We start from the raw sequence: 115,343 nt of genomic DNA, 5'->3' as shown, positions 1-115,343 counted from the left end.
AAAACGTCGCCGTGCGTGCCGAAGGCTCCACGGTCTACCTTCCCGCCAGCCCTGACTACCGCCTCGACAAGCAGATCAAGAACGTCATCACCGTTATCGCAAAAACCACACACTACTGGCGCGATCACATTCCCGCCTCGCAGCAGTGGGCCATCGCCGATCTCTTCGCAGAAATTGAAATCGAGCTCCCACTTCTGCAACCGTCAAACGATGCTTCGCACGATCACTACCAGCGTGTCGCCAGTCTTATGCAGCGGAGCACGGATCTATTACCAATCGTTCCTCAATATCCCGGCTGGCTCGGCGTCACCTGTTCTAACCCTCAGGCAGCGATCGACGCTATGCAATATGCGGTCTCGCAAAACCTGTTGGCCCGACGCGAAGATACGACGCTGTTTCTACCGCTCAACCCGGCAAGCGACCCTGATGGCAGGAATCTTCTCCGTCGGATCTCGTCCCGCAAACTTCGGAACGCTCTGCCATGATCGGACAAGAGTGAACGAGTGCAAACGCCAATTTACTCTTGACGCGACATAGACGGTCACGATACCGTGATCGCACTATGGCCCCCACACAACGCTGGCTACCAAGAGCCTCCTTCCTTATGGCACTCGCCGCTATTGTGGGCTGCGCCTCTGGCGGTGCCACGTCCACGGGAGGTACACCCGTATCGACCGTCACCCCCACAGCGAAAGCCCAGTTCGCCTACGTCGGCGGCTTCAGTGGCGAAATCTACAGTTTCACGGTCTCTTCTGCCGGCGTCTGGACTCCCACCTCGCAGGTAGATGTCGTTACGGGAGACAACTTCGGGGCCATGGCCATGGACCCCCTCGGTAAATTCGTCTTCTATGCGGGTTTCCTGAACGGAGCAGTCAGCTCCTACAGCATCACCCCTGGCACCGGCACCCTCACTCTGGCCAGCACTGCCGCCGCGTCGAACGCCAACAACCGCCCGGAGAATATGACCATTGATCCAGCCGGGCGTTTCGTTTACGTGGCAAACACCGGCTTGAATACCGTGTCGGAGTATACGGTTAACCGCACAACAGGCGCACTCGCTCCCGCTATTGTCACTACACTGCCGAACGCTCCCGGTATCCTCGGCACCTTCACGAGCCCCGGCGGTATCGTCACAGACCCGACCGGGAACTACCTCTATGTCGGAGAGTATGGCTATGTCGTCTGCTACTCCATCGATCAGACGACCGGCGCTCTGACGCCACTACCTACGCCCACTGTTCCGGGGACCGACTATTTCACACTTCGCCTCGATCCCTCCGGTAAGTACATCTATGCGACTCAGGGTCGCAGCAACGCGGTGGATGTCTACTCGATCAGTGCTTCGAACGGAACTCTCACGTCGCTCGGCCCGATCCCCACCGGAAACGGCGCCACCGACATCGGCCTGACCATCGATGGGAGCCACGCCTACGTTATCGACCGCGACGACTCGACCATCTCTCTCTTTAGCACCACCGGGACACTCGGAGGTCTTGCTCCGCTAAGCCCGGCCACCATGTCGGAGTTTGGACAACCCTACATCATCCAGATGGACCCAGGCGGGCAGTTGGCCTATGTGGTTCGTGAGGCTGGCAGCGTCCAATCCTTCCAGATCAACGCGAACGGCACACTTACCTCGTATCAGAGCGCGACCATTGCCGATAGTCCCGTTGGCCTGGCTATCTATCCTACTCATCCCTGATTGAGGCGTAGAGCTCTGCGAATCCTTCGGCGCGCTGAGTTACAACTCGCTTCGTCGGCATAAGTTGCACTAAATTTCCGGCAACTCGCTAGACCTTTCCGTGTCTCTAACAACAAGAGCCAACAACGAGGCTCCCCTGTTGCAGGAAAGGATCAAACCATGATCACGAAACGCACCACCACTCGCACCGCCACCGCGCTTCTCTCCTTCGCCTTGCTCGCCGCCAGTGGAGTCGCTTCCGCTCAGTACTATCAGGGGCCTCCACCCCAAGGCCCCGGCTACGATCGTGGCGGCTGGGATGCACCGCCTCCTCAGTTTGCAGCAGCGCAGCAGCGCGGCTTCCATGACGGAGTCGAAGGGGCTCGCCGTGACTTCGACAACCACCGTCGCCCCGACGTCAACAATCGCGACGAGTATCGCAACCCGCACTTCATCGCGCCGCCCGATCGCCAGTCCTATCGCGAAGGCTTCCGCCAGGGCTACCGCGTCGCCGTCGAACATATCTATCGCGGTCGCTAGTCTTTCCGCCTAGACGTCCACAGACCCACCTCTTCGAAGGTGGGTCTGTTGTTTGCATCTGCCAAAAGTTAGAGCTAACGCCCGTTCACAGTCACCTTAACACCCAACGTCCTCGGCGGAAAACACGCCGCGTTATCGCAGGCCTGATACCGCAGCATGCCACTTAGCGTCGTCGCTCCCTTCGGAGCCACGACCCGCAGCATCACCCGAAACTCGCCCTGATACACATCGAGAATCGTCCCCTCACCGATCGGCAGCTTGAACTTCACCCCAGCCGGATACTCTTCACTGACGACCTTCACGCCCGCTCCATCCAGCGTCAGCTTGGTAGGAATCAGAAACTCGTCCATCGGTGTGTGCGAGTTGATATGAAACCCCGGGTCGACCCGAAAGCGCAGTTCGACATCCTGCGTCTTCCCCGCCGCCACATCCACCGCATCCGACAGCAGCTCCACATGATCGCGCCCCGCAGGCTTCTTCGCCCCCATATCGATCTGCTGCGCCTGAAGCGCCCCACACACCAACACCGCGGCAGCAAGCAGCCGCAACGATCTCCCTGTTCCCTGTTCCTTACTCCCTATTCCCTGCATCACAAAATCTTCTTCACGTTGGCTTCGATCTCATCCTTCGTCGGAGCTCCCGCCGAGGTAACAGCGATCATTCCCTTGCCATCGACATAGAACGTCTCCGGCAGATAATCGACGCCGCCATACAGCTTCGCAATGTTGTCATCCGGCTGCAGAATCTCGTACGTCACGCCGATCTTCTTCGCCGACTTCGCAATCTCCGCCACGTCCGTTCCCGTATCCTGCGAAAGCCCAAGGATCACCAGCCCCTTGTCCTTGTACTTCTGGTTCATCTCCTCGAACCACGGCATCTCCAGCTTGCACGGTCCGCACCACGTCGCCCAGAAGTTCACGACCACCGGATGTCCCTTGAACTGAGCCAGCGAGACCTTCTTGCCGTTCAGGTCGACCAGCGTAAACCCCGGGGCGACCTTCCCCTTCAAAGTATCGCCCATACCATCGGGAGCACCGCTGTTGGCTTCTTCCGGCGAGTTCTTCGTCAGTGTCGTGATCCTGTCCTGCACGCGCTGCATCGCCAGCTGACGCTGATGATGGTTGTACCAACCCGCCCAGAACAATCCGCCAATCACCACAAACACTGCCGCCAACACCGCTATCCGACGCACCACAGCCCAACCTCCCGCGCTCGATCCTCGCGCTCCTCTTAGTCTAACGCCACATGCTCTGCTAGCATCGCTGTTGTCCCGATGAACACCGTCGCCAACTCGCCAGCCGACCTCATCCGCATCGAAGCCGCTGCGCTCGAGCAGCTCGCCCTTCGCCTCGAAGGCCCGCAGCGCCGAGTGTTCGATGCCGTCGCCGTCGCAATAGTTACAGCCGCGCAGTCCGGGCATCGCACCGTCCTCACTGGCATCGGCAAATCCGGCCTCATCGCCCGCAAGATCGCCGCGACCCTGCTCTCCACCGGCACGCCCGCAGCCTTCCTCCATCCCACCGAAGCCCTGCACGGCGACCTCGGCCTGCTCGCCGCCGGAGACATCCTCATCGCCCTCAGCTACTCCGGTGAATCCGACGAGCTCCTCCGCCTCATCCCCGTCCTGCCGCGCCTCGGCATCACGCTCGTCAGCATCACCGGCTGCACCACCTCCTCGCTCGCAACCGCCAGCGCCCACACCCTCGATGTCTCGGTCGACCGCGAAGCCTGCGCGCATCAACTCGCGCCCACCGCCTCCACCACCGCCATGCTCGCCCTCGGCGATGCCCTCGCGATCGACGTCAGTCAACGCCTCGACTTTCAACCGCAAAACTTCGCCGAGCTCCACCCCGGCGGTCAGCTCGGTCGTCGCCTCACCGCCATCCGCGAGCTCATGCACACCGGCGACGCTCTGCCCTCCGTGCTGCCCACGGCCACGCTGCCCGAGATCATCCACGAGATCTCCGCCCGCCGCCTCGGCATCACCACGATCCAGCAGAACGGCACCCTCCTCGGCATCCTCTCCGACGGCGACCTCCGCCGCCTCTTCGAACGCGAAGGCCCCGCCGCCTTCCACCGCTCCGCCTCCGAGATCCTCCACGCCTCACCGCGCACCATCGCCCCCGATCTCTTCGCAGCCGACGCGCTGATCCTAATGGAGCTACACAAGATCACCGCCCTCATCGTCACCGCCGACGGCACCCCGACCACACCCGTCCTAGGCATCCTGCACCTGCACGACATCCTCAGCTAGGGTCCTTCACTCTTTGTCATTCCCGTAGGGAATCCGCTTCCATAGTTGCCCTTGCCCTTTTGCTTTGCCCTTCCGCATTTCGCTTTGTCATTCCCGCAGGGAATCTGCGTCTGTAGCTGCCGTTTTATTTGTCATTCCCGAAGGGAATCTGCTTCTCAGAACCACCTCTGAATTGTCATCTCGACCGAAGCATCGCAGCCCTACCGCGATGCGCAGTGGAGAGACCTGCATTTGCCCCGCCCACTCCTCCCTCCACCCCTCTCCGCTACAATCGAACAGATATGCAACGTTGGTCGAAGCTCTTCATCCCCACCCTCCGCGAAGCCCCCACAGACGCCGAAGTTGCCAGCCACAAGCTGCTTCTCCGCGCCGGTTACATTCGCCAGCTTGGCGCAGGCATCTACAGCTATCTGCCACTCGGCCAGCGCGCCATCAACAAGATCGTCGCCATCGTGCGCGAAGAGATGGACAAGATCGGCCAGGAGTTCCTGCTCCCTACGCTGAACCCGCGCGAGCTCTGGGAAGAGTCCGGTCGCTACGAGGTCATGGGCGACAACATGTTCAAGCTCAAGGACCGCAAAGGTGCTGAGCTCGTCCTCGCCATGACCCACGAAGAGGTCATGACCTCCATCGCGCGCAATGAGCTCCGCAGCTACAAGCAGCTGCCGCAGATCTGGTACCAGATCCAGACTAAGTTCCGCGACGAGCCGCGCCCCAAGTCCGGCCTGCTGCGCGTTCGCCAGTTTCTGATGAAGGATGCCTACTCCTTCGACATCGACACCGCCGGTCTTGACAAGAGCTACGACCTGCACGACGCCGCCTACCGCGCCATCTTCACCCGCTGTGGCCTCGAATTCGTCGCCGTCGAAGCCGACTCCGGTGCCATGGGCGGCTCCGGCTCGCAGGAGTTCATGGTCTACACCGAAGCCGGTGAAGACCTCATCGCCTCCTCCGTGTCGGGCTACGCAGCCAACCTTGAAAAAGCCACCTCGCAGCTCGCGCCCGTCGAAGACCTCGCCCCCACCGGCGACGGCACACCCGAGCTCATCCATACTCCCGGCAAGGGAGCCATCGCGGACATCTGCGAGTTCCTCAGCATCCTCCCCTCGCAGGACATCAAGTGCGTCGCCTTCATGGGCACCCGCTCCGCGCATCCCGCAGGCGAACCGCTGCGCCCCATCGTCGCCTTCCTGCGCGGCGATCACCAGGTCAACGAAACCAAGCTCAACGCCATCGCTGGCACCGCCGAGTTGCGCCCCATGCTGCCCGAAGAGCTCGCGCTCTACATCGGCGGCCCCGCTGGCTATCTCGGTCCAATCGGTATCGAGCAGGTCATGACCAACGGCTCGCTCAACGGTCTCAAGTCCGGCAAGCCGCTAGACAAGCTCAAGGGCGTCTCCCGCGAAAACGCAGGCGAAGGCCTCAAGACCATCGTCGTGCTCGACCCCGGTCTCGCTGGCCGCAAGAACCTCGTCGCCGGCGCTAACAAACTCGACCACCACTTCCGCAACGTCACGCCGGAACGCGACTTTTCTACCACCCTCACGGCCGACATCCGCAACGTCAACGAAGGTGAGCTCGACCCCATCGGAGGACAGCCCCTGCGTCTGGGCAAGGCTGTGGAGATCGGTCACATCTTCAAGCTCGGCACCAAGTACACCGAGAGCATGGGCGCACGCGTCCTCGATACCAACGGCAAGGAAGTCACGCCCATCATGGGCTGTTACGGCATCGGCATTGAGCGCATCCTTACCTCGGCCATCGAGTCATCCGCCGCGAAGTTCGCCGCCGCTGGCAACGCAGATCAGTACGCCCTGCCCGCCACCATCGCGCCCTATCAGGTCGTCGTCACGGTAACCAACATCAAGGAAGCGAATCTGCTTGTCGAAGGGGAGAAGATCGCTGCAAATCTCTCCGATGCGAGCATCGACGTCCTCCTTGACGACCGCGACGAGCGCGCAGGCGTCAAGTTCAAGGACGCGGAACTCATCGGCGTGCCCTACCGTATCAACATCGGTAAGAAGCTCGCCGAAGGCCAGGTCGAGATCGTCGACCGCCTCAGCGGCACCACAACGGACATCAGCCTCGACAACATCACTGCGCATCTCCAATCGCTGCTGACGACGTCCAACTAAATAACCCATACAGGGGATAGAGCCTCACTCTGTCCCCTGGGTTCTATCCCCTTGTCTCCTTGGCCCCTATGCCCGTAAAGCTCAAGCTCGCGAACACCTCGAACTCTCTCCTCATGAAGCTGGCGCGCTTCGCGATGATCGCCTGCCTCGCCTGCGTGGCACTCGGCGGCCTCGTCTTCGGCTACTTCTACATGAAGTACCGCGGTGAAGTCGAAAGACGTCTCGCGCAGGGGCCGCTCTTCGCCTCCGTCGCGCAGGTCTACGCAGCCCCGCAGGAAGTCCGTGTCGGCCAGCAGCTCTCGGCTATGTCCATCGCCACCTCGCTCCGCCGCGCTGGCTACAACAGCTCGCAGCAACTCGGCGACTACCAGCTGCAGGACGACTCCATCCTCATCAAGCCCGGCCCGCAGAGCTACCTCGCCATGGATGGCGCCACCATCACCACCGCCGTCGGCACCGACGGCAAGCCCGTCGTCAAATCCATCACCGCCGAAAACGGTGCCGCGCTCGCCGCCTACAAGCTCGAGCCGCAGCTCATCACCGCGATGAGCGAAGACAAGAACCGCACCAAGCGCCGCCTCGTAACCTACAACCAGATTCCCCCGCGTATGGTGCAGGCCGTCGTCGCCATCGAAGATCGCCGCTTCTTCGAGCATGGCGGCCTCAACTACGGTCGCACTATCAAGTGCGCCGTGCAGGACATCCTCGCCGGACACAAAAGCTGCGGCGGCTCCACCCTCACCCAGCAGCTCGCGCGCGGCTTCTTTCTCACACCTGAAAAAACCTACTCGCGCAAAATTGCCGAGATCATGATCACCTTCCAACTCGAGCATCGCTTCGACAAGCAGCAGATCTTCGAGATGTATGCCAACCAGATTCCCCTCGGCCAGCGTGGCAGCTTCGCTATCAACGGCTTCGGCGAAGCCGCCGAATCGTACTTCGGCAAAGATCTCCGCCAGCTCGATCTCGCCGAGTGCGCCATGCTCGCAGGCATCATTCAACGCCCCAGCTACTTCAACCCCTACAAGCACCCCGACCGCGTGCTCGAGCGCCGCAACATCGTCATCGACTCCATGGTCGAAACCGAAGCCATCTCCCAGGCTGACGCGGATAAGGCGAAGGCGGAACCTATTCGCCTCGCTCCGCCGAACATCGATGCCAGCGAAGCTCCCTACTTCGTCGATCTCGTCCACGACCAGATCGTGCAGCGCCTCGGCGACTCCAGCTCCTCGCGCGGTGCCCTCCGCATCTACACCTCGCTTGACCCCGAGCTCCAGCGCGCCGCCTCCGACGCAGTCGCCGAAGGCATGAAGCACGTCGACGAACTCGTTCGCCGCCGCTACGCCCGCGCTCACGGAAAGACCACCAAGGGCAAGCCCGGTGAAGCTGACCCGACTCCTACCGGCCCCATCACCTACCCGCAGGTCTCGCTCGTCGCTCTCAATCCGCACACCGGCCAGATCCTCGCTCTCGTCGGCGGTCGCAACTACGCTGTCTCGCAACTCAACCACGCCGTCGCCGAGCGACCCACCGGCTCCATCTTCAAGCCCTTCGTCTACGCCACGGCCTACAACACCTCGCTCAACGGCACCACCCTCGACGAGAGCGGCGTCTTCACCGCGCTCACCAAGCTCAACGACGACCCGCAGGACTTCGGCGGCGGCTACACCCCCGGCAACTTCGAGCACGGCGAATACCCCGGCATGGTCACCGCCATCACCGCCATCGAGCACTCGCTCAACATCGCCACCATTGCGCTCGCACAGAAGGTCGGCTTCACCAACGTCGCCTCCCTCGCTCGCTCCGCAGGCATCGTCAACGCCAAAGCCACCCCCTCGATGGCCATCGGCACCTACAGCGCCACGCCCATCGACATGGCCGGTGCTTACACCGTCTTCGCCAACAACGGCATCCATCTCAAACCCTGGGTGCTCTCCAGCGTCCGCAACCCGCAGGGAGACATCGTCGCCGACTTCACCCCCGAAGCCAAACAGGTCCTCGATCCCAAAGTCGCCTACCTCACGCAGTCGTTGATGGAAGCCGTGATGACGTATGGCACCGGCAGCGCCGCGCGCGCCCACGGCTTTTACGCTCCCGCCGCCGGAAAGACAGGCACCTCGCATGACGCCTGGTTCGCTGGCTACTCATCAAACCTGCTCTGCATCATCTGGGTCGGCAACGACGACTACACCGACGTCAAGCTGCAAGGCGCCGACGCCGCCGCTCCCATCTGGGCCGAGTTCATGAGCCGCGCCATCAAGCTCCCGCAGTACTCGGACATGAAGAGCTTCTCCGCCCCCTCTGGCGTCGAAGTCCTCCGCATCAACACCCCCACCGGCATGGCTGCCGACGACACCTGCCCCGACAACGACGTATCCATGGCCTTCCTCGTCGGCACCACCCCTCCCGGCACCTGCTCGCACATGGGCGAAACCTCACCGCAAAGCTTCGGCAGCAAGCTCTTCAACTTCTTCAAGGGCGGCTCCGACAATGAGCCCCAGCAACAACAGCCACCCCAGATACCCCAGGCCACCATCCAGAACCAGCAGCCCCCCCAGCAGCCAGCCGAAGAGCCAGCCAAGCACCGCAACATCTTCCAAAAGATGTTCGGCGCAGGCAAGCCCAAACCCTCCGACCCCAATCAACAGCCTCCGCAGTAAGCCGTAGGGACTCTGCACCAGTCTGCTTTGAAGCGCACGTTCTGCTTGCAGGGTACGCGTTGCTTTGAAGGGCACGTTCTGCTTTGAAGGGTACGGGCTTCAGCCCGTACAAAAAAGCTCAAAGAGATGAAAGGGCTTTAGCCCCGGAGGTCTGGCAAAGCGCCCCATCTTCGCGACGGCTTCATGGTCGCTAAGGTGGAATGACACTCCTCACTTCTCACTCCCCACTTCTCACTTCTCACTGCCTTTTCAACACCCAATCCTCTTCCGCCCCACCACCGTCGTATTCCCTACCGGAGCCGCCCCACTCTGCCCTTCCGCCGCCGCCCATGGCTGACACACCGGGCACCAATACGTCGGCCGCGCCGCCACTCCCTGCAGCCTCCGCATAATCGCCGTCCCGCACCGCCGACACTCCTGCCCTTGCCGCCCATACACCCACGTCCGATCGCTGCGGTCCATCGCCCGCGTCGTCCGCCGAGGCCCCGTATACGTCACAATCCCCTCGCCAGCCTCACCCCGCTGCCCATCGCCCACATTCGCCTTCATGTACTTCAGCGAGTGCTCCACCATCTTCTCTATCTCGCCCGCACTCAGCGTACTCATCGCTCGAAACGGATTCACCCCCGCCGCAAACGCGACCTCGCTCTTGTACACATTCCCCAACCCCGCCATCACCCGCTGATTCAGCAGCACCACCGCGACCTCGTCCGCAGGATGCGTCCGCATCCTCTCGCGCATCGCAGCCACGCCCTTCTCCAGCGTGAACCCCTCAGCCAGCACATCCGGCCCCAGCTTCGGCACCTGCGAGCTCCGCTCCAGCGACCGCGCCGTATGAAACTCCGCCACCTGCGCGTTGAACAGCACCGCTTGAAAGCTTTGGTCTCTATACCGGGAATCTGGGTGCCCCACGTCCGGATTCTCGGACGTGGGTTCGCAGGATGCCTGCCCACCCCCGTTTTGTTGGGGCGGGACTTCAGCCCCGCCGTCAGATACCCCTGAAGACGACAGTGGCTTCAGCCCCAGAGGTCCCACCTGCACCACCACCCGCATCGCCCGCCGCGGCATCTTCCACCGCTCCCCGGTGCGATAGATGTGCCACGACCCCGACATCAACATATGCGACAGCAGGATCAAATCCCCAGAGAAGTAGATCAAACACCACTTTCCCCGAGCCTCCACCCGCTCCACCACGCGCCCCACCAGCGGCGAGTCATCATTCGCACTCGCCAGCTTCGCAAACCCCGTCTCAAACCCAGTAACGACACGCCCACCCAACGCCTTCTCCAGCGCCCGCGCCGTTCGATAGATTGTGTCTCCCTCAGGCATGTAGGAACTCTCCTAATCTTAGGATGTTCTGGCCTTCTTGTTTGTCATTCCCGTAGGGAATCTGCTTTTGCATTGGCTGTTGCTTTTATTCTTTCTTCAACAAGTCGGGGCTGCTAGCCTGCTCCTCATGAAAGCCGATGACTACTGTTTCTGGGTTTACATTCTGGCCAGCCGATCCCGCTCGCTATACATCGGCATGACCAACAATCTGCGCAAGCGCCTAGCAACGCACCGATCAGGTGTACCGGGAAGTCACACTGCGAAATACAACATCCACCGCCTCGTCTACTTCGAGCAATTCCAATACGTCACAAACGCCATCGCCCGCGAAAAAGAGCTAAAGAAGTGGACACGCTCACAAAAGATAGCGCTCATCGAAAAGAAAAACCCTACGTGGGAAGACCTCGCGGAAGGTATACCTCTCGGCCCCGCCTACGAAAAGCAGATTCCCTGCGGGAATGACAACAAATAGAAACCAATACCTTCTCCTTTGTCATACCCTCTCCTTTGTCATTCCCGAGGGGAATCTGCTTTGTTCTTGCCTTTGCTTGTCATTCCCCAAGGGAATCTGCTTTTCAAACCCTCGCAATACCGCCCGTCGGCAGCCCCGGCAAACCCTTCCGCACATTGAACCCCATCGGCGCCGCGAAGAACCCAGCCTCCAGCAGATACTTCGCCAGCGGATGCTCCGCCACTGCCACCCCATTCACAGTCGTAATCAGCAGCCCCGCACGCGAGTTCGTCTCATCCTTCCGCACCATCGCCACTAAGAACTCCGCCAGTGCGCGCGACACCTGCGAGCACCCCGGCTCCTCCTCGGGAATCATCACCTGGATCGCCGGATTGCCTCTCCTCAAGTAAGCCGACAACGCCCCGTTCACCAGCACCACCCGGGCCCCCACACTCCGCGTCAGCGAACTCCCTTCCTCCGGCGCCGCAGGCCACCGCAGCAGCGCCCCATACGGATTCGCCGGGTCCGTCGCCGCCAGCATTACCACCTCAGCTTCATCCTCGCTCCCCGCCACGCGCAGGCTCCGCAGCAGGTCAACCGCCGCAGGCATCGCAAACTGCGTCGCACCTAAGTCCGCGGCAAAATACCCACGCCGCACCTTGCCACTCTCCTCGAGCGCCTTCATCACGTCATACACGGCCGAAAAACCTCCCGGCAGATTCTCCGCATGCGCCGTCTCGCGAAACACTACGCCATATCGCGTCAACAACTGCTGCGCAATCGCATGAGACCACTGCGTAGCGCGCGTCCCGTCGCGCCCATCATCGAACGCAATTGCATTCAAACTCCATCGCCCCTGCGCCGTCGGCGGCGTCGTTCTCCGGCTCCTGAAACCCGCCTGCTTGTTGATTTGGTTATGCACCCTTCGCGCTGGCTTCGATCTGCCCGTGCTCGCAGGCCGCTCGCAGTACGCCCGCAGCGACAGCAAGCCGTCGTTCATCAACATCCCGCGCCACACCAGCGACCACAGCGCCTCCAAAGTCTCTCCCGGATACCCGCCGCCCACGCCATCATGCAGGTCCTGGAAGAACGAAGCTCCACGCGCGCGCAGCCACTCCACGATCTGCGATTCCTTCTCACTCAACGCAGCGCCATCCCCCTTGGCATTGTCATCCTGAGCAGAGCGAATGACCTGCTTCTGCACCGGCACGACCCTCGTCGGAGCCCACAATCCAGAAAGCTTCTCCGCAAGATACAGCCCGATCCGCCCATCCCGCTCCCCCAGCGGATCAAGCCCCACCCACACCACCTCACCCGCCGCAATCAGCGTGTCCAGATCCGACGACCGATACCCACTAATCCGCGCCGGCAGAATCTCGCTCTCCAGCAGAGACGCAGGCAGCGGAGCGCCCTGCAGATTCTCAATCGTATCCAGCAACGCATCCAGCCCGCGCCGTGGCTGCACCACGCCCTGCCACCGCGTAAACAGCCGCGCCAGCGTGCGCTGCGCCACCGGCTCAACCTCCTTGCGCAGCTTCGCCAGGCTCTTTCTGCGAACCGCGCGCAACACCTCGGCGTCGATCCATTCGCGATTCAACCCGCCCGGTCGAAAGCCGCCCTCCACCACGCGTCCCAGCCCCACCAGCTTCTGCAGCGTCACCTCAATCGTCGCGTTCGAAAGCTGATACCGCGTCGCCACATCCGGCGTTGTAAACGGCCCATGCGTGCGCGCGTACCGCCGCACAATATCCAGCAGCGCATCCGGTACCGCCTCAAGAAACGCCGCAGGCAGACCCGGCGGCAGCGGCACACCCAGCGCATCCCGCACTCGAGCCACATCCTCCACCGCAATCACCCGCCGCTCGCCTGCAATCAACAGTTCCAGCGCGCGCCTCGCCTTGATCAGCCGGTCCACCGTCGCCGCTACCTCAGGCGTCTCACACCGCAGAGCAATCTCCGCCCGCGTCATATCGCCCAGCCGTAGCAGCAGATCGTGCAGGCCGTCCATGTTCCTGGCCTTGTAGCCTTCCACGACGCACTGCAGCTGCTCTTCCGTCTCCTCGATTGCCGCCGAGTCCAGCAACTCGCGCAGATCGGCATCGCCCAGCAACTCCCGCAGCTGGTCCTGATCGATCGCCAGCGCCTGCGCCCGTCGCTCTGCCAGCGGAGCATCGCCGTCATAGATGTAGTTCGCCACATAGCTGAACAGCAGCGCTCCCGCAAACGGCGAAGGCATGCGCGAATCCACCACATGCACCCGCGTCTGTCGCGTCTCGATCCCGCGCAGCACCTCCATCAGCGCCGGCATATCGAACACATCGCGCAGGCACTCGCGGTACGCCTCCAGCAGCATCGGAAACTCCGCATACCGGCTCGCCACACTCAGCAGGTCGTAGGCACGCTTTCTCTGCTGCCACAGCGGCGTCCGTCCCTCCGCCCTGCGCCTCGGCAGCAACAGCGCACGCGACGACGCCTCGCGAAACTTCGCCGCAAACAGCGCCGTCGAGCCAAGCTGCGCCATCACCAGCTCACTCGCCTCCAGCGGACTCATCATCAACACGTCAACATCGGGCGGCGCGTCGCTCTCCGGGAATCGCAGCACGAACCCGTCCTCGCTCCACATCGTCTCTACATCAAGCCCCGCGGCCTTCAGCTTCGCAGACACCGCCATCGCCCACGGCGTATGCACGCGGCTTCCCAGCGGTGTCAGCACGCACACCCGCCAGTCCCCCAGCTCATCGCGCACTCGCTCGATCACAATCGTCCGATCGTCCGGCACCTGCTCCGTTGCCAGCTCCTGATCGACCAGATACCGCAGCACATTTTCCGCCGCCTTCTCATCCAGATCGTGATCGCTCACCAGCTTCGTCATCGCCACGTTGCGAGGCATCGCTCGCAGCTCTCGCACTAGCGCTCCAATACGCCGCCCGAACTCGATCGGCCTTCCCGGCCTGTCGCCATGCCAGAACGGCATCTTTCCCGGCTCACCCGGAGCAGGGCTCACCAGCACGCGGTCCTGCGTAATCTCGTCGATCCGCCACGTCGAAGCCCCCAGCACAAACGTCTCGCCCGTCCGTGCCTCGAACACCATCTCCTCGTCCAGCTCGCCCACCCGCAGCGGCTTCGTAGCCCCGCTCAAAAACACCCCATACGTGCCGCGATCCGGAATCGTCCCGCCGTTCAAAATAGCTATCCGCTTCACACCTTGCCGCGGAGTGATCCAGTTCTTCTCGCGGTCCCACGTCACCCGCGGTCGCAGCTCCGCGAACTCGTCACTCGGATACCGCCCCGCCAGCATATCGAGCACGCCGTTGAACGTCGTCACGCTCATCCCCGCAAACGGCGCGGCGCTCCGCACAATCCCCAGCAGCGCCTCATAGCTGATCCCACCCTCGTCTTCCGCCGCGAGATTGTCATCCTGAGCGGAGGCCACAGCCCGCAGTCGAAGGACCTGCTTCTTGCTCGGAGCCACGACCACCCCCGGCGGTTGCGAAACCACAGCCACCATCTGCTGCGCCAGCACATCCAGCGGGTTCCTCAAAAACCGCGTCGACTCCACATGCCCCTCATGCATCGCCTGCGTCACCGCAGCACACGCAATCAGGTCCGCCCGATACTTCGGAAAGATGATACCCGTGCTCGGAGCCCCCACCTGGTGCCCCGCCCGCCCAATCCGCTGCATCCCGCTCGCCACACTCGGCGGAGCCTCGATCTGGATCACCAGATCCACCGCTCCCATATCGATGCCCAGCTCCAGCGACGACGTACACACCAGCGCCCGCAGCTTGCCCGCCTTCAGCAGCTCCTCAATCTCACTCCTCTGCGCCGCCGCCAGCGAGCCGTGATGCGCCCGCGCAATCGACTCCCCCGCCAGCTCATTGATCGCCCCTGCCAGCCTCTCCGCCACCCGCCGCGCGTTCACAAAGATCAGCGTCGACGTCCGCTCTCGAATAATCTCCAGCAGCCTCGGATGAATACTCTGCCAGATCGACGTCCGCTTCGGTCCTTGGCTTGCCGCCCCGCTCGGCAACTCCTCAATGTCGCCGAGCTTCGCCATGTCCTCCACCGGCACCTCGACCTTCAGCTCCAGCACCTTCCGTGCCCCGGCATTCACAATCGTCACGGGCCGAAACCGCACCCCCGCCGGCTCAGATTCATTCGTCTGTAGATTGTCATCCTGAGCGGAGCGAAGAACCTGCTTCTCAACCGTCGTGCCGCTACTTTCCGCTCCCCCCAGAAACCGCGCCACCTCCTCCAGCGGCCGCTGCGTCGCGCTCAGCCCGATCCGCTGAATCGGCCCACCCCCATTCGCCGCCACCAGCGCCTCCAGCCGCTCCAGGCTCAGCATCATATGTGCCCCGCGCTTGGTCGGCACCAGCGCGTGGATCTCATCGATAATCACAGTCTCCACCGACCGCAGCGCGTTCCCCGCATCGCTCGTCAGCAGCAGGTACAGCGACTCCGGCGTCGTAATCAGAATCTCCCCCGGATGCCGCTTGAACTGCGCGCGCTCCTTCGGACTCGTATCCCCCGTCCGCACCGAAATCGTGGGCACCTGCACCGCCACGCCCTCGCGCTCGGCCCTGTTCGCAATCCCCGCCAGCGGAGACCGCAAATTCCGCTCCACATCCACCGCCAGCGCCTTCAGCGGCGACAAATACAACACCCGCACCCCTTCAGCGGCTCCCTGCTCCCTATTCCCTACTCCCTGCCCTTGCAGCATCAGCCGATCCAGACACCACAGAAACGCCGTCAGCGTCTTGCCCGTCCCTGTCGGCGCCAGGATCAGCGTCGACTCACCCCGCGCAATCGCTGGCCAACCCTCCCGCTGCGGAGCCGTCACCCCCTCGAACACCGCGCGAAACCACTGCGCCGTCACTGGGTGAAACACCCCCAGCGCATCAATCTCCGCCACAGCCTCGGGCTTCGAACCCCTCACCCTGCCTGTCTTTTTCTGCCTGCTCGCATCCGACACATCAGCTTCCCTGGACATACGTTCCCATCCTACAGATGCCGTTTCTGTCACCATTCGCCGTACAAAACTCTCAAAGCATCCTTTTCACCGCCACCACACTGCCCCCTGACGCGATCACCCTACCCCTAAAGTGCCATATTGGGAACACAGCAAACCTCCCTATTTTCGTTGACTTAGGTCAAGTCGGTTGCTAACTTCTTCCTTATTCGGAGGTTCAAAAAAACAATGTTCTGTTGCTTCTTCTCTTTCTTCTCGTGCTTCTCCTGCTGCTGTAGCTCCTGCTGCGGTTCCTCGCACCACTCCGGCGGCGATTGCCATGGCGGCAGCGGCGGCGGTCAGTCGACCGGCACCGGTGGCAGCGCACAGGGCGGCAGCACCGAGTAGTTGCCTGCAGCCTTCTACGGGTGCAGCGAAAGCTTGATCTTCGAAGCAATCGCAGCACCCATGTGTAGCCCACCCATATCGGGTTGGCTTCGCCCAGGGAAAGACGCATGCATTCGCGCCTCCCGCACCCCTTATTGGCTTCTCTGACACCTACTCGATACCAAAACCTTCGTTCCATGTTGTGGCCCGGTTTTTGCCGGGCTTTTTCCTGCCCAAATTCTTACCTTGCAGATTTGCTCACTCTTACTAGCCACCCAAGTTCAGCAAAGCCCGGCTCTCGCCGGGCTTTTTCTTGTGCGCGCTCTTGAACTTTCCCAAAACATTACTTAAGTCCTACAGGACGACGTGTACGCGCAAACCACCGCTTTGGATTGCGAGAAATAACGGGAAAACATTGGTACTATGCGACCTCCCAATACCAAAGATGGTTACCAAAGATCTCATCTAGGCCTGGCCTAACTGGCTTTGATTCAGCTTTTATCTTCGTTCGGCATGACTAAATACACCTTTTATGGTTGACTTGGGTCACACCCGCGGCTAAGGTGACGATAGTAATTCCACCGGAGGTAATTATGTTCTGTTGCTTTTTTAGCCTGTTCAGCTGTTTCAGCTGCTGCTGCTCATCTCACTGCTGCCACCCCTCGTGCCCAAGCACGTCCACTGTGTCGAATCCTCAGTCCGCTGCCTAAGACTGCCCTTCTACCTGACACTGCCTTCAGCCTGAGTTAGAACAAAGAGACTCAAAAAGCAATTGTTCTTCTAAACACTCACCTTTGCTGAAAAGAATTGCAGCCGTCATTGCCTAAGGGCAAATCAGGTAGGAAACGACTTCAAGCCCGGCCGATTGCCGGGCTTACCTATTTAACTGCTGTCCTTCCTCTGCCGCCATCCTTGCATTCGGGCCCCGCCACATTCACCATCCGGCACGGTCTCACCTTGCGAACCTGTGCGGCTTGCCAGTCAACCGGCAAGCCGCTAGGCTAAACAATCCATGACCTCCTTCTCCGAACCCGGCGCCCTCTCTCTCTCCGACCGTCAAAAGCTCCTCAATCTGGCCGCCGAAGCCGCTGCCAACTCCTATTCCCCCTACAGCCACTTTCGCGTCGGCGCCGCCCTGCTCCTCACTGACGGCTCCATCGTCACCGGCTGCAACGTCGAAAACGCCTCCTACCGCCTCACTAGCTGCGCCGAACAGGCTGCCATCGCCCGCGCCGTCAGCCAGTTCGGCCCCGGCATCCGTCTTCGCGCCGTCGCCGTCGCCAACCTCAACCACGCCGCCTCCATGCCCTGTGGCGCCTGCCGCCAAACCCTCGCCGAGTTCGCCCCCGACAACGCCCTCATCCTCTACCCCGACGAATCCGGCCCCATAACCACCACACTCGGCGCCCTCATCCCCCACGCCTTCCGCGGCGAATTCATCACCCCCGCCTGACCATCGCCACGTTGTCAGTCATTCCCGAAGGAATCGGCTTCTGCTTTTGCCCTCTTGTTTGTCATTCTCCGCAGGGAATCCGCTTCTGCGCTTGCCGCTGCTTTTGCTTTTGCCGTTGCCTTTACTTCTCACTCCTCACTTCTCACTCCTCACTAGCTCTTCCCCCTATGCACCCAATCGACCTCATCCTCCGAAAACGCGACGGCCTCGAGCTCTCCACCGCCGACATCAACGCCTTCGTCCAAGCCGTCACCGCCCTGAGCCTTGATCCAAAGGCCGCCACCCTCACCGAAGCCCAGCTCGGCGCCTTCCTCATGGCCGTCTTCCAGCGCGGACTCTCCCTCCGCGAGACCGCCGACCTCACCACCGCCATGCGCTTCTCCGGCGAGGTCTTCGATACGAAGCCCCTCAACACCTTCTCCGTCGACAAACACTCCACCGGCGGCGTCGGCGACAAGACCTCGCTCCTCATCGCGCCCACTCTCGCCGCCGCGGGCCTCGAAAACACCCCCAGCATCTCCGTCCCAATGATCAGCGGGAGGAGCCTGGGACATACGGGTGGAACTTTAGACAAGCTCGAAACCATCCCCGGCTTCGACACCCAGCTCACCCTCCCGCAAATGATGGAGGTCCTGCGCGACTGTCACGCGGTGCTCGTAGGGCAGACACCGCGCCTCGTCCCCGCCGATCGCATCCTCTACGCCATGCGCGACCACACCGGCACCGTCGAATCACCCTTCCTTATCTGCGCCAGCATCATGAGCAAGAAGCTCGCCGAAGACCTTAACGGCCTCGTCCTAGACGTCAAAGTCGGCTCCGGCGCCTTCATGCCGACCTACGAAAAATCCAAGTTCCTCGCCGAACTCATGGTCGCCACCGGCGAGCGCAGCGGCACCCGCACGGCAGCTCTGCTCACGACTATGGATGAACCTCTCGGTCGCTTCTCGGGTAACTGGGTCGAGGTCTGGGAGTGCGTCGACATCCTCCAGAACAAGCCCATCTCCCCCGAACACCAGCGCATGTCCGCGGACCTAATCACCCTCTCCAACACCCTCAGCGGCTGGATGCTCTACCTCGCTGGCAAGTCCGCCACACCCGAGGCCGGTGCTCTGCTGGCCGCCGAACTCATCCGCTCCGGCGGTGCCTACAAGTCCTGGCTTCAGATCGTCGCAGCCCACCACGGCGATACCTCCGTCTTCGCCAATCCCGCCCTCTTCCATAAGCCAGCAGCCAAGCGCGTCCTCACCGCCTCCCGCAACGGCTATCTTTCCTCCATGGACTGCAAGGAAGTCGGCTGGGCCGTTCAGCGGCTCGGAGCCGGTCGAGCCGTTCCCGGCGGCCCGGTCAGCGCCCACGTCGGCATCGAATCCCACGCCAAACTAGGCGACCGCCTCACCGCAGGCCAGCCCATCTTCACCCTCTTCACCGAAGATCCCGCCCTCCTCGACGAACCCTACGCCATGCTCCAGGCCACAGTCACCCTAACCGACACCCCTCCCACCCCGCAGCTACTTATCCGCGAGATCGTCACCGCCGCCACCCTGCCCTAACAGAATCCGCAGGACTCCGGGTGCCCCATGTCCCGCCTTTGGGATATGGGTTTGCAGAATGCCCCCCAGAAATCACTGTCAACCCCTCACGACCCTCTCTTCCACTCAAACCTAACAAAACAAAACACCTTCACCCCCCAAAAACAATTGTATGTTCGCAGGTCCCACCCGCTACAATTAAATAAGAGGTTAGAAAAGTTTCCCTTCGTCTATTCACAAGCCTCAAGCGGGATTTGGACTCAGACACACAAAGTCCAGACCTAACCCATCTGATTTGAATACTTTGAGACCTAAGTACGGGGGGAGGGGGAGACCTCCAGACAAAGCAAAAGGGCGACTCCCGAAGGAATCGCCCTTTTGTCTTACTCGAAGATCGAGTTAGATAGCCTGAACGTTCTCAGCCTGCCAGCCCTTGGGTCCCTTGACCACGTTGAACTGAACGCGCTGACCCTCCTGGAGGGTGCGGAAGCCGTTCGCCTGGATCGCGCTGTGGTGAACGAAAACGTCATCTCCGCTCTCGCGGCTGACAAATCCGAAACCCTTAGCATCGTTAAACCATTTTACTGTTCCCTGTTCCATTGTATTCATGTTCCTTTAAGCAATGTACCGCTGAACGCGTTGTTGGTGTTTTGCGTGTATAGCAGTAATGCTGGAACAAGCAAGAAGACCAAAAGTATTCGACGACCAACGACAGTGTAACACTCCATGCCTACAACGCAAGCGGACCGGTCAGGAATCTTTGCGCGTTTCACCGTACGAACCGTTACACTCAGTTCCACATCATTCCCAGCGCATCGGAGATTCATTCTTTGGCACGATTCACCGGACTTCTCGGTCTTCTGACGTTTCTCGGCCTCGCCTACGCCTTCTCCACCAACCGGCGCGCCATCCGATGGAAGACCGTCGTTTGGGGTCTCGCGCTACAGGTCCTCTTCGCCTTCGCCGTGATCAAGTGGACCTACGGACAGACGATCCTGAAGCACACCTCTGACTTCATCACCGGTCTTCTCGGCCACGCAGCAGACGGTTCCGGCCTCGTCTTCGGCTACCTCGGCGTCCCGTCGAACCCGCTCTCGGTCTTCGCCTTCTCCGTTCTGCCAACCATCATCTTCGTCTCCGCCTTCTTCGCGATCCTGTATCACATCGGCCTCATGCAGCAGATCATCAAGGTCGTCGCCTGGATCATGCAGTGGACGATGGGAACCTCCGGTGCTGAATCGACCAACGTCGCGGCGAGCATCTTCATGGGCCAGACCGAAGCGCCGCTAACGATCCGTCCATTCCTCGCCGGAGCGACCCGCTCCGAGCTGATGACCATCATGACCTCCGGCATGGCGCACGTCTCCGGCGGCATCATGGCCGCTTACATCCTCTTCGGCATCAACGCCAAGGACCTGCTCTCCGCCGTCATCATGACCGCGCCAGGAACCATCCTCGTCGCCAAGATGCTCGTCCCTGAAACCGAGGTTCCCGCCACCGCAGGCACCGTCACGATGCCTCCGAGCGAGGAGCACGCGAACGAAAACTTCATCGGTGCCATCGCCCGCGGCACTATCGACGGCGGCCAACTCGCATTCAACGTCGCGATCATGCTGCTAGCCTTCGTCGCACTCGTCGGCTTGTTCAACGCCATCATGCTCGACATCTCGAACAAGCTGTGGATACACGGAATCCCGTTCCCGCACTCGCTCAACAACGTCCTCGGCGTCGTAGGAGCGCCCGTCGCGTGGCTCATCGGCATCCCTTGGCACGAGGCCCGAACCATCGGCAACCTGCTTGGAACCCGCACCATAATCAACGAGTTTCTCGCGTTCAAGGAACTCGGCAACATCAAGGCAACGCTCTCCCCGCGCAGCTTCTCCATCGCCACTTTTGCGCTCTGCGGCTTTGCCAACGTGGGTTCGATCGGTATGCAGATCGGCGGCATTGGAGCTCTCGTCCCCAACCGCCGCAATGATCTGGCGAATCTTGGCCTGCGAGCCATGCTCGCTGGAACAATGGCGAACCTGATGTCCGCAAGCATCGTCAGCATGTTGATCAAATAATCGAATAGTTAGAGGACGTGAGTCACTTTCCCGCCCGTTTACGCATATCCAGATAGAAGGACACGGACCGCCTCTCCCAGAGTCTTACGGTCTAGTCCTTCTTGAAAGGACCACCATGCGTTCCCTGCGACTCGCTGCCTTCCTTCTGACCTTCGCCGCGCTCACCGCCTCCTTCGCGCAGACTCCTCTGCGCAACATGCCCGGCCCGCAGGGAGGAACCATCGTCTACGGCACAGTCGACGGCGCGAACACGCCTCCCGCCGCGATGGGCGTCATCCTCAAAAGCCTGCACCAGAGGTACGGCGAGCGTCCGCAGGTCGGACGAGTCTTTCGGGTACGAGGCACCGATTCAGACGCCGTCTTCTTCACCCTCACCCCGCACAACCCGGGAATGGGTAAAGTCGCTGGCATGCTGCTGACTTCGAATGCGTCCGGCCATGTGGAGGCCGCGTTGCTCACCGACGAATCTGCGCGCTTCGGCAAATCGATCAATCCGATGCTGCAGTCGCTCTTCGCTGTCTGGAAGCCAGCAAGCAAGTCCTCGTCCGCAACAGGAGGCCACTCAGCCGAAGCTGCCTCCGGCCCGGTGGCCCAACTTCGCCCCTATCGCCTTCAGGACAACTCCGCTTCCATGATGCTGGCCGAAGGCTGGCGTGTCGCTCAAGGCAGCGGTGGAGGCACCATTCTGGCGCAGGGGCCGCACGGCGAAGTTGTCGCCCTGGGCTTCCCATACCTTGCGCACAACTCGAACGATCCGCGCACGGGGCAGGCGATGGCCTTTGGTCGCTCGGCGGCCGGTCGCAACACCATTTACGCAAAGAGCCTGGTCGCGCCCTATGGCGCCGATCTCGGGCGCACATTGGTCGAGCTCAACAATCAGGCCCTGCGCAATGGCAGTCCTGCGGTCACACCCCTCCAGATCGCGCAGCAGCAACCTGTTCGCTCGTCCGGCGCACGCTGCGCCATCCTCTCAGGCACAAGCTCCAGCAACGGCCAATCCCTGCAGTTCGAAGGCTCCTTCTGCCAGTCGCAAATGGATGGCAGTGGAAGCTTCATGAACCTTGCCAACCTCGCCTTCGCTCCACCCGAAGTAGCAAGCCGCGAACGCGCCACACTGCGAGCTATGCTTGGCAGCTTTCAGGTCAATCAGGCCGTTGTGAATGCTCAAGCAGGTGCACTGGCCGGCCCCGTCATCGAAGCAATCCACCAGATAGGCCGGGACGTAGACGCACGCATAGCCGCCACGCATCAGCAAGAGGACGAGCAGCGTGCTTCTTTCGAGCAACACAACGACGTGATGGACCGCCAGAGTCAGGCCTTCTCCAACTACATTCTCGACAAGTCTGTCCTGCTGGATACAGAAACAGGCGGGCATGTCACCGCCTGGAACACAACCGCCCAGACCATCGTCAACTCCAACCCGCAGCGCTATGAATACGTCGACACGCCCAACTACTGGAAAGGGATCGACTACTGACCGCGTAAGTCATGAGGCGATGCGCAAGGCGGTCTAGAATGAAAAGCTATGTCCGACCTCTACACTCGCGTTCTCGCCGCCGCCGACCACATTCGTTCTCTCCACGCCGTTGCTCCTACGCTTGGCATCATTCTTGGCTCAGGCCTCGGCAACTTCGCCACGCAGGTTGAGAATGCAACAGTGATCGACTATGCCTCGATTCCCGGCTGGCCGCTCTCTACCGTGGAAGGCCACAGCGGCAAACTCGTGCTGGGCACCATCGCTGGCGTTAGCGTCGCCGTAATGCAGGGACGCGTTCATGCCTACGAAGGTTATTCGATGGCCGAGGTCACGTTTCCCACGCGCGTGCTCGGCCTGCTTGGCTGCTCAAAACTGATCGTGACCAACGCGGCAGGCGGCATTAATACCAGCTATGGTGAAGGCACGCTGGTCGGCATCAGCGACCATATCAACCTCACCGGCATCAACGCGGCTGTCGGCCCGAACGAGCCTCGTTTCGGCACACAGCCTAACAGCGGCGCTCGTTTCTTCGACATGACCACGGCCTACTCGCCGCGCCTGCGCAAGCTCGCGCTACAGGAAGCTGCAGCGCTCCAGATTCCTCTACCCGAGGGCGTCTATCTCGCTGTACTGGGGCCCAGCTACGAAACACCTGCCGAGATTCGCGCCTTCCGCACGCTAGGCGCGGACCTTGTCGGCATGAGCACCGTGCACGAGGTCATCATCGCCCGCCACATGGGCATCGAGGTGCTCGGCATCTCCCTGGTCACAAACATGGCCGCCGGTGTGCTCGATCGCGTGATCCATCACGAAGAGGTGATGGAGATCGGCAAACGCGTGGAGGCGCAGTTCACGCAGCTATTGAAGGCTCTGATTCCGAAGGTCGCGAGCGCTTAGACACAGCACCGAAGGCTAGCGCATGGCCATCAACGCAGCCATCGTCTCAGCGCCGTCCCAGAGGTTCTGCAGTCGAAGATTTTCGTTCGCGGCATGTTGGTTGTCGTCGTGATTTGCGATGGGGACGGTAATCGTGTGCGTCTTCGCGGCTGCTTCCATCGCCTTCAGCGGAACAGTTCCTCCCATGGTTGGCAGCAGGACCACGCGGCCGCGTGCGCTCTTGACCGCAGCGATCACCTCGGTCGCGATAGGCAGGTCCATCGGCGTACGCACAGCCTCCTCCACCGGGTCGAGCTTGATCTGCGCCATCTTTGGATGAGCCAGCAACTCGTCACGAGTCGGCTGGGATTCGGTGATGAAGTATCCCTGCGAACGCACGTAATCGACGACGCGCTGCTGCTCGACCTTGCCTTCGGTGCCCACAACTAATCGGATGTCCAGGTTCACCGTCGCCGTCGAGGGGATCGAATTGGTCGAGTGAGCTCCCGTCTGCCCTGCCGCGATGCCGTTGATGTTCAGCGAAGGCTCGTTCAGCAACGCAAGCAGATGTCTGCCACCACCATCCACGTGTCCCAGGGCAAGCTCCTGGCGCAACATCTCGTCGTTCACCGGCGCATCCGCGAGTGCCTTGCGCTCAACCGGACCGAGCGGCGCAATGCCGTCATAAAAGTGCGGAATCAGCACATGCCCATCAGCATCCTTCATCCCTGCGAGAAGCTGCACCAGCATCATCGCCGGGTTCGGCGCCCAATTGCCGTAGTGGCCGCTGTGCAGAGGATGGTTCGGTCCGAACAGCGTGATCTGCACATGCGCGTCGCCGCGAGCGCCAAACGCCAGCGATTGCAGCCGCGTCTGGTCGACAGGTCCATCGCAGACCAGCCAGATATCGCCACCGATGCGTTCGCGGTTCGCCAACAGAATCTGCTCCAGATGCGCGGAACCGGCCTCCTCTTCGCCCTCCCAGACGAAGCGAAGATTGGCTGTCAGCTTCAGATGTGCTGCGGCAATAGCCTCTAAGGCGGTCATCTGCGCAAAAATAGCTGCCTTGTCGTCGCCTGCTCCGCGCGCATACACGCGCGGCTCACCGCCCACTGTCTTCAAATACGGAGTAAATGGCTTTCCCGTCTCCCATTCAGAGGGTGTCACCGGCTGACCATCGTAGTGCGCGTAGAACACGATGGTGCGCGTCGCTCCGGGCGTTCTCAGCTCGCCCCACACGACAGGCGGAGCCGACTCCAACCCAGGTGCAGACAGCAGCGCCGTCTCTGCGCCTAGCGCCTTCAGTTGCGCGCTGAGAAAGGCAGCATTCCAGCGAAGGCCTTCGGGATCAGCCGCCACGTTTGGCATCGCGAGAAACTCCTCAAACTGCTGCGTCAGCTCATCGTGTCGAGATGCGGTGTACGACTTAGCCGCTGCCGCAGCTTCGGAGGTCGTGGCTGCAGCCTGACCGCTCGCGACGCATCCAGACAAGGCTGGAAGTCCGAGCACAGCTACGCCAAGCAGAAATGCAAATCCATTGCGCATGAGTGTCATGCGAAAAAGCTACCATAGCAACCGTCTGCCGTAATCAAGTAGTCTCTTCCTGTGGCCTCCAACACCGACCCTTCGCGCCAGGCGCGCCCCATCCTACTCGGCATCGCCGGTTGTTCCGGCTCTGGCAAGACAACGCTTGCGCGCGAGCTTGCGAACCAGTTGAACGCGACGCTCTTTCCGCTCGATCTCTATTATCGGGATCTGTCGCACCTTTCTCCGGAAGAACGGCACCATCAAAACTTTGATTCTCCCGAATCTCTGGAAAGCGAGCTGTTCATCGCGCACATCCGAGCCCTCGCGGCGGGAGAGACGATTCAACGGCCCGTCTATGACTTCGCCGCGCACTCGCGAGTTGCCGGAGCCTTCGATGCGATTGCGCCCTCTAAGTTCGTCATCGTTGAAGGCATACTTGCGCTGCACTACGTCGAGCTGCCTCCGCTGTACGACTTCAGCATCTACGTCGATGCGCCCAACGAGGTCTGCCTCAATCGCCGCATCTATCGCGACATGCTCGAACGGGGCCGCACCGAGCAGTCGGTGCGAGAGCAGTTCGCCGCCACGGCCAAACCAATGGCCGACCTCTACGTGCTGCCTTCGCAGACTCGCGCCAGCGTGACGGTCTCAGGCACCGAGTCGCTCGATTGGTCCATAGAGCGCATCTTCGGCGCACTCCGTAAGAACGGTCTGCTATAGCAAGAGGCCCGGAATCATCCGGGCCTCTTCTCGTTCATAGTCGAAGATTGTTACTTGCTGAAGTCGACCGTCGGAGCTGTCGCATTCGCAGGGTTGCCCTTGAAGTACTCATTGCGGACATGGTATCCAGCAAACCCAGCCCATAGGCTGCCCGGGAACTGCTGCACAGCCACGTTGTAGGTCTTCAGCGTGCTGTTGTAGCGCTCGCGACCTACCGCAATGCGGTTTTCCGTGCCAGCCAGTTCGTCCTCAAGACGGTTGAACTGGTCGTTGCCCTTCAGGTCAGGGTAGGTTTCCTGCAGGCGGAGTAACGGGCTAATCGCCACGTCTAGCTTGCTGTTGGCGTCGATGCTGCTGGCGCGATCCGAGCCTGCAGCGATGACACCGGCGCGAGCATTCGCAATGTTGGTCAGCACCGTGGACTCTTCCTTCACGTAGCCCTTCACACTGGCCACCAAGTTCGGGATCAGGTCAAGACGACGCTGCTGCAGCACGTCTACCTGCGAATACGCGCTGTTGACATCCTCATTCAGCTGCACAAACTGGTTCTTCGAGGAGATATAACTCCCTGCGCCGAAGAGCAGCACCACCACAAAGATTCCTACTACGCCGAGCCCAATCCACAAACCCTTCATCGAGTTTCCCTTTCCTTCAATCGTCTGCATCGTTTGCCTCACTGCTGACTCGCCTATCGAAATCAGCTTACTTCAACTGCTTTACGGCTCAGCAAAGAACTTGTTACCAATCGCCACTGGCGCCGCCGCCACCGGAACCGCCACCGCCAAAGCCGCCAAACCCCCCACCGCCGTCTCCACCACCACCACCGCCGAAACCATCACCTCGACCGCGACCTCCGCCACCGCCGCTACCCAGCACATTGCCAAGCAGGAACCAGAGCCAGCCGCTGCCGCCGCCACGCCCCGAGAAGATGACGACCAGAACGATCAGGAAGAAAATGATGCGGATGATGGAGCCGATGTTCGACCCGCGTTTCTGTTCGCGGTGGTAGGTGTGCTGCGGTTGAGACTGTGTAAGCGTTACACCCGCGTCGGTGGCTATGACCCTCGAGATTTGTTGCAGTCCACCATAGATGGCAGGACCGTACTGCGCCTGCTCCAACTGCGGCACCATGCTGCGGCCGATATCGCCGACCTTGGCATCGTTCAGGATTCCTTCAAGACCGTAGCCGACTTCGATGCGGCGCTTGTGCTCTTTGATCGCGAAGACCATAAGCAGGCCGCGATCGGTCGACTTCGGGCCGACCTTCCACTTGTCTTCCAACGCAGTGGAAAACTCTTCGATGGATTGTCCTTCGAGGGAAGGAATGGTGACGACAGCAACCTGCGCGTGGGCCTGATGATCGAGCTCGGAACACAGCTCGTCGATCTGCTGCTTAGATCCCGGATCGATAACATTTGCGAAGTCGCTTACATAGTCGGTTGGCGCGGGCAGCTTGTCTACAACCTGTGCTCGGGCAAAGACCGAGCAGGCTGCCAACAAAACTCCCGCAATCGTTACGTGCAGTTTCATCACTGAACCATGGTACGCCGTTCTCTGTTAAGAAGTTCCGCGCCACTCAGTGACGCCTCCCACCCAATACAAACGTGAGAGGCATCTCGAACTGCCGACAAACCTTTACATCTTGGCAACCATGCTGTCGGCCATGTTTGTATGCGCGGCGACGACACTCTTGCCCTTCATCACAGCCGTCTTGAATTTCATGTCCGTGGTCGAATTGACCTCGTTCGTGAAGGCATCGAGTGCCTTGTGATGGTCCTTATCCATCGCCTGCATGTATTCCTTGTCAAAATCCATACCTGAAAGCCCGTTCAGCTTGTCGATCTCCGCCTGATGATCAGCATCCGGACCTGAGGGAGGGGTCAGCATCCAGGCTTGCGCAAATGGCTTCATCTTGGCCGAAAGCATCGTATGATCGGCGACCATCTTATGCGCGAACGCCTTGACGCTGGGGTTTGTGGCCTTGCTCTCGGCAAGCTTGCTGATGGCTATTTCGTTTACATCCGACTGCGCTGCCATCGAAAGGAAGCTCTTATCCGCGTCTGTGACCTCGGCGTGGGCGGGCAGAACTGCAAGCACACCGGCACAAGTCAGCGACAGCGTACAACAAAACTTGTTTATTCTCTTCATCGTCGTATCTCCTTCGGCAAAGCCGTGATCTCCAAACATCGTCCGAGCAGTGAGAGTGTCGACGATAAGGCGGCGTTGCACTGCGAGGAGATTTATTCTGGACATGGAGTATCCGATGAAAACGATGTTGCCCGCACCACCCTCCGCTGAAAAGTTACCTACCGCCACATTCCTGCATGGCACCGAGTTGCACGACGACTACGCCTGGATGCGCGAAAAAGGTACGGCGCGAGTGCTGGAGTACCTCGAGGCAGAGAACGCCTATACTGCTGCGTCGATGCAAGGCACCGAGGCCCTGCAGCAGAAGCTCTACGACGAGATTCTCTCGCACATCAAAGAGGACGACTCCTCTGTTCCTTATCGCGACGGAGCGTGGGAGTATTTTTCACGCACGGAAAAAGGTCTGCAGTATGCGCGCTACCTTCGTCGTGCGGCGGGAGTGGCCGATGCACCCGAAGAGACGATTCTCGACGTGAACAAGCTTGCTGAAGGGCAACCTTTCATGTCCGTTGGTGCACTGGGCTTGAGTCCCGATGGAAACTTGCTCGCGTATACAACAGACAATACGGGTTTCCGACAGTACACGCTGCACGTTCGCGATCTGACGACCGGCGAAGATCTGACGGAGACCGCTGAGCGCGTTGGCTCCATCGCCTGGGCGGCCGATTCGAGGACGCTGCTGTACTCGACCGAAGACGAACAGACGAAGCGCCAGGACCGAGTATTCCGGCTTAAGCTGGGTAACAATCCGATCCAGGTGTTTCATGAGCCGGACGAGCGATTTAACGTCGGCGTTGGTCGCACGCGCGATCGTAAGTACATACTGCTCGAAGCAGGTAGCCACACCACTAGCGAGACGTGGTTTCTGCCGGCTGACGCGCCGGACGCAACCTTCCGCCTAATCGCCGAAAGGGTCGACGACGAAGAGTACGACGTTGACCATCGCGCTGGTTATTTTTACATCCACACGAATTATCGGGCTGATCAGTTCAGGTTGGTGCGCACACCCGTCTCCTCCACAGCACGAGAGTCCTGGGTTGAACTTCTTGCAGAGAATCCTGAAGCTCCGCTTGAAGATGTCGACCTGTTTCAGAGTTTCCTCGTGGCTGGCTACCGCGAGCGCGGATTACCCGTGATGCGTGTTTACCCGCTCGACGCAGAGGGTGTTCCCACCTCGCCGCGCGAGATTGCTATGCCCGATCCAGCATATGAGGCTGGATCGGATGTGAACCGAGACTTTAATACAACCAGCTTTCGTTACAGCTATCAGTCGCTTGTAAGGCCAGGTTCGGTGTATCTCTACGACGTTGCAACGGGCGAGTCTGCGCTGCTCAAGCAGCAGGAGGTTCCGGGTGGCTTCAATGCTGCGAACTATGCCTCCGAGCGGCTATGGTTTGCCGCGAAGGATGGCACACAGGTTCCGGTATCACTGGTGTATCGCAAGGACAGGTTCCACAAGGATGGCACTTCGCCGTTGTATGTGTACGCCTACGGATCTTACGGCTATCCTTTGCCTCTTGGTTTCGGGGCCTCGCGCCTGGCGCTGCTCGATCGTGGCCTGGTGATGGCGTATGCCCACATCCGCGGCGGTGGCGAGCTGGGCGATCCCTGGCATGATGCAGGCAAGATGATGGTGAAGCGCAATACCTTCACCGACTTCATCGAAGCGACCGAGTTTCTGACTCGGGAAGGGTATGGCGACCCGAAACGCGTGGCAATTGAAGGCGGCAGCGCTGGTGGTTTGCTGATGGGTGCAGTTGTGAACTTTGCCATCGAGCAGGGCAAGCCGCAGCTTTTCCGGGTTGTGACCTCACATGTGCCGTTTGTAGATGTGATGAACACGATGCTCGATGCTTCCTTGCCGTTGACCGTAGCTGAGTACGAGGAGTGGGGCAATCCAAACGAGCCTGAAGCCTTCGAGTATATGAGCAGCTACTCGCCCTATGACAACCTGCAAGCCGCCGAATACCCCTCAATGCTGGTGAAAACCAGCCTGAACGATTCGCAGGTAATGTATTGGGAGCCCGCAAAGTATGTCGCGAAACTTCGCACGCTGAAGACCAACGACACGCCGCTGCTGCTGCACATCAACATGGATGCAGGCCACGGCGGCGCGTCAGGCCGTTACGACTATCTGAAGGAGATCGCCTTTGACGATGCATTCCTGCTGCGCGAGCTAGGGGTTGCGGAGTAGCTACTCCGCAACCGCCTCGGGAACGATATCGCCTTCGCCCGGAGCAAGGAACAGATTTGTTTCCAGCCCGTGCTGGCGCGTGTAGAGATCGAAATAGCGGCCATTCATGGCGTATAACTGCTCATGCGTACCGCGTTCGACGATCTCACCCTGCTCAACCACGAGGATCTGGTCGGCCTTGCGAATCGTCGAGAGGCGATGCGCGATAACGAAGGTCGTGCGGCCTTGCATCAGGAAGTTCAAGCCCGCCTGAATCATCGCCTCGGACTCCGAGTCAAGGGAACTCGTAGCCTCGTCGAGAATGAGTACACGAGGGTCAGCTAAAATCGCGCGTGCGATCGAGAGCCGCTGCCGTTGGCCACCAGAGAGTTTCACGCCACGCTCGCCCACGATGGTCGAATAACCCTCCGGAAAACGATTCGCGAACTCATCCACGCGAGCGATAGAGCAGGCTTTGGCGAACTCTTCGTCCGTCGCCTCAGGGTTCGAGAACAGAATGTTCTCCTTAATCGTGCCATCAAAGAGGAAGGTCTCCTGCAGCACTACGCCGAGCTGGCTGCGGAAGCTGCTGAGCTTAACCGTCGCAAGATCATGTCCATCGACCAACACCGCACCCAACTTGGCCGTATGGAAGCCGCAGATGAGGCTAATGATGGTCGACTTGCCGGAGCCGCTCGAACCCACCAATGCCGTCACAGTGCCAGGCTTGGCATCGAAGCTGATTTCCTTCAGTACCGGCTTGTCCTCTACGTACGAGAAGCTGACATCGACGAATTGCACTTCTCCCTCGAGAGGTCCCAACGGCAGCTTACGATCTGGGCTCGCGTCTTCCTGCAGCTCGGCCAGAATCTCACGCGTACGATCGAGGCCGGCAACCGCTTCTGTCAGCTGCGTACCGACGTTCACGAGCTGCATCACAGGCGCGGTCATAAAGCCGATGAACATGACATAGCTCATGAACTGGCCTGCAGTGAGGTGACCTGCATTGCCCTGGCGAGCGCCAAGGAACATGATCATAGAGCTCACAACGCCCAGCACAACGGTACCGGCGAGTCCCATAAGCGATTGCGCGGTGAGTGAGCTGATGACGTTTTGCAGCAGGCGATCGACGCCGCCCGCAAATACCTTGGATTCGCTGTCTTCTGCGTTGTAGCCCTTGACCACGCGGACGCCACCGAGGGACTCGGTAAGACGACCCGTGACTTCGGCGTTGATCTTCGAACGCTCGCGAAAGATAGGACGAATCACGCTGAACGCGCGCTGCATGATGAGTGCGAAGACTACGAGGAAGCCGAAGGTGAGCATCGTCATCGCGACGCTGATATGCAGCAGCCATATAAAGGCAAAGACTGCGGTGAGAATGCCGCCGACGAAGTCGACGATGCCGGTGCCCACGATATTGCGAATGCCTTCCACGTCCGACATGATGCGCGCGACGAGCGTTCCAGTGCGGTTCTCGTCATAAAAAGCGACCGAGAGCCTGCCGATGTGTGCCTGCACCTGCTTGCGGAGATCGGTGATGAGTCGCTGGCCAGACTTCGAGAGCAGCTGCGTCAGCGAGTACGAGGTGGCCGCCTGGATGAGCGTTGCAGCAAGCGCGCCGCCGACGATCCACGGCAGCACACTGAGGTCGTGCTTCACCATCACCCTGTCGAGAAACGGCGCGAAGAGCGCAGGTACAACAAGTCCTGCAGCTCTGCCGATGACCATCAGTACGAACGCCACCGCCAGCAGACCGCGGCGCGGCATCACCAAAGCCTTGATCTCAGGCCATACCTGCTTGAAGCTGGGTGATGGTTTCGCGGCCGTCAACGCCGCGGAGGCAGCACGCGTACCACTGCGTCCCGTTTTTTCGGCGGAACGCATCGCGCCCCCGCCCATTCCTGAATGTCCAATATTCGCCATTGTGTCCTTTTAGTCTACGCAGGCGGCAAGCGCTGTCTACAGTACTCGCGTTCGGCGCGCAGCGATAAAGCTGCGGACGCATAGAACGACATAAATCAGGCAGATCAGTGCTATAACAACCCGTTCGTCAAAACCAAGCGGGTTGGCCGCAATCGTTCCCTTTATCAAAGTCAGTAGTGCGCGGATACCCGTCAGGAGTAATCCGATGAGCCCGGCCGTTACGGCGACGTGCATCCAGATCATGCGCTGCTTCGTGTTCTCGGTGTTTGACAGAACGCCACAGAGAATTAGCAGAACACCGATGCCCGCAGGGTGCAGCGCGGCGGTCTCCGTTCGACCAGTAGCCAACCAGAAACCTGCGCTGACCAACACCAGAACCACGCCAAAACCAATCGTCAACTTCGCCACACGGGCCTCCTCTTAACCTTTAACGGGAATCGATACTCCATATTGTAGCGATAGCGGAACAAACCTTACGCAGCACCCCTGATCTTTGCCATGACATCCTCGACCGTCCAGTCGTTGGTGGGCCAGAAAGCGACGACTTTGCCGTCCTTGCCGATGACGAGGGTTGAGAGCGAATGCTGCAGCGTACCGCTCTCCCCAGGAGTGACGCCGACATCGAAGTACTGCTCCATCTTCGGCAGCTCCGATACCGGCGGCGCGGCAAACTCCCAATGTTGGAAGGTTTCGTTTACATACTTTCCGGTGTAAGCCGAGCCATAACTCTTCAAAACCTTCGGCGTGTCATACGTGGGGTCGAAGCTCACGCTGAGCAGGTGCGTCTTCGCGTACAGGTCTTTGTCGCCTGCCAACGCCTTATCGATTTGAGCAAAGTTGTGACTCATGCGCGGGCAATAATCCGCCAGTGGGCAGCGCGTGTAGATGAAGGTCATTACTACGACCTTGCCTCGATATTGCTTCAAATCGACGTTCTTGTCCGACTGGTTCAGCAGCTTGAAGTCCGGCACCGCCTCACCAGGAGTGGGCAGGTGATACTGCACGGTCGGTTTGACATTCGGATTCGCCTCGCCGACGATCACGATGTCCTTCAGTCGCAGGTTCTTCGGGCCGGCGGCATCCTCTTCCATCGTCAGCGTCGCGGAGATCACATCGCCGGGGTGAAGTTCGGAGATGGCAGCCGGATCGGCTACCGGGTAGGACATGGTCATCGCTTCCATGAAGCCCGGAATGGCGCCGTGATCCAGAACGATCTCGTTACCGGTTTTATCGACGCTCACGACCTTGCCTCGAATCGGATACTGCTTCCCTGCCGGAGCGGCAACCGTCTTACCGTGACAGCCTTCGAGCGCGCCCACGCCCACTGCCATACCAAGCCCCAGCACCACTGCAAACAAACCTCTGCTAAGCCGCACGCCACCACACCTCGGATTCATCTTCTGAAACCATGATAGTCCTCGGGGAGTCCAACATTCGCCCTCTCTACCCTGCGTGGTAGGATCAACCCGAAACGTACTCGAACAGAGTCGACCACGCCTCGTGGCGGCTACCGGAAATTCGACACTATGCCCAGCGGCACGCACGAACAGACCCGCCCCCTCGACAACAATACTTTTGGCCCGGCCTCCGTGTGGCTGGGACTTGGCATCCTGCTGACCGGTCTGGGTACAGCCATCCTCGGACCGATCCTCCCGACACTGGCTCACAACTGGCACATTACTGATCAGCAGAGCGGGCACCTGATCGCAGCCAAGTTTATCGGGGCCTTCCTTGGAGGCCTTTCGGTGCGCGGCCTGTTGCGACGCAGCATCCTGGCCGGAGCTCTCTGCTCCTTCGTGGGGTTTGCAGCGTTTTCCTTTGCTCATGGCCTTGCAGCGGGCATGGCTACGCTCTTCGTCTCCGGTTATGGAGTCGGTCTCAGCATCACGGCGTTGAATATCCTGATAGGTCGCCGCTACATCACACACACCGGCGCTGCCCTTTCCACTTTGAACTTCTTCTGGAGTCTCGGCGCGACACTGTGCGGCTTCCTCGCGGCTCTCCTGCTGCCGCGATACGGCCTGCATGGCCCGGTCTTGATCTTTGCTGCGCTATTCCTCCTGGCAGCGTTCGGCGGGTGGCTGTTGCCGTCACATAGATTCGGGCCAACGGGCGCTACCAAGGGCCAGGAGTCCTTACCAACAATTGCCTTACCAAGGTTGGCGCACATCCACTTCGCGGCTCTGCTTTTTTTCTACGGAGGTCTTGAGACATGCCTTACCGCGTGGCTTACCACCTACAGCCTGCGTTATGAAGAAACTCAGTTGCTCGGCGGCCAGTCTGCTGTTGTCTTGCTATGGGGAGCCCTCACCATCGGACGCGTGCTTTCCAGCGCCGCTATGCGTTTTTTCAGCGAGTCCGCCGCGCAGAGAGTCGGGCTGATCCTCTCTTCGACGCTGTTGACGGCCATCATCACCACCCGCAGCAGCGGCTGGCTCAGCGTCTACTGCCTTCTGCTCGGCCTGAGCCTCGCCCCATTCTTCCCCTCGACCTTCGGTATCCTCATGCGACGCCGACCCCACTCACAGCAGGCTGCGACGATCATGGCCGCTTCGGGCCTCGGTGCCGCCATCTTTCCCTGGGTGATGGGTTACGTCTCTACCCATACAGGTTCGCTGCGCATTGCGATGGCCGTACCGGCTGCGCTGGTGTTATTGCTGCTCGCAATGAGCTTCTTTCCGCCGGACGCTGAGAACAAAGCCACTGTCTGAATCTCCACAGGCGCACGCCTACCCGCCGGGTATTACAGTCAACTAGATGGAGTCGACCGCCACTCGAACCGCACTGCTTCACTTGCTCGATGCAGGTGAGGTACTGCTGCTGCCCAACGGTCGCGCTGCCCGCGAACTGCGCAGCGACTATGACGCCATGCAGTCTGCTAAAGGGCTTTCCGCATGGCAGCCCGGCCGAGCCATAAGCTGGCATCAGTGGACGAGCAGTCTCTATCGCGATCTCATTGTTCACGGTGCGGAGTCTCGCCTTCTTCTGAATCCTGCGCAAGAACAACTTCTGTGGAGCGCAATCATCGACGCTGATCCTTCGCAGGGCATGTTGACCTCGAGCGAATCCCTGGCGGAATTGGCTGGGTCGGCCTTTCAACTCGCCTCCTCATGGAATGCGACCTCGCAGCTAACAGCTACCGCGGGCAGCGAAGATACTCGCACCTTCGCCCGCTGGGCCCGCTCCTTTGAAGATCGCTGCAACACTGACCGCTGCATCTCCCCCTCAAGACTCGACGCAGCACTGGCACAGCACCTTATCAACGGAGGGCTACAGGCACCTCCAAAGTTGCGCCTCGTCGGGTTCGACAAGCTCACCCCCGCACAGTCGCATCTGCTAAATGCTTTTCAAGATCGCAACACAGTAATCGAGCGCATCAAGCCTGTCTATGACGGCTCTGCCAAGCAGCACAACACCCTAACAGCGGCCCACCCACGCGAGGAGCTGATCGCTGCTGTTCATTGGTTGCATCAGCAATTGTCGTTGGTAAAGCCGATACCACGTATCGCTGTCCTCAATCCTGGCCTTGCAGACGAACAATCGGAGTTCGAAGCTATTCTCCGAGAGGCTCTCGCACCTGAGCTGCAATCGATTGATACAGACCTGTCGTCGACGCCATGGGAGTTCTCCACCGGCCAGCCGCTAAGCGAGCTTGCGCTTATAACGGATGCACTTGACCTGGTGCGCTGGTCGATCGGCGCGCTCCCGCAGCCACGCATCACCGCTTTGCTGCTCTCACCCTATCTGAACCCAGGCGAGGATCGCGACCTCGCCGCGCAGCTCGATGCCCGCCTTCGCCGTAAAGAGAAGCACCTGCGGCCCGAACTTTCCCTTGGCGCCTTTCTTCATCTTCTCGATCGCTATCAATCGCCCCTTGCTTGGCCACGCCGGCTTGCGACCGAGATCGCTCGTGGCGGTGACCTCGCACGTCCGCGCACCTATGCAGCCTGGATGGAATTTCTGCGCGGGATCGTGCAATCAACCGGTTGGCCATCCAGTGAGGCGCGCTCGCTGAACGCTACCGAATACGAGGCCACGCGAGCCTGGGACAGTGTGCTCGACCTCGTCGCGACGCTCGATTTCAGCGGTCAGCGGGTCTCGCTGGAGCGGGCCATCGAGATGCTGGCGCAGCAGGCGGCCACGACGGACTTCACACCGCCCACCACAAACGCACCCATCCAGATCATGCGCCCCACAGACATCGAAGGCGCGATCTTCGACGCCGTACTTTTTCTGCATGCTACCGATGAAAACCTCCCTTCAGCCGAGCACACGCACCCATTGCTCGCATGGACGCTGCAGCATAGTCTCAACATGCCGGGAACAGACCCCGTAAACTCCGCAGCACAGGCGCGTGTGCTCCTGCAATCTCTGCTCGACCGCACTGGCACGGCGATGTTCACTGTAGCCATAGAGGATTCCAACGGAGAGATTCGACCTTCTCCTCTACTTTCAGAGTTGCAGCTTGCGACGATCGAAGTTCCAGAGTCGCCGATACTGCCTGCACCAATCTCCTGCGAACTGGTTGCAGATACCCGGCCGCTTCCCGCGTTGCCTTCAGCCGCCATTCACGGTGGCTCGCGCCTTCTGCAGTTGCAGGCAGCCTGTGGATTCCGGGCCTTCGCTGAACTGCGTCTCAACGCCATCGAGCCCGATACGGACGACATCGGCCTCGATGCGATCCAGAGCGGCAATATCGTTCACGCGGTACTGCAACAGTTATGGACGCGTCTAGAATCGCAAGCCGAACTCGCCGCGTTGAACCCTGACGAGCGACGCGAACTACTCGAACTCTGTATCGCTGATGCCCTCCGCGAAGCCAGTGCCCCCTCAGGCATCGCTTGGGACGAGGCTTACCTCTCCGTCATCCGCGAACGTCTGCTACGCCTGATGACCGCCTGGATCGACATTGAGTTGAAGCGCGGACCGTTTGTAATTCAAGGCCGAGAACTAAAGGCCGAGATCCCCATTGGCCCCCTCGTGCTCGACGTTCGACTCGACCGCATTGATGGTGTGCTGCAAAACGAAGATGGGGTGGAGAGCGTCACTGGCAGCGTGCTCGTCGACTATAAGACCGGTGGGTCCGCCAACCCGAAACAGTGGGGCATTCCGCGGCCCGAAGAGCCACAACTCCCGCTTTACACAATGCTCTTTCAGCCTGACGAGGTGAAAGGTCTCACCTTCGGCAAGCTCATTGCAGGCGAAGATATGCGCTGGATCGGCATGCAGTCGGAGGCAGGCATCCTGCCCGGCAATCGCCCGAAGATCGACGACCTGACGCTGCGTATCGACGAGTGGCGCGCGGAGTTGACGCAACTCGCCTACGATTTTGCCAACGGCATCGCCGACGTGTCGCCCAAAGACCCTGTCAAGACCTGCCAGTATTGTGCGCAACGCATCCTTTGCCGCGTAAACGAGCTCAGCTTGTCCACGAAGAGTGACGCCGACGAGGAGGAGGTTGATAATGAATAACGTCCTCCAATTTTCCCCGACCGCGCCGCGGCTCTCCGACGCCGATGCCCGCGAGCGTGCCCTCGACATCCGTGCCTCCTGTATCGTCGAAGCACCCGCCGGTTCAGGCAAGACCGGACTTCTGGTCCAGCGCTTTCTTAAGCTGCTAGCCGATGAGTCGGTCGGGTCTCCTGAAGAGGTTCTTGCGGTTACGTTCACTCGCAAGGCCACGGCTGAGCTACGCGACCGTGTACTAAAAGAGTTGCTGCTCGCAAATAAGAACGAGCCACTCACCGCCGATACGGCTCCGTTTGTTCGTTCCAGCCGTGAGTTCGCATCTGCAGCACTCCAACGCAGTCGTCAGCTCAACTGGCGGCTCTTGGAACAGCCGATGCGGCTGAACATTCAAACATTCGATGCCGTCGGCATGCAGATTGCAAACGCCCTGCCACTGTTGTCCGGCAGTGGAGGCCCGCGCGAGCCTCTCGAGGATGCGCGCTCACTCTACAACCTCGCTGCACGGCACACGCTGCTTGAACTCGGCGGCAGCAACCTAAGCCTGCATCAAGCTCTGCGCACCGTCCTGCTGCATCGCGATGGGAATCTCAACGACACGGGCTCGCTGATCGCCGGCATGCTGGAGAAGCGCGAACAGTGGGGATCGCTCGTCCCCTTGAGCGGTCCGCTCGACGATACGGAACTCGATACGGTGGTACGCAAGCGCCTCGAGCGTGCGCTTGAGACCATCGTCAACGCAGGCCTGCAAAGGGCGCTCGATGCTTTCCCACCCGACGGCCTTGAATATCTCACGCATTTTGCCCATCGCCATGCGCAGGAACCTGGATACAACGGCGCACCAAATCCCATCGCCCACTGCACAGACAAGCGCCTGCCACCCGAGCCAACAGCAGACTGCATCAACCACTGGCTCGCGCTGATTCGCCTCGTGCTGAAGGAAAGCGATGGCGACTGGCGCAAGAGCCTCGCTATCAACTCGCTTGGCTTCAAGCCTGCAAAAAAAGACTCCGACGCGCTAAAGCAGTTCATCGCCGAGGTCCAGTCCGAACCGCTGCGCTCCGCGCTTCATGCCGTGCTGCGATTGCCGCCTACCCGCTACCCCGACGAACAATGGCACGTCGCGAAGGCGCTATTCCATGTATTGCGCCATGCACTCGCCGAGTTGAAACTACTCTTTGCCAACCGAGGCGAATGCGACTTCTCCGAGCTGGCTCTGGCGGCGCGCGAGGTGCTGCGCTCCGATCACTCTGCCTCCGATCTCGCGCTCTCCGCTGGCGGCAACCTGCGCCACCTTTTGATCGACGAGATGCAGGACACCTCCGCAGGGCAGTACGACCTCATCGAGCTGTTAACACAGTCATGGGACGGCCACGCACAAACACTTTTCCTCGTCGGCGATCCCAAGCAGTCGATCTACCTCTTTCGCGCAGCCAGTGTCGAGCGCTTCCTGCGCACCATGACCGAGCGACGGCTCGGCGACATACCGCTCAAAGCGCTGCGTCTCACCGCCAACTTCCGCTCTCAGGCTGCGTTGATTGAAGGTGAGAACGGTTTCAATGAAGCGTTCACACATCTCTTCCTCACACCGAACGCAGTCATGACCGAGGCGCTTGACGTACCCTTTGTCGCGGCCACAGTCAGCCGTCAGAAAACACAGCCCGAAGGCGTCGTTTGGCACGCAAAAGTGCTCGAACCGGAAGATGTGGATTACGCCCAGCAAGAGGCACAGACGATCCGCAGCATCATCGAGCACCGCCTCGCCAAACCGCTACCCGTTGGCCGCACGAAGCCATGGCGTATCGCGGTGCTGGGTCATGGGCGGCGTCATCTTGATGCTGTCGTCGACGAGTTCAAAATCGATCGCGGCAACGGACCACTGGCCTTCAAAGCCATCAACCTCGACTCTCTTGAGGATCGCCCGGAAGTACTCGACGCGCTCGCGCTGACCCGCGCTCTTCTCCATCCCGCCGACCGCATCGCGTGGCTCGCGGTGCTTCACGCGCCGTGGTGTGGCCTCGACCGCGCAGACCTGCTGGTTCTTACCGGGGACGGAACCGGACGAGATGTACCTCTCTCCAGGCTGATCGCCAACCATCGCGAGCTGCTTTCCGCAGAAGGGCAAAGACTGCTGGCACGCACCTGGCCCGTGCTTGAGACTGCGATAGCGACACTCGGTCGTACGCCACTCGCCACGCAGGTCGAACGCACATGGCGCTCGCTGGGTGGCGACGCGGGACTGTCCGCCGAGCAGCAAAGCAACGTGCAGCAGTACCTGGCCGCACTGCGAGATCTCGACACCGACGGAGGACGCATAGACCTCGAGGTGCTCACCAGTCGCCTGAGCACTCTCTATGCTGAGCCCTTCGCTGGCACCGCACATGTCGAATTGCTCACCATTCACAAGGCCAAAGGGCTGGAGTGGGACTTGGTGCTGGTGCCGGGCCTGGAGCGTGGCAGCGGCCAGTCGCGACACCCGTTACTCAATTGGCTCGAGTTTGCGACCAATGCGACAGATGAAGCAGCGGTGATCCTCGCGCCCATCTCCAGCAAGGGCACCTCGGCCAGCAAGCTGAGTGAATGGCTCACCGGCCTGCGCGGCCGCCGCGAAGTAGCTGAACGCAAGCGCCTCTTCTACGTCGCCACAACTCGCGCGCAGGAGGAACTGCATCTCTTCGCCGCTGTAAAGCCCACCACCTCAGGGATCAGTCACGGCGCACCCTCAAGCCTGCTCAAAGCCTGCTGGGAGGCCGCGGTGAGGCCCCTCGCTGCGATCATCGGAGCTCCCGTCATATCGCTCGCCCAGCCAGACGCCGGCGAACTCGGACCGCATCTCCTCGACGAGCACGAGGAAGACACCCTGGCACTGGCAGCCGAAGGCACACCCGTAAAACCGCAATTCATCAGACGTTTGCCGCTCAGTTTTGATCCCGCTCGCCGTTTCGTGGAGGCAGCAGCGAATCGGTTGCCTTACGTTGCAGTGGCCACTCTGCCCAAGGATCGTCCCTTTGAGCGACCAGAGGGTTCCTTTGGTGTCCGAGCCTTCGGCAACGTCATCCATCGGTATCTTCAGCTAATGTCAGATTGCCTTCTCACTTCCGAGGCAGCCACCCTCGCCGCCGAACTTCCAGTCTGGCAGCCGCGGCTTGAGGCTAGCCTGCGCGGCGAAGGCGTGCCGCCACGCGATGCGGCCCGCGAGGCCTCTCGCGCCCTTGAGGCTCTCACTCGCACTCTCGCCGACCCGACGGGCTTGTGGCTTCTTTCGCCTCATGCCGAGGCTGCCAGCGAAAGCGATCTCACCGCCCTCGGCCCAGTCCCAGCCACACTGCGCGTCGATCGCACCTTTGTCGCCGGTCAGCAGCCCCTCGACCCAGGTGAGAGCACGATCTGGATCATCGACTTCAAGACCACCGAGCAGGGTTCCCTGCCCGATACCACCTTCGATTCCATGCAGCAGAGTCGCTATAGCGCCCAACTCGAGGCCTACGCCAAAATCCGGCGGAGCCTCCCCAATGGACAACTTCCCATTCATTTGGGGCTGTATTTCCCGCTGGGCTCCAGGCTGATTCACTGGCCGGCAGTTGGCAATACAGATACTTAGTTCACAACCATCCGAAAATCTTAATCTGAATCTACGGGAGTGGTATGCTGCGTATACCTTACGTTGGTAATGTAAACACTCTGGGAGTAACACGGAATGCCGCCCGAAGGACGACTGATTCTGTGCATCGACGATGAACGCATCGGCCTGCGCGTACGCAAACTATTACTGGAACGTGCCGGATACAGAGTTCTCACCGCACCGGATGGACCCGCTGGACTAGCGATCTTTGACGCTGAACCGATTGAAATCGTTCTGCTCGACTATTCCATGCCGGGGATGCATGGCGGCGAAGTCGCCGCAGTCATGCGTCAACGTAAACCTTTGATTCCTATACTTCTTTTATCTGCCTATGTTGGTCTTCCTACGGAGATCACCGACCTTGTGAACGGATATCTCACAAAGGCCGATGATGCTCCGACCCTACTGGCCAGAATTCAGAGTCTTATTCCGGACTCTCACTAGCGCAAGGTAAACGCCTGTGAACCTGAAACAGCTCAACCGGTTGCTTACGCAGACCCTGTTCCTCCCGGTGATTGGCCTCGTGCTGGTAGCTGCAGCGCTTGGCTGGCAGGTCCTGGCCGTACGCCCTCTCATCCAAGACGTGCATGCGACCGACCAGAGTCTCGAAACCGCACGTACCGTAAGCTCTCTCACCTCGAACGAGGCTAGGGGCGTCCGTGACTACCAGCGCACCCTGAAGGAGACCACACTCCAGCCCTACGAGTTCGCCATGGAGCCGCTCGTCCAGGAAATGAACACGCTGCGCGACCAGCTGGCAGCCCAGAGCGCGGACATGGAGCCCATCAACGATCTCATCGACCTGCATAACGACTGGTCGGAGAAAGTTGCTACCCCCATTATCAAAGCCGCCCGCGACCGCGTCAGCCTCAGCGACTCCCAGATCAACAGCGCCGACCGTGCCGACATGGACAAGATGGTCACCATCGAGTCTGGCATCATCGCCACCTTGCAATCGAAACGTTCCGCCCTCATCGACCGCTGGCAGCAGGTGATGCTGCGCACCATCGAAGTCGTCATCCTATCTGCACTGTTCGGTGCGCTGATCCTCGGCCTCTTCGCCAACAACCGTATGCACCGCGTGTCGGACGCTTACCAGAACACCATGGGTGCGCTACGCAGCACGGCGCAGGCGACCTACGAGTCCGAGCAAAGGTTGCGAGCCACGCTTACCTCTATTGGAGAAGGCGTCGTCGTCTGCGACGACGACGGCCGCATCGAGCTGCTGAACACCGCCGCACAGAGGCTTTCCGGATGGACCCAAGCAGCCGCCTCGCACCGCCACATGGAGCTCGTCTTTCCGCTTATCGATGAGCTGACCAACGAGCCCATCGGCCCCACTCAGTTCACCACTGCCGCGCAGGATCGCGCGGTTAGTCTCACTCCGCGCTCCGCTCTGCTCGTTCGGTCCGACGGCGTCGAATATTTCGTGGAACGCAGCGAAGCCCCCATCTACGACCGCGCCGGCTATCTCACCGGTTCCGTCACCGTCATCTCCGATGTAACCGAACGACGCCGCACCCAGGCCGCTCTGCTGGCTTCTGAAAAGCTCGCTGTCGCTGGCCGTCTGGCCGCCACCATCGCGCATGAGATCCACAATCCGCTCGACTCCGTCGTGAACCTGCTCTACATGATTAAGCAGGGCACAAGCGAAGAGGAGCGCGAAGAATTCGTTGACATGGCGCAGTCCGAACTGGCGCGCGTGACCAACATCAGTCGTGCCATGCTGGGGATGCATCGCGAATCACGCATACCCATCCTGCTGGACATCTCGGCCATCATGCACAGCGTTCTGATTCTGCTCGAACGCAGCCTCGCGAAGTCCGGCATCTACGTGATCACGGAACTTACGCCCGAGGCCTTCGCCTCCGGTTACCCTGCGGAGCTGCGACAGGTGTTTACCAACCTGCTCACCAATGCAGCCGACGCCTCCGAACCGAACACCACCATCCGCGTCAAGATTTACAACCAGGCCGCTACCAAAACGGCTGAAGACGAGTTTGCCACCATCCCTGGCGTCGTCATCAAAGTTGCCGACCAAGGCTCCGGCATCCGGCCAGAAATTCGCGACGACCTCTTTCGCCCCTTCTTCACGACGAAAGGCGAACAGGGCTCGGGGCTCGGCCTCTGGATCACAAAAGGCATCATCGAAAAGCATGCCGGCACCATCGCCGTCGATAGCACTATAGCCACAGAAGAGGCACCGAACGATCACGGCACGACCTTCACTATCTTCCTGCCACGCGGCACAGCCGGGCTGCCGACAGACGCCGAACTTCAGCCCAGCGAGGCCGAGGTCGTTGAAGCCGCTGAACTGATCAGCACCAAGTCCTCCAACACCACCCTCATCACCAATGGAGCCATCCGCACCCGACCCTTCGGTCGTGGACTCGGCAGAACACGTCGCTTTGCGCCTCGAATGCGCAACGACGTGCCTTTGCCTCCCCTCGAATAGCTGCCAGCTCAGCTGGCGATGAGAGCCTGCAGCGACCTCTCCATCTGATTCGCAGCCAATGCACAGTCCTCTCGACTTACATCGAAATGCGTCACCAGGCGAACCGTCTGCAGCCCGATCGCACTGCAAAGCACACCACTCTTCTTCAGCCCTGCAACGAACGCGCCCGCATCGCCAGCCTTCAGCTTGAAAATCACGATGTTCGTCTGCACCATGCTCAAGTCGATCTCTGCCCCTGCACATCGGGCAACGGCTTCGGCCAGCAGACGAGCGTTGGCATGATCCTCGTGCAGTCGCGCAGGCATCTCTTCCAACGCGATCAACCCAGCCGCCGCGATGATGCCCGCCTGCCTCATACCCCCACCCAACGCCTTACGAAATACACGCGCCCGCTCGATGTTTTTCGTCGATCCCACAAGCATCGAGCCGACCGGCGCACCCAATCCCTTGGACAAGCAAAACATCACCGTATCGAAGCCGCTCGTCAGTTCAGACACGCTGTTGCCCAGTGCGGTCGCCGCGTTGAAAACGCGAGCTCCATCCAGGTGCATCGGCAGCCCCGCCGCCTTCGCTCCAGCCCATATCTCTTCCAATACAGGTAGCGGCGTCACAATACCACCCGCGATATTGTGCGAGTTCTCCAACCAGATCAGCCCCGTCTGTGCCCGGTAATAGATCTTCGGCGAGATCGCCGCCTTGATCTTCTCCCAAGTCAGCACGCCGCGATCACCCACAACCGTACGTGGGATGCAGCCTGCAAACGCTGACACCATCGCCATCTCCCAGTCGAGAATGTGCGCCTGCGACTCGCAGATAACCTCCTGCCCATGTTCGGTGTGCAGACGCGCCGCGATGGTATTGCCCATCGAACCCGTCGGCACAAAGATCGCTGCCTCTTTGCCGAAGATCTCCGCCGCGCGCGACTCCAGCCTATTCACCGTCGGGTCTTCACCATACACATCGTCGCCCACCTCAGCCGAAGCCATCGCCGCACGCATTGCAGGGGTTGGCTTCGTCACTGTATCGCTACGCAGATCAATCAATCGCTCGCTCATCCACTCTCCTAAACTTCAAATCAGACAGCCACGCCTTCCAAGAGCCGTCCAAACACTTCATTCGAAACCAACCGCCCACGCAACGTCAGTCGCCAGCGCCCGTCCTCATCCGTCATCAGGTCTTCCGCCACCAAATCTCGAACAGCTTCAGCACAAGGCTTTGTCAACTCGTTCGGGAACGCTGCGGCCAGCCCCTGAAAATCTACGCCCTCATCCATCCGCAACCCAAGAAAGATCGTCTCTTCAAATGCTTCGGTCACGCCGCCACGGCTAATCTCACGCGCACTCTGCGCACCGGCATACTGGCCCAATTCATCGGGATTCGCCAACCGCACCGCGCCCGTCGTCGTCCGGAGCATGGAGTGAGCATCCAGTCCGAACCCAAGATACGGCGTGCGTTGCCAGTACTTCACGTTGTGCCGCGAGCGATGCCCCGCTCCGGCAAAGTTCGAAATCTCATACTGCGTAAAACCGGCCCTTGGCAGCCGTGCGCAGGCCTGCTCGTAAAGCTCCGCGGAGATTTCTTCCGCCGGAACCCCATGCGCATGAAACCGCTTCCCGCCAGCGATGACTTCCTGCCCCAAACGCGAATCCTCGTCGATCTCCAGCATGTACACGCTCAGGTGAGTCAGCCCGACGCCGGTCGCCACCTCCAGCGAATGCTCCCAACTCTCCGCCGTCTGATACGGCAACCCTGCAATCAGGTCTGCTCCCACCTCGATAAGCCCTTCGGCGCGCAGCCGCACGATCTCCTGTATGCACTCGCGCTCCGTATGAAGCCGCCCCACAGACGCAGACTCTCGATCAATAAAACTCTGCACGCCCAAGCTGACGCGGCTAACACCAAGTCGCTGCGATTCCGCCAGTATGGCATCACCTATCTGCCCAGGCGCCGCCTCAAGGGTGATCTCCGCGCCATCTGCGACATCAAAGTTCCTACGCAAGGCAGCAAAGATTCGCCGTAGTTGCTGTGGGGCCAGCAGGCTAGGCGTTCCGCCCCCGAAGTACACCGTATCCACCCTCCGTGGCAGTTCCGCCCCCAGTGAGACCGCGTTGGCCCCGGCGCCGTCGATCTCCGCGCACAGTCGCTCGACGTAGCTTTCCATCGCTTCCGGAGTACCCACCCCGGACGCAAAGTTGCAAAAGCTGCACTTCGCCCGGCAAAACGGCACCGAAACGTATATCCCGAGCATCGAATTGTCGGAAGCCTGCTGCATCTTTCCATTCTCCCACGCACACTCCAACCCTCTCCACGCCCGACCTCGTAAAATAGGACCAATGGCCGACGAAAAGCACAAGAAACAGGAAGCCCCTAAGCAGGGGAAAGAAAAGGCCGCCGCAACCGCGTCCACAGATGACGTCGTAGGTAAGGTGTACGACTCGCGCCTCATGGCTCGGCTCGTACGCTACCTCGCACCCTACAAGCTCCAGATCGCAATCTCCGGCCTCTGCATCGTCATCAAAGCCGCCAGCGACATCTCCGGCCCCTATTTCGTCAAGGTCGCAGTCGATACCTACTTCGCGCCTTCCGGCCATCCGGCGTGGCTCGGCCGCCATCTTTCGGCTGACCCCATCACCGGCGTCACGCAACTCGCCTTCCTTTATCTTGGCGCGCTGCTGCTTACTTTTGCGCTGGAGTTCGTCCAGACCTACTTGATGCAGTGGACCGGCCAGAAGATCATGTTCGATCTGCGCAGCCAGATCTTCCGCCATATCCAGAGCATGTCCGTCGGCTTCTTCGACCGCACGCCGGTCGGTCGTCTCGTCACCCGCGTCACCTCCGACGTCGACGCGCTCAACGAGATGTTCACCTCGGGCGTACTCGCCATCTTCGAGGACATTTTCGCGCTCACTTTCATCGTCGCCATCATGCTGCAGATGAACTGGCCACTCGCGCTGCTCACGCTGACCGCCATCCCCGGCATTCTCTACGCGACGCAGCTCTTCCGCACGCACGTCCGCAACAGTTATCGCCGCCAGCGCGCCGCTACGGCCAAGATCAACGCCTTCACGCAGGAGTACGTCTCCGGCATGGGTGTCGTTCAACTCTTCAACCGCGAACGCCGCGCCTTCAACGATTTCTCCAACATTAACGACGAAAACAAGCAGGCCTGGACCGACGCGATCTTCGCCTACGCCCTCTATTACCCTGTCGTCGAGTTCATTAGCTCTATCGCCATCGCTCTGATCCTATGGTTCGGCGGCAAGGCTGTACTCAATGCGACCACCTTCACATGGCTCACGCATCATCAGTACATCGTCCCGCCGCACGGATACATCACGCATTACAGCCTCTTTGGCAACGCCGTCACCATCGGCGTGTTGATCGCGTTCATTCAGTACGCGCAGCGCTTCTTCCGCCCCATCCAGGACCTATCCGACAAGTTCAACATCCTGCAGGCCGCCATGGCCGCTTCCGAACGCGTCTTCAAACTCCTAGACACCGTCTCGGAGATTCAATCGCCAGCCACGCCGACACTCGGCAATGGCACAGGTCGCATCGAATTCCGCAACGTCTGGTTTACCTACCAGCAGCTGAGCGACGAGCAACAGAACGCTCTCGATCGATGTCCTTCCGACCCATCTAGCGATCCAGCTCTCGCCCACATCGAATGGATTCTCCGTGGCGTAAGCTTCACCATCGAACCCAACCAGACCGCCGCCATCGTAGGTCACACCGGAGCCGGCAAGACCACCATCACCGCACTCATGATGCGCTTCTACGACGTGCAGGCAGGGCAAGTTCTTATCGATGGCGTCGATGTCCGCGAACAGGAACTGCTTACGCTCCGCCGCCGCTTCGGTGTCGTCCTGCAAGACCCCTTTCTCTTCAGCGGTACCATCGCGCAAAACATCCGCCTCGGCTCAAGCTGGATCACCGATGACGAAGTCGCCAACGCAGCCGAAGAGGTCAACGTCGCCGACTTCATCAAGACGCTGCCTTCCGGTTACGCCGAGCCCGTGCTCGAACGCGGTTCAACTCTCTCAACCGGCCAGAAACAGCTCATCAGCTTCGCGCGAGCCCTCGCGCATCGCCCCGGCATTCTGATCCTCGACGAGGCCACCAGCTCCGTCGATACAGAAACCGAGTTCCGCGTCCGCCTCGCCCTCGAACGAATGATTACCGGCCGCACCAGCGTGCTGATCGCCCACCGCCTTAGCACCATTCAGCGAGCAGACACCATCCTCGTCATGCACAAGGGCAAGCTGCGCGAACAAGGCACCCACCAGCAGCTACTCGCGATGCGCGGTCTCTACTTCAAGCTCTATCAACTGCAGTACAAGGATCAGGAACTCGGTATTCCTGCCTAGCTTCGATGAAGCCGGACACGCTTACACCGTTCGTGTCCGGTTCCATGCCCCCATTCCACCCTCCAGCATCCTGACGTCGCTAAACCCTGCGCGCTCCAGCAGGCTCGCCGCGATACTGGCCCGCAGTCCGCTCTCACAAACCGTGACGATGGCCTTCTCCTTAGAAAGAGTATCGATCGCCAGCGGGAGATCTCCAAGCATCACATGCAGAGACTCCGGAATGCTGCCGTAGCTCCGCTCCGCATCGTTGCGCACATCCAGTACAACGGCCTCTCCTACCTCCTCAACCTGAGCCGTCTTTCCAACCGGCAGCCCCGCAGCAACCCACGCCTTCATTCCTCCCTCGAGATGCCCAAGCACCAGATCGAGTCCCACACGAGATAGCGCCTGCCTCACCTCCACATCATCCCCATCATCCGTCACGAGCACAATCGGCGACGAAGCATCGAGCAGCCAGCCAGCCCAGAGCGCAAAGCTGGTTCCCCTCGCGATACTCACAGCTCCTGGCACATGCCCTTCCGCAAAAGACGAAACTGCGCGCACATCGAGCAAAGTCACATCCTTCATCGCGTGCGCGCGATGTACCGCAATCCCACCTGCGCCCGCCTCCAGATCCAGCACGGCCGCTCCTGCAGCGTTCAAAGACTTCATCCGCGGATAGTACGCAGGCAACGCAGGAACGGACTCCAGCAGCTCCGCCACAAACGTCTGCTCACCCAAAGCGAAGAACGGATTCGCAATCTTCTCTACTCCCAATGTCGTCTCTGCAGCCTCGCTCATTCCCGCCCCGCAGAGCGACCCGGCCCCATGCCCTGGATAAATCTTCACCTTATCCGGCAACGTCTTCACCGCTTGCACACTGCGATACATCGCCCGCGCCAGCTCCAGCTTCGCGTCCTCACCTAGCAGATCAGGCCGGCCCAGCGATCCTACGAACAGGAAGTCCCCACTGAACAGAGCCACCGGCTCACTCGCACCTTCTTCATAGAGCAGGAACGACAAGTGCTCCGGTGTGTGCCCAGGCGTATGCGTCGCCCTCAGAAAAGCATTACCTACTCGCACAGCATCACCCTCGCGCAGCGCCCGGTGCGGCATCGCATAGACATAACGCTCCCCCGCATCATAGGCACTCACCGCCAAAGTTGCTCCTGTTCTCGCGATCAGTTCGCAAGATCCGGCCGCGAAGTCCGCATGGATATGCGTCTCGAGCACCGCCGTAATCTTCAGCCCTTCCCGCGCGGCATACGTCAGATAGCGCTCCACGTCGCGGATCGCATCCACCACCACCGCCTCGCCACCGTCGCTCACCACATACGAGTACTGCGCAAGCCCCTCTACCTCAAACCGTTCGATCTTCATCGCTTCGCTCCACTGATCTTCACTCCGCCAACTAAGGCGGCGTACTCGCGCGCCCCGCGCTTGGTCTCCCGCCGGCACACGAGTTCACAGAGCTTGAACACCATGGGATCACCGATACCATATAACACCGATGTCCCCTCGCGTCTCCGGCTCACCAGCCCTGCTTCGTGCAGTATCGACAGATGCTTGGACACGTTCGGCTGGTTCCCGCCTACCGCTTCCACCAGCGCCGTAACCGTCCTCTCGCCGCTTTCAAGCTGCTGCAGTATGCGCAGCCGCAAAGGCTCACCCAGCGTCTTGAACCGGCTCGCCACTAACGCGAGCATCTTGTCGCTCATCTCAGTGTTTTCCATGGATTGACTATATTCCCATATGGCGATATAGTCAATCTATGCAGAAGCCACAGCGTCTTATCGACGTTCGAGAGTACGCCGAGTTTGCCAACGGACATATAGTCGGCTCAGAGAACATACCCCTCGCTACCCTTCAATCGCGCGCAACGAATTGGCGCCGAGACGAAGCGCTGCTGCTCGTTTGCAAGTCTGGTCGACGGGCGCAAATGGCACAAGATCAACTCACAGATCTCGGATTCCAGCAGCTCACCGTTCTGCCCGGAGGCATCGATGCCTGGACAGCCAACGGCAAGCCACTCTCCCGGCTCGAACGCCGTCCCTGGTCCATGGAGCGCCAGATCCGTATCGTCGCGGGCTCGCTCGTCTTGGTCACCCTGCTACTCGCGTTCGAACTCTCTCGTTATTTTCTGTTCGCCACTGCCTTGGTTGGCGCAGGCCTGGTATTCGCCGGTGTCAGCGACATCTGTATGATGGCCTCATTACTCGCTCGCCTACCCTGGAACCGGGTCGCTTCTCGCGCCACCACGCCAGCGAATGCAGCCAGCCAGCTATAAGAGGAGTTTTGCATGAGCCCAGCCTACATCTTCGGTGGTCTTCTACTCGGCGCCACCGCCGGAGTTCTTTCCGGCATCATCGGCATCGGCGGAGGCATCCTGCTTATACCCGCACTCGCCTACATGTACGGCATGTCGCAGCTCAAGGCGCAGGGCACCTCACTCGCCATTCTGCTCTTACCCGTCGGCTTCTTCGCCGTACTTCCCTATTACCGCGACGGCCAGGTCGACATCAAAGTCGCTGCGCTCGTCGCCATCGGCTTTGCCGTCGGTGGATGGTTTGGTGGCACCTGGGCACAGCATCTACCCGCCATCGTACTGCGCCGGGGCTTCGCAGCTTTACTGGTCATCGTCGCCGCCAAACTCTTCTTCACGAAGTAGGAAAAAGGCTTTCCTACGCGCGCTGCTCCGCCTCATCGCAGAGCTTCTCAACGCGTCGCTCTCGAGCTTCGGGGCTCTGGTAGTAGAAGATCGCCAGCAGCTGCTGCCTGCGTTGCGTTTCGGTCATCTTCGCCCAACCTGCCTTTGCCTTCGCACGTCGCCTGAAGGCTGCTACCAGCACAGGAGGCAGCTCTCGTTCTCCCTCCATCGCTGACATCAGGCGCTCGGCCATCTGCTCACAACGCTTCAGCTGCGTTGCTTCGCTCTTCACCCCGAGGATCCACTTCCCGATCTCCCGCCGCATGCTCTCGCTGAGGGAGTCATACCATTCGCGCAGCCCCGGCTCCTCTTCCAGCAACATTGCCAGATGGTCCGGCAGCTCTGCGGGGCGAGGCTCCAGGTCGGCCTGCACCTCGATCTTGGCCACGTCGCCGAGCCTTAGCCCTGCCTCACGCAATACCTGCTTATTCAGCATCAGGCATAAGCCACCACCGGCAAGAGGAAACAGGGACGTACGGAACGCAACGCCGTTCACCATGCCGCAGACACGCAGGCGCACCATCGTCTTCCATACCGTATGCGGATCGAAAGGCACACGGACCACCGTCCATCCGAGACCCTCCAGACCACGTTCCAGTGTTGCTTTGAAGGCCTGCCGCTTATCGACCATGGCAACATCCTAACGCCAACCGGCTAAACTATCCCTATCGCGACTTTGCCCAATCCGCGCATCTTCCTCTCTGCTGGCGAAGCGTCCGGAGACGCCTACGGCGCTGCCATCATCACAGCTCTGCGCCAACAGCAGTCAGCGGCTCACTTCTTTGGGCTGGGCGGTATCCAGATGGAGGCTGCCGGACAGCAGCGCATCGTTCGCGCCGAAGATGTCGCGCACATGGGAATCACCGAGGTCATTCGGCACGCGCCCTTCATCTATCGCCAATACCGTAAGCTCGTTGCCGGCATCAAGGCGGAGCGACCGGATGTCGCGGTGCTGATCGACTTCCCGGACGTCAACTTTCGCCTCGCAAAAAACCTGCATCGGCTCGGTGTTCCTGTCGTCTGGTTCGTCTCGCCTCAGCTGTGGGCATGGAAACGCAGCCGTCTGCGCTGGGTGCAGGAGCGCGTTTCGCGGATGCTGGTCATCTTTCCTTTCGAGGAGACCTTTTACCGCAACCGAGGGGTCGACGCGACCTTCGTCGGGCATCCTCTTGCCGCAGCAGCCGCGCCACCGGCACTCTCTCGCGTGGACTACGCTGCATGTTATGGCCTCGATCCCGAACGTACCTGGATCGCTCTGCTGCCGGGTAGCCGCTGGAAGGAGATTCGGTCCAACCTGCCCGCGCTCCATGAGCTTGCAATCAGCGACCTCTTCAGCGCCTCTGCGGCATACACCACCTTCGACGGCGGCAATACCACCGCGCCTCGCGACCCGACTGCCTACACACGCTACGAGTTCCTTTTGCCCGTCGCAAGCACCATTCAGCCACAGGCGTTGCGCGATTACATTTCCACGCTCGATGCCGAGCACCTCCGCTACTTTGGCGCCACCGAGCACGATCCCAATCTTCCGCGACCGCGCCTTACACTGGTTCCCGATGCGCGCGAGGCGCTGCATCACGCCCGCGCCTCTGTCGTCGCCAGCGGTACCGCAACGGTGCTGGCAGCCATCGTCGGCAATCCCTTTGTCGTCGTTTATAGGGTCTCGGCGCTTACCTTCGCGCTCGCGAAGAAGCTGGTCGAGTATCCGCCCGAGCTTCCAGCCCCGCACGATAGTGACGGCAACGCGCCGGTCGGCATGGTGAACCTGATTGCAGGCAAACGTATTGTTCCCGAACTGCTGCAGTCCCGCTTCACCGCTGCAAACGTCGCCAACGCGCTGGGGCCACTTCTCACCGACTCTCCGGAGCGGGCGGCGCAGATGGACGCGCTCGAGCAGGTACGCACCAAGCTGCGCTCCGACGGCTCGCCCATTGCTCACGTCGTCGAGACGGTACTCAGCCTGATGAGGCCCGCTTGAGCGGCATTTTGCTCCCACCAAACCCACTAAGACCGGCGTAGCTCCGAAGCCGTAAAATACACGTCTATACCGTTACCCAAGCTTCATCACGGTCAGGTTTAAGAGGGTTTGCCAGGAATGTTCAAGCGTCTCACCGCACTCAGCCTCATCGCGCTGGCAACAGCCGCTCACGCAGCGATTCCCACACGCGCGCAGATCGACGTCACTGGCTATGTGATCCACACGGACCTCGATCCCGCGAGCGGTCGCATGACCGCAACAGCAACCGTTACCTTCACCACGCTGGACGACCTGAACGTCGTGATCTTCGGCCTGAACAACGGCCTGCAGCTGACCAGCGTCATCGCTGGCGGAACGCCCGCGCCTGCGGCTGTCACTGCACCAGCAACCTCCGCGCCGAAAAGTCCTGTCCTTCGCAACGGCACGAAGACACCAGCGAAGGTGAGTACGCCTGTTCCCGATGCGACACCTGCTGCTGGTCCCGCGCTGACCTTCGAGCGCAACGTCACCGACTCAACGATCCGCGTGACGCCAGCAGATGTACTTCCCAAAGGCACAACTGCGACCTGGACCTTCACATATGCCGGTCGACCGACGCTCGAAACCAGCCCTGTCGATGGCATCAAGTTCGCGCAAATTGCTGATCCGGTCAGCATTCTGCTTTATCCCGGACGCTGGTTTCCAATCTCTCTTCCCGGCCTTTACACCGACCGCTTCACCATGCAGGTCGCTGTGACGGTGCCGAAGGGCGAGCGTGTGATCGGCTCTGGCGTGGCTGGTGAAAAGCAGCTTGGTGAAAAGACCGAGTACGACTTCTCCTGGGACAAGCCCGGCTTTCCTGGAACGCTGGTCGCTGGCAAGTTTCTGCCTGCGATTACAGCACCCGGAATCGCGAACGTCCGCGTCTACGTGACCGAAGCGAACAAGGATCGCGGTCGAGAGTTTGCCAACAACACCGCGCGCGCCTTCGAGTTTATGACCTCCGAGTTCGGCAACGCCGAATCGGGACTGCTGAACGTCGTCGAACTGCCCGAAGACTCCGTCTCTGCGGCGTGGGCGCCTGAGGTGGTGGCAATCAAGCCGAGCCGAGGAAACGCGCGGCTCTTTGCGAACACGGTTGCGCATCAATGGTTTGGCTCGGAGATCTCGCCGTACGCGCTGAACGACGCGTGGATTACGAATGGACTCTCGCGCTACGCCGAACTGCTCTTTGTCGAAGACTCCTCCGGCAAGCAGTCCTTTCAGACCGCGATTCTGGATACGGAAGCAGGCGCGCTGGCCTATGATACAGAGCCACTGACGACGCTGGGACATCTCGATCCGTTCTCGCCGCAGTTTCAGGACATGACGCTCGAAAAGGGCGCGATGGTCTTCCACATGCTTCGCTGGGAGATGGGCAACGAAGGCTTCCAGAAGTTCGTCCGCGAGTTATTGTCGGAGTACCGCGACAAGGGCGTTCGCTCGTCGAACGTGCAGAAGGTGGCCGAAGATACGACCTCGCTGAAACTGACAAGCTTCTTCTCGCAGTGGCTCGATGGAACGGGCGCGCCGGAGTTTACGGACAACTATTCGGTGTTTCGCTTGCACTCGAACAAGGGCTTTCGCACGGTTGGTTCGGTGTCGCAAGACCTCGATCTGTTTTCGATGCCGGTGCAGTTGCGGATCGAGACCGAAGGCAAAAGCGAGGATCGTCGCGTCGATCTTTCGGGGACGGAATCGCGGTATTCGGTGGAAACATTCGGTCGGCCGCGACGGATCATCATCGATCCTGATAACTGGCTGCTGAAATCGACGCCGGATCTGGCGATTCGTGTTGCCGTGTTGCGCGGACAGCAGGATGTTGCGCAAGGCGATCTGATCGGCGCGATCGCCGAGTATCAGAAAGCGCTGGCCGAGAACCGCGGCAGTTCGCTGGCGAACTATCGGCTTGCTGAGGTGTTCATGCGGCAGAAGAACTATCAGGCTGCGGCGAACAGCTTCCGCGATGCGTTGCGCGGCGATCTCGATCCGAAGTGGACTGAAGTCTGGTCGCATGTGAATATCGGCAAGATCTTCGATTTGACCGGACAGCGCGAACGCGCGGTGAATGAATATCGGCAAGCTCTGCAGACGAATGACAACACGCAGGGAGCGATCAATGAGGCTCGCGAGCGGATGAAGGTTCCATATAAAGTGGACAGTCCCGACGGCGAGTGACCCTCCCCCTCCCCTCCATACTTTAGGTCCTAAAGTCTTGAGAGCGGGAGGGATAAGTCTGGCTCAGGTCTGCTTCAGCTTAGAGCAGAGAGTGGAGGAGCGTGGAGTTCTTTCTACCCCTATTAATAGGATAGCAAACTGAGAGGGGTAAACATCCATTTCTATTTCTTTTGGAATGAATGGTTTGCGGGGTTTGGGGCTTGACAGGTCTTAGAGGTTTTTGACCAGCATGGGTTGTTCGACGTCGTCGACCAGGGTGGTGGCGATGCCGAGGGCTGTCAGCATCCGGGTGATGGCGGCGGGGGCTTCGGGCTCGGAGAAGTGGCTGCGAAGGACCTCGATGTGGCCGGTGGAGAGATCGCCGCGGAGGCCTACGCACTTGCCGGCACGGTAGGTGCAGGAGGCGAGGTCGGTGAGGCTGAGGGCATTGGTCGGGGTGCAGAGGAGGGTGCGGGGTGGGGCCATGCGGTCGAGGAGGCTGAAGATCTCCAGCTTCGATTCGAGTTCGTCGGGGACGAAGTCGATGGCGATGTCGGCATCGTGGACGGCGTCCTCTACCGTGGCGGCGAAGCGCAGGGAGCCTGAAGCGCCTGCGGTCAGCTCGGCATATTCATCCTGAGCACGCCGCAGCTTGTTGGGCATGACGTCTTCGAGCACGACATCGAAGCCGGCGACCGCGCAGCGCAGCGCGAAGGTGCGGCCTGCGGTCCCGGCTCCAATGACGGCGATCTTCATTTACTTGGCTTTGAAGGCGGCGACGACGGACTCGTAGCTGGGTTCGGCCTTGCTGATGTGGTCAGCGACGCGGGCCTTCTCTTCTTCGGTGAGGCTGGGCAGCACGGTGAGGATGCGGCGCAGGGTGACCGAGATGTCATCGACGTAGTTCATGGTGCGAATTGCTTCTCCGGAAAGTGGCAACGTGTTTCTCCTTTGTCTCTTTCAGGATATCTGGTTGGGGGAGGAAACGCGAAAGCGTGCTTCGGGAAGGTTTGAGTAAGTCCATCCAGTGTCAAACATTGGGTCCCTCCGGGGCTGAAGCCCCTGAACGTATGGGGGCTTTCGACGTACGGGCTAAAGCCCGTACCCTTCAAAGCGCAGTTTGATCAGAGGCCCTGGTCCTGAAGCTTCCGTATGTGAAGAGGCGAGGCTACGTAGTCGCCGCCTGTGTCTGCGTGGGGCTGGTCTGACTGATGTTGGTCTGGGTCGGGGTGTTGAGCTGGGGAGTTACAGGATCAATCGAAGTTCCCTGCGGCGGGCAGGACGGTGCGGGAACTCTCTTGCCCTCGGCGTCCAACTCGAAAGAATCGACGTAGAAGCTGGTCAGGTTGGCAGCACCGAAGGCGGTAGTCATGGCGACATCGGCTGCGTCGCGCCCTGTCGCCATCAAGATCCGCCCAAGTCGGCGATAGTTGTGGCGAGCGTCCAGATCAACCCATTTGCCGTCGAGGAAGACCTGATACCACGCGCTGAAATCGCCGGGACCGCTGGAGGGTCGACGAATGTCGCCGATGTAGCCGGTGACATAACGGGCGGGCATATTCTGGCAGCGCGTGAGAGTGATGGCGAGGTGTTGGAAGTCGCGGCAGACGCCAACGCGCTCGGTAAAGACATCCATGGCCGTCTTGGTGGGGCGTGCCGCGTTGTAGTTAAAGGCGACTCTTTCATGGACCCAGTCACGAATGGCGACGGCGCGTTGCCAGCCCTGGGGGTAGGAGTCGAAGAGATCGTGGGCGATGCCGCCGAACTGGTCGACCTGGCAGTACCGACTGGGCAGAAGGAACTGGAGTACGTCGGCAGGAAGATCGTCGATGGCAGACTGCCGGGCATCGAGGTAGACGGCATCCACCTCAGGGCTGGCATCGATCACATTGGTGCCGGACAGCCAGAGGTATCCAGCCGGTGCGATGAAACGCGTACATCGGTTGCCAAAGCCGTCGAAGTACTCTCGCGAAGGGACGATAGACTTGGTGTAGCTGGTGGATGCCGGACTGTGGTTGAAGGGATCGTCGAGGGATTCGATCAGGAGTTGACCACCGGAGTGCAGTTGCGGCTCGACGGATGGGTGCAGATGGAGCATCGCGACGATCGCAGTCGGTGCGGGCAGGCGAAACTGAATGTCAAACTCAGAACGAATGAGCAAGAGAAAAACTCCTATGTCGTGGTGATGCGGTCCGGTCTGACGCGCGAATCCTCAGTTTAGCCTGACTGCCGATGAAGAGGCCGTCCGACTCCGAATTGCGTGGCTTCCGGTTCCCAGAAGAGTCGATAGAACGCTGAGCAGAACGTATAGGATGAAGGTATCCATGTGTATTGACGTCAGACTTCATCATCGAACGACCTATCGTTATGAAAAGGACGTCACTCTTGGTCCTCAGATTATTCAGTTGCGCCCTGCTCCGCACTGCAAAACTCCTATTGAGGACTATGTGCTGAAGGTGACGCCAGCCGATCACATTCTGCACTGGCAGGTTGATCCGCTGGGCAATCATCTGGCACGCGTGATCTTCCGCTCCAAGAGCTCCGAGCTGATCGTGGACGTGACGCTGATCGCGGATATGACGCCTACCAACCCTTTTGCGTTCCTGATCGATCCCGGCTTCGAGACATTTCCGTTTCAATATTCGGCGGAGCTGGCACAAAATCTTGAGCCGTACCGCCAGATGGAGCCTATGGGCCCGCGGCTGAAGGCTTTCGTCGGCGAGATTCCGGCGACAGCGCAAAACACGGTGGCGTTCCTGGGAGACGTGACCGCCCGGGTGCGAGATCGCGTGGAGTATCTGACGCGGCTGGAACATGGGGTGCAATCCTGTGAGCAGACACTTGGAGAACTGAGCGGATCATGCCGGGATTCGGCATGGCTTCTGGTCCAGGTGTTTCGATCGTTCGGGCTGGCAGCGCGGTTTGTTTCGGGGTATCTGATCCAACTGGCCGAGGACAAGCCGGTGGACGACGAGGCTTTCGGTGCAAAGGCGGACTCAGCCGATCTGCATGCGTGGGCGGAGGTCTATCTGCCGGGAGCCGGCTGGATCGGCGTCGACTCGACGTCGGGACTGTTTACTGGCGTGGGGCATATTCCGCTGGTGTGCACGCCGAGCCCGCTGCAGGCTGCGCCGATCTCGGGCACGGTTGAGTCGGCTGAGGTTGATTTCAGCTTCAGTCTTTCGGTCCAGCGCCTGAACGAATCGCCCAGCCTGACGAAACCCTTCAGCGAGGAAGAGTGGACGAGGGTGCGCGAGGTCGCACATGAGATCGATCGCAAGCTAGAGGAGCAGGACGTTCGACTGACGATGGGGGGCGAGCCGACGTTTGTCGGGATCGACGAACCGGAGAGCCCGCAGTGGAGCGTGGAGGCGCTGGGGGCTGTGAAACGCACCCGAGGCCTGGTTCTGATTCGGCGTTTGCGCGAGCGAACCGCTCCGGGTGGGCTGCTGCACTTCGGCCAGGGAAAGTGGTATCCGGGGGAGCAGCTGCCGCGCTGGGCCATTCAATGCATCTCCCGTGTGGACGGCATTCCGATCTGGGAGAACGGCGACCTGATTGCGCGGGAAGAGGATGCAACCGATTTTGGTTTGGATGACGCTCTTCGCTTTCTGGAGGCCCTGTCGAGACGGTTGCAAGTGACGGACCAGAACATCCTCGCGGCGTTCGAACCTGACGAGGATACGAAGCAAGCTACGGGGTACATCCTTCCGCTGCGGCGTCGCCAGCCTGGAGGGCAGCTCGCGTGGTCGAGCCAGTTATGGTTTGACCGACCGGAGCGGCTCACTCTCTTCCCGGGCGACTCACCCATTGGCTACCGCATCACCGCGGACCTGGTACCTTTCGTCGCGCCCGATGAACTTGCCTACGAGACCGAGGGGCCGGATGGACTTCCCGCTTTGCCTACATGGCCTTCGCGGCGGCCGGAGTTGTTCGGCGCAGCGCCTGCTGTCGATCCCCTGCCTGCGCTGTCGAGCACAGCCGACGAAGCGCCGGTACTGATTCGACCGGCGCTGTGCGTGCAGGCGGTGGAAGGCCGGTTGCATGTCTTCCTGCCCTACACGCCGGTCGCCGCAGACTATCTTGATCTGGTTGCGGCGGTGGAAGATACCTGCGCGCACCTGCAGATTCCGGTGTGGTTGGAGGGCTATGCACCTTCACCCGATCCGCGCCTGAGATCGTATGGGCTGACACCCGATCCCGGGGTGCTCGAGGTGAACCTGCCTCCGACGGCGAACTGGGACGACCTCGAAGAACTGAACGCAATCCTGCATGAAGAGGCGCACAGCCATCGCCTGATCGCTGGCAAATTTGCTTATGACGGCAGCCATCTCTCGACCGGAGGTGGCAGCCACATTGTTCTGGGTTCGAAGACCGTAGAAGACAGCCCGGTACTGCGCCGGTCCGATCTGCTGCGGAGCATGGTGACATTCTGGCAGCGGCATCCTTCGATGTCCTACCTTTTTTCCGGCATGTATGTGGGACCGACGAGCCAGTATCCGCGCGTCGATGAGGCGCGAGTGGACGCTCTCTACGAGCTCGAAGTCGCGTTCAGCCAGTTGAGAGGGGATACGTGTCCGCCCGATATTCTTGATGGGCTCTTCCGCAATCTGCTTGTGGATGTAACCGGCAATACGCATCGGGCGGAGTTCTGCATCGACAAGATGTATCCGCCGGAGGGACAGGGTCTGCGGCTGGGACTGCTGGAGCTTCGCGCGTTCGAGATGGCTCCGCACTACCGCATGGGTCTGGTCGAGATGCTGCTGGTGCGAGCGCTGGTGTGCATCTTCTGGAAGCAGCCGTTCACTGCGGACCTGGTGCGATGGGAGAGCGCGCTGCACGATCGATTTATGCTGCCCCACTTCGTTCACGAAGACTTCAAGGATGTTCTGCGCTATGTTCGCTCGGCGGGAGTTCCGTTTGAGGATAACTGGTTCAGGACGCACCTGGAGTTTCGCTTTCCGAAGATCGGGTCCATCGCAGCCGAAGGTGTGGAACTTGAACTTCGACAGGCGCTTGAGCCCTGGAACGTTCTGGCAGAGGAGACGAACTCGGGTCGCACAGGGCGCAGTGTGGACTCGTCGCTCGAGCGTATGCAGGTGAAGGTGACGGGGCTGACTGCAGACTCGCGCTTCGTGGTCGCCTGCAACGGACGCCGTGTGCCTCTCATGCCAACCGGTATTCCTGGCGAGGCTGTGGCCGGGATACGCTATCGCGCGCGCCGGCTTTCGGCTGCACTGCATCCCACGATTCCCGTTCATACGCCGCTGGTGTTTGACCTGATCGATACGTGGAAACATCGCTCCGTCGGCCGATGTACCTACTTTGCCGGACCACCGGATGGAACCGTACATACCACCCGGCCACGCGATGCCGACGAAGCCCTGGCAGCCGACTGCAGCGATTCCAAGTGTCGGAGCCGCCCTCTGAACCGATGCCCAGCCCGGAGGTAGAGATAAATCGGATCTTCCCGATGACCCTGGATCTCCGCTTCCCCGGACCGGACAGCGGCGCTGACATCTCCCTTGGTGAGAGGCTGCCTTGATCAGCGATCTTTACCAATCCGCTCTCCACTACGGGGACACCTTCGATGAGTCGTCCGCCGACGGCGTGCGTCCGCGCCCGCACTGGGATGCATTGATAGAGTCGCTGCATACGCTGGGCGTCGAAGAACTGACTCGGCGCTGGGCGCTTGCCGAACGACGTATTCGCGAAAACGGCATCACCTACAACATCTACGGAGACCCGCTGGGGGCTAACCGGCCGTGGCGTACAGATGTCGTTCCTCTGCTGCTTTTAGAGAAGGAATGGAGCTTTATTGAGGCGGGCATCATCCAGCGCGCGGAGTTACTGAGCCGCCTGCTGGAAGATCTCTACGGCGAGCAGAAGCTGCTGAAGGAAGGTCATTTTCCAGCTTCCCTGCTGTTCGGCAATCCTGCGTTTCTTCGGCCGCTGGTGGGCGTACCCGTTCCGAAACATAGCCAGCTGCACATGCTGGCTGTCGACCTTGCCCGCTCGCCGGATGGCCAGTGGTGGGTGCTTGCCGATCGCACACAGGCGCCTTCAGGCAGCGGGTACGCTCTGGAAAATCGCACCATCATCTCCGACCTTTTGCCCGAACTCTTTCGCACATCGAATGTGCGGCGCCTGGCTCCGTTTTTCCGGGCACAACGGGACGCGCTGATAGCGATGGCACACTGTGAGAATCCGCGCGTGGTTCTGCTAACACCCGGGCCTCATAACGAGACGTACTTTGAGCACTCGTTCCTTGCCAAGTATCTCGGTTTCACTCTGGTGGTGGGAGCGGACATGACGGTGCGGGACCGGCGTGTGTACCTGAAGACGGTGAGCGGTCTCGAGCAAGTGGATGTAATCCTGCGTCGGGTCGACGATGGCTTCTGCGATCCCCTGGAGTTGCGCGGGGACTCGCTGCTCGGCGTGCCGGGACTGGTGGACGCGATCGTAGCCGGAAATGTGACGGTGGCGAATGCGCTGGGAAGCGGTCTGATCGAGTCTGCGGCCATCATGCCGTTTCTGCCTGGGCTGGCGAAACATCTGCTAGGCGAAGAGTTGAAGCTGCCCTCTGTCGCGACATGGTGGTGCGGACAGCCGCGCGCGCTGGACTGGGTGCTCAACCACCTGGAGACTGTTGTTGTGAAGCCGGCATTTCCGTCGCGCGGCATGGAGCCCGTCTTCGGGTCGGAGCTTCCGGAACACAAGAAGACCGAGTTGATCGAGCGCTTGCTGGCCTTTCCGCACGAATACGTAGCGCAGGAGCAGGTGGCGCTGTCGACTGCGCCGGTTTGGGAGGAGGACCGCCTGAAACCGCGTAGCATGGTGCTACGGACCTACGTCCTGCATACGCCGACTGGCTGGGTGGCGCTGCCCGGAGGTCTGGTGCGGGTCTCTGAGGCGAGCGGGGCGGTTGTCTCCATGCAGCGCGGTGGCCATAGCAAGGATGCGTGGGTGCTGTCGGATCGGCCCGTAGACACGTTCAGCATGTTGCGGCCCGTGACGGAGCCGCTGGAGTTGCGGCGAGCTTCGCTCATCGTTCCAAGCGGAGTGGCCGACAACACGTTCTGGCTTGGCCGCTACGTGGAGCGGGCAGAGAACATGGCGCGGATTCTGCGATCTCTGGTTCCCGAGATTCGCCATGCGGAAGAAAAGGACCTTGCCAGTCTTCTCTGTTTGCACAGCAGTCTTGGTTCGCGGCAAAGCAAGCTGCCGAAGACCAGACGCACCCGGGCGACGTTCGCCGCTCTGGAGAAGGAAGTTTTCTCGATGCTGACGGACATGGAGCGCTATGACAGTCTGCCCTGCACGCTGAGTGAAGTGGGACGGGTCGGTGGCAATGTGAGGGAGCGATTGTCCGCCGACATGATGCTGCTCATCGGGCAGATGCGCACGTGCATGACGAACGACCGGCGCGCGACGCTGCCGCAATACTCGGTGATGTTGACGGAATGCCTGGGGCTGCTGTCGGCGTTCTCGGGAATGGAGCGGGAAAATCTTATCCGGGGTTCAGGCTGGTTGTTTATGAGCCTCGGCCGGCGGCTGGAACGAGCTATTTTTATCGTTCGCCAGCTTCGGGTGATTACGAAACCTCTTGCCGTGGAAGATTGGAAGTACCTCGAGTACCTGCTTGAGGTCGCGGACAGTTCGGTGACGTACAGAACGCGTTATTACACGACGCTGCAACCGCTCGCCGTAATGGACGTGCTAATGCTGGATGACAGCAACCCACGTTCGCTTGAGTTTCAACTGAGTCATCTGGTCGAGCTTTACGAGAAGCTGCCCCGCTACGATCCTGCCGACCTGAAGACGATGCAGGATGCGCTGGAGTATCTGCGCGAGATCGACCTGCAAGCCATGCTCTATCCTGCTGCCGACACGGCGGTCCGCCGAAGTGCTGGACTGCAGCGATTGGACCGCTACCTTGGCGAGCTTGAAAACCTGCTCCCCTCCTGGTCCAACGATCTGTCCAGCCGCTACTTCAGCCATGCGCGAACGTTGCCGATCAACGTGGGACAATAACGTAGGGATGCGTTACCAAATCAGCCACCGCACCACGTATAGATACGGCTCTCCGGTCACGGTGGGCAATCATATAGCTTGCCTGAAGCCGCGCTCGTACGAACAGAATCAACTCATCGAGAACACGCTGCGGATCTCCCCGACGCCTGCGACGCTCACCGAACGAGTGGATTATTTCGGCAATGTGCTGTGGTTCTTCACCGTGCAGGAGCCACATCGAGAGTTGGTGGTCGAATCAACGAGCGAGGTGCTTCGTGCGGGAGCAGTGAAGCCGGAGGCGCAGGCGTCTCTGCCCTGGGAAGAGTCGAGCCGACTGCTGGCCGAGGATCATCGGCCTGAGGGCCTGGCCGCCTACCAATACCAGTTCGAATCACCACGCATCCGCATCCATTCGGAGTTCGCGGCGTATGCGCTGGAGTCTTTCACCCCTGGCCGACCGATGGCGGAGGCGTTGCTCGAACTCACGTCTCGCATCCACCAGGACTTCCGTTTTGACTCTAAGGCAACCACTGTGCGGACGACGACCGAGGAGGTCTTCAAAAAGCGCGGAGGCGTTTGCCAGGACTTCGCCCACGTTCAGATCGCCTGCCTGCGGTCGATCCACCTCGCCGCCCGTTATGTGAGCGGCTATCTGCGAACGTATCCTCCGCCCGGTAAGCCGCGGTTGATCGGAGCCGATGCGTCGCATGCGTGGGTGTCTGCCTACTGCCGCGGGGCTGGGTGGCTCGATATGGATCCCACCAATAACGTCGCTCCGACAGACGGCCACGTGACGGTAGCCTGGGGCCGGGATTACGGGGACGTGAGCCCGTTGCGGGGGCTGATCCTGGGCGGCGGAGGACACAAACTGCAGGTCGAGGTAGACATGAAGCCGGTCGAAGAGACCGAAACTGCTTAGTTCACGGCGCTGCGTGAGGTAAAGCTGATCGAGATCGATACTCCCGTTTTTCACGAAACCGTAGCCTTTGTCGATCGCCAAGGCTACGGACAGCAGGGATAGGCTGTTAGCCTTAGAGACCAGTGCCTTCCATTTATATAAGCAAGCTTTTTCATGAATTACGCGACGAACTCCTTTCGGCCATGCACGTCGCGGTCGAGCGCGAGGTTCGGCCTGGGAAGCCGGTGGACGTGAACCGGATGTGGCGGACGTTTTCTCGTGCGGCCGCAGGGAAGATGGCCAACCCGGTGGAGGTCTCCGACCGCTGCGTAGAGGAAGACCGGCCGGGTGTGAAACGAGGCAGGCCAAACAGCACTCGCGAGAGTTGATCTGCGGACGTGCGGCGAGCTGCGCTGAAGACAACGGCGACGATGTCTGCGCGCTAGGCGTTGGCGGCCGGGGGAACGTAGCCGTCGCGGTCGGTCATGACCATGATGGCGGCTAGTTTTTCGCTCAGGTCGGGGTGGAGTTGGTCGGGGGTGTAGCGCCAGCTCCAGTTACCGTCGGGGGCGGCGGGGACATTCATGCGGGCGCCGCTGCCGAGGTGCAGGACATCCTGCAAGGGGATGATGCTGGTTTCGGCGACGGAGGCGGAGGCGCATTTGATCATCGCCCAGACGACGTCGGCGTCCTGCTCGATGGGGTGCAGGTAGGTCTGGAGGTTGTGCTTTTCGACGGGGGTGGCGTTGTCCTGCCACCAGCCGAGGGTGGTGTTGTTGTCGTGCGTGCCGGTGTAGACGACGGTGTTGGGCACAAACTGGTGTGGCAGGTAGAGATGGCCGCCGCGGTCGGAAAAGCCGAACTGCAGGACGCGCATGCCGGGGAGATCGTAATCTATGCGGAGCTGGTCGACTTCCTGGGTGATGACGCCGAGGTCCTCGGCGACGAAGGGCAGGTTCTGGCCGAAGACTTCGCGGAACTTCTGGAAGAGCGTGCGACCGGGGGCTTTGATCCACTGGCCGTTGATGGCGGTCTCTTCGTCGGCGGGGATGGACCAGTAGGCTTCGAAGCCGCGGAAGTGATCGAGACGGGTGATGTCGTAGAGCGCGAGCGAGCGGCGGATGCGCGAGACCCACCACTCGAAGCCGTGGTCTTCCATGTACTGCCACTTGTAGAGCGGGTTGCCCCAGCGCTGGCCGTTGGCGGAGAAGTAGTCGGGCGGGACGCCGGAGACGCGCATCGGCTTGCGGTCTTCATCGAGCTCGAAGATTTCGGGGTGGGTCCAGACGTCGGCGCTGTCGTAGTTGACGAAGATGGCGACGTCGCCGAGGATGCGGATGTCGTGCTGGCCGCAGTAGGTGCGGAGGGCGCACCACTGCTCGTTGAAGAAGAACTGGATGGCCTGGACGATGGCAAGCTCGCGGCCGTTATCGCGATGGAGCCTGGCCATGGTGTCGGCGTCGCGGAGGGCGTACTCGCGCGGCCAGTCGTTCCAGCTGGCGCCATCGAAGCGGCGGCGGAGCACGTCGAACATGGCGTAGTCGGCGAGCCAGGCAAAGTTGTCGTTGCAGAAGCGCTGGAACTTGAGGCGGGTCTCGTCGCTGGCGTGGTCGAGGAAGTGCTGTGCGGCTTGTTCGAGCAGCGGCATCTTGACGGCTTCTGCCTGGATGAAATTGCAGGGGCCTTCATGCGGAGGAAGATTCTGGAGGCGGTCGGCGGAGAGCCAGCCATCGCGCACGAGGAACTCAAGGCTGACGAGCAGCGGATTGCCTGCGAAGGCGGAGAGCGCGGAGTACGGCGAATTGCCGTAGCCAGTGGGATTCAGCGGCAGGACCTGCCACATGCGCTGCTTGCCAGCGGCGAGAAAGTCTACAAAGGTGTAAGCCGCTGGTCCGAAGTCGCCCACGCCGCCGATGGATGGCAACGAGGTTACGTGCAACAGAACTCCGGAGATTCGTTTCGATGTCATATGTCCCCCACGGACTGTTGGATGCAGGTTATAGGTGAGTTATACGAAAAGGAACCGATAGTTGGGTTCAGTTGAATTGAACAGTCACGCCTCAGGGGGTAGAGCCGTTATTTTTTATTGAGCTTTCAACGTACGGGCTGAAGCCCGTACCCTTACAAAGCAAACTCGCAACCTTCGGCGCATCGCTACGACAAAAGCAGGTCCTTCGCGTTGCCCAGGATGACAATGACTAGGGGCTGTTGCAAGAGTGAAACGCAAATCGGAGGCCCTAGAGCCTCCGACTGCGTTTGTCTATTTGTTATCGACGATTAGAGCCCGAGGGGTGAGGCCGGCTTCTTGGAGTACGAGATGGCGTTTGCCTTTTCGTAGCGATCCATGAGGGTCCCGACGAAGACGCTGAAGGCTTCCTGACGCTTGGCATCGAGCAGCTTGTCCTTGGTCGCAGCGAAGTTCTTCGCGATGTCGTCGGCCGTGGGCTCCTGCTTGTCGGTCAGTTGGAGAACAGCGCCGTTGGCACCTTCGTTGATGGGGCCGGAGATCGCACCCTTGGCCATGGTGAAGGCGACGGAGGCTGCACCGCTCATGGCACCGATGTCGGTGACCTGAGCATCGCGGCCAACGAGGTCGCTGGTTTTGACGTCAATTTTCTGCTCAGCGGCTGCCTTGTGCAGGTCGTTGAGCACCTTGGCGCGGTCGGCGAGCTTGATGAGAGCTTCGTTCAGCAGCTGCGGGGTCTTGTCCTGACGGTAGTCGGTGAGGATATGGTCCTTGTAGCTGGCGAAGTCAGGCGCATGTGCTGCCTGCACATCGACGACCTGGAAGATCGCGTAGCCTTCACCGGTGGAGACCACCTGAGGAGCTGCACCCTTGGCTGCGCCGAAGGCAGCGGAGATGAGAGCGGCGGAGTCCGGCAGGCTGGAGATGGAACCCGAGCGACCGAGGAAGTCAGTGGTCTGCGCGTGGAGATTGTGCGCGTCAGCCGTCTTCTGGATGCCGTCCTTCTTGGCTTCGGCTACGAGTTGTGCGCCGTAGTTGGTGGCAGCAGAGCTGGACTTCTGTGCCTGGATCGCCTCGACGATCGAGGGACGAACCTCAGCCAGCGTCTTGGTGCTGGCGGGCTGCTTCTGCTCGGTCTGGATGATGTGATAGCCGAACTGCGAGCGAACGACGTCGGACGTCTGGCCGGGGTTGAGGGCCATCGCAGCCTTCGCGTAGGTGGGATCGAGACCGGCGGTGGGGATGAGCGGCAGTTCACCGCCCTGATCCTTGCTACCAGGGTCATCCGAGTTCTTCTTGGCGAGGTCGGCGAAGTTGCCGCCAGCCTTGACCTGCTTCAGGATGTCCTCGGCCTTGGCCTTGGCGGCAGCGTCGGTCTTGGCATCAGCACCCTTGGCAACCGTAATGAGGATGTGGCGGGTCTTGACCTGCTCCTGCGTCTTGTACTGATCCTGGTGCGCGGCGTAGTACGCAGCCACCTCAGCATCGCTCACCGGGGCGGTGCCGCCGTTGGGGAGGTTGGAGCTGTCGAAGGAGAAGAACTGAATCTTGCGCTCTTCCGGCACGGCCGAGGCGTAACGCGTGCTGTTGGCCTTGAAGTAGGCCTGCAGATCGGCATCGCTGGGGTTGATGGTCTGCGAGATCGAAGCAGCCGAGATGACGGCGTAGTCGAACTTCACCTTGGTACCGGTCTTCAGGTAGTCGGCACGGACGGCCGCGTCGGAGACGCTGACACCACCGGAGACGAGAGCCTGGAGGCGCTGAATCTCGAGGTCGGATTTGACCTGCTGCTCGAAGTCAGCGATAGGGAGACGGAAGTAGGTCTCGACGAAGTTAATGTACTGGTCCTCACCGATGAACTGGCCGCCGGGGAAGATGTACTGCGAGTAGGGACCGCTCTTGAGGAAATTTTTGAGATCGTCATCCGAGACCTGGAGGCCAAGGCGATCGGCCTCACGCTGCAGGACGGCACGCTCGACCTGAATCTGTCCGGCGCGCTGCATGACGAACTGGAGATAGAAGGGCGGCAGGTTCTGCTGCTGCATCTGCTGCTGAGCCTGACGCTGGACATCCGCGGTCTGGATGGAGATGCTGTCACCGCTGAGGCGCCCGAGCCAGCCCGGCGAACGCACGGTGGCGAAGACGCCCTGCTGCGTTGTGGTGCCATCCTGGAAGATGCCGGGAACGAGGGTGATGACCATCGTGACGATGGCAGCGCCGATAACCACCGCGAAGATGGTCTTTGTGATGCGATTGTCCTTCTGCAGAATACGGATCATGCTTGGCTAAAGACCTTACCTTCATTCGGGCCTCGGTGAACGAGGCCGCGTTGCCCGGATGTTTGTGCACGAGCAGGAGTCCTTCTTCCTAAAGAAGACGCACCACTCCCGTGTGCAGGGGCTTGCCCACCAGTATATAGAAGAACCGCTACCCGATGGGTGGAACGCGGTGCAAATGAAGCAGGCCGCGGAGTGCGTCCGCGGCCTGCTGGCAGTTCGTTAAGGCTTAGTACGCTGGGCCGTAGTAGTAGCCGTAGTACGGACTATAGTAGCGGCGCATGGGGCGCTGCGGCTGAGGTCCGGGGCCGGCGGCGAAGGAGAGGCGCTGCATCTCCTGCTCCGACACGGTGCGAACCGGGGTGGGCGCAGCGGTGACGAAGGTGAGCACGGACTCAGGCGGGATCATGACCTGGCCGCGAGGACCGCCCGCCGAGGAAGCGAGGCCAGCACCTGCACCGACACCCGCGCCGATGGCTGCACCTTCACCACCGCCCGCGAGAGCTCCGATGATGGCGCCGAAGGCAGCCGTGCCTGCGGTGCGGTTGACGGTGCCTGCGGTCTTATCGTGACCGTCGTTCACCCAGACCTGCGTGTTGACGGGGTAGACCTGTCCACCGAGGGTGAGCGAGGTAACTTGCAGAGCGATCTCACCATGGCCCTTGAAGACGCCTGCCTTCTTGGCGTCGATGACAGTTCCCTGCACCGTGGCTCCGCGCGGAATCGCGACGACGCCGTTGGCGACAACATCGCCCATGACAGTGCCGTCGAAGGGCGTGCCCGGCTGCGTCTGCTGAGAGGTCAGGCCGCGGTTGATGCGGATGCGGAGCGGTGAGTTGGGAGGAACGACCACGGGAATGCCCGGGCGCTGGCCTGCGGTAGCTCCCGGAGGCGGTTGATATGGAGCACCATTTGCATACAGAGGTTGGCGTCCCTGCGGAGGGCCTTGCGGAGGTCCCTGCTGAGGATAGCCCTGCTGGTCGTTATAGCCCGGAGGCGGGGGAGCATGCTGGCCCTGAGGCTGCTGATCCGCTGGCAGCTGCTGGTCAGGTGGCATGGGCTGCCCATTCTGATCGCCAGAGGGAGGAGGACCGTAGGTGCCGTCCGAGAGCAACACCTGTCCGGACTGTCCCTGCGGCGCATTGCCCTGATTGGGATCGCCCTGTGGGGCGTTGTCGGCGGAGTTGGTGGGTGGAGGGGTGTCGCCGAGGGTCAACTGGTCGACAACCTTCTTCACGCCCTGCGTGCGGGCAACGAGGTTTTCAGCCTTCGTGCGCATCGCTTCGTCATGCACGTTGCCGGAGATCGTGACCGTGCCGTAGACCGTGTTGGTCTGAATGTTCTGTGTGGATAGGTCCGAGGCTCCCGCCAATGCGCGCAGCACGTTGGACTCAACCTGAGCGTCTGGCAAACCGTTCGCGGCCGGAGGGGCGGTCTGCGCGAAGGCGCTGGCGGAGGCTACCATCAGTATTCCGCCCAAACTGTACTTCAACCGAGTCGTCATCTTGCACTCCCGAGAATCGTCGCATCTGCAACATGGTGTTGGATGCAATCTGTATCGCCATCGGATCAGCCGAGGCACGCGTGCCGGGCTCGATGCCCTGCACTATCAGGTAAGACGCGAACTCGCGGCAAAAGTTCCGGTTGACCACACGGCGAGAGCGGCTGCCCCGAAGGCGTCGATCTGCGCGCGAACTGAGGAAAACAGGGCTGGATCTGATGAGCGCTGGACGCGGCTGAAGGAAGATCTATCGCGAACACTGGCAAATGACGAGTTTCGGCTCCAAAAGGAGGGGCGTTCACCCGGCATTGACCTCAGGGCCCTTCCTACGTATTATTGGAAGTGCGGGGTGGAGCAGCCCGGTAGCTCGTTGGGCTCATAACCCAAAGGTCGTAGGTTCAAATCCTACCCCCGCAACCACTTAGCGAAACGTCAACCCCAGATAACCCCAAATAACAGCGGTCGTAAATCGCTTTGGGAAGTTATCGAGAGCGGTTGGCGTTTTTTGCATGGGCCTAAGCGCTCCTCAATGCCATCGTTACGACCTTGCTGTTGGCCTCACGCTTGGACGTCATCAAGGCGTTTCCGTACACAATCATCGTGGTCGAAACCTGGGCATGCCGCATTAGTTCTGCTGCATGCCGATAGGTGCCGAGGTGCTGTCCAGCCAGGAACGATAGGTATGGCGGAAGGTATGCCAACCTACGCTGCCGTACTTCCCGGCAGCAGCCCACCGCTCATCATGCAGCGGCAGCCGCTTCCCGTTCAGCGCCAGTATCTCTTCGGCACGGAGGCTGGTGCATTGGGCAAGCACCACCATCGTCTGGTAGGACTCTGGCAACAGGGCGAGGATCTGGAAATACTGCTCGACGGTAAGGATGATCGGCCTCTTCTACCGCTTGCTGACGCCTTTGATTTGACCAACTCCATTGAAGTCCGCTGCCGCTCGCCTCGCGAGGCTCCAGCACGGCGGTAACCGAATTCGGAGCGCTCCCGCTCTATTCCGACTGGAATACCGTCGATATCATCGGCTAACCGGGCTCGATATAGAGCGCCTCAGCTTCTGTATCAGCCAACCACCTACGCAGACCGCGAGCCACGAATTCGGCGGTCGCATTGCAGAAATACCTGAATGCGGTGGAACGCAACCCAGACTGTTAAGCCGGGACGGGCTGGTTCGCGTCATGCTACGGACACTGGCACTCCACCGCAGGAAGCGTTTACCCATCCCAAAAAGACTCTTGCGCTTCATTATTGTGTGTGGGTATAGTTTCCGCGCTAAGATTCCTAACTCTAGCGATGTCTCTCAACATCCGCAGGTGTGCGTGCGGGGCATTGCCGGAACCCTGCCGCGCTTCATCTGCTTCGTACGATTGCAGCCATTCAAGAATACGTTTTCTAGACTATCGCCGTGAGGATCCACCACAGTGAGCCACCAAATCCAGTTCCGCAGCGTCATCGCCGCAGCCATTCTCGCCGCTTTCGCCCTGCTCCCTCTTACGGGTTGTAACAGCAGCAGCAATACCACGACCGCGCTCCCCGGCACCTCTGTCGCGCTGACCACCTCCACCACGACGATCAACGTCGGAGGCTCCTTCACCGCCACGGCTACACTAGCTGGCGGTTCCGCCATCTCGTCTGCATTCGGCACCATCGTCTTCTACGATGGCACTACGTACCTTCAGCCTGTCGTGGTAGCGGGGGCAGGCACGGTGACCGCGACCATCTCCGGCCTCGCCATCGGCGCACATCAGATCACCGCTGTCTACGGTGGTGACCAGGCCCACGCTGGCTCTACCTCCGCACCCGTTACGGTCAACGTCTACGACCCCACCTCGCTCACGATCGCCTCCAACTTCATCATCGCCGGCGTAGGCGACCCCATCAGCCTCACCGCCATCGCGAACGGCGGCTTGAGCATCCCTACCGGCACGGTCACCTTTTACGTCGCGACCAATGGCGGCGCCCCCACGGTCATTGGATCGGCCGCGCTTTCCACCGTGAATGGCACCGCAATCGCCATGCTCCCTTACACCATCGGCGCGCCCACCGGCACACAGGTCTTCAGTGCCTCGCTGGCAGCCAATGGCTTCTTCCTCGGCTCGGTAACTACTGCCGGTGCGGCCGTCACGGTCCACTCGCCGCTCACGCAGGATACCGTCACCCTTTCCGGCACCGTCGCCAACAATGCCACGGTCGCCGCTGGCACCTCCGACACCCTCACCGCGACCATCGTCCCTCAAAGCACCACGAAGGGAGCGCCCACCGGCACCGTGACCTTCTACGACGGGACCGTCGTTCTGGGTACTGCGTCTGTCAACAGCGCCGGGACCGCTGCCACGCTCACCACCAAGCAGTTCGTCACCGGCACGGCTGGCAATACGATTACCGCCTACTACTCGGGCGACGCGAACTACGCGCCCAACTACACCACTAACTCGCTCAAGCTCACTATCACCGCCTACACCGGTGCCAACTACACAAACCCGCTCAATCTCACCGACACAGTCGACAACACGGGCAAGGTCTACAACTGCCCCGACCCCGCCATCATCAAGTACCAGCTTGCGGGTACAGACACCTGGTACGCCTACTGCACCGGAGACGCCTTCAACTCCGCTGACACGGTTACTCCTGGCGGCAGCTTCCGCGCTCACCTGATCTCCATCTTCAGTTCCCCCGACCTCGTCAACTGGACCTACGTCCGCGACGCTTTCGCCACGCTCCCCACGTGGATCGCGACCGGACAGGAGCTGCAGACGCCCGCCATCAAATTCATCGGCGGCAAGTATCTGCTCTACTATGAGGCGCCTGCTGTCACTGCCTCTCCGGGTGGCTCTGCCATTGGCGTCGGCGTCGCACTTACACCCGCCGGCCCCTTCATCGATAGCGGCGGACCGGTCGTAAACCAGCAGCTCGCCTGCGGAAACAGCTGTAACCGAACTGTTTTCGCCCCTGAAGTCCTCGCCGATCAGACCGGCCAGCTTTGGATCGCCTATGGGGGAATTTACGCCGGCCTATCCATCCGTCAACTCTCTGCCAACGGCCTCACCTCCAACGCTGGCACCGAGGTTAATATCGCCGTCGACAACTACTACACAAATCCTTATCTGCTCTACAAGAACGGCTATTACTACGAATTCGCCACACCTGCAGGCGCCTGCTGCAGCGGAGCCTACTCCACTTACAGCGTTCGTGTCGGACGTTCTACCAGCATCACTGGACCATACCTTGACGCGGAAGGCAACGACATGAACGCCTTCTCCGCTACCTCCGGCACCAATGGAGCTGCCGGCGGCGACACCGTGTTCGTAAACACCGGCAACACGATCGTCGGCCCCGGCAGCAATACCACCTTCACCGACGAGGCCGGCCAAGACTACATCTTCTACTCCGGCGTCTCCACCAACCAGCAATACCTGCCCAATGTGACTGGATACACCGCGCGCCAGCTCATGATGGATCCGCTCGACTGGGTCAACGGCTGGCCTGTGGTCCGCAACGGAACGGGTGACTCCGACCAACCTCAACCCGTCCCCGCCGCGCAACCCGCCGCCACCAACGGGTACGTCCCACCCGCCTACGCCCCCGACGCACCTGGCGCGGCGCTTGCCGCATACTCGCAGGACTTCGCGGGAGCGACCGCCTTCGCCAGCCAGTTCAGTTTCATTCACGGCCCCAACCCGAACGCTGCCTGCCTCGATCCTGGCAACGGCTTTGCGGCGGTTCCCGGCGTCTCACCCGGCTTCGGCGCTACTGGCTTCACGCTGTGCTCAAACTTCGCAGAGTCCACCAACGTCCCCGGAACGGCGTACAGCATGACGACGCTGCCAATTCTTGCCGAAGCTGAACCAACCGGCAACTATATGGTCGAGATCAAGTTCCACTCGCTCACTCCGCCTACCGGCTGCTGCAGCTACAACTACCCCGCCCAGGGCTTGATGGTCTACAGCAGCGACGCTGTCTATCTCCGTCTTGACGACTGGGCCGACTTTGACACACGACAGCTTGAGTTCCTCAACCAGTTCGGCGTCAACACGTCGAACAATACGGCCTACTCGTCGACCGCCCCGGTCGGTACGCCCCACAACTCGGCCTTCACCTACCTGCGGCTGGCCAAGCGCATCACCAATGCCTCTACTGGCGCAGCCACCTACACCAGTTACAGCAGTGTGGACGGCGTCACCTATGTTCGTGGGCCAGCCTGGAACGTCACGTATGGCACGTCCGCCAAGATTGGCATCTTCGCCGACAACCTCGGCGAAGGCGCCACTTTCAGTTACATCCACGTCTCCGCCCTCGTCCCATAGCCAGCGAGTAGTAGCAAAAAATGCCCCATCCTCCCCAGAAGGTGGGGCATTTGAACTTCAAATCGACATTGCTTTCGATTCGTAACGTCGGTCAGTGTCACCACAACCATATCGCAGCACCCTAACGAACCGCATCCCACGCGAATGCTCAGCGAGCCCAAATTAATTCCTGCGACAGTAGCCCTAATGCAATAATCCCCTTAGAAGAAGTTCACTACTTCCTACTATTAATTTTGAAAAACGTTACCTTATCAACGTGTACAGGCAAACCTTCACTGCTCAAGTCACTCACTTCGCTGCTCTAAACGACTTGAAGAATCGAACGTAAAGAAGAGTTGCTAAGGATGCCAGATTGAAGAGGGACTCCACAAAGCCTCGAAAACCTTCGCTTGCAAGTAAACCTGCTCGAGCGCGCCCCGACACGATCAATACCAAAGCTCCCAAGATCGACATCCGCAGCGTCGCAGCCCACGCTAGAGTTTCTATAGCCACCGTCTCACGCACCGTAAATCATGTTGCAACCGTGGATCCCTCACTTGCCGCCCGCGTCTGGAAGGCAGTAAGCGAGCTGAACTACCGACCGAACACTCAGGCCCGCGCCTTGGTCTCCGGCCGCAGCCGCATGCTCGGCCTTGTCGTCTCCGAAATCACGAACCCCTTCTTCCCCGAGCTCATCCGCGAGTTCGAGGAGGTCGCCGTCGCCCAGGGTTACGAGCTCCTCATAGGTTCTACCGACTACAACCCCCGCAAGATGGAGGACTGCGCCCGCCGCATGCTCGAGCGCAAGGTCGATGGCGTCGCCATTATGACCTTCGGTTTCGAGGATGCTCTCGTCGAGCGCTTCGCCGACGAGGGCATCCCTGTCGCTCTCATCGATGTCGCGCCCAGCAGCACTCGTGTCAACCGCCTTTCCGTGGACTACGGCGCGGGCATACACGAGGGCATCCAGCACCTCGCCGTCCTCGGCCATCGCAAGATCGGCTTCATTAGCGGCCCACTTCACCTGCACTCCGCCGCGGCGCGTCTATCTGTCTTTCATAACTGCTTACGCACCACCGGTATTGTCCCCCAAAAGCTGTGGATGGTCGAAGGCGATCACACCCTTGACGGCGGTAGAGATGCCATGAACAAGATCCTCGCACTCACCGATTGGCCCACCGCCATCATGTGTTCCAACGACATGACTGCCATCGGCGTACAGCATGCCCTCTTCGAGGCCAACCTCAAGGTCCCAGCCGACTTCTCCCTCATCGGCTTTGACGACATACACCTCGCCGAGTACACCATACCGCCGCTTACAACCGTGCGCATGTCCTGCCGCGATCTTGCGAAGGCAGCGATCAAATGCCTGCTGGCCCGGGTCCAACCAGGTAACTCCACCCTCCCCACAGTCGCGCAGGTGACGACAAAGCTCATCGTCCGCCAAACGACCGGTTTACCCAGAAACACAATGCAGGACCTGCAGCCGTTAAGCTGAGGCCCTGCATTGTGTTTTGTAGTGATTGAAGCCTAGTTCGAAATCACAGGCCAGTCCGAAGGCCACGTCAACGATTTCACAAACAAATAGTCATACCCATTCTGCGTGTTCGACAACGCATGGAAGGCAATCAGGTCGCCGTTGGTCGGATCGACCAGCACGTCCTCGCCACCGGGCGCCGTGAACTCACCCGCCGTCTGCAACAGGATCGTTCCTCCGCCGTTCAGCATGGAAATGCCGTTCATGTCCACGAACGGCCCCTGTGGGCTCGTGCCACGGCCTACCGCGATCTTGTAGTTGTCCGTCGTGAAATTGCTGTTGCAGCAATAGTCAAATGATGCAAACAGGTAGTAGTAGCCGTTGTGCTTGACCAGCGACGGCCCCTCGATAGGATTATTTGCCACCCCCGGCCGTGTCGCCAGTTGGGTCGGCGCAGCAGTCTGTGCCAGTAAGAGCTGGCCGGTCACCGGGTTGATCTCCCGTTGCGCGATGCCGTTATAGAAACTGCCGTAGGTCATCCATACATGCGTCAGGTTGCCGTTGCTGTCGGTGTCCACAAGAATGCTGGGATCGATTGCGTTGTAGCCAGAACCGTCACTCGGCGACTGTAACGTGATGCCCTGGTAGGTCCACTGATACGTCGGGTCGGTAGGGTTCATCGTCGGGCTGGTCGCCAACGCGATGATCGAATTCTTGCTGCCGAAGACCGAGGCCACAAAGTACACGTGATACAAGCCGTTGAAGTAGCTCACGTCTGGCGCCCACAGCGACGTAACCGCGCTGCCGAGCGCCGTCGACAGAGAAGCAGGGATGGTCGTAAACACCTGGCCACACCGCTTCCAATTGATCTTGTCTGACGAGCAGAACATTGGCAGAAAGCCGCCTGCCTGGCCACCGTCCGTCGAAAGGACATAATAGTTCGATCCCTGGCGGATGATCGTCGGATCATGAATCAGACCGACGTCCCCCTTCAGGTCATACACCGACAGCGGCGAGGTGACCAAATTAATCGCAGCCCCAGGCGTGGTTCCGGACGAACAACTACCCAGCCCCAGCGTTGCAGTGGCAAGGGTCAAGACAGCGCAGCAGCGGGCAGCGCGGGAAGATCGGCGAAGTAGAGAGACGAGATACATAGGACAGACTCCTGAACCAACACGAGAAAGACAATTACGATAACGCGCCGACAATCGCGTACGATCTGCGCTCAAACGTCACAAACCTAAGGCCCCGCCTCAAGCAATGGGCTACCATCGCCTTCCAGCGCAACCTGCGGCCAACCATCCTTCCACGCAATCGTGGATATCTGCATCGCTGGATGCCCATCCTTCGCGCTATATGCGTGGAACACCAGTAGATCTTCCGCTGGCTTGCCGTCCGGCGTACGCAGCACCGAAGCGCCGCCCGGTCCGAGCCACGTAGCGTTCGCAATGAGCAGCGGCGTACCGCCATCAAGCATCATCGGTTTTCCATCACGATCGACGTATGGCCCGGTCACATCCTTCGAGCGGCCCACCATGGTGCGATACGTGCTCTTCGTTCCGCGGCAGCAGAGATCCCAGGACACGGTCAGGTAGTAAAAGCCGCCATGCAGGAAGATGAACGGAGCCTCAATGGCCTCCGAATCCGGCGGCAGATCCGGGTTTCGCACGGCAACGGATGGAGCATGGCGCGAGGCTAACGGGTAAATCTTCGCGTCCGTCTTCGACTGCAGCCCCGTCGCGCGATCCAGGTGGATCATCTTGATTCCCGACCAGAAACTGCCTAGCGAAAGCCACGCCTGTCCCTTCGCATCCAGCACCAGGTTTGGATCGATCGCGTTGAAGTCGTCCTTTTCATAGGATCGAATGACCAGACCTCGGTCCAACCATTTGTACTTCGGACTGGCGGGGTCCAGCGTTTCGTTGGTTGCCAGCGCAATGCCGGAGGTATTCTTCCCAAAAACCGAGAATGCATAGTACAGGTGGTACAGCCCATCGAAGTAGCTGATGTCTGGAGCCCAAAGCTCACGCGTCTTCGGACTCGCCTGCTGAATCCATTCGGGGATCGCCGGAAAGACCGCGCCGCAGCGTGTCCAGTGGTGCAGGTCTTTTGAGCAGCGGATCGGAAACTGCCCAATCGGTGCCGGTGGCGGTGCCTTCGCATCGTCGGGCGACGGCGGTGCTGCTCCCTCAGGACGTGCGGGATAGGCCGCACCTGTCGCAAACACGTAGTACGTTCCATGATCGAATGCGATCGAGGGGTCATGCGTTCCACCGAACGCGCCCGAGAGTCGCAGCGCCTGCGGCAGCGTGCTCTGCGCCACGGCCACAGCGCTGAGAAGGAGCGTCGCAACCGTCAAGCTCATCGTGGAACGAAGATTCATCGTGTCTCCCATGAAGCGTGGATAAAGCGGAAGCTGATTTAGCTAGTACCGGATCTTCAGCACAACCTGCATGCTGCGTGGCGCGTCATTCAAGCCCGTAATTTGTCCGAAGTTGATATCCGCCACACCTGAGTCCGGCTTGCTAAAACCATGCCGGTTGAAGACATTGAATGCCTCCAGCCGCAGGTCCGCCGAGATCTCTCCATGGATCGGAATGTGCTTGTTGATGTTCGCATCTTCGTTGAAGTAAGCAGGTGTGCGCGAGTTGGCTGCATTCCGTGGCATATCGCCGAGCCGGTACGTTCCGCTGCCGCGGTGCGCCGCATCGTTCAAGTCGACGAAGGCGCCGCGATTGAAAAAGCTTGTTGAATTATTTCCTGCCGTGCCTACCGACATGTAGCTCAGCGGGTTGTAGTGGCCGCTATGCGCCGCAGGCGTCTGGAAGTCCTGGCCCACGACCTTCTGATACCGTACTCCGCCATCGAAGTACGGGATGCCCTGAGCGCCGAAAAAGCTGATCGGTTGTCCGCTCAGGTAGCGGTCGACACCGCCGACGCGATAGCCACCGATCAATGCGTCCACAATGCGGTTGCTGTTGCCCAGGAACTTCTTGCCTTTTCCGATGGGCAGCTCGTATAGATAGCTCGCCACAAAATTGGTCGGCACATCCGCCGTGCTGACATCGCGCTCCGCCTTCAAGTCGAAGGGATTCTGCGTTCCGCCCTGGCTCTGTACCACCTGGAAATACGGTTGGATCGAATCCGCATCCGTAAAAGTCTTCGACCACGTATACGAGAGCAGCACGTTCAGGCCGTTACGGAACTTGCGATCCAACTTTACGATCATTGCGTTGTAGGTGGACTGCCCGCGGTTCTGCAGATAGCTGTCGTTGTTGATATACCCGTACTGTGGATGCGGCAGCAACGCTTGGCCAACCTGGCCGTTCGTGATCTGGAAGAAGTTGGCGAACGGCGCCTGCACACCGGAAGCCACACCAGCGGCCGACTGTAGTGGCTGATAGAGCGTATTGCCCAATCCAAAGTAGGCTGGGTTCAACGAGTTCTCCCAGTACACCAGGGAGCGCAGATGGGTCCCGCGCTCGCCCAGATAGCCGAGTGTCAAAATGAGGTCAGGTAGCAGCTGCTGTTCGGTTTCGAGCGTCCAGTTCTGCACCGTTGCTGGATGTCCATCCGTCTTGGCGACGTAGTCGACGCCACCGCCTACGTTCAGAGACGGGGTAATCGTTGGCGTCAACGACAACGTTGGCGGCCCGGCATCGAGTGCTCCCGAAGGCGTGTAGGGATCGTTCGTCTGTGGCGGCGTGTTGGTCGTAAAGCCCTGGCTTAGGCCCTGTCCGTAGTCCGCATAGATCAGCGGGCCATACATGATGGTGTACGCACCGCGAAGCACAAAGCTGTCATGCAGCCAGCCCGGCGAATACGCAAAACCTACACGCGGCTCAAAAGCGTGGTAGTACGTATCGGCAAACTGTTCATTCTTATTGCCATCGCGGCCCGGGCCAACACCGCCGAAGCGGATCGCACCCAGCAGGCCATTCGCCAACGGGTTTGGCAACGTCGGGTCAAAGCCCGAGATATCACCCTCAGCTTCATGCCGCGGCGTGTCTATCGAATACCGGAAGCCCAGGTTCAGCGTCAGGTTCGAGCGCACCTTCCAGTCATCCTGAGCATAGGCCGCATAATAATGCGAGATCCAGCGTGGAAAGTGAACCTGCAGCGAGCGGCCCGTAGAGGCGGGGGCGCCCAGCAGGAAGCTCGCAATGCCATTACCGCTCTGCTGCTCTGCTGTGCCACCGTTGGTGCCGGCGGTCTGGGTGCGCGAGAAGTTGAAATAGCCTGCGGCCGGCCCGTTGTTCTCATAGCTGAATTGCTGCCACCGATACGTGCCACCCACGCGGACGCTATGACGGCCCTTGCTCCAGCTCAGGTTGTCATCCGCCAGCAGCGCGTTGTCGACGTTATCGTCAAAGTTCGCGCTTCCCAGTCCCGGCAGGTTTTCGCCAATGTTGAACGTTGGGAAGGTCGTTCCCGCCGAAGGCGTATTTGGAATTCCCAGCTGCGCATCGTAGTCCACACCAAGCAGCGAAGCTGGCGCACTGTTGAAGCTATTGATGCGGTTGCCACCGAAGGTGATCTGGTTCACAAGGCGGGGCGTAATCGTAAAGTCGTAACCGACGCGGATTAGCTTGGCATAGAAGTCCTGAAGCTGCGATCCGCTATTGGCTGGCCCCGGCAAGTCGGCAACACCGGAATCGTAGTTTTCGCGTGCACTGGCGAAGCCGAACAGGTGATGCCGCGTGCCGAAGCTCTGGTCGAGTCGCAGCGAGTAGACGTCCTGGTTCACCTTCTCGTTGGTAACGTACTGGTAGTTCGTCGTGCCCGCGCCTACATAGTTCGGCAGCGGGATCAAGGCCAATACCTTGGTCGCAATCTGGCTCCGACCGATTGGCACCTGGTTATTCGTAAACGGCGTGCGGCACTCCACACCACCCACGGTCCGGGTCGTGGTCGGGTCGAAGATTTGTCCAACCAGCACAGGATTGCCCGTGCAGGGATTAGTCACACCGGGAATCGCCGCTCCCAGCGTCGACGAAAAGTCTCCAATCGCTCCATTGCTTCCATTGGCCAGACCACGCTGCGCCAGCGTCGGCACCGTCGATTGAACGGTATGGCCGAAGTTGCTGGGCGTCTGCTCGAAGCTGAAAAAGAAAAACGATTTATCCCGACCGTTGTAGAAGTGTGGAATCGAAAGCGGCCCACCCAGCGTCGCACCGTAGTCTTGGTGCATATCGGTAGGACGACGATAGCCGACGGCATCCTGAGTCAATTGGTTGAGGGCTGCATTGCCCTTGTTGAACCAGCTATTCGCATCGAAGATCGTATTCTTGAAGAAGTCATACACCGTGCCGTGATAAGTGTTCGTACCTGAACGGGTCTTGAAGTTCGAGATACCGCCCGTCGTACGTCCCAGGTACGTTGGCAGCGTCAACGTCTCTACACGCACCTCGCCAATCGCATCCAGGGACGGCGTCATCTGATCGAAGTACTCCGTGCCATTCTCTGACCTCTGCGTACTGATACCGTCGATCAGGTTGTCGCTGCCGAAGGTCTGGCCGCCGCCGATCTTTGTGAATAATGTGCCACCGTTGGTTCCCGGACCAACCGCACCTGGCGTCAGGAATGTCAGCGCCGCCAGTGAACGGATAGCTCCGCCGGCAGCCGATGGCAGGTCCTGCACCTGCGCCTCGGTCAACACTGTGCCAACATCAGAGCTCTCGGTCTCGAGCGACGGCCCCGCCGCATCGACGGTGACTGTGTCGTTCGCCCCACCGACCGCAAGCGCAAAGTCATGCGAGGAGCGCGTTGTTACATATACCGGCAACGCCGTTACCTTTGCGACGGAAAATCCAGGGGCCGTCACGGTGACGGAATAGGTACCGGGACGCAGGGACGTGAACACATAGCCGCCTGAGGACGACGAAGTCGTCTTGTAAACAGTGCCCGATGCCGTCTCGGTCGCAACCAGTTGCGCGCTGGGGATGACGCTGCCCGTGACATCGGTCACCGTGCCGCCCAGTGAACCAGAGTTGATCTGCGCGTGACCGATCGCAAAACCGAGAGTCAACAGTGCCACCATTGCAAGCGACCGAATCCCAAACCTGCTCCGAACATTCATCCGACATCTCCTCATTCAGTAGCTTTGCCGCAGCCACACGCGACGGCAAACCACTCCAGTAAACATTTTCTATACGATCAAAAGATGTAAGGATTGGCCGAGTACAACCCAAAACGGCCGAGTAAACCTTTTCTCAACTTGTCAAACTTGAAGCAACCGCAAACAGGTTTCTGTGGCGCGCTTTTTATAGCGATCCCACAATGTCAGTGTCAAGCTGTTTCTAATCCATTTGCTTTTGCAGCGCGGTCTGACCGTTATGCGTGACGGGGGTAATCTTGGCGTTCTGATCACTGTATGCAGAACTCCACGCCATCTAGTTGCTGGCCGGCGCGATACAAGGACATCTAAGAAAACGAGTCAGGCCCCCAGCTTTGCGCTGTCTGGCTTGTGCTTCTTCCCAGAGTGCAGAAAATGCAAGAGATCGCTTCCTACACTTCGCAAAGTCTTAGAGCTTGCGAGACCTATTTGGCCACGTAAAAACCTTCGCAGTTCAGCTCAATATAGTTTGAAACAACGAATGTGCGAACGATTCTATAGATGGTAGAGAGCGCTATACCTGTTTGCGCGTGTATCTGGCATATCTTCAAGCCTTGAGGCGTATCCCGAAGAAGCTCAAGGATCGCTACGGATTTGATTAAGATCGGTACGATATACTCACGATCAATTTCGGGGTTCAGTCTGCGGGCGCGTTCTGTTCTCGTCGTTGCGTTTAGTCGTTTGGAAAGAACATGCAATTGATTCATCTCATCACCTTCGCTGTCGGCTCGGATTTACTGGGTAAAGTTCGGTCCCGCTTATGGGGTTGGCATCGGCTGATCGATGAGGTGAAAACCACCCTCGTCGCCAACATCAGCAGACCTGAAAAAAATCAAGGTCAAGCAAACGTGCCAGCATCTCCAGGCGCGGCCCAATATGTTCAACCCCGATAGCACAATGGTGCGCTGGACCATGGGAGTTCCACGCCTCGATGAAGCCTCGCGCTCCAAGAGGAAAGCTATAACGACTGTTCGTATTCCCTATTTCGAGAATTTCACCCGGAACGCTCTCTCCGTGCGCGACCAACAGCGCAAATCCACGGCGTTTGTTCTCAACGATCGAAAGCAGCGTTACAGGCCCGTGCTTCACAGACATCTCCACCGAAAGTCCGTTGCCCACCTTACCGTGATAAACCTGCAGCGGTCGCACCTGAATCTTATCCTCAGCGATGTTTACGTGGCCCGGCCCGTCGTGTCCCATCAAAACGAGATCCGACGCAAAATCTACGGCGTAGTATTCCGTAAACGATCCTCCTGCTCCGAACAGGTCCATGATCTTCATCGCAATCGCGTTCTTTACCTCGTACTCACCGGCAACAGGTACGCCATGACCGGTCAGCATTGAGGTGCCAAGGATAACCGAACTCATCACGTCCTCAGTCTCGGCGATGCCGGTGCCCTTGTGGTAGTACGCCATTAGATCTAGGTCATGCTGTGCAACGAGCGTATCTAGGGCAACGGCCGTCCGCGCTGCGCGGATCAATTCTTCCTCCGTGCAGTCGTCGCTGATGGCGAAAAAGCTGGCGAAGCTTTGCATCTTCGCAGCGATGTCGCCTTCGGCTACTTCCCTGCGAATCGCGCAAAGTTCCTCGACCTCCAGTTGCTCGATGTTGATACCGAACCGTCCGCTTACTTGCGCAAGGTCGGTCGCGATATCGAGCATGCCGCTGTAGTAGTTGCCCATCAATCCCAGCGTGCTGTGACTTAGTCCCTTCGCGACTGCGGCGGCCTTCAACCATCCCTCCAGTTCCAGCCAGCATTGGGGATCGTCGTGCAAAACGCCTGTGACCTGGTGAAACGGCATGTCGAGACGCCGCATCACGTTCGCGATCTCCGGCACGGGACATGAACTGCAATAGGCAAGCCACTCGCCGGTCATCGCCGTACGGTTACTCATCCGGTTGAAGCGGCCATAATCGATGGCCTCCGTCGGCTGAATGTTCAGCAGGATCACCGGCACTTTGGCCATCAGAATGACGGGGAGTACGGTCGAGGACAGCGCATACGTCGTTATATGCACAAGCAGAAGGTCGATATCGCTTCTCCTGCATGCATGTCCAGCCTCGATGGCTTTCGCCGGACTGTCCACCAAGCCAAGGTTGGCGATTGTCCGAGCAGGATCGCTTATCTTTCCTTCTACCTCGGAAAGATAGCCCTCCAGGCGCTCCTCCAAACCTTCAAACTGCGACCAGTATGCTTCGAGGCCCAGCCCAATCAAGCCAACACGCAAGCTCTTATATCTGGCATCCATCGTTCTTCTCCTTGTGCGTTGACCAAGTCCCTAAAAGTCTCATAGCTGCGTGGATACAGGTTCGCAAACAGTCTCATACCCTCTGCCAAAGGGTCTCTCGGTGTGCGGTCTGAAAGAGCAACAAACCTGGAGAGCCTTGAAAGCAATGCATGGCATTCACTCAATCTTTCACGATTGACTCAAACGCGACCGCTATCTTATTTCCAACGAACGATTGCGACCTCGAATGGCTGCAACATCAAACTATGCTCGGCGACAGTGGACGAGGCTGGAGCATGGTCTCCTGTCGAAGGAGCGACAAAGGAGACATTCGCTCCTTCGGCATCAGCAGGCAGAGAAATCTTCTGTTCGCGTTCACGCTTGTTGAGCACCAGCAACATTTTGCCGTGGCTGGTCTGGTACGCCTGCGCCGAAATTCCCGGGTTCGACACGCCCGTTTCGACCAGTTGATCGCCAGGTCCGAGATTGTCTTTCAGGAGCTTCAGCACCCAAAAGCGAGCATTCGGTGCGCCGGTGTTGTAGTTGATCATGCTCACACTGGGAAACTGTGACGGATACCCAACCAGTTGCGACTCGCCGATAACGTCGATGCCCAGCTTGGACAGCTCGATATACAGATGAGCGTAGAGAGCCCCGGCAAGGTTCCAGTACGCTGCCGGTTCCGGCTTGGCAACGTAACCTGGATGGCTGTTCTCCTTTTCGTCTTCCGTAAGAATGACACCCAGCTCGTCCAGATCGCTTTTGGTTGAAGGCGAATAATGGTTCTTGATCTCATCGATGTAACGAACGGTATTCAAAAAGCCGCTGGCTTGATCGAAGAAGGTGTACTGCCACTCGTGGATCGTCTGATCCGGCGTCGGCGTCGCGTAAAAGTGATAGGTGATGAAGTCCAGCGGAATGCCTGCCTGATGATGGGCGGGGTTTAGGAAGTATTCAAACATGTCCGGATTGTTTCCGGGAATAGCTTCCGCGATCGCCATGAACTTTAGGTCCGGGTCGACCTTCCGCATCGCCGTCGAGACGATGTCATAGAAGCGCGCATACTCCGAAGGCTTCCAGTGGTGCTCAAAATCGATCTCGTTCAGCAATTCCCAGTACGCGATCTTGTAGTGGTGGCCGGACTCCCAGTGTTTGCCGTACTCATCTGTAAAGCCCCCCTTTGTGTACCAACTCAGCAGGCGCGCATAGTAATCGGCGACCTCCTTCATGGAAGGGTCACGCAGGTCCGTGCCTTGCGTGTAGTTCCATGTGACCTGATTGGGATCGTCAGGGTAGGTGACAGGCTTGTCGGTCTTATACATCCACGCGGGAATCGTGCTGAAGTTTAGAATGACCGAATGTCCTTCCGTGGCCTTCATAAAGTCATCGAGCGTGGGGTCTATGTGCGAGAAGTCCCATGACGTCTTGCCATCAGTGGGCTCTTTCAACTCCGCCACTGCCTGTTTCGGATAGGGCAGCCAAGGCACGTAGCGCACATAGTCCGCCCCTAACGAATGAAGCGCGGAAAACGCTGGCTTGTTCAACTTCCCGCCACGCGCAATACCCGGATTTACAACCACCTGCAACGTCGGCGTCGACTTCGAGACCATCACCGACTTCGCCCAATCGATCTTGACCTCGTCAAGGGATACAGCCTGACTTAAGGCAGGTTGGCAAACCAGCAGACCAGCCCCAAGCGCAACGAATAGGTACTTCATGGATTTGTTCATTGTTACTCCTCACAATAGGCACTGAGTGTCTGACGCTTCCGCGCGGTAGCGGAAGCGTCAGACGAATCGCTAAAACTGGAACCGACCGCCAACCTGGACAATACGAGCAGATCGTGTAGACGTGATCTGACCGAAGTTGCCTCCCAGCGTCGTGTTTGCGAAGCCGAATTGCGTGTGGTTGAAGACGTTGAAGGCTTCAAGACGCAGCTGGAAGTTGGCTCGCTTGGCTACATGGAAGCCCTTGAAAAGGCTGGCATCCCAATTTTGATAGCCAGGCTGCTCCAGCGAGTTGCGCCCAGCATTACCAGGAGTTCCGAATGGCGGTACCGAAAACGCAGCCGCGTTGAACCACTGCGTTGGAGACTTTCGGCCAGCCCCAGGATCTCCAATTTTGTTCGGCCTGGAGACACTGAAAGCTCCGATGTTGAGGTTCTCTCCCGGCAGCGTCGGTGTGCTGTACTGACCGGCGCTGACCGTGGTGATTCCATTCAACTGCCAACCGCCGATAAGGTAATCAACTGCAAGGGGAGCTGTACCCATGAACTTTTGCCCCCGGCCAAACGGAAGATGATACGAGTAGCTTGCCACAAAACGATGCGGCACGTCGTAGTCGGAAACACCGCGATCGTACGTGAAGAAGTTACGTGACAGAGCGGAGAAGTCATCCGTGATGCCGATATCGATCGCCTTCGAGTAGGTATATGCAACGAGGAACGAGTTGCCGCTCGACAGACGCTTTTCCACTTTGGCCGTAAACGCGTTGTAGTTCGAGCGACCGTAATTGCCGGACACCAGGATGAAGCCGTACTGCGGGAAGGGAATGCGTTGAGACAACGGAATCTGCGTATTCGGATCGCCGGTGGCGCTGATCGTGCCGATGTTCGCGTTATACCGCTGCGCGAGCTTCTGGCCGCTACCTCCGGCGTATTCCAACTCTACGAGATAGTTGCTAGCGAACGAGTGTTGAATATCCAGACCCCACTGGTTGATGTAGGATGTCCGGTTGTTCTGGTCCAGCGTGAAGATGTTCGCGTTGGCCGGAGGAAATGCTGTCGATGAATTCACGAATGGGCTCGAGATCGACACCGGCGTGGTGCTGCTGGGGGTATTGCTGCGCGAGGTATAAAACGGGCTGCCTTGGTTTTTGAACTGCTCTTCGTTGAAGTTGTCCGTTCCGTAGTAGGTGCCGACACCGCCGCGAATGACCGTGTCTTTGATGAAAGAAGGCCGATACGCAAAGCCTACCCGCGGTGCAAAGTTGTTCTCATCCGGCTTCACGATCGAACGGCGAATACCGGCACCCGCATAACTGAACTGTCCTGTTTTGATATCGAAAAACTGGCTTCTATTCCGAGATTCAATGGGCGAACCCGCGTACTCGTAGCGCAGACCCAGGTTTAGCGTCAGCGACGGAGTTACTTTCCACGAGTTCTGGGAGTAGAAACCGTAGTACGCCGTGTGCAGGTATTGAGTGGAATCTCCACCCGCAGCAGTGATCTGATACGGCTCGCCGAGCAAAAAGTCACTCAATCCGATCAGTCCAGACTTGGCATTCGTTCCGGCAGCCGTACGAGTCGAATATCCCTGGCTGTAGACAAGGTTCGGATTCGATCCGAAGTCCGTGATCTGCGTGAAGCTCTCATGCAGATATTGGAAACCGTTCTGCGATGTGACTTTTCCACGGGTCAGCGTTAGATTGTCCGACACCTGGTAATTCTTGTCGTCCGCACCGATGACCTCGGTGACAGAACCTACCGGACCGACACCCGAGATGCCAAAGTTCGGCACACCGTACGTTGCCGGATCGGCGTTATTCGCATACGACAGGCCAAACAGGTTTCCTGCGTAGTTCGGACCGTACGCCGTCTCTGCATTGCGGAAGGTCGCGGAGTCGTTGACACCGAACCGGAACTCGTTCACCAGATGATCGTTGAAGATATGGCTATACGTCGCTGTCCAGAGGTGATCGTTGATGGGTACATTCACGCCACCTAGAGGATTGATCGCCGGATTATAGAGGTTATCGTTGCTGTTCGACCAAGTTGCATAGATGCTGTCATGCGGCGAAATCGTGTGGTCCAAACGAACGTTGTACTGGTTGTAGTTCTGGACGTTCGCCGGGGTACGGATCGTGTTGAAGCTCGGAAGTGTTGGGCTGTTTGAAGCCACGGTCACGTTCGGCTTGGGAATAAATTGGAGCGCCAGCTGGGCCGTAGCATTCAACTGGGCCATGGGGATTACGTTGCCTGCAAACGGTTGGTTGGTTTGCGGGTTGATGATATTGACGCACTTCACCGAAGTTGGATTCGAAAGGCAAAATGCGGAACTCGTAGGGAAAAGGCCAGTACCGGTGCTGTCGTCCGCCAGATTGCCGCCAAGTTGCGCCGTTGAAGGATAGAGAGCCGTATCCGTCAATCCCTGCTTTAGACGAAAGCCTTCAAAATTGAACATGAAGAAGGTTTTGTCTTTACCGTTGTAAAGCTTGGGTATGATCACTGGTCCGCTAAGGGTGGCGCCAAAGTTGTTCTGGTTCAATGAAGGCTGCGGCGTATTAGCTTGCTTGGCGAAGTAGGTGTTCGCGGCGTACGCGCGATTGCGATTCAGCTCGAACATCACCAGGTGAAACGCATTGGCTCCAGCCAGCAGGTCTGTGTTGACGATCGAAGCCGAGTGTCCAAACTCGGCGCCAAAGGTCGTGCGTTGAACACGGAACTCCTGAATCGCATCCACCGACGGGCGGAGGCCAGTATTGCCGAAGCGGGCGTTACGCGTCTCGATACCGTTCACCAGATAGCTTGTGTCGCTCTCACGTAGTCCGGCAAACGAAACCGTCACATCCGACCGCCCCGTCCAGTAGGACGCTGGTGAATTGCCGCCGCCCACCGGCGCGGCGCCAGTGGTCAACTGCGTCAACTGGATGAAGTTACGCCCGTTCAGCGGCAGGGTCTGGATGCTGGTTTTGCCAATATCCTGACCTACCGCTGCACTCTCTGAGTTGAGAAGCGCTTGCTCGCTGGCCGAAACAGTAACAGTGTTCTCGGCAGAGCCCACGCGCATATGCACGTCGAGACTGCTGCGCTGTCCGATAACAACGGTGATGTTGTCCATTTGGGTTGTTTCGAAGCCTGCCATCTTCGCAACCAACTTGTACAGTCCTGGCTTGAGCGAACTGAAGACCGTAAGACCACTGTCGTTCGACTCCAGCTTGGTCTGTTGGCCGGTGTTGACCTCGGTCAGCGTCACAGCCACTTTCGGAATGACAGCCCCGGACGGGTCAGTGACTGTGGCGACCACGTCGCCGCTAATCGACTGCGCTGATAGGGTTGGCATCCAAAGGGCTAAAACCACACCGAGGACAAACAGGGCCATCCCCTTGAAACTGCTTCGCGGTTTTGACTCTAGGTTTTGCTCATGAGCGAATTTGAACTTCAACTTTTGCCTCCTCTGGTGAAAGCCCTGATCTCAAAACACCGATCAACGAACCTTCAGAACGAGGCGCATCCTAGATCGCACAAACAGAGGTTCACGAGGACTGTTTTCAAGCAATTTGCTTATTTCATCCAGCGAAATACATCGTGGCGCGAAAATCGCACACTATTCCCAATTCCATCCATTACAGGGTATTTTGGAGTCGCTGTTCCGATTCGCTGAATCGCGTCAAATTTCAACCTGCAAAATAGTACATTCACAGACGAGCAGATATAGAAAGCTACTGGCCCCAAGTGAACGCACAAAATACATCTTCAAAACTCTCTAATCCCGAAGCCCAGAATTCGCCTTACACAATTCAGTCCGTCGTTCGGGCCTGCGAGATTCTCAAACTCTGTCGCGACGCCACCGGTTCCATAGGACTCGACGAAATATGCAAAGTTACGCAGCTCAGTCGACCCACCACCTTTCGCATGTTGGTCACACTCGTGGAGTGCGGCATGCTGGTCAGGACGGCGAAGAACTCCTACCGCTTCGCCAGCCCGCAGGACCAGAAGAAGCGCTACCGGTTCGGTTATGCCTCCCAAAGCGAGGAGTTTTCGTTTTCACGCCTCGTCTCCGAGAGCATCCGCAGCAGCGCCTACCGCGCAGGCATCGATTTACTGGTCGTCAGCAATCGGTATAGCCCTAAGATCGCCATTCGCAATGCAGAGATGTTCGTGCAGGAGCAGGTGGACCTCGTCATCGAGTTCCAGACCAACCAGCAGAGCGCCTCCATCATCGCCTCCAAGCTCGTAGAAGCCGGAATCCCCATGATCGCCATCGAGGTGCCGCACCCGGGCGCTGCCTTTTACGGTGCCGACAACTATCGTGCCGGTGTCATCGGAGGCAGAGCCCTCGCAAAAGCCTGCATCCAGCAATGGAATGGTCTCGTCGACGAGGTGATCCTGCTCGAACTTCCCATGGCCGGACCGCTTCCGCGCTCGAGGATGACAGGAATGCTCGCAGGCATACGCGAGTTGATCCCCAAACTCCCGGACCAGGCCGTCCGATTTCTGGATGGCAAAGGTCGGTTCGAAACCAGCCTCTCCATCGTCCGCAAACATCTGACGAAGTCCAAGGCGAAACACACCCTGCTAGGGGCTCTCAATGACCCTAGCTGCCTGGGTGCATTGCACGCCTTCGAAGAAACTGGCCGCTCGCAAGGCTGCCTCGCAGTGGGTCAGAACGCCAGCATTGAAGCTCGACGCGAGATGAGGCGAAGCAACTCAAGATTGCTGGGTTCGGTTGCCTACTTCCCCGAGCATTACGGCGACGCCATCATGTCCCTGGCCCTCGACAAGATACAGGGCAAGGAAATCCCTCTTGCATCATTCGTCAAACATCAGATGATCACGCGTGAGAACGTCGATGCCATCTATCCAAACGACAGCATGATTCAAGAAGGAGACGCCGATTCCCTCTTATTCAGTCGCCACTAAGCGCTTGCCTCTAACCGAGAATCAGGTCGCCTCGATTGCAAGACGGCTTTGACTCGACGGATGTGCGGCCTGTCCTTGCAACCGTTCTAGCTCCAACTGCTTCACGTTATGCGCCTCCAGCAGGTGCGAGAAGTAAGGCTGCAGGTTCTTACCCCAGCGCCCATGGCAGTTCTTCAAGTGAACATCCTTCGCGTTCCTCAAAAAGAAGACGGGTGTGTCATGCGGTTCCAGTCCTTCCACATTCGGCATCGTAGGTCGGTTGTCGAAGTGAGCGCCGGGATACATCGTCCATCGGTCGATCGTCATGTCGATGTCTTCGAGTAACACATTTTCGATCGGCTTCTCGGCGGTGCCATCGATGCGGATGCTGTTCTCGGCGCGGCCACGAATGTTGCGAAGGCGCACATTACGAAGCGTGCCGACTATGCCATCCTTCGTCCGCGGCCACGCCGTAATCGAGATGGCCTCGCCCCATCCCCACCATCTCTCCGCATGATGCTGGGCCGTGACTTCGATGTCGCGGAACTCTATATCTTCGATGTTTCCCTGCTGGCGATGCGTGATCGTGGGGCCTCTCCCGCCAGAGATCACCTTGCAACGCTCGAAAAGAATCTTCGAGATATCGCCGAAGGTCTCCGTGCCGATCTTCAGGCCACCATCCCGAGTGGTGACAACGCAATCGCGCACAGTGATGTTATTCGTGGGACCATACTCCTCAGCGGTCTGGCTGGCCTTGATGACAATGGCATCGTCAGCCCCGACGATGTCGCAGTTGCGAATCTCGACGTCGCGGCAATGGTCTGGATCGATCCCATCGCAGTTCGGCACCTCCATGTAGTTTCGTATGCGCAGACCGTCTACGAGGACACGTTCACACCCCAGCATATGAAGTCCCCACGTCGGCGAATGGCCAAAGGTGATGTTGTGAATCTCGAGATCGTTACAGCGGTGCAACGAAAAGATACGCGGACGAAAAGACTTTGGCTCCCAGCGTTCATCTTTCTCTGAGAAGGTTGTCATAAACTGCATGGCCTCACCATCGATCATTCCCAAGCCAGTGATCTTGACCCCTGTGGCAGACTCAGCGTTGATGAGTCCAGGACGATGTGCGTAATCGCCCGGATCTGGATTCGCCAGCAACATCGCATCATCGGCTAAATGCAGTTCTACAGAGCTGGGCAGCAACAGCGCACCGGTTAGAAACCGCGCCCCGCCAGGAATCAACACGCGACCGCGCCCCTGTGCCGCTGCGGCATCAATGGTTCGCTGTAGCGCCTTTGTGTCCACGGTGACTCCGTCGCCCACAGCCCCGTACTTGCGCACATCGAAGTCGACAGCTTGCGCAAAGGATTGGCGTGGCAGCAACGCAGCCGTGGCAAAACTGCCGCTAAGGCCTGCAAGAAATCTTCGTCTCGAGAGCATTTACTTAGACTACCTTTCGAAGCTCTAAACCTTTGGTGTGCAAACGCCCACGCACGACGGCGACGTCATGCGTGGGCATTGGCACAAAGATAGCCAGCAACATCTAGAAAACGATCCGAGCTCCCAGTTGTACGACGCGATTGGAGTTCTGAGTGCCACCAATCTGGCCGAAGCCACCGGATGTAGGACTGAGGTTCGGCCCTGAGAAGACGGGACGGTTGTTTACATTGAATGCCTCCAATCGAAACTGGAAGAAGCTGTGATCGGTGATATCGAAGTTCTTCAGAATCGAAGCATCCCAATCGTTGAGCGCATCGTTGCGCAGGTTGGCGAACTGGCTCGGAAAGGTGCGGATGTGGTTTGCTGGCTGAAAGTTGAAGGCGTTGTTGGCGCCCAAGCCCTGCTGGGGAATTGTTGCAGAGGTGCTGCTGATGTTGTTGTTGAACGCATTGATGTTGAACGATGGATAGGTTGTGCCGTATTGACCGGCAACACCGGTATACTCCGTCGCGGAGCGAGGGTTGTAATGGATGGCCTGCCCCGTCGGTAGCACGTCGCCGAAAGTGAGCGGTGCACCCTGCTGATAGAACCAGCTGGAGGCGACGTTCCACCCACCCAGCGGAAGGTTGAGCCAGCGGGGGATAGTTGCTCCAAACTTGCGTCCGCGACCATAAGGCAGTTGATAGCTGAGCGCAATCACTGCATGGGTCGGATGGTCATACTGCGAGATGCGGTACTCGGGCGCAGGGTCGGACGCGTTCAGGAAGCTGACCGCCTCCAACAGTTTGGACCACTGATAATTGGCTGTGATCGACAGGCCGTAGCCCGTGCGATGTTCCATATGCAAATCAAGCGCATGGAAGATCGAACTGCCTTCCGGAACGTTGTACTCCGTGATAGCCCCGAACTCTGGATACGTCTGAAGGAGTTGCGTCAAATTGACTGTCTTGCTGCTGTTCAAACTGCCACCATTGGGCAGAATGCCGTAAAAGGGGTTCGAGACAGAGGCACCGAGGGCAGAGTTAGAAGCCGTGGTCTCGTATTGACGCTGAACGTAGTTAAGAGATTCGTTGATGGGCAGACGCCGGCCAGTGCTCCCCTCATAGAAGGCCTCCACGAGCCAGTTCCCAGGAAATTGATGTTGGACCCCAAGGTTCCACCGCTCCGAGTAGCCGTTGCGGATCGTGGGATCGAGGAAAGCGATTGCTTGACCTACAAATGTGCCCAGTCCGAGTGAATTGCCACTTGCGGCTGCGAGGCCGTTTGGAAAAGGGTTGGATAGCGTTCCCGGCGCGGTAGCACTCGTTGGAGGAGCATAAGGAATGATCGGCGCCTGCGTAGTTTGGCTGAAGCCCTGCTGTTGGATAGAGTTGTTGAACGGGAAGATCGGTACGACGAATAGACCGAAACCGCCGCGAATGACCGTTTTATCGCCCAGGACCTCTGGCCGATACGCAAACCCGACACGCGGGCTGAACATCGTCGAGGTGAAGTTCGAGATGTCGCCGCCAGGTGTGTTGAACGTAAGTCCGCCCAACACCTTGAAGGCGGATACGGGCAGAGTGGAGTTCGGTGTTGCTGCGTATGCGGCCGTGGCTGCGCTGCTGTAGGGATTCGTCGCTGTTGCATTGAAGCCGCTAACCGCCGTCCCCTCGCGTTCGGTAGGCGAGAAGTCCTTATCCATGCGCAGACCGAAATTGAGTGTCAAACGCGGAGTGGCACGCCAGTCGTCCTGCACGAAGAGGCCAAGATAGTACTGATCGCCGATGGCGTGTGCGTTGTAGTCATAGCTAGCCGAAGAAGGTAAACCCAGCAGAAACGCCGCTGTATCCGTGCCCACCGCTGCGTAGGTGAGCGTTCCGAACGCGCCCGTGAAGTTCTGGTCGAAGTTGTAAAGGCCCGACGAATTGCCGAAGGTGAAGTTGCCCTTCTGGAACCTGCGGGCGTCGACACCGAACTTGATGGAGTGCAGACCCTTGCTCTTGATGACGTCGGCAAAGATGTCGTAGTTATTGAAAGGAGCTGTGCCGGGCGTCTGGCTGGTGGTCCCAAGCGAGTTGATGGAACCAGAATTAAAGAAGAAACGCGGGAAGATGTGGTGCGCGCTCGGAAGATCAGGCAGACCGAGGCTGGCCGCATTGAAGCCATCGCCGTTGGTATACGAGGGTTGAGAGTAACGCGTATAGTTCAGGCGGACTTCGGCGACCGTGGACTGATTGATGGTGATGATGTCGCCTGCGGAGTAGCCGAAGTTCAGACGGTAGAGGAAATCGCCATAGGTGGGATTGGTTGCGCCATAGAATTGGTTGAGATATTGGACGCGCTGATTATGGCGACCGGTGATGTACAGGCGGTTACGCGGAAGGCTATAGTCGAGGCGACCTATCTCATTGTTGTAGCGGTCGCCGCTTTCAGCAGTGGAATAGTAGTTATTCTGTCCCAATGCGTTCCCAGTAGTATTCGGTAACGGAACATATTTCAAAGTTGCCAACGCGACCGGATTGAAGGGCAGCGTACCGGCGGTGATGTTATTACCAGGGAAAGGGGTTCGATCATAGATCGTGTACCCTTTGGCCGCGCAAGCTGCATTGATTGTTCCGCTCGCCGGGTCGAAGACGGCCTCAGAGTTATAGGTTTTGGTGACACCAGGACATTCGGTGTCGGTGCGCATGTTCCCCTGTGCAAGCAACGCCGAAAAGTCTCCGGCACGTTCGGCCGCCGTGGGCACGCTAAGGTATGTGCCGCCTGTCCCAGAGTCGTAGAAGCCTTCGTACCCGAAGAAGAAGAAGAATTTGTCGCGACCGTTGTAAACCTTAGGTATCCAAACGGGCCCACCAATCGTGCCACCAAACTGATTCTGCCGGGAAACACTCTGTTTGAAGCTCGGATTACGCTTACTGAAATACGGGTATGCATTGAGTGCAGAGTCCTGATGAAACTCGTCAAGCGAACCGTGGAACTTGTTTGTACCCGATTTCGTAACCACGTTGGCAACGGCTCCCCCGGAGTGCCCATAGGTCGCATCGGATTCAAACACTTGAATTCGCACCTCGCGAACCGCATCCACAGGGGCTGAGTACGCTGGAGCATTGTCCGAAGCATTATCCGGCGACCCATCGAGAAGAATTTCGGCATTCTTGTTGGGAAGCCCTCCGACAGAAATGCCGGCGATCGCCGAGTTATCGAAGGGGCGGACCCCAACCGGGTTAGTCGTGGCCGTAACTCCAGTCGTATATTGGGCGTAGCTCATCGGGTTGCGACCACTCAGGGGCAGGTCTTCGACCAATTGAGGGGCCACGACCTGGCCGATATTTGCATCCTCGGTGCCTAAGAGAGGCGGCGTGGCTTCCACCGTGACGGTCTGTTGCGCTTCACCTGGCGATAGTGGGATATTGATCGTGGGGTGATCGCCGGACGCAAGCGTAAGATCGCGCTGCTGATAGTTCTTGAAACCAGGCACGTCCACCTTTAGGCTGTAGGTCCCAGGCTTCAGGAGAGCCAGCGTGTACTCGCCTGCCTGATTGCTCATGGCTGTAGAGTTCACCCCTGTCGCGACTTCCGTAGCGGTGATCTTGGCATTGGGTATGACGGCGCCACTGCTGTCAGCGATGGTGCCACTGACCGTAGCGGTGCTCACTTGGGCGGCCATCCTGGCAGGGAGCGCCATGACGAGGCATGCCATCAGGAGAAGCGCGAACTTTGTCATTTGGGTGTGCATTGCGATTGAACCTCCAAGAGCTCGTTGCAGTTCGTCTACCCTGTCCCCTCATGTCATTTCAAAAGGGTTGTTGGAAGACGGAGCAGATTCACCGGTGAAGGTAACTTTGTACAAGTGAATTTACAGTTAAGCCTGCGCTTGGCCGACGTCAGCCAAAGTTAACGTTTACTTTGGCTGATTTTTTGCAATACACTCAGAGTCGTCAGCGGATACACTCTCAAGAACTTACAGTAAAGACCATGCCGAAATGCAAGTTAACGTTTACTTAAGATCTCTGTCAGGCCACCCATAGGAGAATCATGCTCTTTCCCCGGGCCCTTGCTGTCCTCGCGATAGCTACGGCGATCTCACTCGTTACCCAAGCACAGGCCCCCGCTATCATGCTGAAGGTCGACGCTGGGACGCCAGGCAGACCTCTGATCCACTATTGGAGCAAGGTCGTGGGCGCGGGCCGAGCCAATGAAGCGCTCCGCGCTACCTGGCAGGAAGAGCTCCAAACCGCCCATCAATACGGCGGCTTTCAATACGTCCGCTTTCATGGCATATTTCACGACGACATGTTCGTCTACCGCGAAGACCCAGACGGCCATCCGATCTATAACTTCCAATACGTCGACGATGTCTTCGACAGGATGCTTGCGACCGGCGTCAAGCCCTTCGTCGAACTCGGCTTCGTTCCGCAGGAACTCGCCACCGTCACCAACACCGACTTCTGGTGGAAGGCCAACGGCAGCCCGCCCAACGACTACAACAAGTGGGCTGCCCTCGTAAGCCATCTTGTGCAGCACTGCATCCAGCGCTATGGCGCGGAAGAGGTACGCACTTGGTACTTCGAGGTATGGAATGAACCCAACCTCCGCTATTTCTTCAAGAACGGGACCCAGGAACAGTACTTCGAGCTCTACAAGATCACCGCCGAAACGGTGAAAGCAATCGACCCGCATCTCCGTGTTGGCGGCCCGGCGACCAGTAACTTCCACATCCCCGACGTCGCCCTGCAGAACGGCGCGGCAAAGCAACTTGCCGACAAGGCGGTCTCCAGCGGTGAAGGCGGGGACTGGCAGCCGATCTGGATCGAAGACTTTCTTCGCTACTGTGCCGCCAACCATCTGCCCGTAGACTTCGTCTCCACGCATCCCTACCCGACCGACTTTCCGCTGGATGTGGCCGGACAGCCTCAGTCCCGCGTGCGACGCAATATCGACTCTACGCACGCCGACCTGACCACATTACGCCGTATCGTCGATCACAGCGCCTATCCAAAGGCAGAGATCCAGCTCACAGAATGGAGTTCGAGCCCTTCCCCGCTGGATCACTCCCATGACTCCCTCGCAGCGGCGGCCTTTATCGCCAAGACGAACCTGGAATCGATTGGCCTTGTCGATTCCCTCTCCTACTGGGTATTCACCGATGTCTTTGAGGAAGAGCGCAAAACTGACTCCGTATTTCACGGTGGCTTCGGCCTCATCAACTACCAGCAAATTGTGAAGCCCGCCTTCACCGCTTACCGCTTCATGAACGACTTGGGGGATAACGAATTGGCAAGAACTGAAGGCGGCATTCTGACGCGCGACAGTTCTAACCGCCGCCTCTCCGGCGTCTTCTACAACTATCCAAAGGAGATCAAGATCTCCCTACCTAAGACAGCGACCGTAGAGGAAGCTGACAAGATCGTCGAGACCGGTTCTGCCAGAGCCCTTGACGTCACGCTCACGGGGCTCAAACCTGGAGCCGTCTTCCTGCTGGAGACACTGGACAAAACCCATGGCAACCCCGTACTCACCTGGGAGCAGATGGGACGACCTGAACCGCCGACCCGGGAACAAACATCTTTGCTGAAAAGGAGCGCGTGGGCCACAAAGCAGGAATACCTTTGCGCGGAAATCAACGGACAGCTCCACATTCGACGCCCTATCGAGGCCTGGACAGTGATACGGCTGAAGCAAATAAAGTAGCTCCTCATTACGCTCCATTCAGAAGCACTCGTCGGAATGCGAGGTTGTGGGCAGGGATCGCATTTCAGCGTTTGCTCAATTTGACATTTTCTCTAAAGAAAGTGAACCTTCATCTATAAACTTTTACGATTCTTAGCATAGACACAACAGGGACAGAACATGAACCTCAACTCGACGCGGCGACGGTTTCTTGGACTCGCCAGTTCGGCGCTTGTAGCTAGCCAGGTTCGGCGAGCTTTCGCGCAAGCATCTCCCACCGAATCTTCTTTGCGCCGAAGCCATAGTCTTTGGTTCGACAAGTCAGCGCCGCAATGGGCAGACGCTCTGCCGCTCGGCAACGGGAGGATCGGCGTCTCAGTCTTCGGTGCCCCGACCAAAGAGAGGCTCGCTCTAAACGAAGACACGCTTTGGTCCGGAGCGCCCAAGAACTGGAATAACCCCAACGCTCCAAAGTCTCTTCCTGTCGTTCGCAAACTGGTCCTCGAACAAAAAGATTACGTCGCCGCTGACCACGAGATGCGAAAAATGCAGGGGCCTTTCAACGATGCTTATGAGCCGCTCGGCGATCTGATCATCGAATTGAACCATGGCACGGAGGTAACGGGATACCGTCGGGAACTTGACCTGGATGCTGGCCTTTCTACCGTGTCGTACGAATGTGCGGGCACACAGTATAAGCGCGAAGTTTTTGTGTCCCATCCCGCACAGGTGGTTGTCGTCAGGTTCACGGCTACAGGGAAGTCAGGTATCAACGCTTCCGTACGCCTCGAGAGCGCTTTACAGTTCACCTCGATCTCTTCCGGCAACATGATTGAGATGTCCGGCAAAGCGCCGAGCTATTCCGCTCCAAACTATCTTGATAGCAAAGACCCGATCCAGTACAGCGACCAACCCGGCAAGGGGATGTTCTTCGCTGCAGCACTTCACGCCACCGCCACCGGCGGCTCGATTGATCGCAAGTTGGACGGAACACTCTCCATTCAGAACGCTTCGAGCTTCGTTCTTCTCATCTCCCTGGCCACAGGATATAGAGCCTACGCCGTTGCGCCGGATACACCAGCAGATCAAGTCCTCCTCGCAGCGAAGCGACCTTTGCAGGCAGCATCTCATCGTTCCTTTGACGGCCTCTACACCGAGCATCTTGCCGACCATCGCAAGCTATATCGGCGCGCCTCGCTTGATCTATCGTCAACCGGCGATTCTGCCAGAATGACCACCGATCGTCGCGTATCGCTATTTGTTGCGGCCCCCGATCCTGCGCTTCTCGCTCTCTACTTTAACTTCGGTCGCTATCTCCTTCTGACCAGTTCGCGTCCTGGCACTCAGCCCGCAAACTTACAAGGCATATGGAACGCTGATCTGCGTCCTCCCTGGAGTTCCAACTGGACCGCCAACATCAACGTGCAGATGAACTACTGGCCCGTCGAAACCTGCAACCTTTCGGAGTGCCATCAGCCCCTGTTCGACATGGTTACCGATCTCGCCCACAATGGGGCTGAAACCGCGCGCGTCAACTACAGCGCCAACGGCTGGGTGTCCCACCATAACGTCGACCTGTGGCGACAATCCGCTCCGGTGGGCATGGGTCTGCCCATGTCAGACCCCACCTGGGCCAATTTCTGCATGAGCGGTCCGTGGCTTTGCGCACACTTCTACGAGCATTACCTCTTCACTGGCGACCTACGCTTTCTGCGTGAAAGCTACCCTGTGTTGAAGGGCTCCGCGGAGTTTTGTCTGGACTGGCTTATCGAACGGGGAGACGGGCTGCTCACCACCTGTCCCTCCTTCTCGACCGAAAACACCTTCCGCACGCCTGATGGCAAGCGTGCTGACGTAAGCGCGGGTTGCACCATGGACCTCGCCCTCATTCGAGAGCTTTTCAGCAACGTGATCCATGCTTCGAAACTGCTCGATCTGGACCGAGACTTTGCCGCAAGACTATCCACCACGCTGAACCGCCTGCCTCCGTATCAGATCGGACGTTATGGGCAACTTCAGGAATGGTCCGAAGACTTCGTCGAAGACCAACCCGACCAGCGCCACATGTCCCATCTTTATCCGATCTACCCGGGTGCCGAGATCACTCCGCGCAACAACCCTCGCCTCGCCAAAGCCGCTCGTGTCTCACTCGAACGCCGTCTCGCCCATGGCGGAGCCTACACCGGCTGGAGCCGCGCCTGGGCGATCGGTTTGTGGGCCCGCTTTGGCGACGGTGATATGGCCTGGGAGTCGTTGCAGATGCTGATCAAGCACAGCACGGGCGCCAATCTCTTTGACACCCATCCCGCAGCGAACGGCAGCATCTTTCAAATCGACGGAAACTTCGGGGCCACAGCCTCCATGGCCGAACTCCTTCTCCAAAGCCACGACGGTGAAATCGCCCTTCTACCCGCTCTACCGAGGGCCTGGACTGAGGGCTCCGTCACGGGACTACGCGCGCGCGGAGGACTGGAGGTCTCGCTCCGTTGGAGCGGCGGCCACCTCGACTCCGTCGAGATCCTTGCCCTGCGCGACGGCAAACACCTACTTCGTCCGCCTACCGGACAAACGTTCACACAGCGGTCGACCCAGACCTTTTCAGCCTCAAGCGAAAGGCCTGGAACGGTTCAGTTCCCCGTGCGTGCGGGTCATCGTTATCGATTGAGCCTGACCGCTCTGTAGCTGAAACCCCTATGAGGAAATGATGCGACTAATTGCCTACCTTTTCGCGTGTCTTGGTCTGCTGCTGGCGACGGGTAGCCTACGCGCCCAGGCATCGCATATTCGGCCGATTCAACTCACGACTGAACTTCGCTCCAACCCCATCGGTATCGCAACGGCGAAACCTATGTTCGCATGGACTCTCCAATCCACCACTCCGCATGCCCGCAACCTTCAGCAGGCCGGGTATCACCTTCGAGTCGCTACTTCGAGGGATGACCTTCAAAGACAGTCCGGTTTGATCTGGGATAGCGGACGCGTTGCCTCATCCACCTACTGGCAGCGTCCTTACGAAGGCCCTCCGCTCAAATCGCGAACCACCTACTTCTGGCAGGTGCAAACGTGGACCCCAGACGGCTCGGCCGGGCCCTGGAGCGAGGTCTCGCAGTTTACGACCGCACTTCTTTCCCAAACTGACTGGCGCGCACACTGGATCGCGGCAGCACCAGACACCGCCCCGACCGCGACAGCCTCGGAACACTCCGGCGAATGGCTCACGAAGCAGCCGCCACCACTCCCAATCTTTCGACGCGAATTCACGGTTACGAAGCCGATTGCGAGTGCATTGTTATTTGTTGCCGGGCTGGGACAATACGAAGTCCATCTGAACGGAAGCGATGTTACGAAGACAGTCCTCAACTCAGGCTGGACGGATTACCGCAAGACCGTGCTCTATGACACCTACGATGTCGCCAGACTTCTCCATGGCGGTGCGAATGTTTTCGGTGTTCTGCTTGGGAACGGCATGTACAACGTAGAAGGTGTCACGGGCCACTACACCAAGTTCACGGGCAGCTTCGGCCAGCCAAAGTGCCTTCTGCAACTGGAAGTCCGCTACGCCGATGGGACCTCCGACAGCTTCCTCTCGGATGCTTCCTGGCAGACTCACTCTGGTCCCATCGTCTATTCGTCCACGTACGGCGGAGAGGTTTACGACGCGCGGGCGCTTCCCGCAGGCTGGGACCACGCAGGCTTCTCCGCAGACGGATGGCAACACGCGCTCGAGGTCGGAGGTCCGGGTGGCAGACTCGCAGCAAGCCGCTCCGCTCCGATGATCGTGGCTCAGACCTATCGTCCTACCCGCACTACTCATCCTCGACCGGGCGTGACCGTTTACGATCTCGGAGAAAACTTCAGCGGTTGGCCACGGATCGTCGTAGAAGGTTCTACAGGCTTAAAGATCCAGATGCTCCCCGGCGAACTGCTGAATTCTGATGGAACAGTCACACAAAGGAGCGCCGCAGCGACGCCGCAAGACCCGGTGATCTATAGCTATGTCCTTCGCGGCGGAGGTCCGGAAACCTGGCACCCTCGCTTCGCCTACTATAGCTTCCGCTACGTCCAGGTCACGGTCACTGATGGCCCACCTCCCAAACAGTTCTCCCTCCTCGGCGATTTCGTACACGCCGACGCTCCTATCGCTGGTCGCTTTTCAAGTTCAAACGATCTCTTCCAGCGCATTCATGTCCTGATCGACCGCGCCGTTCTCAGCAATCTCGCAAGTGTCCTCACCGACTGCCCCTCGCGCGAAAAGCTCGGATGGCTGGAGCAGACCTATCTGAATGCTTCGACGCTGATGCTCAACTACGACGTCACAGGTCTTTACGAAAAGATGAGCGACGACATGCGTGACGCTCAACTTCCGAACGGGCTGGTTCCTTCCATCGCGCCCGAGTATGTTGCATTTGTGGATGATAAAGGAAACAGCAATGCCTTCCGGGATTCTCCCGAATGGGGCAGCGCTGTAATCCTCAGTCCATGGGCGCTCTATCAATACACCGGGGACATTAGGCCCCTTACGGCAAACTATCCAGCCATGCAGCGCTATGTTGCGTATTTAGAAAGCAAATCGCAAGGCGGCCTGCTGAACTACGGCCTCGGCGACTGGTATGACATTGGGCCGAAGCCCCCCGGCCCCTCGCAACTTACCAGCAGATACGTAACTGCAACCGGCGTCTACTTTGAAGACCTCACCACGCTTGCACGCATCGCGACCCTGCTCGGTCACGTTGAAGACGTAGCGAGCTATACACAAAAAGCAGAGGCCGTTCGTGATGCCTTCAATGCGAAGCTGTTTCACCCGGAAACGAATCAGTACGACCGTGGAAGCCAGACTGCGAATGCCCTTCCCCTTGCTCTCGGCCTGGTGCCCCCAGGTCATATGCAAGCCGTCCTCGCGAACCTTGTCTCGGATATACACGCACACAGGGATCACGTCACCTCAGGCGATATCGGTTTCCACTACGTTGTTCGAGCGCTGACAAACAACGGTCGTTCCGACGTCCTGTTCGCCATGTTCTCCCGTACGGATTCGCCCAGTTACGGTTATCAACTGGAGCGCGGTGCAACTACGCTCACCGAAGCCTGGGACGCCAATCCGGAGAGCTCGCAGAACCATTTCATGCTCGGTCACGGCGAGGAATGGTTCTATCGTGGCCTTGCAGGACTTCATGTCGATATGGCGAAGGATGCCCGCGAAGCGGTTCTCATCCAGCCATCTTTTCTCGCAAGCATCTCCTCCGCGTCCGCGTCCTACCAAACACCCATGGGCCTGGTCGATTTTCGTTGGAAACATGCGGGCACCCAGGCTTCAGTCGATCTCGTCGTCCCTGTGGGTGCCGTGCTTCATCTCCGACTTCCAGCTCAGACCGATTGGCGTGAGGGGAACATACGTGCAGACCGTGCTATCGGTGTTCTCGATTCCTCTCGCGACAACCAAGTATTGGACTTGACATTAGGGTCTGGTACATTTCACTTTCGAACCGTGCGGCTCCCGGAACCGTTTACCAGGACGACTAAAGAGCCCCTGCGCGCCAACTGAACTGGGACGCATCGCAGGAATCTCAGCTGACCGCTCTACTCAGTATCGGCCGATCTACCAACTGTGGACCGCCATGATTTCCGGTCGCGCGTTTTTGAAGTCGGTGACGTTCAGATGCAGGACGACCTGTAAGTTGTGTTTCTGCCACCCCGCTGTTGCTACCCGATTCAGTTCATTCAGCATAGACGGCGATAGAGCAAACTCAGTGGCCCCCACCGTCCCATATTGCCCCATGCCGGCCACGACCAGAAGTGGCGCCTGCCCCTCTCCACCGACCAGGCGGGTCAAAATCGCGTAGTCCTCGGTGTTGTCGTGTGCGTCTTTCGATTTGTAGATACTCCAACTTCTTTTCCTATCCAGGCCGTCCACGATATAATGACGATCGGCCATCACGAACCGCAGGTTCTTCGTCAGCTCTAGGGTGAGAGGGTTGTTGAAGCCGCCTACCAGGATTGCCGGACTCTTTCGAAGCTCTGAAAAAGAGATGTCGTTAGGAAAGCGATTTTCGAACGCGGCACCGTTTTGAGTCAGGCGTGCCACAAGCAGCGCAACAGCCCGAACGTCTCCAAGCGCCACGAAACTCGTCCTGGACGCGTGAAGGTCGCGGGCGGAGAGGGTGCCATCCGCGGGCAAATCCATAAAGAATTCCATTCCTTGCGACTGCAAGTCATGGGCCGCGGCGTAGCGATCCATGATCTCATCGGAAAAGCGATAAACCGCGTTGCTTCCGCTAATAACGAGAGTCGTGCTGCCTCTTTTCGCAAAAGGTGCCCAGAAGGATTTAAAAACCCTGTCCCGAGGCCAAAAGAGGATCGTTACGACAGCAAGCACAACCAACAACGCCACGGTAGTCCATTTCCAAAGTTGGTTAGTTTGGGAGGGTGCCGAAAGGTTGTCGTCCAGACTTTTTGCAGCTACTTTAGCTGGAGTCTCCCGGAGTGCCAACGGCCCCCCAGACCATTCCATCTGCACACGATAAGAACCAACCGGCATGTGGAGTCGGACATGCTTTTGGAATGCGGGATTCTGATATACGAGTGCAAGTCGTTTCCTCAACTCGGCGGCGCGAATGCGGACGACAGGATCATTGCTCGTATCGTAGTCAGGGGATCGGCCGAAGACGGCGGCTCCGATCACCCGTTCTCTTAGCAGGTTGTCCTCGCCGGAAAAGCTGTGTTCTACGACGTAGCGCAGCAATGACTGTAGCTGTGCCGAGCTTCGGAAGGCGGCATCAGCCAACACGTCCTCCATCGCGTAGTCGACACGTTGTCGCAGCTCACCGAAATCGCGTTCCGTTTCCAAAATCTCTGCCTCGGGATTTTTTCACTACGCTGACCCAATCCTGCGTCAGTCGAACGTGGATGTTACGGGCAACGAACGATGATCGTCAACGCACCCCAGTACCCTCTTTGCGGGGGTACAGTACCGTAGAGAACGTTGCCTGTCCTACCGGTTTGCATGTCTAGTTGTCCGCGTTCATCGATTCCCTTTTCGTTTGCACTCTTATGGAGAACTACACCATGCATTTTTCTAACTCTATTCGGACCGGAACTCCGGGAAGGCATCTTCCTAACCAAATTGCAGCGCGAAATCTTTCGCTGTCACTGTTGTTTGCCCTGCTGCTTGCTTGCCCGTCATGGCTATTCGCACAAACCTCGACTGGCCAGATCGCGGGTACCGTGACGGATTCGACTGGTGCCGTAATTCCCGATGCAACGATCAACATCACCGAGGTGAACACCGGTATCGCGCATAACAACCGTACCGACGATCACGGCTACTTTGTAGCTACGAACTTGCCCATCGGCCAATATGTTGTACAAGTGGTTAAAGCCGGGTACGGGTCCGAGCAGCGGCAGGGGATTTCCGTCACAGCCGATGCGCACCTCACCGCGGATTTCAGCCTCAAGATCGGTACGAGTGCCGAGACCATCACGGTAGAGGCGGTCCAGGGAGAGCAACTTAACACCACCTCTGGAGAGCTCGCCCACGTGATCGATACTCGAGAGGTGGAGACACTGCCGCTCAACGGTCGCAATTATACCCAGGTGCTCACTCTTATCCCGGGTGCGGTGGTTACCAACCCCGATATCTTTTCGATCACGACCGGCCTTAACTCCGGCAACCAAGTCATCAACGGCAACCGGTCGGATTCAGCCAACCTCACCGTGGATGGGGCCTTCAATCAGGCCGCCGGCTCCAACGGCTCCCTCATCAACAACGTCGGACCGGACTTCATCCAGGAGGTCAAGATTGAAACATCGAACTTCTCCACCGAATTTGGGCGCACCTCTGGCCCAGCCTTTAATATCGTCACCAAGAGCGGCGCCAACCAGTGGCACGGCTCGGCCTTTGAATTCCTGCGCAACAACGCCTTAGACGCGCGTCCCTTCTTCAGCGCCGCCAAGACCCATCTGCGCTTCAACGACTTCGGTTATGGAGTGGGCGGCCCCATTCTCCACGACAGGCTGTTCTTTTACGTTGGCGAAGAGTTCAAGCGCCTGCGCCAGCAGCAGGCTCCGACCTTGTTCACTGTTCCGGGAACCGCGCTCCTGAATGGTGACTTCAGCAGCCAAGCGCAGCTCTATGTTCCGGGCACCTTCAACACGACCAAGGTGCCCATCGCTGGAAATAACATCGCGTCTCTCATTACGACTGACGGAAAGGCCATCGCGAATGTCTATCGCGTTATGGAATCTCTGGGCGCTTTTACCGATTCGCCCACGGTTACGAATAACCTGAGCATCTCTCCAGCCAACCCGCTCAACTTTCGCGAGGACTTTGTCCGCATCGACTACAACATCAATACGCGCAATCGCATTTATGGCCGTTGGATCAACGACAGCAACTCGCTCATCGACCCTTATGGGACGTTCTCAAGCAGCGGTACCCTGCCCACAGTGCCCACAACCCGTAACCGTCCTGGCGTCAGCATGCTCGTGTCGGAGGTCTTTACGCTCAACTCGAACATCATCAACCAGGCCACTGCCAACTTCTCCTATGTCTCTCAGCACATTCCCCCATACGGCGTGAATTACCTGCGTTCCACCTACGGCTTTCAGTACCAAAAGCTGTTTCCGACCGCTGGTGAATATCCGACCGGCATCCCGTCTGTCTCCATCACGAACTACGCGCCCTTCACCGGCCCATACTTCGCTCTCAACTCCCCAACGACGGACATTCAGGCCTCAGACACAGTCTCCATCGTCCGTGGCAATCACCTGATCAAGTTTGGCGGCGTATACATCCGCGACCGCATCGACCAGAACGGCCGTCCCAACTACAACGGAAGCGCCGTCTTCAACATCAGCAACAATCCCAACACCACCGGAAACGCGCTGGCCGACGCCTTGCTCGGCAACTTCCAGAGCTATACCGAAGCTAGCGCCGATCCGGTTGGTCATTTCCGCTTCTCGCAGCCCGAAGCGTTTGCGCAGGACAGTTGGAAGGCCACACGCAAGCTCTCGCTCGAGTTCGGTGTTCGCTGGCAAGGCATCTTTCCCCTCTACGCGCAAGGCAACAACTACGGCAACTTCGACCCTTCGTATTACAACGCCGCCAGCGCCATCACCGTCACCACGGCAGGCAAGGTGGTTCCAGGCACTGGGAATCCGTACGACGGCCTCGTTCGCACCGCCGCCCCCATTCCCTCTGACCAGATCAGCCGGGTACCTAACATCAACACCGCGGCCTATCCCCAGATCCCGGCCGTTGCTCCTCGTGGACTCTATACGATGCACGGTGCCTTCGGCCCGCGTATAGGCTTTGCCTACGCCCCGGACGCTAAAACCTCCATTCGAGGTGGCTTTGGCACCTTCTACTACCGGCCTGAAGGCAACGTCGGCTTCAGCCAGGTCAACATCCCGCCCTATCTACAAAGCATCGAATTCGATAACGCCAACATCGGCAACATCACGGGCGGCAGCCCGAACAACACTGGCCTTCAGTCCGGCATCAGCGCCATCGATCCGCATTTGAAGAACCCTTACATCGAGCAATATTCCCTGGGTGTGCAACGCGAGCTGCCACTCGGAGCTTTGCTCGAAGCGACGTACGTCGGCAACGTCGGTCATCATCTGCTCCGGCAACCCAACGTCAATCAGCCGTCGCTGGCCCAGGTTGCCGCCAATCCCAGCAACAGCTCAAATTATTACAACCCCTTTCAAGGCTTCGGAAGTATCAGCCAAAACCGCAGCGACTCTAACTCGAACTACAACGCTCTGCAGGTATACATCTCCAAACGCAAAGGAGCTCTGGCCTTTACGGGAAGCTACACGTACGCTAAGGCGCTGGGAGACTCTTCTGCCAACAACAACGACCTGGTCAACTGGCAGAGCCTCAACTACAACTATGGCGAGCTCAGCATCGATCGCAAGCATGCCTTTGTTACTGACATCAACTACCAACTGCCAGACTTTCACAACCATGGGCTGTTGCTGCGCGAGGGTCCGGGTGGGTTCACGGTGACGGCCGTCTGGCGTCTCCAAACCGGTCCCTTCTACGACATCAGCGCCGCTGCACCGACACTCGGTACGCGCCGCGCCAATTACGTGCAAGGACAGCCTATCTATCAGGAAGGTGCATGCTGCACCTTGCCAGGACATGTCAGGCAGTTCCTGAACCCCGCTGCCTTCGTAGCTCCACCGGCGAACGCCTTCGGAACTTCGGGCGTCGGCCAGGTGGTTCTTCCGGGGCTTGATCAGCTGGATACCAACATCGCGAAGAACTTCCAAATTCGTGGACGGCTTGGCTTCCGCCTCCAGATCGACGCCTTCAACGTCCTCAACCACACCAACTACAGTTCGCTAGGAACGACAGCCACAAGCGGCTCTTCGTTCGGTCGCCTCAACGGTGCTTATCCTCCCCGACAGATGCAGTTCGGTGGAAAGTTCACCTTCTAGTCTCGTCGGCGCTTTGGGGAAGGCAAGCAACTCTCTGCTTGTCATTCCCCTAAGTGCATTCGAAATGTAGACTGCGTTTGCATTAGCAGAGCACATCACTGCGTCGAAGCGAACGTTTCTAACCGCAGCACTCACGCTGGAGGCTTCCATTGCAAATTTTGAAACACCCATCCCTGCAACTGGCACTTATTGCCTCCTTCACCGCGCTTTTCTCTTTTTGTGCAGCGGCTCAAGTTCCTGCCCCCGTGTCCACCCGCGAAGGGACGCCTCCGCTTCGCACACTGCTGGTCGGTGTCGACAAACGCGCCGTCGTCTCACTCGACGGACCCTGGCACTATCTCGTAGACCAGCCGCCCTTCAAGGCACTCTACAACGAGCGCGACGGCTCGGTGCGCGATAACGGATACGCTCTCAACACGCACCCCAACATCTCCACAGACAAGCCGCACAACGATGAGTACGACTTTGCCACCGCTCCCACACTCAAGGTGCCTGGCGACTGGAATACCCAGGAACCCACGCTCTTTCGGTATGAGGGTGTCGTCTTTTACCAGCGCGACTTCAACTTTGAACCTAGGCCCAATACGCGCACTTTTCTTCACGTCGGCGCGGCGAACTATCGTTCCTTCGTCTGGTTGAATGGCAAGCACATTTGCGACCACGAGGGAGGGTTTACTCCCTTCGACTGTGAAATTACAGCTGTCGCGCATAGCGGATCCAACTTCGTCGTCATCGCTGTCGACTCTACCCGCCACCAGGATGACATCCCCTCCGTCAGCTACGACTGGTTCGATTTCGGCGGCCTCACGCGCGATGTTTCGCTGGTCACGGTTCCCGCTGCCTTCATCGACGACTACGAAGTGCAGCTCGAACACGAGGCAACCTTCACTCTTGCGGGGGAGCATAAAGTCTTCGGTTATGTGCACGTGGAAGGCGCCCCTGCTGGCACTGCGGTCAAGATCAGGATCCCGGAAGCCGGCATTAGCACCACTGCCTCCACCGGGGCTGACGGCCGGGCCCAATTCAGCGCCGCGGCCAAGAGTCTTGTCCTTTGGAGTCCGGCCAAACCGCATCTTTATAAAGTCACTGTCTCCTCTGGTGCCGACTCCATCACCGACGACATCGGCTTTCGCGACATCCGCGTTTCAGGCTTGAAGGTTCTTCTCAACGGAGCGCCCGTATTCCTCCGAGGCGTCAACCTCCACGCCGAAGCTCCCGTCCGCGGCGGCCGTGCCGATTCCGACGCCGACGTTGCGCTCATGTTCCGCTATCTCCAGGACCTCCACGCCAACTTCGTGAGGCTCTGCCACTATCCTCACGACGAGCGCATGGAGCGCACCGCCGATCGCGATGGCATTATGATCTGGTCCGAAATTCCACTATGGCAGCACATCTCATTCGACAAACCCGCTGTCTACGACAAAGCGGTGGTCATGCTTCACGAGATGGTCCGCCGCGATAAAAACAAGGCGTCCGTCATCCTGTGGTCTGTTTCGAACGAGACTCCGAACAATCCCGTTCGCACATCGTTCCTCACCAACCTGGCTAACGAGGCGCGCCGTACCGACCCAACTCGCCTAATTACCTCCGCGCTCATTGGTCCGCACGGCAGTGGCAATCAGATGGTGCAGGACGACAAGCTCATGGATGCCCTCGATGTCGTCGGCCAGAACGAATACATCGGCTGGTACGGTGGCAAAGCCATCGACGCGGACACGACCCAATGGACCCTCCCTCAAAAGCCCATCATCATGTCCGAGTTCGGAGGAGAAGCCAAGCAGGGCCTGCACGGAGCCAAGACCGAGCGCTGGCGTGAAGAGCAACAACTGGACATCTATCAACACCAATTTGTGATGTTCAGTCACATCCCTCAGCTTGTAGGTCTGACCCCTTGGATACTCTTCGACTTCCGTTCTCCAGGACGGAACATCCCTGTCCTGCAGGATGGCTACAACCGCAAGGGTCTCGTATCCGAGGACGGCAAGAAAAAACTGGCCTTTGATTTCATGAGCGATTTTTATGCGAAGATGCCATCCTCTGCCTCTGGCTGGAGCAGCAGCACAGCATCGGCCAAATGATACAGCCTCTTTAATCATTGACTCTCACCCTCGATCCGTTGTTCTTTCAACTTCAAACCGTAGAAACGCGCTGCGATTCCGCAGCGCGTTTCTTGTTGTCCAAAGATGGAGGGACGTCGAATCCAGACCACGCTTGCCTAGTAGACTCCTTTCATGAATAAATGGCTCCAATCAATTTTCACTCTTGGAATTTATATTTCATTTGAAGATAGCGGTAGCCAACCAAAAGAGGATCACACCCCATGTTGACCCGGCGAACTTTTTGCGCGCTCCTACCCGGCGCCAGCGCGTACATCACCCATACGCTCAAATCAGATCAACAGGGGTCGTCCACCTCTCCGAGCGATTCTCTATCCGAAAACGATTGGTCGTTCGTCAATCCGCCAGAGTCGGCCCGGCCTTACGTTCTCTGGATGTGGATGGGGTCCAATATCTCCGCCAGCGGAATCACAGCCGATCTTGAAGCCATGAAGTCTGCCGGAATTGGTGGCGCAACGATCTTCTCGCTGGCCGACTCCACCGTCCCTTGGGCGGCCTTCATCGGCAAGAGTCCCACACCGGATGTCGTGACGTTTACAGAACCCTGGTGGAAGTTCGTGCGCCATGCAGCCACTGAGTGCAAACGTCTTGGCCTGGAACTTATCCTGCACAACTGCGCCGGCTACGAAAGCAGCGGCGGCCCATGGATCACGCCGGAGCTTTCCATGCAGGAGGTGGTCTGGTCGGAGACGAAGGTCAGTGGTGGTAAATTCCGAGGGAACCTGGCCAAGGCCAAGGTCGATCCACATCCGCACGCGCAGTTTCCAAGGGTGTATATACCCGCGCTTGGCCGGATCGATAACCCGATCGTAAAGGCCCGCAACAGCTACTACCGCGACATTGCTGTCATTGCCCTTCCCTCCGATGGAACTGCTTCGGCGGACAAGGTCATCGATCTGACCGCGCACATGAACGAGGCGGGCGAAATTGACTGGAGCGCCCCTGCTGGCGACTGGACGATCTATCGCTTCGGCCATACGACCACCGGCGCGATGATCCAACCCGCGCAATGGGACGCGATGGGCCTGGAGTGCGACAAGATGAGTGCCGAGGCGGTCACATTTCATGTGAAGCATGTGCTTTCAGACATGAAGAGACATCTGGGGGACCTGATGGGCGGCACCTCCGGCACCGGACTGACCACGCTTTACTTCGACAGCTATGAGGCGGGAACGCCGACATGGACGCCCAAGATGCGGGAGCAGTTCAAGAGCCGTCGCGGATACGACCTCCTAACATGGTTACCGGCACTGGCTGGACGCACGTTGCAAAGCGAGTCAGACACGAAGAAATTTCATGCCGACTTCACGCAGACCATACATGACCTCTATCGGGAATGCTACTGGGCGACGCCTGGACCGCTTGCCCATGAGGCCGGTGTGAAGTTCGTCGCCGAACCGTACGCCGGGCCATGGGAGATCAGCGAAGTCGTCAAATATCTGGATGTCCCCACGGTGGAGTTCTGGACGTTTGGCGGCAGGTATCATCCGGAAACTCTCGAACCCGTTGTAAAGGCGGCACATCTTCTGAAGGACAGGATAGTAGCCGCAGAATCCTTTACCAGTGCTCCCGAAGATGCGATGTGGAGCGAGACCCCGGCGTGGCTCAAGCCAATCGGAGACGCTGCTTTCTGTGACGGGATCAACCGCGTGAACGTGCATCATTTTGTACAGCAACCGTGGGACGCACGCTACAAGCCGGGCAATGTGATGGGACGCTGGGGCGTCCACTTCGGGCGCAACCAAACCTGGTGGGAACCCGGCAAAGCATGGTTTGCTTACCTGTGGCGCTGCCAGAACCTCCTGCAGCGGGGTCGATTCGTTTCACCATCGCCCGAGACCAGTGCAGGCTTCACCGCCTTGATGCCGGACGAGAACGGCCTGAACCCTCAGTTCAAAAGTGTGCGCCGGGACCTGGGGGATGCAAGTATCTTCTTCATTGCAAATACTGAGCGTTGTTCTGGATCAGTGAAGATAATTCTGCCCATCACGGGCCGGCAACCTGAACTATGGGACGCTGTATGGGGCACGATGCGCGACATTCAAGACTACGAGCAGGACGGAAAGACGACAGGTTTCACGCTCTACTTTGCCAGTGCGCAGAGTTTCTTTCTCGTCTTCCGCAAACCCTTAGCCAAACCTTTAGACAAGAAAACCGTTTCGCCGCAACACATTGGATTGAACGCTGGCAACACGCCTGTGCTGGAGACAGTGGCAACGCTGGAAGGAAGCTGGCATGTGGCATTTGACCCCGCCTGGGGAGGTCCGTCATCCACGGTCTTTGAATCACTCACCGACTGGACGTTGCATCCCGACACCGGCATCCGCTATTACTCCGGCGCGGCGAAGTACACAAAGACCATCCATCACAGCGGGCAACACGACGGCAGTACCAACTGGCTCGACCTTGGTGTTTGCCACCACATCGCCACGGTCACAGTAAATGGCAAAAGTTTGGGTGTGGTGTGGACGGCGCCCTGGCGGATCGATGTCAGTCCAGCATGGAAGACAGGCGAAAACCGGATCGAGATCGAGGTTGCCAACGTATGGGCCAACCGTCTGATCGGCGATGAGCAGGAACCGCCGGACTGGATATGGGAGACCGGAGCGCCCGAACTCGATAGTGGGCAAGTCATGAAGGAGTTTCCGGAGTGGTTCCTCAAGAAGGAGCCACGCCCATCCTCAAAACGATATGCCTTCACAACGTGGAACTACTTCAATAAGAAGTCGCCACTTGCGCCGTCAGGCTTGATTGGGCCGGTAACGTTGAAGACGGAAAAACTGTTCAGCTAGTTCAATGCGATTTTACGCCGTTCAGCAAAGCACCAGGAGCAACGACTTCTTGCGAGGCCCGCGCCCGCGAGATCAACGAACAGCAGATTGCTGTCCGTGGGGCAGTCGATAGGCTTCGAATGAAAAACCGTCGAACCGCATAGGGCCGCTCGCCGTTGCTAACCAGATGTAGCCATCGATGGTTTGAGCCATCCTCTTGATCTGCGATGGAGCTCCATCCCGAAGCGCCCACGCTGTGTGTTTGAACTGCATATGGAGCGATTCTATCTAGAACATGGCGGCGAGTTGAATGTCCGTGAAGTTCGTCGCCACGCAGAGACACTTCTGAAAATTTCCTAAAAAGCCTTCTGCAAAGGCTCACTGCGAAAATCGTGGTTGTTCCTCAAGTACGTCTCCATTGACGATATCCGGTCGATGCACACACCGAGGATCAGACGACTCTTCGCGCAGCTCTGGAACGAAGCTGTTCCGCATTCAGCTCTCGATGAGCGGGCAGACGGATGATGCACCGAGCTCCTGCGGTGAATTTCTCATCAAAGGATATTTCTCCGCCGGAGCGCTGAATGACCAACTTCGCTATGGATAACCCCAATCCCGAGCCCTTGCCGACCTCGGTGACTTTCCTTGGACTTGTGTAGAAGCGCTTGAAGACAGATTCCACCTCCGAGCTCTCGATGCCAGGCCCTTGATCTTCCACGATCAGTTCTATCCATTCGATTGACGGTTCGACGGCTGAAAGAGTGACGTGAACCGTTGTTTCTGCGGGCGAAAACTTGATGGCGTTGTGAACAACATTCATGATTGCGCTTCGAATCAGGCCACGGTCACCCCTTACCGTGAAGCCAGACGTTCCACGGTCTTCCATCAAAAGCTGGATCCGCTTGTCCTCAGCGAGGATCTCAAGCACCGCCAGCACCTCCTTCGACACCTCCGTGACCGAGAATGTGTTTGGCCCCAGGGCTTGAGCAGTCTCTGCCTTGGCAAGCAGTAGCAGACCGGCAATGGTCTCATCGAGGCGAGACGTCTCCTCGAGAATGCTCGCGATCGCATCGCTGTCGTTTCCTTCCCCGGCTCCCGGTCGGAGAGCTACCTCCCCCACCGCTCGGATCGCCGCCATCGGCGCTCTCAGTTGATGGGCTGCGTCTGCAGTAAACCGATCAAGTTGACGGAAGGCTTCTTCGAGGCGGTTCAGCAGATCGTTGAGGACCGTCCCCATATGACCTAACTCGTCGTGCGGGTTCTCGATTTCCAGGCGATCGCTGAGGTTCTGTGCCGTAATACGTTCGGCTTTCTGAGCCATCTCTTCCAGCGGTTGAAGTGCGCGTCGCGCGATCTGATACCCCGCGATGCCCGCAATCAAGAGAGCTACGGGAAGCGCCACGAGTAAGACCTCAAGAAACTGAGCCATCCGTTCTCTAAAAGGAGCCTGACTGTAGCCAAGCCGAATGAGGACGGTGCGGCCCTGCATGGAATGAAGGTGGCTGATGAGCGACACGCGGGTGCCGTCAGCAATTTTCACCTCCCGGAAGTTGAAGCTTTCATCGCCTTCATCAGGACGTGACGGGCCACCGAGCGGCGTCCCGTTGAGATTTGGTGTTCGGTACAGAACGACGCCTGAAAGATCGCGAACTTCCATTAAACGATCAATGAGCAGATGGGAACGAGGGTGGCTGAAGTAGCTCTGTTCGAGTTGCATTACGCCGTGATGGTCAAAGTACAACAGCCCCTCAACCGTCTCCACATCCTGTACTTCATCGTGGTAGATCTGCCTGCCGACGACCTCGTATTGGAAGCTGAAGACGAGGACCACATAGACCGCGAGAATCACCGCGAAGATTGAGACATACCAGAGCGTCAGGCGGCTGCGGATCTGCTTTGCAAAGAGGTATGTCACGCCTCAGGCTCCCGCAGGCTAAAGCCCACTCCACGCACGGTATGAAGCAGCTTGATGGAGAAGGGGTCGTCCACTTTTTTTCGCAGGCGACCAATTTGCACGTCCATGACGTTGTCCAGGGGCGTGAATCTGGACTGCTCCTTCCACACATCGCGAGCCAGCATTTCGCGAGAGACGGTACGACCACCGTTCTCCGCCAGGTAGAGCAACAGGTCGAACTCTTTAGGCGAAAGTTCGATTGGCCTTCCGCTGCGAGCTGCGGTGCGTGTCCTGGTGTTGATGCAAAGATCAGCAATCTGCACCGTGTCAGAGGTTGGTTCCGGAAGACTTCTGCGGAGTAAAGCCTGAATACGCGCCAGCAGTTCAGGGAAGGAAAACGGTTTTCCGAGATAGTCATCGGCTCCGGCATTCAAGCCTTCAACCCTGTTGTCGACGGAGTTGTGCGAGGTGAGCATGAGGACACGCACATCTACTCGATCCTTCCTGATTTGACGCAGAAGGTCGAGGCCATTCCGCTGCGGAAGTGTCAGATCGAGCAGCAAGAGATCTGGCCGCTCGCTATGAAGCAGAAAGAATCCTTCCTCAGC

General features: G+C 59.0%; 74 protein-coding genes, 1 tRNA gene and 1 pseudogene (2 of these 76 only partly in view). 38 read left to right on the top strand and 38 right to left on the bottom strand.

Annotation, left to right across the window (positions count from 1 at the left end; all coding sequences use genetic code 11):
• The 3 genes from OHL14_RS13440 to OHL14_RS13430 all read left to right on the top strand — a co-directional run.
• A protein-coding gene (locus tag OHL14_RS13440) for a hypothetical protein (protein WP_263379866.1) crosses the window boundary here: on the top strand, positions 1–485 show its 3' portion. Its footprint begins 388 nt before the window's first position; the window shows 485 of its 873 coding nt (coding positions 389–873); the start codon falls outside the window, past its left edge; its stop codon occupies positions 483–485.
• 119 nt (positions 486–604) lie between these two features.
• Positions 605–1,702, top strand: a complete 1,098-nt coding sequence (locus OHL14_RS13435; protein ID WP_263379865.1) for a lactonase family protein — start codon at positions 605–607, stop codon at positions 1,700–1,702.
• Between the two features lie 159 nt (positions 1,703–1,861).
• Positions 1,862–2,221, top strand: coding sequence for a hypothetical protein (locus OHL14_RS13430; RefSeq protein ID WP_263379864.1), 360 nt, complete (start codon positions 1,862–1,864; stop codon positions 2,219–2,221).
• A 74-nt stretch (positions 2,222–2,295) separates the two neighbouring features.
• On the opposite strand, the gene OHL14_RS13425 is transcribed toward OHL14_RS13430, so the two are convergent.
• The gene (locus OHL14_RS13425; protein WP_263380285.1) at positions 2,296–2,811 is read right to left on the bottom strand and encodes a protein-disulfide reductase DsbD N-terminal domain-containing protein; all 516 of its coding nucleotides are present in this window, start codon (positions 2,809–2,811) and stop codon (positions 2,296–2,298) included.
• Positions 2,811–3,416 (bottom strand): TlpA family protein disulfide reductase, encoded by a 606-nt coding sequence (locus OHL14_RS13420; protein ID WP_263379863.1) that lies wholly within the window; start codon positions 3,414–3,416, stop codon positions 2,811–2,813. Before OHL14_RS13420 ends, OHL14_RS13425 begins: the two co-directional genes overlap by 1 nt.
• 78 nt (positions 3,417–3,494) lie before the next feature.
• Between OHL14_RS13420 and OHL14_RS13415 the strand changes: the two genes are divergently transcribed.
• The 3 genes from OHL14_RS13415 (at position 3,495) to OHL14_RS13405 (ending at position 9,270) form a co-directional block, all read left to right on the top strand.
• On the top strand, positions 3,495–4,475 hold the full coding sequence (locus OHL14_RS13415; protein ID WP_263379862.1) for a KpsF/GutQ family sugar-phosphate isomerase: 981 nt from the start codon (positions 3,495–3,497) through the stop codon (positions 4,473–4,475).
• A gap of 281 nt (positions 4,476–4,756) precedes the next feature.
• The gene (locus OHL14_RS13410) at positions 4,757–6,610 is read left to right on the top strand and encodes a proline--tRNA ligase (RefSeq protein WP_263379861.1); all 1,854 of its coding nucleotides are present in this window, start codon (positions 4,757–4,759) and stop codon (positions 6,608–6,610) included.
• 68 nt (positions 6,611–6,678) lie between these two features.
• A complete protein-coding gene (locus tag OHL14_RS13405; RefSeq protein ID WP_263379860.1) occupies positions 6,679–9,270 on the top strand; it encodes a transglycosylase domain-containing protein in 2,592 nt (863 codons plus the stop codon).
• A gap of 249 nt (positions 9,271–9,519) precedes the next feature.
• Here OHL14_RS13405 and OHL14_RS13400 read toward each other — a convergent pair whose 3' ends face one another.
• On the bottom strand, positions 9,520–10,599 hold the full coding sequence (locus OHL14_RS13400; RefSeq protein ID WP_263379859.1) for an Fpg/Nei family DNA glycosylase: 1,080 nt from the start codon (positions 10,597–10,599) through the stop codon (positions 9,520–9,522).
• A gap of 37 nt (positions 10,600–10,636) precedes the next feature.
• Here OHL14_RS13400 and OHL14_RS13395 point away from each other — a divergent pair, with 37 nt between their 5' ends.
• Positions 10,637–11,071 (top strand): GIY-YIG nuclease family protein, encoded by a 435-nt coding sequence (locus OHL14_RS13395; protein ID WP_263379858.1) that lies wholly within the window; start codon positions 10,637–10,639, stop codon positions 11,069–11,071.
• A gap of 103 nt (positions 11,072–11,174) precedes the next feature.
• Here OHL14_RS13395 and OHL14_RS13390 read toward each other — a convergent pair whose 3' ends face one another.
• Both OHL14_RS13390 and OHL14_RS13385 read right to left on the bottom strand, forming a co-directional pair.
• On the bottom strand, positions 11,175–16,043 hold the full coding sequence (locus OHL14_RS13390) for an Lhr family helicase (protein ID WP_263379857.1): 4,869 nt from the start codon (positions 16,041–16,043) through the stop codon (positions 11,175–11,177).
• 141 nt (positions 16,044–16,184) lie between these two features.
• Entirely contained in the window at positions 16,185–16,343 is a 159-nt protein-coding gene (locus OHL14_RS13385; protein WP_263379856.1) for a hypothetical protein, read from the bottom strand.
• Positions 16,344–17,400: 1,057 nt separating this feature from the next.
• On the opposite strand from OHL14_RS13385, the gene cdd reads away from it, so the two are divergent.
• Positions 17,401–17,841 (top strand): cytidine deaminase, encoded by a 441-nt coding sequence (cdd, locus tag OHL14_RS13380; RefSeq protein WP_263379855.1) that lies wholly within the window; start codon positions 17,401–17,403, stop codon positions 17,839–17,841.
• A gap of 167 nt (positions 17,842–18,008) precedes the next feature.
• Entirely contained in the window at positions 18,009–19,391 is a 1,383-nt protein-coding gene (locus OHL14_RS13375) for a thymidine phosphorylase (protein ID WP_263379854.1), read from the top strand.
• A gap of 378 nt (positions 19,392–19,769) precedes the next feature.
• Here the strand turns inward: OHL14_RS13375 and OHL14_RS13370 are convergent, their stop codons facing one another.
• Positions 19,770–19,970 carry a cold-shock protein gene (locus OHL14_RS13370; RefSeq protein ID WP_263380284.1) on the bottom strand — a complete coding sequence of 67 codons (201 nt, stop codon included), beginning with the start codon at positions 19,968–19,970 and terminating at the stop codon, positions 19,770–19,772.
• A gap of 230 nt (positions 19,971–20,200) precedes the next feature.
• Between OHL14_RS13370 and OHL14_RS13365 the strand changes: the two genes are divergently transcribed.
• The 3 genes from OHL14_RS13365 to OHL14_RS13355 all read left to right on the top strand — a co-directional run bounded on the left by OHL14_RS13365 (position 20,201) and on the right by OHL14_RS13355 (position 23,810).
• Positions 20,201–21,436, top strand: coding sequence for a NupC/NupG family nucleoside CNT transporter (locus OHL14_RS13365; RefSeq protein ID WP_263379853.1), 1,236 nt, complete (start codon positions 20,201–20,203; stop codon positions 21,434–21,436).
• A 115-nt stretch (positions 21,437–21,551) separates the two neighbouring features.
• Entirely contained in the window at positions 21,552–22,913 is a 1,362-nt protein-coding gene (locus OHL14_RS13360; RefSeq protein ID WP_263379852.1) for a hypothetical protein, read from the top strand.
• Between the two features lie 48 nt (positions 22,914–22,961).
• Positions 22,962–23,810: a purine-nucleoside phosphorylase gene (locus OHL14_RS13355; protein WP_263379851.1), complete on the top strand. Its 849-nt coding sequence runs from the start codon at positions 22,962–22,964 to the stop codon at positions 23,808–23,810.
• A gap of 15 nt (positions 23,811–23,825) precedes the next feature.
• Here OHL14_RS13355 and OHL14_RS13350 read toward each other — a convergent pair whose 3' ends face one another.
• A complete protein-coding gene (locus OHL14_RS13350; protein ID WP_263379850.1) occupies positions 23,826–25,343 on the bottom strand; it encodes a M20/M25/M40 family metallo-hydrolase in 1,518 nt (505 codons plus the stop codon).
• Between the two features lie 51 nt (positions 25,344–25,394).
• Between OHL14_RS13350 and udk the strand changes: the two genes are divergently transcribed.
• Complete coding sequence (gene udk, locus OHL14_RS13345) at positions 25,395–26,036, top strand: uridine kinase (RefSeq protein ID WP_263379849.1); 642 nt, start codon at positions 25,395–25,397, stop codon at positions 26,034–26,036.
• Between the two features lie 50 nt (positions 26,037–26,086).
• Here udk and OHL14_RS13340 read toward each other — a convergent pair whose 3' ends face one another.
• From OHL14_RS13340 to OHL14_RS13330, 3 genes are all read right to left on the bottom strand, one after another.
• Complete coding sequence (locus OHL14_RS13340; RefSeq protein WP_263379848.1) at positions 26,087–26,671, bottom strand: LemA family protein; 585 nt, start codon at positions 26,669–26,671, stop codon at positions 26,087–26,089.
• A gap of 103 nt (positions 26,672–26,774) precedes the next feature.
• Positions 26,775–27,566 (bottom strand): TPM domain-containing protein, encoded by a 792-nt coding sequence (locus OHL14_RS13335; RefSeq protein ID WP_263379847.1) that lies wholly within the window; start codon positions 27,564–27,566, stop codon positions 26,775–26,777.
• Positions 27,567–27,671: 105 nt separating this feature from the next.
• Positions 27,672–28,184: a DUF4142 domain-containing protein gene (locus OHL14_RS13330; protein WP_263379846.1), complete on the bottom strand. Its 513-nt coding sequence runs from the start codon at positions 28,182–28,184 to the stop codon at positions 27,672–27,674.
• A gap of 115 nt (positions 28,185–28,299) precedes the next feature.
• On the opposite strand from OHL14_RS13330, the gene OHL14_RS13325 reads away from it, so the two are divergent.
• Positions 28,300–30,378, top strand: a complete 2,079-nt coding sequence (locus tag OHL14_RS13325; RefSeq protein WP_263379845.1) for a S9 family peptidase — start codon at positions 28,300–28,302, stop codon at positions 30,376–30,378.
• Here the strand turns inward: OHL14_RS13325 and OHL14_RS13320 are convergent, their stop codons facing one another.
• The 3 genes from OHL14_RS13320 to OHL14_RS13310 all read right to left on the bottom strand — a co-directional run bounded on the left by OHL14_RS13320 (position 30,379) and on the right by OHL14_RS13310 (position 33,680).
• Entirely contained in the window at positions 30,379–32,283 is a 1,905-nt protein-coding gene (locus OHL14_RS13320; protein ID WP_263379844.1) for an ABC transporter ATP-binding protein, read from the bottom strand. It abuts the gene before it with no gap.
• 36 nt (positions 32,284–32,319) lie between these two features.
• Positions 32,320–32,691 carry a hypothetical protein gene (locus OHL14_RS13315; protein ID WP_263379843.1) on the bottom strand — a complete coding sequence of 124 codons (372 nt, stop codon included), beginning with the start codon at positions 32,689–32,691 and terminating at the stop codon, positions 32,320–32,322.
• Positions 32,692–32,756: 65 nt separating this feature from the next.
• Positions 32,757–33,680, bottom strand: coding sequence for an SCO family protein (locus OHL14_RS13310; RefSeq protein ID WP_263379842.1), 924 nt, complete (start codon positions 33,678–33,680; stop codon positions 32,757–32,759).
• Between the two features lie 129 nt (positions 33,681–33,809).
• Between OHL14_RS13310 and OHL14_RS13305 the strand changes: the two genes are divergently transcribed.
• The 5 genes from OHL14_RS13305 (at position 33,810) to OHL14_RS13285 (ending at position 43,826) form a co-directional block, all read left to right on the top strand.
• Entirely contained in the window at positions 33,810–34,994 is a 1,185-nt protein-coding gene (locus OHL14_RS13305) for an MFS transporter (RefSeq protein ID WP_263379841.1), read from the top strand.
• Positions 34,995–35,040: 46 nt separating this feature from the next.
• On the top strand, positions 35,041–37,755 hold the full coding sequence (locus OHL14_RS13300) for a PD-(D/E)XK nuclease family protein (RefSeq protein ID WP_263379840.1): 2,715 nt from the start codon (positions 35,041–35,043) through the stop codon (positions 37,753–37,755).
• Positions 37,748–41,350, top strand: coding sequence for a UvrD-helicase domain-containing protein (locus OHL14_RS13295; RefSeq protein ID WP_263379839.1), 3,603 nt, complete (start codon positions 37,748–37,750; stop codon positions 41,348–41,350). Before OHL14_RS13300 ends, OHL14_RS13295 begins: the two co-directional genes overlap by 8 nt.
• Positions 41,351–41,446: 96 nt before the next feature.
• Entirely contained in the window at positions 41,447–41,815 is a 369-nt protein-coding gene (locus tag OHL14_RS13290) for a response regulator (protein ID WP_263379838.1), read from the top strand.
• A 16-nt stretch (positions 41,816–41,831) separates the two neighbouring features.
• Positions 41,832–43,826 carry a two-component system sensor histidine kinase NtrB gene (locus OHL14_RS13285; protein ID WP_263379837.1) on the top strand — a complete coding sequence of 665 codons (1,995 nt, stop codon included), beginning with the start codon at positions 41,832–41,834 and terminating at the stop codon, positions 43,824–43,826.
• An 8-nt stretch (positions 43,827–43,834) separates the two neighbouring features.
• On the opposite strand, the gene OHL14_RS13280 is transcribed toward OHL14_RS13285, so the two are convergent.
• The gene (locus tag OHL14_RS13280) at positions 43,835–44,881 is read right to left on the bottom strand and encodes a threonine aldolase family protein (protein ID WP_263379836.1); all 1,047 of its coding nucleotides are present in this window, start codon (positions 44,879–44,881) and stop codon (positions 43,835–43,837) included.
• A gap of 20 nt (positions 44,882–44,901) precedes the next feature.
• Entirely contained in the window at positions 44,902–46,098 is a 1,197-nt protein-coding gene (gene hemW / locus OHL14_RS13275; protein WP_263379835.1) for a radical SAM family heme chaperone HemW, read from the bottom strand.
• Between the two features lie 61 nt (positions 46,099–46,159).
• Between hemW and OHL14_RS13270 the strand changes: the two genes are divergently transcribed.
• Positions 46,160–48,193, top strand: a complete 2,034-nt coding sequence (locus OHL14_RS13270; RefSeq protein ID WP_263379834.1) for an ABC transporter ATP-binding protein — start codon at positions 46,160–46,162, stop codon at positions 48,191–48,193.
• A 21-nt stretch (positions 48,194–48,214) separates the two neighbouring features.
• Here OHL14_RS13270 and OHL14_RS13265 read toward each other — a convergent pair whose 3' ends face one another.
• Entirely contained in the window at positions 48,215–49,552 is a 1,338-nt protein-coding gene (locus tag OHL14_RS13265) for an MBL fold metallo-hydrolase (RefSeq protein ID WP_263379833.1), read from the bottom strand.
• Positions 49,549–49,905: an ArsR/SmtB family transcription factor gene (locus OHL14_RS13260; RefSeq protein WP_263379832.1), complete on the bottom strand. Its 357-nt coding sequence runs from the start codon at positions 49,903–49,905 to the stop codon at positions 49,549–49,551. Before OHL14_RS13260 ends, OHL14_RS13265 begins: the two co-directional genes overlap by 4 nt.
• Positions 49,906–49,943: 38 nt before the next feature.
• On the opposite strand from OHL14_RS13260, the gene OHL14_RS13255 reads away from it, so the two are divergent.
• Both OHL14_RS13255 and OHL14_RS13250 read left to right on the top strand, forming a co-directional pair.
• On the top strand, positions 49,944–50,459 hold the full coding sequence (locus OHL14_RS13255) for a rhodanese-like domain-containing protein (protein ID WP_263379831.1): 516 nt from the start codon (positions 49,944–49,946) through the stop codon (positions 50,457–50,459).
• Positions 50,460–50,471: 12 nt separating this feature from the next.
• Positions 50,472–50,840: a sulfite exporter TauE/SafE family protein gene (locus OHL14_RS13250; protein ID WP_263379830.1), complete on the top strand. Its 369-nt coding sequence runs from the start codon at positions 50,472–50,474 to the stop codon at positions 50,838–50,840.
• Positions 50,841–50,853: 13 nt separating this feature from the next.
• Here the strand turns inward: OHL14_RS13250 and OHL14_RS13245 are convergent, their stop codons facing one another.
• Positions 50,854–51,510, bottom strand: a complete 657-nt coding sequence (locus tag OHL14_RS13245; protein WP_263379829.1) for a YdeI/OmpD-associated family protein — start codon at positions 51,508–51,510, stop codon at positions 50,854–50,856.
• Between the two features lie 45 nt (positions 51,511–51,555).
• Here OHL14_RS13245 and OHL14_RS13240 point away from each other — a divergent pair, with 45 nt between their 5' ends.
• Both OHL14_RS13240 and OHL14_RS13235 read left to right on the top strand, forming a co-directional pair.
• On the top strand, positions 51,556–52,857 hold the full coding sequence (locus OHL14_RS13240) for a lipid-A-disaccharide synthase (RefSeq protein WP_317890420.1): 1,302 nt from the start codon (positions 51,556–51,558) through the stop codon (positions 52,855–52,857).
• Between the two features lie 117 nt (positions 52,858–52,974).
• A complete protein-coding gene (locus tag OHL14_RS13235) occupies positions 52,975–55,053 on the top strand; it encodes a tetratricopeptide repeat protein (protein WP_263379828.1) in 2,079 nt (692 codons plus the stop codon).
• 210 nt (positions 55,054–55,263) lie between these two features.
• Here OHL14_RS13235 and OHL14_RS13230 read toward each other — a convergent pair whose 3' ends face one another.
• The 3 genes from OHL14_RS13230 to OHL14_RS13220 form a co-directional block, all read right to left on the bottom strand.
• Entirely contained in the window at positions 55,264–55,788 is a 525-nt protein-coding gene (locus OHL14_RS13230; RefSeq protein WP_263379827.1) for a 3-hydroxyacyl-CoA dehydrogenase NAD-binding domain-containing protein, read from the bottom strand.
• Positions 55,789–55,971 (bottom strand): hypothetical protein, encoded by a 183-nt coding sequence (locus OHL14_RS13225; RefSeq protein WP_263379826.1) that lies wholly within the window; start codon positions 55,969–55,971, stop codon positions 55,789–55,791.
• A 229-nt stretch (positions 55,972–56,200) separates the two neighbouring features.
• A complete protein-coding gene (locus OHL14_RS13220; protein ID WP_263379825.1) occupies positions 56,201–57,193 on the bottom strand; it encodes a transglutaminase-like domain-containing protein in 993 nt (330 codons plus the stop codon).
• Between the two features lie 163 nt (positions 57,194–57,356).
• On the opposite strand from OHL14_RS13220, the gene OHL14_RS13215 reads away from it, so the two are divergent.
• The 3 genes from OHL14_RS13215 to OHL14_RS13205 all read left to right on the top strand — a co-directional run bounded on the left by OHL14_RS13215 (position 57,357) and on the right by OHL14_RS13205 (position 63,964).
• Entirely contained in the window at positions 57,357–60,485 is a 3,129-nt protein-coding gene (locus OHL14_RS13215; protein ID WP_263379824.1) for a transglutaminase family protein, read from the top strand.
• Positions 60,486–60,573: 88 nt separating this feature from the next.
• Positions 60,574–63,066, top strand: a complete 2,493-nt coding sequence (locus OHL14_RS13210; protein ID WP_263379823.1) for a circularly permuted type 2 ATP-grasp protein — start codon at positions 60,574–60,576, stop codon at positions 63,064–63,066.
• Positions 63,067–63,073: 7 nt separating this feature from the next.
• Complete coding sequence (locus OHL14_RS13205; RefSeq protein ID WP_263379822.1) at positions 63,074–63,964, top strand: transglutaminase family protein; 891 nt, start codon at positions 63,074–63,076, stop codon at positions 63,962–63,964.
• Between the two features lie 421 nt (positions 63,965–64,385).
• Here OHL14_RS13205 and malQ read toward each other — a convergent pair whose 3' ends face one another.
• The 3 genes from malQ to OHL14_RS13190 form a co-directional block, all read right to left on the bottom strand.
• On the bottom strand, positions 64,386–65,912 hold the full coding sequence (malQ, locus tag OHL14_RS13200) for a 4-alpha-glucanotransferase (RefSeq protein WP_263379821.1): 1,527 nt from the start codon (positions 65,910–65,912) through the stop codon (positions 64,386–64,388).
• A 308-nt stretch (positions 65,913–66,220) separates the two neighbouring features.
• Positions 66,221–68,188 (bottom strand): peptidyl-prolyl cis-trans isomerase, encoded by a 1,968-nt coding sequence (locus OHL14_RS13195; protein ID WP_263379820.1) that lies wholly within the window; start codon positions 68,186–68,188, stop codon positions 66,221–66,223.
• A 226-nt stretch (positions 68,189–68,414) separates the two neighbouring features.
• On the bottom strand, positions 68,415–69,689 hold the full coding sequence (locus tag OHL14_RS13190; protein ID WP_263379819.1) for a BON domain-containing protein: 1,275 nt from the start codon (positions 69,687–69,689) through the stop codon (positions 68,415–68,417).
• Positions 69,690–70,029: 340 nt separating this feature from the next.
• On the opposite strand from OHL14_RS13190, the gene OHL14_RS13185 reads away from it, so the two are divergent.
• A tRNA-Met gene (locus OHL14_RS13185) sits at positions 70,030–70,106 on the top strand.
• A gap of 205 nt (positions 70,107–70,311) precedes the next feature.
• On the opposite strand, the gene OHL14_RS13180 is transcribed toward OHL14_RS13185, so the two are convergent.
• Positions 70,312–70,527: a hypothetical protein gene (locus OHL14_RS13180; protein WP_263379818.1), complete on the bottom strand. Its 216-nt coding sequence runs from the start codon at positions 70,525–70,527 to the stop codon at positions 70,312–70,314.
• A gap of 586 nt (positions 70,528–71,113) precedes the next feature.
• On the opposite strand from OHL14_RS13180, the gene OHL14_RS13175 reads away from it, so the two are divergent.
• Together OHL14_RS13175 and OHL14_RS13170 are read left to right on the top strand one after the other, a co-directional pair.
• On the top strand, positions 71,114–73,996 hold the full coding sequence (locus OHL14_RS13175; RefSeq protein WP_263379817.1) for a family 43 glycosylhydrolase: 2,883 nt from the start codon (positions 71,114–71,116) through the stop codon (positions 73,994–73,996).
• A gap of 352 nt (positions 73,997–74,348) precedes the next feature.
• Positions 74,349–75,473 carry a LacI family DNA-binding transcriptional regulator gene (locus OHL14_RS13170; protein ID WP_317890419.1) on the top strand — a complete coding sequence of 375 codons (1,125 nt, stop codon included), beginning with the start codon at positions 74,349–74,351 and terminating at the stop codon, positions 75,471–75,473.
• 32 nt (positions 75,474–75,505) lie between these two features.
• Here the strand turns inward: OHL14_RS13170 and OHL14_RS13165 are convergent, their stop codons facing one another.
• The 7 genes from OHL14_RS13165 to OHL14_RS13135 form a co-directional block, all read right to left on the bottom strand.
• Entirely contained in the window at positions 75,506–76,606 is a 1,101-nt protein-coding gene (locus tag OHL14_RS13165; RefSeq protein ID WP_263379816.1) for an arabinan endo-1,5-alpha-L-arabinosidase, read from the bottom strand.
• A gap of 86 nt (positions 76,607–76,692) precedes the next feature.
• Positions 76,693–77,835 carry an arabinan endo-1,5-alpha-L-arabinosidase gene (locus OHL14_RS13160; RefSeq protein WP_263379815.1) on the bottom strand — a complete coding sequence of 381 codons (1,143 nt, stop codon included), beginning with the start codon at positions 77,833–77,835 and terminating at the stop codon, positions 76,693–76,695.
• Positions 77,836–77,877: 42 nt separating this feature from the next.
• Positions 77,878–81,531 carry a TonB-dependent receptor gene (locus OHL14_RS13155; protein ID WP_263379814.1) on the bottom strand — a complete coding sequence of 1,218 codons (3,654 nt, stop codon included), beginning with the start codon at positions 81,529–81,531 and terminating at the stop codon, positions 77,878–77,880.
• Between the two features lie 461 nt (positions 81,532–81,992).
• Positions 81,993–82,274 (bottom strand): helix-turn-helix domain-containing protein, encoded by a 282-nt coding sequence (locus OHL14_RS13150; protein ID WP_263379813.1) that lies wholly within the window; start codon positions 82,272–82,274, stop codon positions 81,993–81,995.
• Positions 82,275–82,380: 106 nt separating this feature from the next.
• Entirely contained in the window at positions 82,381–83,817 is a 1,437-nt protein-coding gene (locus tag OHL14_RS13145) for an arabinose isomerase (RefSeq protein WP_263379812.1), read from the bottom strand.
• A gap of 197 nt (positions 83,818–84,014) precedes the next feature.
• On the bottom strand, positions 84,015–85,526 hold the full coding sequence (locus tag OHL14_RS13140; RefSeq protein WP_263379811.1) for a GH39 family glycosyl hydrolase: 1,512 nt from the start codon (positions 85,524–85,526) through the stop codon (positions 84,015–84,017).
• A 69-nt stretch (positions 85,527–85,595) separates the two neighbouring features.
• Positions 85,596–88,856: a TonB-dependent receptor gene (locus OHL14_RS13135; RefSeq protein WP_263379810.1), complete on the bottom strand. Its 3,261-nt coding sequence runs from the start codon at positions 88,854–88,856 to the stop codon at positions 85,596–85,598.
• Between the two features lie 392 nt (positions 88,857–89,248).
• Between OHL14_RS13135 and OHL14_RS20260 the strand changes: the two are divergent.
• Positions 89,249–89,455, top strand: a pseudogene (locus tag OHL14_RS20260) (helix-turn-helix domain-containing protein); the annotation flags it as partial.
• A complete protein-coding gene (locus OHL14_RS13130; RefSeq protein WP_396271400.1) occupies positions 89,456–90,436 on the top strand; it encodes a sugar ABC transporter substrate-binding protein in 981 nt (326 codons plus the stop codon). It abuts the pseudogene before it with no gap.
• 21 nt (positions 90,437–90,457) lie between these two features.
• Here the strand turns inward: OHL14_RS13130 and OHL14_RS13125 are convergent, their stop codons facing one another.
• Both OHL14_RS13125 and OHL14_RS20300 read right to left on the bottom strand, forming a co-directional pair.
• Positions 90,458–91,858, bottom strand: coding sequence for a glycoside hydrolase family 28 protein (locus OHL14_RS13125; protein WP_263379808.1), 1,401 nt, complete (start codon positions 91,856–91,858; stop codon positions 90,458–90,460).
• 103 nt (positions 91,859–91,961) lie between these two features.
• Positions 91,962–95,495 (bottom strand): TonB-dependent receptor, encoded by a 3,534-nt coding sequence (locus OHL14_RS20300; RefSeq protein ID WP_263379807.1) that lies wholly within the window; start codon positions 95,493–95,495, stop codon positions 91,962–91,964.
• Positions 95,496–95,875: 380 nt separating this feature from the next.
• On the opposite strand from OHL14_RS20300, the gene OHL14_RS13115 reads away from it, so the two are divergent.
• The 3 genes from OHL14_RS13115 to OHL14_RS13105 all read left to right on the top strand — a co-directional run bounded on the left by OHL14_RS13115 (position 95,876) and on the right by OHL14_RS13105 (position 103,052).
• On the top strand, positions 95,876–97,531 hold the full coding sequence (locus tag OHL14_RS13115; protein ID WP_263379806.1) for a GH39 family glycosyl hydrolase: 1,656 nt from the start codon (positions 95,876–95,878) through the stop codon (positions 97,529–97,531).
• 159 nt (positions 97,532–97,690) lie between these two features.
• A complete protein-coding gene (locus OHL14_RS13110; RefSeq protein ID WP_263379805.1) occupies positions 97,691–100,192 on the top strand; it encodes a glycosyl hydrolase family 95 catalytic domain-containing protein in 2,502 nt (833 codons plus the stop codon).
• Positions 100,193–100,211: 19 nt separating this feature from the next.
• Positions 100,212–103,052 (top strand): family 78 glycoside hydrolase catalytic domain, encoded by a 2,841-nt coding sequence (locus tag OHL14_RS13105; protein ID WP_263379804.1) that lies wholly within the window; start codon positions 100,212–100,214, stop codon positions 103,050–103,052.
• Positions 103,053–103,106: 54 nt separating this feature from the next.
• On the opposite strand, the gene OHL14_RS13100 is transcribed toward OHL14_RS13105, so the two are convergent.
• Positions 103,107–104,354, bottom strand: coding sequence for a hypothetical protein (locus OHL14_RS13100; protein WP_263379803.1), 1,248 nt, complete (start codon positions 104,352–104,354; stop codon positions 103,107–103,109).
• A 218-nt stretch (positions 104,355–104,572) separates the two neighbouring features.
• Between OHL14_RS13100 and OHL14_RS13095 the strand changes: the two genes are divergently transcribed.
• The 3 genes from OHL14_RS13095 (at position 104,573) to OHL14_RS13085 (ending at position 112,862) form a co-directional block, all read left to right on the top strand.
• Positions 104,573–107,953, top strand: a complete 3,381-nt coding sequence (locus OHL14_RS13095) for a TonB-dependent receptor (RefSeq protein WP_263379802.1) — start codon at positions 104,573–104,575, stop codon at positions 107,951–107,953.
• Between the two features lie 245 nt (positions 107,954–108,198).
• Positions 108,199–110,031, top strand: coding sequence for a glycoside hydrolase family 2 protein (locus OHL14_RS13090; RefSeq protein ID WP_263379801.1), 1,833 nt, complete (start codon positions 108,199–108,201; stop codon positions 110,029–110,031).
• 242 nt (positions 110,032–110,273) lie between these two features.
• On the top strand, positions 110,274–112,862 hold the full coding sequence (locus tag OHL14_RS13085; protein WP_263379800.1) for a glycosyl hydrolase: 2,589 nt from the start codon (positions 110,274–110,276) through the stop codon (positions 112,860–112,862).
• Positions 112,863–112,934: 72 nt separating this feature from the next.
• Here OHL14_RS13085 and OHL14_RS13080 read toward each other — a convergent pair whose 3' ends face one another.
• From OHL14_RS13080 to OHL14_RS13070, 3 genes are all read right to left on the bottom strand, one after another.
• Positions 112,935–113,114 (bottom strand): hypothetical protein, encoded by a 180-nt coding sequence (locus OHL14_RS13080; RefSeq protein WP_263379799.1) that lies wholly within the window; start codon positions 113,112–113,114, stop codon positions 112,935–112,937.
• Positions 113,115–113,292: 178 nt separating this feature from the next.
• The gene (locus tag OHL14_RS13075) at positions 113,293–114,756 is read right to left on the bottom strand and encodes a sensor histidine kinase (RefSeq protein WP_263379798.1); all 1,464 of its coding nucleotides are present in this window, start codon (positions 114,754–114,756) and stop codon (positions 113,293–113,295) included.
• Positions 114,753–115,343: the 3' portion of a response regulator transcription factor gene (locus OHL14_RS13070; RefSeq protein WP_263379797.1), read on the bottom strand. It continues 117 nt past the right edge of the window; only the last 591 of its 708 coding nucleotides appear in the window; its start codon lies off the right edge, out of view — the gene reads right to left on this strand; it ends in the stop codon at positions 114,753–114,755. The genes OHL14_RS13075 and OHL14_RS13070 overlap by 4 nt, the downstream gene beginning before the upstream one ends.

It is taken from the genome of Granulicella paludicola (assembly GCF_025685545.1).
In the GTDB taxonomy this organism is placed as follows: domain Bacteria; phylum Acidobacteriota; class Terriglobia; order Terriglobales; family Acidobacteriaceae; genus Granulicella; species Granulicella paludicola.
This window is presented reverse-complemented; position numbering and strand designations above follow the sequence as displayed.

Bases quoted from the DNA above. Each gene is read 5' to 3' on its own strand.
- OHL14_RS13435 (WP_263379865.1), top strand. From the start codon at position 605: ATGGCACTCGCCGCTATTGTGGGCTGCGCCTCTGGCGGTGCCACGTCC.
- OHL14_RS13430 (WP_263379864.1), top strand. From the start codon at position 1,862: ATGATCACGAAACGCACCACCACTCGCACCGCCACCGCGCTTCTCTCC.
- OHL14_RS13425 (WP_263380285.1), bottom strand. From the start codon at position 2,811: ATGCAGGGAATAGGGAGTAAGGAACAGGGAACAGGGAGATCGTTGCGG.
- OHL14_RS13415 (WP_263379862.1), top strand. From the start codon at position 3,495: ATGAACACCGTCGCCAACTCGCCAGCCGACCTCATCCGCATCGAAGCC.
- OHL14_RS13410 (WP_263379861.1), top strand. From the start codon at position 4,757: ATGCAACGTTGGTCGAAGCTCTTCATCCCCACCCTCCGCGAAGCCCCC.
- OHL14_RS13405 (WP_263379860.1), top strand. From the start codon at position 6,679: ATGCCCGTAAAGCTCAAGCTCGCGAACACCTCGAACTCTCTCCTCATG.
- OHL14_RS13400 (WP_263379859.1), bottom strand. From the start codon at position 10,599: ATGCCTGAGGGAGACACAATCTATCGAACGGCGCGGGCGCTGGAGAAG.
- OHL14_RS13390 (WP_263379857.1), bottom strand. From the start codon at position 16,043: ATGTCCAGGGAAGCTGATGTGTCGGATGCGAGCAGGCAGAAAAAGACA.
- OHL14_RS13385 (WP_263379856.1), bottom strand. From the start codon at position 16,343: ATGGCAATCGCCGCCGGAGTGGTGCGAGGAACCGCAGCAGGAGCTACA.
- cdd (WP_263379855.1), top strand. From the start codon at position 17,401: ATGACCTCCTTCTCCGAACCCGGCGCCCTCTCTCTCTCCGACCGTCAA.
- OHL14_RS13375 (WP_263379854.1), top strand. From the start codon at position 18,009: ATGCACCCAATCGACCTCATCCTCCGAAAACGCGACGGCCTCGAGCTC.
- OHL14_RS13370 (WP_263380284.1), bottom strand. From the start codon at position 19,970: ATGGAACAGGGAACAGTAAAATGGTTTAACGATGCTAAGGGTTTCGGA.
- OHL14_RS13360 (WP_263379852.1), top strand. From the start codon at position 21,552: ATGCGTTCCCTGCGACTCGCTGCCTTCCTTCTGACCTTCGCCGCGCTC.
- OHL14_RS13355 (WP_263379851.1), top strand. From the start codon at position 22,962: ATGTCCGACCTCTACACTCGCGTTCTCGCCGCCGCCGACCACATTCGT.
- OHL14_RS13350 (WP_263379850.1), bottom strand. From the start codon at position 25,343: ATGACACTCATGCGCAATGGATTTGCATTTCTGCTTGGCGTAGCTGTG.
- OHL14_RS13340 (WP_263379848.1), bottom strand. From the start codon at position 26,671: ATGAAGGGTTTGTGGATTGGGCTCGGCGTAGTAGGAATCTTTGTGGTG.
- OHL14_RS13335 (WP_263379847.1), bottom strand. From the start codon at position 27,566: ATGAAACTGCACGTAACGATTGCGGGAGTTTTGTTGGCAGCCTGCTCG.
- OHL14_RS13330 (WP_263379846.1), bottom strand. From the start codon at position 28,184: ATGAAGAGAATAAACAAGTTTTGTTGTACGCTGTCGCTGACTTGTGCC.
- OHL14_RS13325 (WP_263379845.1), top strand. From the start codon at position 28,300: ATGAAAACGATGTTGCCCGCACCACCCTCCGCTGAAAAGTTACCTACC.
- OHL14_RS13320 (WP_263379844.1), bottom strand. From the start codon at position 32,283: ATGGCGAATATTGGACATTCAGGAATGGGCGGGGGCGCGATGCGTTCC.
- OHL14_RS13310 (WP_263379842.1), bottom strand. From the start codon at position 33,680: ATGAATCCGAGGTGTGGTGGCGTGCGGCTTAGCAGAGGTTTGTTTGCA.
- OHL14_RS13305 (WP_263379841.1), top strand. From the start codon at position 33,810: ATGCCCAGCGGCACGCACGAACAGACCCGCCCCCTCGACAACAATACT.
- OHL14_RS13300 (WP_263379840.1), top strand. From the start codon at position 35,041: ATGGAGTCGACCGCCACTCGAACCGCACTGCTTCACTTGCTCGATGCA.
- OHL14_RS13295 (WP_263379839.1), top strand. From the start codon at position 37,748: ATGAATAACGTCCTCCAATTTTCCCCGACCGCGCCGCGGCTCTCCGAC.
- OHL14_RS13290 (WP_263379838.1), top strand. From the start codon at position 41,447: ATGCCGCCCGAAGGACGACTGATTCTGTGCATCGACGATGAACGCATC.
- OHL14_RS13280 (WP_263379836.1), bottom strand. From the start codon at position 44,881: ATGAGCGAGCGATTGATTGATCTGCGTAGCGATACAGTGACGAAGCCA.
- hemW (WP_263379835.1), bottom strand. From the start codon at position 46,098: ATGCAGCAGGCTTCCGACAATTCGATGCTCGGGATATACGTTTCGGTG.
- OHL14_RS13270 (WP_263379834.1), top strand. From the start codon at position 46,160: ATGGCCGACGAAAAGCACAAGAAACAGGAAGCCCCTAAGCAGGGGAAA.
- OHL14_RS13265 (WP_263379833.1), bottom strand. From the start codon at position 49,552: ATGAAGATCGAACGGTTTGAGGTAGAGGGGCTTGCGCAGTACTCGTAT.
- OHL14_RS13260 (WP_263379832.1), bottom strand. From the start codon at position 49,905: ATGGAAAACACTGAGATGAGCGACAAGATGCTCGCGTTAGTGGCGAGC.
- OHL14_RS13255 (WP_263379831.1), top strand. From the start codon at position 49,944: ATGCAGAAGCCACAGCGTCTTATCGACGTTCGAGAGTACGCCGAGTTT.
- OHL14_RS13250 (WP_263379830.1), top strand. From the start codon at position 50,472: ATGAGCCCAGCCTACATCTTCGGTGGTCTTCTACTCGGCGCCACCGCC.
- OHL14_RS13245 (WP_263379829.1), bottom strand. From the start codon at position 51,510: ATGGTCGATAAGCGGCAGGCCTTCAAAGCAACACTGGAACGTGGTCTG.
- OHL14_RS13235 (WP_263379828.1), top strand. From the start codon at position 52,975: ATGTTCAAGCGTCTCACCGCACTCAGCCTCATCGCGCTGGCAACAGCC.
- OHL14_RS13230 (WP_263379827.1), bottom strand. From the start codon at position 55,788: ATGAAGATCGCCGTCATTGGAGCCGGGACCGCAGGCCGCACCTTCGCG.
- OHL14_RS13215 (WP_263379824.1), top strand. From the start codon at position 57,357: ATGTGTATTGACGTCAGACTTCATCATCGAACGACCTATCGTTATGAA.
- OHL14_RS13205 (WP_263379822.1), top strand. From the start codon at position 63,074: ATGCGTTACCAAATCAGCCACCGCACCACGTATAGATACGGCTCTCCG.
- malQ (WP_263379821.1), bottom strand. From the start codon at position 65,912: ATGACATCGAAACGAATCTCCGGAGTTCTGTTGCACGTAACCTCGTTG.
- OHL14_RS13195 (WP_263379820.1), bottom strand. From the start codon at position 68,188: ATGATCCGTATTCTGCAGAAGGACAATCGCATCACAAAGACCATCTTC.
- OHL14_RS13190 (WP_263379819.1), bottom strand. From the start codon at position 69,689: ATGACGACTCGGTTGAAGTACAGTTTGGGCGGAATACTGATGGTAGCC.
- OHL14_RS13165 (WP_263379816.1), bottom strand. From the start codon at position 76,606: ATGTATCTCGTCTCTCTACTTCGCCGATCTTCCCGCGCTGCCCGCTGC.
- OHL14_RS13160 (WP_263379815.1), bottom strand. From the start codon at position 77,835: ATGAATCTTCGTTCCACGATGAGCTTGACGGTTGCGACGCTCCTTCTC.
- OHL14_RS13155 (WP_263379814.1), bottom strand. From the start codon at position 81,531: ATGAATGTTCGGAGCAGGTTTGGGATTCGGTCGCTTGCAATGGTGGCA.
- OHL14_RS13150 (WP_263379813.1), bottom strand. From the start codon at position 82,274: ATGAATCAATTGCATGTTCTTTCCAAACGACTAAACGCAACGACGAGA.
- OHL14_RS13145 (WP_263379812.1), bottom strand. From the start codon at position 83,817: ATGGATGCCAGATATAAGAGCTTGCGTGTTGGCTTGATTGGGCTGGGC.
- OHL14_RS13140 (WP_263379811.1), bottom strand. From the start codon at position 85,526: ATGAACAAATCCATGAAGTACCTATTCGTTGCGCTTGGGGCTGGTCTG.
- OHL14_RS13135 (WP_263379810.1), bottom strand. From the start codon at position 88,856: ATGCCAACCCTATCAGCGCAGTCGATTAGCGGCGACGTGGTCGCCACA.
- OHL14_RS13130 (WP_396271400.1), top strand. From the start codon at position 89,456: ATGCTGGTCAGGACGGCGAAGAACTCCTACCGCTTCGCCAGCCCGCAG.
- OHL14_RS13125 (WP_263379808.1), bottom strand. From the start codon at position 91,858: ATGCTCTCGAGACGAAGATTTCTTGCAGGCCTTAGCGGCAGTTTTGCC.
- OHL14_RS13115 (WP_263379806.1), top strand. From the start codon at position 95,876: ATGCTCTTTCCCCGGGCCCTTGCTGTCCTCGCGATAGCTACGGCGATC.
- OHL14_RS13110 (WP_263379805.1), top strand. From the start codon at position 97,691: ATGAACCTCAACTCGACGCGGCGACGGTTTCTTGGACTCGCCAGTTCG.
- OHL14_RS13105 (WP_263379804.1), top strand. From the start codon at position 100,212: ATGATGCGACTAATTGCCTACCTTTTCGCGTGTCTTGGTCTGCTGCTG.
- OHL14_RS13095 (WP_263379802.1), top strand. From the start codon at position 104,573: ATGCATTTTTCTAACTCTATTCGGACCGGAACTCCGGGAAGGCATCTT.
- OHL14_RS13085 (WP_263379800.1), top strand. From the start codon at position 110,274: ATGTTGACCCGGCGAACTTTTTGCGCGCTCCTACCCGGCGCCAGCGCG.
- OHL14_RS13080 (WP_263379799.1), bottom strand. From the start codon at position 113,114: ATGCAGTTCAAACACACAGCGTGGGCGCTTCGGGATGGAGCTCCATCG.